At 65.0% G+C, this 112,225-nt stretch carries 108 protein-coding genes (2 of these 108 cut by a window edge); 46 read left to right on the plus strand and 62 right to left on the minus strand.

The window, feature by feature from the left end:
- Positions 1-688, plus strand: partial view of an aminotransferase-like domain-containing protein gene (locus ACFSCU_RS02685; RefSeq protein WP_377559821.1) — the end only. The gene continues 782 nt to the left of window position 1, outside the view; 688 of the gene's 1,470 nt are visible here — the last part of the coding sequence; its start codon lies beyond the left edge, outside the window; its stop codon occupies positions 686-688.
- 13 nt (positions 689-701) lie between these two features.
- Here the strand turns inward: ACFSCU_RS02685 and ACFSCU_RS02690 are convergent, their stop codons facing one another.
- A complete protein-coding gene (locus ACFSCU_RS02690; RefSeq protein WP_377559822.1) occupies positions 702-842 on the minus strand; it encodes a hypothetical protein in 141 nt (46 codons plus the stop codon).
- Positions 843-1,016: 174 nt separating this feature from the next.
- Here ACFSCU_RS02690 and ACFSCU_RS02695 point away from each other — a divergent pair, with 174 nt between their 5' ends.
- Complete coding sequence (locus tag ACFSCU_RS02695; protein ID WP_180550031.1) at positions 1,017-2,042, plus strand: sensor domain-containing diguanylate cyclase; 1,026 nt, start codon at positions 1,017-1,019, stop codon at positions 2,040-2,042.
- Between the two features lie 19 nt (positions 2,043-2,061).
- Here ACFSCU_RS02695 and ACFSCU_RS02700 read toward each other — a convergent pair whose 3' ends face one another.
- The 6 genes from ACFSCU_RS02700 to ACFSCU_RS02725 form a co-directional block, all read right to left on the minus strand.
- On the minus strand, positions 2,062-2,457 hold the full coding sequence (locus ACFSCU_RS02700) for a RidA family protein (RefSeq protein ID WP_180550032.1): 396 nt from the start codon (positions 2,455-2,457) through the stop codon (positions 2,062-2,064).
- Positions 2,454-4,076, minus strand: coding sequence for an AMP-binding protein (locus ACFSCU_RS02705; RefSeq protein ID WP_377559826.1), 1,623 nt, complete (start codon positions 4,074-4,076; stop codon positions 2,454-2,456). The genes ACFSCU_RS02700 and ACFSCU_RS02705 overlap by 4 nt, the downstream gene beginning before the upstream one ends.
- Before the next feature lie 139 nt (positions 4,077-4,215).
- Positions 4,216-5,403 carry an acyl-CoA dehydrogenase family protein gene (locus tag ACFSCU_RS02710; RefSeq protein ID WP_377559828.1) on the minus strand — a complete coding sequence of 396 codons (1,188 nt, stop codon included), beginning with the start codon at positions 5,401-5,403 and terminating at the stop codon, positions 4,216-4,218.
- A 144-nt stretch (positions 5,404-5,547) separates the two neighbouring features.
- A complete protein-coding gene (locus ACFSCU_RS02715; RefSeq protein ID WP_180550034.1) occupies positions 5,548-6,405 on the minus strand; it encodes an enoyl-CoA hydratase family protein in 858 nt (285 codons plus the stop codon).
- On the minus strand, positions 6,402-6,866 hold the full coding sequence (locus ACFSCU_RS02720; protein ID WP_180550035.1) for a MarR family winged helix-turn-helix transcriptional regulator: 465 nt from the start codon (positions 6,864-6,866) through the stop codon (positions 6,402-6,404). Before ACFSCU_RS02720 ends, ACFSCU_RS02715 begins: the two co-directional genes overlap by 4 nt.
- A gap of 2 nt (positions 6,867-6,868) precedes the next feature.
- Positions 6,869-9,328 carry a bifunctional salicylyl-CoA 5-hydroxylase/oxidoreductase gene (locus ACFSCU_RS02725; RefSeq protein WP_377559831.1) on the minus strand — a complete coding sequence of 820 codons (2,460 nt, stop codon included), beginning with the start codon at positions 9,326-9,328 and terminating at the stop codon, positions 6,869-6,871.
- A gap of 156 nt (positions 9,329-9,484) precedes the next feature.
- On the opposite strand from ACFSCU_RS02725, the gene ACFSCU_RS02730 reads away from it, so the two are divergent.
- Positions 9,485-9,823 carry a DUF1840 domain-containing protein gene (locus ACFSCU_RS02730; protein ID WP_180550036.1) on the plus strand — a complete coding sequence of 113 codons (339 nt, stop codon included), beginning with the start codon at positions 9,485-9,487 and terminating at the stop codon, positions 9,821-9,823.
- A 102-nt stretch (positions 9,824-9,925) separates the two neighbouring features.
- Here the strand turns inward: ACFSCU_RS02730 and ACFSCU_RS02735 are convergent, their stop codons facing one another.
- The 9 genes from ACFSCU_RS02735 to ACFSCU_RS02775 all read right to left on the minus strand — a co-directional run bounded on the left by ACFSCU_RS02735 (position 9,926) and on the right by ACFSCU_RS02775 (position 20,439).
- Positions 9,926-10,303, minus strand: coding sequence for a hypothetical protein (locus ACFSCU_RS02735; RefSeq protein WP_180550037.1), 378 nt, complete (start codon positions 10,301-10,303; stop codon positions 9,926-9,928).
- Positions 10,304-10,393: 90 nt separating this feature from the next.
- On the minus strand, positions 10,394-11,377 hold the full coding sequence (locus ACFSCU_RS02740) for a tripartite tricarboxylate transporter substrate-binding protein (protein ID WP_333705168.1): 984 nt from the start codon (positions 11,375-11,377) through the stop codon (positions 10,394-10,396).
- A gap of 135 nt (positions 11,378-11,512) precedes the next feature.
- Positions 11,513-12,763, minus strand: coding sequence for a phenylacetate--CoA ligase family protein (locus ACFSCU_RS02745; RefSeq protein WP_180550038.1), 1,251 nt, complete (start codon positions 12,761-12,763; stop codon positions 11,513-11,515).
- Positions 12,764-13,040: 277 nt separating this feature from the next.
- Complete coding sequence (locus ACFSCU_RS02750; RefSeq protein ID WP_180550039.1) at positions 13,041-13,895, minus strand: ABC transporter ATP-binding protein; 855 nt, start codon at positions 13,893-13,895, stop codon at positions 13,041-13,043.
- 63 nt (positions 13,896-13,958) lie between these two features.
- Complete coding sequence (locus ACFSCU_RS02755; protein WP_377559833.1) at positions 13,959-15,263, minus strand: ABC transporter substrate-binding protein; 1,305 nt, start codon at positions 15,261-15,263, stop codon at positions 13,959-13,961.
- Positions 15,264-15,486: 223 nt separating this feature from the next.
- Entirely contained in the window at positions 15,487-16,551 is a 1,065-nt protein-coding gene (locus tag ACFSCU_RS02760) for a branched-chain amino acid ABC transporter permease (protein ID WP_333705172.1), read from the minus strand.
- A 156-nt stretch (positions 16,552-16,707) separates the two neighbouring features.
- The gene (locus ACFSCU_RS02765) at positions 16,708-17,637 is read right to left on the minus strand and encodes a branched-chain amino acid ABC transporter permease (RefSeq protein ID WP_333705173.1); all 930 of its coding nucleotides are present in this window, start codon (positions 17,635-17,637) and stop codon (positions 16,708-16,710) included.
- A gap of 19 nt (positions 17,638-17,656) precedes the next feature.
- The gene (locus tag ACFSCU_RS02770; protein ID WP_377559836.1) at positions 17,657-18,442 is read right to left on the minus strand and encodes an ABC transporter ATP-binding protein; all 786 of its coding nucleotides are present in this window, start codon (positions 18,440-18,442) and stop codon (positions 17,657-17,659) included.
- A gap of 62 nt (positions 18,443-18,504) precedes the next feature.
- Positions 18,505-20,439, minus strand: a complete 1,935-nt coding sequence (locus ACFSCU_RS02775; RefSeq protein WP_333705174.1) for an AMP-dependent synthetase/ligase — start codon at positions 20,437-20,439, stop codon at positions 18,505-18,507.
- Positions 20,440-20,699: 260 nt separating this feature from the next.
- Between ACFSCU_RS02775 and ACFSCU_RS02780 the strand changes: the two genes are divergently transcribed.
- The 11 genes from ACFSCU_RS02780 to chrA all read left to right on the plus strand — a co-directional run bounded on the left by ACFSCU_RS02780 (position 20,700) and on the right by chrA (position 33,148).
- Positions 20,700-22,394, plus strand: a complete 1,695-nt coding sequence (locus ACFSCU_RS02780; RefSeq protein ID WP_377559838.1) for a hypothetical protein — start codon at positions 20,700-20,702, stop codon at positions 22,392-22,394.
- Complete coding sequence (locus ACFSCU_RS02785) at positions 22,391-22,828, plus strand: response regulator transcription factor (protein ID WP_180550041.1); 438 nt, start codon at positions 22,391-22,393, stop codon at positions 22,826-22,828. Before ACFSCU_RS02780 ends, ACFSCU_RS02785 begins: the two co-directional genes overlap by 4 nt.
- Positions 22,825-24,045, plus strand: a complete 1,221-nt coding sequence (locus ACFSCU_RS02790) for a YaiO family outer membrane beta-barrel protein (RefSeq protein ID WP_377559839.1) — start codon at positions 22,825-22,827, stop codon at positions 24,043-24,045. Before ACFSCU_RS02785 ends, ACFSCU_RS02790 begins: the two co-directional genes overlap by 4 nt.
- Complete coding sequence (locus tag ACFSCU_RS02795) at positions 24,014-25,096, plus strand: HEAT repeat domain-containing protein (protein WP_333705177.1); 1,083 nt, start codon at positions 24,014-24,016, stop codon at positions 25,094-25,096. The genes ACFSCU_RS02790 and ACFSCU_RS02795 overlap by 32 nt, the downstream gene beginning before the upstream one ends.
- Positions 25,096-26,562 carry a glycosyltransferase family 2 protein gene (locus ACFSCU_RS02800; protein WP_333705178.1) on the plus strand — a complete coding sequence of 489 codons (1,467 nt, stop codon included), beginning with the start codon at positions 25,096-25,098 and terminating at the stop codon, positions 26,560-26,562. The genes ACFSCU_RS02795 and ACFSCU_RS02800 overlap by 1 nt, the downstream gene beginning before the upstream one ends.
- Before the next feature lie 27 nt (positions 26,563-26,589).
- Complete coding sequence (locus ACFSCU_RS02805; RefSeq protein WP_180550047.1) at positions 26,590-27,291, plus strand: Crp/Fnr family transcriptional regulator; 702 nt, start codon at positions 26,590-26,592, stop codon at positions 27,289-27,291.
- 146 nt (positions 27,292-27,437) lie between these two features.
- Positions 27,438-28,259 carry a pseudouridine synthase gene (locus ACFSCU_RS02810; protein WP_377559841.1) on the plus strand — a complete coding sequence of 274 codons (822 nt, stop codon included), beginning with the start codon at positions 27,438-27,440 and terminating at the stop codon, positions 28,257-28,259.
- A gap of 278 nt (positions 28,260-28,537) precedes the next feature.
- Positions 28,538-30,631 carry a molecular chaperone HtpG gene (htpG, locus tag ACFSCU_RS02815; protein WP_180550048.1) on the plus strand — a complete coding sequence of 698 codons (2,094 nt, stop codon included), beginning with the start codon at positions 28,538-28,540 and terminating at the stop codon, positions 30,629-30,631.
- A 10-nt stretch (positions 30,632-30,641) separates the two neighbouring features.
- Entirely contained in the window at positions 30,642-31,040 is a 399-nt protein-coding gene (locus ACFSCU_RS02820; protein ID WP_377559843.1) for a hypothetical protein, read from the plus strand.
- A gap of 285 nt (positions 31,041-31,325) precedes the next feature.
- Complete coding sequence (locus ACFSCU_RS02825; protein ID WP_180550050.1) at positions 31,326-31,496, plus strand: hypothetical protein; 171 nt, start codon at positions 31,326-31,328, stop codon at positions 31,494-31,496.
- Between the two features lie 461 nt (positions 31,497-31,957).
- The gene (chrA, locus tag ACFSCU_RS02830; protein ID WP_377559845.1) at positions 31,958-33,148 is read left to right on the plus strand and encodes a chromate efflux transporter; all 1,191 of its coding nucleotides are present in this window, start codon (positions 31,958-31,960) and stop codon (positions 33,146-33,148) included.
- Positions 33,149-33,223: 75 nt separating this feature from the next.
- On the opposite strand, the gene ACFSCU_RS02835 is transcribed toward chrA, so the two are convergent.
- Entirely contained in the window at positions 33,224-33,988 is a 765-nt protein-coding gene (locus ACFSCU_RS02835; protein WP_333708039.1) for an SDR family NAD(P)-dependent oxidoreductase, read from the minus strand.
- A gap of 51 nt (positions 33,989-34,039) precedes the next feature.
- Here ACFSCU_RS02835 and ACFSCU_RS02840 point away from each other — a divergent pair, with 51 nt between their 5' ends.
- The 4 genes from ACFSCU_RS02840 to ACFSCU_RS02855 all read left to right on the plus strand — a co-directional run bounded on the left by ACFSCU_RS02840 (position 34,040) and on the right by ACFSCU_RS02855 (position 35,971).
- The gene (locus ACFSCU_RS02840) at positions 34,040-34,180 is read left to right on the plus strand and encodes a hypothetical protein (RefSeq protein ID WP_180549129.1); all 141 of its coding nucleotides are present in this window, start codon (positions 34,040-34,042) and stop codon (positions 34,178-34,180) included.
- 229 nt (positions 34,181-34,409) lie between these two features.
- Positions 34,410-34,694 (plus strand): head-tail connector protein, encoded by a 285-nt coding sequence (locus ACFSCU_RS02845; RefSeq protein WP_180550051.1) that lies wholly within the window; start codon positions 34,410-34,412, stop codon positions 34,692-34,694.
- The gene (locus ACFSCU_RS02850; RefSeq protein WP_180550052.1) at positions 34,691-35,008 is read left to right on the plus strand and encodes a phage head closure protein; all 318 of its coding nucleotides are present in this window, start codon (positions 34,691-34,693) and stop codon (positions 35,006-35,008) included. Before ACFSCU_RS02845 ends, ACFSCU_RS02850 begins: the two co-directional genes overlap by 4 nt.
- Positions 35,009-35,497: 489 nt before the next feature.
- Complete coding sequence (locus ACFSCU_RS02855; RefSeq protein ID WP_180550053.1) at positions 35,498-35,971, plus strand: helix-turn-helix transcriptional regulator; 474 nt, start codon at positions 35,498-35,500, stop codon at positions 35,969-35,971.
- A gap of 22 nt (positions 35,972-35,993) precedes the next feature.
- On the opposite strand, the gene ACFSCU_RS02860 is transcribed toward ACFSCU_RS02855, so the two are convergent.
- Positions 35,994-37,112, minus strand: a complete 1,119-nt coding sequence (locus ACFSCU_RS02860) for a Fic family protein (RefSeq protein ID WP_180550054.1) — start codon at positions 37,110-37,112, stop codon at positions 35,994-35,996.
- Between the two features lie 349 nt (positions 37,113-37,461).
- Between ACFSCU_RS02860 and ACFSCU_RS02865 the strand changes: the two genes are divergently transcribed.
- From ACFSCU_RS02865 to ACFSCU_RS02895, 7 genes are all read left to right on the plus strand, one after another.
- Complete coding sequence (locus ACFSCU_RS02865; protein ID WP_180550055.1) at positions 37,462-38,073, plus strand: type IV toxin-antitoxin system AbiEi family antitoxin domain-containing protein; 612 nt, start codon at positions 37,462-37,464, stop codon at positions 38,071-38,073.
- Positions 38,074-38,327: 254 nt separating this feature from the next.
- Positions 38,328-38,795, plus strand: a complete 468-nt coding sequence (locus ACFSCU_RS02870) for a hypothetical protein (protein ID WP_377559911.1) — start codon at positions 38,328-38,330, stop codon at positions 38,793-38,795.
- Positions 38,796-38,943: 148 nt separating this feature from the next.
- Positions 38,944-40,509: a recombinase family protein gene (locus tag ACFSCU_RS02875; protein ID WP_180550056.1), complete on the plus strand. Its 1,566-nt coding sequence runs from the start codon at positions 38,944-38,946 to the stop codon at positions 40,507-40,509.
- The gene (locus tag ACFSCU_RS02880) at positions 40,506-41,405 is read left to right on the plus strand and encodes a plasmid partitioning protein RepB C-terminal domain-containing protein (protein WP_377559846.1); all 900 of its coding nucleotides are present in this window, start codon (positions 40,506-40,508) and stop codon (positions 41,403-41,405) included. The genes ACFSCU_RS02875 and ACFSCU_RS02880 overlap by 4 nt, the downstream gene beginning before the upstream one ends.
- Positions 41,402-42,286: a plasmid partitioning protein RepB C-terminal domain-containing protein gene (locus tag ACFSCU_RS02885; protein WP_377559847.1), complete on the plus strand. Its 885-nt coding sequence runs from the start codon at positions 41,402-41,404 to the stop codon at positions 42,284-42,286. Before ACFSCU_RS02880 ends, ACFSCU_RS02885 begins: the two co-directional genes overlap by 4 nt.
- Before the next feature lie 3 nt (positions 42,287-42,289).
- Positions 42,290-42,592, plus strand: coding sequence for a hypothetical protein (locus tag ACFSCU_RS02890; RefSeq protein ID WP_257645665.1), 303 nt, complete (start codon positions 42,290-42,292; stop codon positions 42,590-42,592).
- A 24-nt stretch (positions 42,593-42,616) separates the two neighbouring features.
- On the plus strand, positions 42,617-43,660 hold the full coding sequence (locus ACFSCU_RS02895) for a YfjI family protein (RefSeq protein ID WP_257645666.1): 1,044 nt from the start codon (positions 42,617-42,619) through the stop codon (positions 43,658-43,660).
- Between the two features lie 108 nt (positions 43,661-43,768).
- On the opposite strand, the gene drmC is transcribed toward ACFSCU_RS02895, so the two are convergent.
- The 3 genes from drmC to drmA are packed head-to-tail and all read right to left on the minus strand — an operon-like array spanning position 43,769 to position 50,020.
- On the minus strand, positions 43,769-44,530 hold the full coding sequence (gene drmC, locus ACFSCU_RS02900; protein WP_180551723.1) for a DISARM system phospholipase D-like protein DrmC: 762 nt from the start codon (positions 44,528-44,530) through the stop codon (positions 43,769-43,771).
- Position 44,531: 1 nt separating this feature from the next.
- Complete coding sequence (gene drmB, locus ACFSCU_RS02905) at positions 44,532-46,388, minus strand: DUF1998 domain-containing protein (RefSeq protein WP_180550057.1); 1,857 nt, start codon at positions 46,386-46,388, stop codon at positions 44,532-44,534.
- A 2-nt stretch (positions 46,389-46,390) separates the two neighbouring features.
- Complete coding sequence (drmA, locus tag ACFSCU_RS02910; RefSeq protein WP_377559849.1) at positions 46,391-50,020, minus strand: DISARM system helicase DrmA; 3,630 nt, start codon at positions 50,018-50,020, stop codon at positions 46,391-46,393.
- Here drmA and ACFSCU_RS02915 point away from each other — a divergent pair.
- The 10 genes from ACFSCU_RS02915 (at position 50,015) to ACFSCU_RS02960 (ending at position 57,618) form a co-directional block, all read left to right on the plus strand.
- Entirely contained in the window at positions 50,015-50,152 is a 138-nt protein-coding gene (locus ACFSCU_RS02915) for a hypothetical protein (RefSeq protein ID WP_180550058.1), read from the plus strand. The genes drmA and ACFSCU_RS02915 overlap by 6 nt on opposite strands.
- Positions 50,134-50,517, plus strand: coding sequence for a hypothetical protein (locus tag ACFSCU_RS02920; protein ID WP_180550059.1), 384 nt, complete (start codon positions 50,134-50,136; stop codon positions 50,515-50,517). The genes ACFSCU_RS02915 and ACFSCU_RS02920 overlap by 19 nt, the downstream gene beginning before the upstream one ends.
- 555 nt (positions 50,518-51,072) lie before the next feature.
- Positions 51,073-51,435, plus strand: a complete 363-nt coding sequence (locus ACFSCU_RS02925) for a helix-turn-helix transcriptional regulator (protein WP_045785178.1) — start codon at positions 51,073-51,075, stop codon at positions 51,433-51,435.
- Entirely contained in the window at positions 51,419-51,994 is a 576-nt protein-coding gene (locus tag ACFSCU_RS02930; protein WP_196765226.1) for a hypothetical protein, read from the plus strand. The genes ACFSCU_RS02925 and ACFSCU_RS02930 overlap by 17 nt, the downstream gene beginning before the upstream one ends.
- A gap of 111 nt (positions 51,995-52,105) precedes the next feature.
- Positions 52,106-52,711, plus strand: coding sequence for a type IV toxin-antitoxin system AbiEi family antitoxin domain-containing protein (locus ACFSCU_RS02935; protein ID WP_062794306.1), 606 nt, complete (start codon positions 52,106-52,108; stop codon positions 52,709-52,711).
- Complete coding sequence (locus tag ACFSCU_RS02940; RefSeq protein ID WP_377559851.1) at positions 52,708-53,571, plus strand: nucleotidyl transferase AbiEii/AbiGii toxin family protein; 864 nt, start codon at positions 52,708-52,710, stop codon at positions 53,569-53,571. Before ACFSCU_RS02935 ends, ACFSCU_RS02940 begins: the two co-directional genes overlap by 4 nt.
- 82 nt (positions 53,572-53,653) lie before the next feature.
- The gene (locus ACFSCU_RS02945; protein ID WP_180551725.1) at positions 53,654-54,094 is read left to right on the plus strand and encodes a hypothetical protein; all 441 of its coding nucleotides are present in this window, start codon (positions 53,654-53,656) and stop codon (positions 54,092-54,094) included.
- Between the two features lie 175 nt (positions 54,095-54,269).
- A complete protein-coding gene (locus tag ACFSCU_RS02950) occupies positions 54,270-55,835 on the plus strand; it encodes a recombinase family protein (protein ID WP_377559852.1) in 1,566 nt (521 codons plus the stop codon).
- Positions 55,832-56,743 (plus strand): ParB/RepB/Spo0J family partition protein, encoded by a 912-nt coding sequence (locus ACFSCU_RS02955; protein WP_150427978.1) that lies wholly within the window; start codon positions 55,832-55,834, stop codon positions 56,741-56,743. Before ACFSCU_RS02950 ends, ACFSCU_RS02955 begins: the two co-directional genes overlap by 4 nt.
- Entirely contained in the window at positions 56,740-57,618 is an 879-nt protein-coding gene (locus ACFSCU_RS02960) for a plasmid partitioning protein RepB C-terminal domain-containing protein (RefSeq protein ID WP_377559853.1), read from the plus strand. The genes ACFSCU_RS02955 and ACFSCU_RS02960 overlap by 4 nt, the downstream gene beginning before the upstream one ends.
- Before the next feature lie 346 nt (positions 57,619-57,964).
- On the opposite strand, the gene ACFSCU_RS02965 is transcribed toward ACFSCU_RS02960, so the two are convergent.
- A complete protein-coding gene (locus ACFSCU_RS02965) occupies positions 57,965-59,842 on the minus strand; it encodes an ADP-ribosylglycohydrolase family protein (RefSeq protein WP_377559854.1) in 1,878 nt (625 codons plus the stop codon).
- 159 nt (positions 59,843-60,001) lie between these two features.
- Here ACFSCU_RS02965 and ACFSCU_RS02970 point away from each other — a divergent pair, with 159 nt between their 5' ends.
- From ACFSCU_RS02970 to ACFSCU_RS03005, 8 genes are all read left to right on the plus strand, one after another.
- A complete protein-coding gene (locus tag ACFSCU_RS02970) occupies positions 60,002-60,913 on the plus strand; it encodes a helix-turn-helix transcriptional regulator (protein WP_377559855.1) in 912 nt (303 codons plus the stop codon).
- Positions 60,910-63,837 (plus strand): SNF2-related protein, encoded by a 2,928-nt coding sequence (locus tag ACFSCU_RS02975; protein ID WP_377559856.1) that lies wholly within the window; start codon positions 60,910-60,912, stop codon positions 63,835-63,837. Before ACFSCU_RS02970 ends, ACFSCU_RS02975 begins: the two co-directional genes overlap by 4 nt.
- Before the next feature lie 47 nt (positions 63,838-63,884).
- Positions 63,885-67,106: a site-specific DNA-methyltransferase gene (locus ACFSCU_RS02980; RefSeq protein ID WP_377559857.1), complete on the plus strand. Its 3,222-nt coding sequence runs from the start codon at positions 63,885-63,887 to the stop codon at positions 67,104-67,106.
- Positions 67,106-68,311 carry an AAA family ATPase gene (locus ACFSCU_RS02985; protein WP_180550062.1) on the plus strand — a complete coding sequence of 402 codons (1,206 nt, stop codon included), beginning with the start codon at positions 67,106-67,108 and terminating at the stop codon, positions 68,309-68,311. Before ACFSCU_RS02980 ends, ACFSCU_RS02985 begins: the two co-directional genes overlap by 1 nt.
- Complete coding sequence (locus ACFSCU_RS02990) at positions 68,308-68,952, plus strand: DUF4276 family protein (RefSeq protein ID WP_377559858.1); 645 nt, start codon at positions 68,308-68,310, stop codon at positions 68,950-68,952. Before ACFSCU_RS02985 ends, ACFSCU_RS02990 begins: the two co-directional genes overlap by 4 nt.
- Before the next feature lies 1 nt (position 68,953).
- Positions 68,954-72,301, plus strand: coding sequence for a DEAD/DEAH box helicase family protein (locus ACFSCU_RS02995; protein ID WP_180550064.1), 3,348 nt, complete (start codon positions 68,954-68,956; stop codon positions 72,299-72,301).
- Positions 72,302-72,353: 52 nt separating this feature from the next.
- The gene (locus tag ACFSCU_RS03000; RefSeq protein ID WP_377559860.1) at positions 72,354-74,189 is read left to right on the plus strand and encodes a DUF262 domain-containing protein; all 1,836 of its coding nucleotides are present in this window, start codon (positions 72,354-72,356) and stop codon (positions 74,187-74,189) included.
- 288 nt (positions 74,190-74,477) lie between these two features.
- Entirely contained in the window at positions 74,478-75,491 is a 1,014-nt protein-coding gene (locus tag ACFSCU_RS03005) for a DUF4917 family protein (protein WP_377559913.1), read from the plus strand.
- 14 nt (positions 75,492-75,505) lie between these two features.
- Here the strand turns inward: ACFSCU_RS03005 and ACFSCU_RS03010 are convergent, their stop codons facing one another.
- From ACFSCU_RS03010 to ACFSCU_RS03145, 28 genes are all read right to left on the minus strand, one after another.
- Positions 75,506-76,006, minus strand: a complete 501-nt coding sequence (locus tag ACFSCU_RS03010) for a lysis system spanin subunit (protein ID WP_180550066.1) — start codon at positions 76,004-76,006, stop codon at positions 75,506-75,508.
- Positions 76,003-76,512 carry a lysozyme gene (locus ACFSCU_RS03015; protein WP_377559862.1) on the minus strand — a complete coding sequence of 170 codons (510 nt, stop codon included), beginning with the start codon at positions 76,510-76,512 and terminating at the stop codon, positions 76,003-76,005. Before ACFSCU_RS03015 ends, ACFSCU_RS03010 begins: the two co-directional genes overlap by 4 nt.
- Positions 76,509-76,736 (minus strand): DUF7940 domain-containing protein, encoded by a 228-nt coding sequence (locus ACFSCU_RS03020; protein ID WP_045667467.1) that lies wholly within the window; start codon positions 76,734-76,736, stop codon positions 76,509-76,511. Before ACFSCU_RS03020 ends, ACFSCU_RS03015 begins: the two co-directional genes overlap by 4 nt.
- Positions 76,733-77,038 carry a DUF6127 family protein gene (locus tag ACFSCU_RS03025; protein ID WP_115075718.1) on the minus strand — a complete coding sequence of 102 codons (306 nt, stop codon included), beginning with the start codon at positions 77,036-77,038 and terminating at the stop codon, positions 76,733-76,735. Before ACFSCU_RS03025 ends, ACFSCU_RS03020 begins: the two co-directional genes overlap by 4 nt.
- Positions 77,039-77,117: 79 nt before the next feature.
- A complete protein-coding gene (locus ACFSCU_RS03030; RefSeq protein ID WP_180551727.1) occupies positions 77,118-77,339 on the minus strand; it encodes a hypothetical protein in 222 nt (73 codons plus the stop codon).
- Positions 77,332-79,350 (minus strand): hypothetical protein, encoded by a 2,019-nt coding sequence (locus tag ACFSCU_RS03035; RefSeq protein WP_377559864.1) that lies wholly within the window; start codon positions 79,348-79,350, stop codon positions 77,332-77,334. Before ACFSCU_RS03035 ends, ACFSCU_RS03030 begins: the two co-directional genes overlap by 8 nt.
- Before the next feature lie 12 nt (positions 79,351-79,362).
- Positions 79,363-79,758 (minus strand): hypothetical protein, encoded by a 396-nt coding sequence (locus tag ACFSCU_RS03040; protein WP_377559865.1) that lies wholly within the window; start codon positions 79,756-79,758, stop codon positions 79,363-79,365.
- Positions 79,755-80,840, minus strand: coding sequence for a hypothetical protein (locus tag ACFSCU_RS03045; protein WP_377559866.1), 1,086 nt, complete (start codon positions 80,838-80,840; stop codon positions 79,755-79,757). Before ACFSCU_RS03045 ends, ACFSCU_RS03040 begins: the two co-directional genes overlap by 4 nt.
- A 3-nt stretch (positions 80,841-80,843) precedes the next feature.
- A complete protein-coding gene (locus tag ACFSCU_RS03050) occupies positions 80,844-82,109 on the minus strand; it encodes a hypothetical protein (RefSeq protein ID WP_377559867.1) in 1,266 nt (421 codons plus the stop codon).
- Positions 82,110-82,156: 47 nt separating this feature from the next.
- Complete coding sequence (locus ACFSCU_RS03055; protein WP_377559869.1) at positions 82,157-85,765, minus strand: hypothetical protein; 3,609 nt, start codon at positions 85,763-85,765, stop codon at positions 82,157-82,159.
- Positions 85,765-86,175, minus strand: coding sequence for a hypothetical protein (locus tag ACFSCU_RS03060; RefSeq protein WP_180550067.1), 411 nt, complete (start codon positions 86,173-86,175; stop codon positions 85,765-85,767). The genes ACFSCU_RS03055 and ACFSCU_RS03060 overlap by 1 nt, the downstream gene beginning before the upstream one ends.
- A gap of 36 nt (positions 86,176-86,211) precedes the next feature.
- Positions 86,212-90,249 carry a tape measure protein gene (locus ACFSCU_RS03065; RefSeq protein WP_377559871.1) on the minus strand — a complete coding sequence of 1,346 codons (4,038 nt, stop codon included), beginning with the start codon at positions 90,247-90,249 and terminating at the stop codon, positions 86,212-86,214.
- A gap of 2 nt (positions 90,250-90,251) precedes the next feature.
- Positions 90,252-90,896 (minus strand): DUF6441 family protein, encoded by a 645-nt coding sequence (locus tag ACFSCU_RS03070; RefSeq protein ID WP_180550068.1) that lies wholly within the window; start codon positions 90,894-90,896, stop codon positions 90,252-90,254.
- Entirely contained in the window at positions 90,871-91,026 is a 156-nt protein-coding gene (locus tag ACFSCU_RS03075) for a hypothetical protein (RefSeq protein ID WP_257646271.1), read from the minus strand. Before ACFSCU_RS03075 ends, ACFSCU_RS03070 begins: the two co-directional genes overlap by 26 nt.
- 50 nt (positions 91,027-91,076) lie before the next feature.
- The gene (locus ACFSCU_RS03080) at positions 91,077-91,475 is read right to left on the minus strand and encodes a hypothetical protein (RefSeq protein ID WP_180550069.1); all 399 of its coding nucleotides are present in this window, start codon (positions 91,473-91,475) and stop codon (positions 91,077-91,079) included.
- Positions 91,476-91,486: 11 nt separating this feature from the next.
- A complete protein-coding gene (locus ACFSCU_RS03085; protein WP_180550070.1) occupies positions 91,487-92,239 on the minus strand; it encodes a phage tail tube protein in 753 nt (250 codons plus the stop codon).
- Complete coding sequence (locus ACFSCU_RS03090) at positions 92,236-92,457, minus strand: DUF7210 family protein (protein ID WP_180550071.1); 222 nt, start codon at positions 92,455-92,457, stop codon at positions 92,236-92,238. Before ACFSCU_RS03090 ends, ACFSCU_RS03085 begins: the two co-directional genes overlap by 4 nt.
- Positions 92,458-92,462: 5 nt before the next feature.
- Positions 92,463-92,909 (minus strand): hypothetical protein, encoded by a 447-nt coding sequence (locus tag ACFSCU_RS03095; protein ID WP_054286364.1) that lies wholly within the window; start codon positions 92,907-92,909, stop codon positions 92,463-92,465.
- A 4-nt stretch (positions 92,910-92,913) separates the two neighbouring features.
- Positions 92,914-93,216: a hypothetical protein gene (locus tag ACFSCU_RS03100; RefSeq protein WP_069376976.1), complete on the minus strand. Its 303-nt coding sequence runs from the start codon at positions 93,214-93,216 to the stop codon at positions 92,914-92,916.
- A complete protein-coding gene (locus tag ACFSCU_RS03105; protein ID WP_180550072.1) occupies positions 93,216-94,220 on the minus strand; it encodes a major capsid protein in 1,005 nt (334 codons plus the stop codon). Before ACFSCU_RS03105 ends, ACFSCU_RS03100 begins: the two co-directional genes overlap by 1 nt.
- A gap of 2 nt (positions 94,221-94,222) precedes the next feature.
- The gene (locus ACFSCU_RS03110; RefSeq protein ID WP_004629291.1) at positions 94,223-94,600 is read right to left on the minus strand and encodes a head decoration protein; all 378 of its coding nucleotides are present in this window, start codon (positions 94,598-94,600) and stop codon (positions 94,223-94,225) included.
- A 1-nt stretch (position 94,601) separates the two neighbouring features.
- Positions 94,602-95,843, minus strand: a complete 1,242-nt coding sequence (locus tag ACFSCU_RS03115) for a S49 family peptidase (RefSeq protein WP_180550073.1) — start codon at positions 95,841-95,843, stop codon at positions 94,602-94,604.
- A gap of 33 nt (positions 95,844-95,876) precedes the next feature.
- Entirely contained in the window at positions 95,877-97,391 is a 1,515-nt protein-coding gene (locus ACFSCU_RS03120) for a phage portal protein (protein WP_180550074.1), read from the minus strand.
- Position 97,392: 1 nt separating this feature from the next.
- Positions 97,393-97,614 (minus strand): phage head-tail joining protein, encoded by a 222-nt coding sequence (locus ACFSCU_RS03125; RefSeq protein WP_180550075.1) that lies wholly within the window; start codon positions 97,612-97,614, stop codon positions 97,393-97,395.
- On the minus strand, positions 97,614-98,006 hold the full coding sequence (locus ACFSCU_RS03130) for a hypothetical protein (RefSeq protein WP_180550076.1): 393 nt from the start codon (positions 98,004-98,006) through the stop codon (positions 97,614-97,616). The genes ACFSCU_RS03125 and ACFSCU_RS03130 overlap by 1 nt, the downstream gene beginning before the upstream one ends.
- Positions 98,006-98,497 carry a hypothetical protein gene (locus tag ACFSCU_RS03135; RefSeq protein ID WP_180550077.1) on the minus strand — a complete coding sequence of 164 codons (492 nt, stop codon included), beginning with the start codon at positions 98,495-98,497 and terminating at the stop codon, positions 98,006-98,008. The genes ACFSCU_RS03130 and ACFSCU_RS03135 overlap by 1 nt, the downstream gene beginning before the upstream one ends.
- A gap of 29 nt (positions 98,498-98,526) precedes the next feature.
- The gene (locus ACFSCU_RS03140; RefSeq protein ID WP_377559874.1) at positions 98,527-100,485 is read right to left on the minus strand and encodes a phage terminase large subunit family protein; all 1,959 of its coding nucleotides are present in this window, start codon (positions 100,483-100,485) and stop codon (positions 98,527-98,529) included.
- Positions 100,485-101,030, minus strand: a complete 546-nt coding sequence (locus ACFSCU_RS03145) for an elements of external origin (protein WP_180550079.1) — start codon at positions 101,028-101,030, stop codon at positions 100,485-100,487. Before ACFSCU_RS03145 ends, ACFSCU_RS03140 begins: the two co-directional genes overlap by 1 nt.
- Before the next feature lie 106 nt (positions 101,031-101,136).
- Here ACFSCU_RS03145 and ACFSCU_RS03150 point away from each other — a divergent pair, with 106 nt between their 5' ends.
- The 3 genes from ACFSCU_RS03150 to ACFSCU_RS03160 all read left to right on the plus strand — a co-directional run bounded on the left by ACFSCU_RS03150 (position 101,137) and on the right by ACFSCU_RS03160 (position 102,426).
- Positions 101,137-101,343, plus strand: coding sequence for a DUF6900 domain-containing protein (locus ACFSCU_RS03150; protein ID WP_169433214.1), 207 nt, complete (start codon positions 101,137-101,139; stop codon positions 101,341-101,343).
- 95 nt (positions 101,344-101,438) lie between these two features.
- Positions 101,439-101,960, plus strand: a complete 522-nt coding sequence (locus ACFSCU_RS03155; RefSeq protein ID WP_180550080.1) for a DUF3489 domain-containing protein — start codon at positions 101,439-101,441, stop codon at positions 101,958-101,960.
- Between the two features lie 97 nt (positions 101,961-102,057).
- Positions 102,058-102,426 (plus strand): hypothetical protein, encoded by a 369-nt coding sequence (locus ACFSCU_RS03160; protein ID WP_180550081.1) that lies wholly within the window; start codon positions 102,058-102,060, stop codon positions 102,424-102,426.
- Here ACFSCU_RS03160 and ACFSCU_RS03165 read toward each other — a convergent pair.
- The 12 genes from ACFSCU_RS03165 to ACFSCU_RS03220 form a co-directional block, all read right to left on the minus strand.
- Positions 102,390-103,652 carry a site-specific DNA-methyltransferase gene (locus ACFSCU_RS03165; RefSeq protein WP_377559878.1) on the minus strand — a complete coding sequence of 421 codons (1,263 nt, stop codon included), beginning with the start codon at positions 103,650-103,652 and terminating at the stop codon, positions 102,390-102,392. The two genes, ACFSCU_RS03160 and ACFSCU_RS03165, sit on opposite strands and share 37 nt — an antisense overlap.
- Positions 103,649-105,064, minus strand: a complete 1,416-nt coding sequence (locus ACFSCU_RS03170; protein ID WP_009238691.1) for a site-specific DNA-methyltransferase — start codon at positions 105,062-105,064, stop codon at positions 103,649-103,651. The genes ACFSCU_RS03165 and ACFSCU_RS03170 overlap by 4 nt, the downstream gene beginning before the upstream one ends.
- 358 nt (positions 105,065-105,422) lie before the next feature.
- Positions 105,423-105,821 (minus strand): DUF6362 family protein, encoded by a 399-nt coding sequence (locus tag ACFSCU_RS03175; protein ID WP_042427227.1) that lies wholly within the window; start codon positions 105,819-105,821, stop codon positions 105,423-105,425.
- Positions 105,814-106,023, minus strand: a complete 210-nt coding sequence (locus ACFSCU_RS03180; RefSeq protein ID WP_042427224.1) for a hypothetical protein — start codon at positions 106,021-106,023, stop codon at positions 105,814-105,816. The genes ACFSCU_RS03175 and ACFSCU_RS03180 overlap by 8 nt, the downstream gene beginning before the upstream one ends.
- A gap of 1 nt (position 106,024) precedes the next feature.
- A complete protein-coding gene (locus ACFSCU_RS03185) occupies positions 106,025-106,501 on the minus strand; it encodes a crossover junction endodeoxyribonuclease RuvC (protein WP_042427222.1) in 477 nt (158 codons plus the stop codon).
- Between the two features lie 142 nt (positions 106,502-106,643).
- Positions 106,644-108,926 carry a phage/plasmid primase, P4 family gene (locus ACFSCU_RS03190; protein WP_377559880.1) on the minus strand — a complete coding sequence of 761 codons (2,283 nt, stop codon included), beginning with the start codon at positions 108,924-108,926 and terminating at the stop codon, positions 106,644-106,646.
- Entirely contained in the window at positions 108,919-109,146 is a 228-nt protein-coding gene (locus ACFSCU_RS03195) for a helix-turn-helix domain-containing protein (RefSeq protein WP_145864790.1), read from the minus strand. The genes ACFSCU_RS03190 and ACFSCU_RS03195 overlap by 8 nt, the downstream gene beginning before the upstream one ends.
- Complete coding sequence (locus ACFSCU_RS03200; protein WP_180550084.1) at positions 109,143-109,880, minus strand: PD-(D/E)XK nuclease family protein; 738 nt, start codon at positions 109,878-109,880, stop codon at positions 109,143-109,145. Before ACFSCU_RS03200 ends, ACFSCU_RS03195 begins: the two co-directional genes overlap by 4 nt.
- Positions 109,877-110,365, minus strand: a complete 489-nt coding sequence (locus ACFSCU_RS03205; RefSeq protein WP_042427210.1) for a DUF6511 domain-containing protein — start codon at positions 110,363-110,365, stop codon at positions 109,877-109,879. Before ACFSCU_RS03205 ends, ACFSCU_RS03200 begins: the two co-directional genes overlap by 4 nt.
- Before the next feature lie 9 nt (positions 110,366-110,374).
- Positions 110,375-111,007 carry a hypothetical protein gene (locus ACFSCU_RS03210; RefSeq protein ID WP_180550086.1) on the minus strand — a complete coding sequence of 211 codons (633 nt, stop codon included), beginning with the start codon at positions 111,005-111,007 and terminating at the stop codon, positions 110,375-110,377.
- Between the two features lie 5 nt (positions 111,008-111,012).
- Positions 111,013-111,867, minus strand: coding sequence for an ATP-binding protein (locus ACFSCU_RS03215; RefSeq protein WP_377559881.1), 855 nt, complete (start codon positions 111,865-111,867; stop codon positions 111,013-111,015).
- On the minus strand, positions 111,867-112,225 hold the 3' portion of the coding sequence (locus ACFSCU_RS03220) for a BRO-N domain-containing protein (RefSeq protein ID WP_180550087.1). 415 nt of this gene lie beyond the right edge of the window; 359 of the gene's 774 nt are visible here — the last part of the coding sequence; its start codon lies beyond the right edge, outside the window; the stop codon is at positions 111,867-111,869. Before ACFSCU_RS03220 ends, ACFSCU_RS03215 begins: the two co-directional genes overlap by 1 nt.

The raw sequence follows: 112,225 nt of genomic DNA on the forward strand, positions 1-112,225 counted from the left end.
CGGCACGCCGCAGGCGCCGCGCCTGTTCGTCAGCGTGAGCGTGCTGCACAACCCCACGGGCTACTGCCTGTCGCCCGCCAGCGCGCACCGCGTGCTGCAACTGGCGCAGCAGCACGACTTCCACATCGTCGAGGACGACACCTACCACCATCTGGCCCCCGAGCACGCCACGCGGCTGGCGCAGCTGGACGGCCTGCGCCGCACCATCTACGTCAGCGGTTTCGCCAAGGTGCTGGCGCCGGCCTGGCGCGTGGGCTTTCTGGCCGCGCCGCCCGAGCTGGTGGAGCGCCTGCTCGACACCAAGCTGCTGGCCACGCTGACCACGCCCAGCCTGCTGGAGCGCGCGCTGGCCCACTGCATCGAGCACGGCCAGCTGCGCCGCCACGCCGAGCGCCTGCGCATCAGGCTGGATGCCGCACGCAGCCGCAGCGCGCGGCTGGCGCTGCAGCACGGCTGCACGTTCGCGGCCGAGCCGGCCGGCCTGTTCGGCTGGGTCGACACCGATGTGGACACCGACCAGCTGGCGCTGCGCATGCTCGACCAGGGCTACCTGCTGGCGCCCGGCGCGCTGTTCCACGCCAGCCGGCAGCCCAGCCCGCTGATGCGCATCAACTTCGCCACCACGCAGGACGCCGCGTTCTGGAAGACCTTCGAGCGCGTGCGCAGCGCGTTGATGGCGCGGGCCTGATACCGTTTCGCGTTCAAACAAATGACAAATGACTTCGCCGCTGCGCGGCTTCGATGACGAAATGACGAAATGACATCAGTGATGCGCGGAATGCCTCGCACCTGGCTGGCGTCATGGCGGCGCAGCCGCCGTCATCGAAGCGCAGCGAGGTCATGTCGTCATCATCGCGCGCGCAAGCAGCTGTCTTGGTGAACGCGAAACAGCATGCGTCGGCACGCGCCACGCCCAGGGGCCACCTGCGCGAAGTTTTTCGCATGGGTTTGGCGCTTTCCACGGTTAAGCTCGCCACGGCCATCGGGGCTGTGCTGCCCTGAGGTGCCTGCTGTCGATGTCGCTCCGTTTTTCTTCATCCTTCTTCAGCCCCTTCGTCCTGCACCTGTCGGCCTACGCGCTGGCGGGGCTGATGGGCAGCGTCGCGCTGTACGCACGCCAGGCGCCGGGTTGGCAGTGGGGGCTGATGCTGTCGTTCGCGCTGTGGCCGGTCATCCTGCGCGCCATGGCCCCGCGCCTGCGCGATGCCGCGCGCATCGAGCGCCATGCCGTTCAGGGCGATGCCGCGCTGGCCGGCGCCATGCTGCCGCTGATGGCCTTCCACCTGCTGCCCTGCGCCGCGGTGCTGACCGTCACGCTGATGGACAAGATCACCCCGCGCCGGCGCGCACTGCTGGCGCATGCGCTGCCGTTCCTCGCGGGCGGCGCGCTGCTGGGCTACGCCGTGGTGCAGCCGCGCCTGCAGTTCGACACGCCGCTGCTGGTGGAGCTGGCGACGGTACCCTTCCTGGCGCTGCACTTCCTGGCCGCGATCCGCGCCAACTGGCGCCAGCGCGAAATGGTGAGCGAGCAGTCGCGCCGGCTGGAGCAGGCCGCGCAGGAAGATCCCACCACCGGCCTGCTGGCACGCGACAGCCTGATCGCGCGCGCGGCCACGGCGCTGGCGTTTTCGCATTCGCGCGACATGCCCTCGAGCCTGGCGCTGATCGACCTGGACGGCTTTCGCCGCGTCAACCAGGTCTTCGGCCACCAGGCGGCGGACGAGTACCTGCGCGCGGTCGGGCTGCGCCTGCGCCAGTCGGTGCGGCAGGGCACGCTGGTGGGGCGCTACGGCGCCGACCAGTTCGCCGTGCTGCTGCCGGCCACGCCGCTGGCCGATGCCGAACACGCCGCGCGCCGCCTGCTCGCCGCCATCGGCACGCTGCGCCTGGCCGACTGGCCGGGGCTGCAGGCCACCTGCAGCGTGTCGCTGGTGGCCACCAGCCCGGCCTATCCGGGCATCCGCGAATGGCTGACGGCGGCCGAGCGCGCCCTGCAGCAGGCCAAGGCGGCCGGCGGCAACCGCATCGAAGCCGTGCGCTGAGGCGCCTGCGGCAGCGCCTTCAGGGCACGACCGCGGTCACTTCGATCTCGACCTTGGCGCGCGACTCCATCAGCGCCGCCACGGCCACGCAGGTCATGGCCGGAAAGTGCTTGCCGATCACCTCGCGGTACACCGCGCCCAGCTCCTTCAGGCGGGCGTTGTATTCGTCGCGGTCGATCACGTACCAGGTCATGCGCACCATGTGCTCGGGGCCGGCGCCGGCCTCCTTCAGCACCGCCATCACGTTCTGCAGCGTCTGCCGCGTCTGCGCGATGAAGTCGTCGGTCTCGAACTGCTGCTGGGCATTCCAGCCGATCTGGCCGCCCACGAAGACCTGCGTGCCGCGCGCGGCGATGCCGTTGGCGTAGCCCTTGGCGGGCACCCAGCCGGCGGGGTGAAGAACCTGGTGTGTCATGTGTTCTGCCTCAGTCGAAAGCGCTGCAGCTTGCCCGTCTCGGTGCGCGGCAGCGCGGTCATGAACTCGATCTCGCGCGGGTACTTGTACGGCGCGATGGTCTGCTTGACGTGCTCCTGCAGCGCTTTCACCATGGCGGCGTCGCCCGCGTGGCCGGGCTTGAGCACGACGAAGGCCTTGATGAGCATGCCGCGCGCCTCGTCGGGCTTGCCGATGACGCCGCATTCGGCCACTGCGGGATGGGTGAGCAGGCAGTCCTCGACCTCCGGGCCGCCGACGTTGTAGCCGGCGGTGATGATCATGTCGTCGTCGCGCGCCTGGTAGTGGAAGTAGTCGTCGGCGTCCTGCACGAAGGCATCGCCAGGGCGGTTCCAGCCATCGGGCACGTAGCGCGCCTGGCGTTCGTCGTCCATGTAGCGGCAGCCGGTGGGCCCGATCACGGCCAGCTGGCCCATGGTGCCGCGCGGCACCTCGTGGCCTTCGCCGTCCACCACCTTGGCCTGGTAGCCGGGCACCACCTTGCCGATGGCGCCCGCGCGCACGGCGGCCCCGGCCGAGGAGATGAAGATGTGGAACATCTCGGTGGCGCCGATGCCGTCGAGCATCTCGATGCCGGTGGCCTGCTTCCACAGCTGGCGCGTGGCGTCGGGCAGTGCCTCGCCGGCGCTGACGCAGGTGCGCAGGCTGGGGATGCCGATGGCCTGCGCGTGCGGCGCCATCTGGCGGTAGAAGGTGGGCGCGGTGTAGCAGGTGGTGACGCCGTGCGCGCGCATCTGGCGCACCATGCTCTCGGGGTTGTAGGGTCCGTCGGGGTAGAAGATGCTGGCACCCGCCCACATGGGGAACAGCAGCAGCCCGCCCAGCCCGAAGGTGAAGGCCAGCGGCGGCGAGCCGGTCACCACATCATCGGGCGTGGGCTTGAGCACGTGGCGCGGCCAGCATTCGCAGGCCGCCAGCACGTCGCGGTGCGTGTGCACCACGGCCTTGGGCGCGCCCGTGGTGCCGCTGGTGAAGGCCAGCAGGGCGATGTCGTCGGCGGCGGTGGGGCAGGCGGTGAAGCGGGGCGGCTGGCGCGCGGCCAGCGCGCCCAGGTCCTGCGGGTCGTCGGGCGCGTTGAAGCGCAGCACGTGCTGCAGCACGTCCGGGTGCGCGCGCTGCGCCTGCTCCAGTTCGGGCAGCAGCCTGGCGTCGCAGATGGCGGCCACGGGCTGCGCCTTGTCGATCACCTTGCTCAGCTCGGCGGCGCGGAACAGCGGCATGGTCGCCACCGCGATCAGGCCGGCCTTGACCACCGCCAGCCACGACAGCGCCATGCCGATCGAATTGCCGCCGCGCAGCAGCACGCGGTTGCCGGGCTCCAGTTTCAGACCGTGCATCAGGTGATTGGCGATGCGGTCGACGCGTTCGCGCACTTCGGCATAGGTGAACGTCACTTGGGGCGAGCGCAGCAGCGGGCGATCAGCCCAGCCCTTGGCGGCGGCGCCATCAAGCAGGCGCTCGACCAAATTGACCTGGTCGGGAAACTGCAGCTCGGGCAAGTCGTGGCGCAGCTCGGGCCATTGCGCGCGCGGCGGCAGGCGGTCGTGGACGAAGCGGTCGGTCTGGGCGCTGCGGGTCATGACGTCACTCCTGTCTTGCACCCTCGCCCCGCTGGGGAGAGGGTTGGGGTGAGGGGCGGCAGCGCTGGCTGCTGGAGGGGCGCGGCCCCCACCCCAACCCTCCCCCAGCGGGGGAGGGAGTGACATGCCGGCGCTGCCGTCATGCCAGCACCGCCTTGCCGATGATGAGTTGCTGCACTTCCGTCGCGCCTTCGTAGATGCGCAGGCTGCGGATGTCGCGGTACAGCGATTCGACCTTGGTGCCCACCTTCACGCCCAGGCCGCCATGCATCTGCAGGGCCATGTCGATCACGCGCTGGGCGTTTTCGGTGGCGGTCATCTTGGCCATGGCGGCGGCAACGCTGCGCTCCTTCATCGAGCCTTGCTGTGTGTCGCGCATCCAGGCGGCGCGGTAGGTGAGCAGCGCGCCGGCGTCGATCAGCGCCGCCATCTCGCCCAGCTTGGCCTGTGTCAGCTGGAAGTCGGCCAGCGTCTGGCCGAACATCCGGCGGCGCCGTGCGTGGTCGATGGCCTCGGCCAGTGCGCGCCGCGCCATGCCCAGTGCGGCACCGGCCACGCTGGCGCGAAAGATGTCGAGGGTCTGCATGGCGAGCTTGAAGCCACCATTGCGTTCGCCCAGTTGCTGGTCGGCCTCGACGCGGCAGCGCGTGAACACCAGCTCAGCCAGCGGGTGCGGTGCCATCACGTGGATGTGGGCCGAATCATCCAGCCCCGGCGTGCCGCGGTCGACGATGAAGGCGGTGATGCCGCGGCTGCCGGCCTGCGGGTCGGTCTTGGCGAACACGCAGTAGAAGTCGGCCATGCCGCCGTTGCTGATCCAGGTCTTGCGGCCATCCAGCATGAGGGCGCCGTCGGGCTCATCGGCCACGCAGTCAGCGCGCGCCGGCGTGGCCTGCAGTTGCATGGCGGCCACGTCGGAGCCTGCGTCGGGCTCCGACAGCGCGAAGGCCGCGATCTTGTCGCCGCGCGCCACCGCCGGCAGGTAGGCCGCCCGCTGCGCCGGCGTGCCGCCGAGCGAGATCGCACCGCTGCCCAGGCCCTGCATGGCGAAGGCGAAGTCGGCCAGCGGCGAGTGGAAGGCCAGCGTTTCGCGCAGCACCACCAGCGCGCGCGAATCGAGCGCGGGCAATGCGCCACCGTGCTCGGCGGCGACGCAGTAGCGCAGCCAGCCCGCATCGCCCAGCCGCCGTACCCAGTCGCGGCAGGCGGCGCGGTCGTCACGCTCGTCCACGTCCTGCGCGGCGGCCCACTCGGGCAGGCGCGCGGCGATGTCGCGGTGGGCGGCGTCGAAGAACGGCAGGGCGAGGTGGTCGGTGGAGGGGGTCATGGTTCAGGTGGCGCTTTCATGAATACCGGACGCAGAGGACGCAAAGGTTTCGCAGAGGTCGCAAAAGAGTCAGAAAACATTCTTCTTGGCTTCTTCTGCGTCCTCTGCGTGATCTTTGCGTCCTCTGCGTACTGGCTGTTGGCTTCAGTCGCCCCCAAACACCGGCTTTTGCTTCGCCGCGAAGGCCTCGTAGGCGCGACGGAAGTCCTGCGTCTGCATGCAGATGGCCTGCGCCTGCGCCTCGGCCTCGATGGCCTGCTCGATGGTCATGGCCCATTCCTGGCTCAGCATGGTCTTGGTCATGCCGTGCGCAAACGTCGGGCCGGCGGCCAGCTCGCGCGCCATGGCCTGCGCCTTGTCCAGCAACTCGCCACTGTCGTGCAGCGCGTTGAAGAAGCCCCAGGCGAAGCCCTCTTGCGCCGTCATGGCGCGGCCCGTGAACAGCAACTCGCTGGCGCGCCCCTGCCCGATCACGCGCGGCAGCAGCGCGCACGCGCCCATGTCGGCGCCGGCCAGGCCCACGCGGGTGAACAGGAACGCCGTCTTGGTCTTCTCGGTGCCGTAGCGCAAATCGCAGGCCAAGGCCATCATGGCGCCGGCGCCGGCGCACACGCCGTCGATGGCGCCGATGACGGGCTGCGGGCAGCCGCGCATGGCCTTCACCAGATCGCCCGTCATGCGGGTGAACTCCAGCAGTTCGGGCATGGTCATCTTCGTCAGCGGGCCGATGATGTCGTGCACATCGCCGCCCGAGCAGAAGTTGCCGCCCTCGCCCGTCACCACGACCACCTTCACGTCGGTGGCATAGCGCAGGCCGTTGAACAAATCGCGCAGTTCGGCGTAGCTGTCGAAGGTGAGCGGGTTCTTGCGCTCGGGCCGGTTCAGCGTGACGGTGCCCACGCCGTCGGCATCGCACTGCCAGCTGAAGTGCCGCGCCTGGTAGGCCGCGCGGGCGTCGAACTGCGGGCGCATGGGATTGCCCGCGCCGATGTAGTGCTTCATGCCGTCTCCTGAAAATGTTGCTTGACCTTGCCAAGCAGCGCGTGCAGCGTCTGGATGTCGCGCGGGCTCAAGCCCGCGAAGGCATCGACGATCCAGGCCTCGTGCGCCTGCGCCATGGCGTTGAACTGCTTGCGCCCCTTGGGCGTGAGCCGCACCAGGTAGGCGCGGCGGTCACCCTCAACCTCGGCGCGCTCGACCAGGCCCTCGGCCTCCAGCTGGTCGGTGATGCCGGTGACGTTGCCGCCGGTCACCATCAGCCGGCGCGACAGCTCGTTCATGCGCAGGCCATCGGGCGCGCGCTCCAATTGCGCCATCAAATCGAAGCGCGGCAGCGTGGTATCGAAATGCTCGCGCAAGTCAGTGCGGATCTGCTTTTCGATCAGCTGCGTGCAGGCCAGCAGGCGCAGCCACAGGCGCAGCTCCTCGGGGTGTTCGGCGTGGGCGCGGGCTTCCAGGTCCATGCTCAGGCACGCTGCCCGTTAGCTTCACTATCCATAGCTGCCAGCGCCTGCCCCGCCTGCGCTTGCATCGCTTTTTGCTTTTCCATCTCGCGGTACAGCTGGTCGCGTCCGCTCAGGTATTGGTTCGGCCAGGTTACGGCGCGGCTTTGCAGTCTGGCGGCCTCGTGCAGCGTCCACGCCGGGTCGGCCAGGTGCGGACGGCCGACGGCGCACAGGTCGGCGCGGCCGGCGGCGATGATGCTGTTGGCGTGGTCGGCCTCTTGAATAGCGCCCACGGCCATGGTGGCGATGCCCGATTCGTTGCGGATGCGGTCGGCGAACGGCGTCTGGTACATGCGGCCATACACCGGCCTGGCCTGGCGCGTAGTCTGGCCGCTGGACACGTCGATCACATCGCAACCCGCGGCCTTGAACAGCGCGCCGATGCGCACGGCGTCGTCCGGTGTCAGGCCACCCGGCGCCCAGTCGTGCGCGGAAATGCGCACGCTCATCGGCTTGTCGGCCGGCCACGCTGCGCGCATGGCACTGAACACTTCCAGCGGGTAGCGGCAACGGTTCTCCAACGAGCCGCCGTACTCGTCGCTGCGCCGGTTGGTCAGCGGGCTGATGAAGGACGACAGCAGGTAGCCGTGCGCGCAGTGCAGCTCGAGCCAGTCGAAGCCGATGGCGGTGGCGCGGCGGGTGGATTCAACGAAGGCAGCCTTCAGCGCCGCCATCTCGGCGGGCGTGATCTCGCCCGGCGTCTGGTTCTGCTCGCCATAGGGCACGCCGCTGGCGGCCAGCAGCGGCCAGTTGCCATCCTTCAGCGGCTCGTCGATCTGCTCCCAACCGAGCTGGGTCGAACCCTTGGGGCCGCTGTGGCCCAGCTGCAGGCCGATGGCGGCGTCGCTCTGCTGGTGGAAGAAGTCGACGATGCGCTGGAAGGCCGCCTGCTGCGCGTCGTTGTACAGCCCCGGGCAGCCGGGGGTGATGCGGCCTTCGGGCGTGGGGCTGGTCATCTCGACCATGGTCATCGCCGCACCGCCCACGGCGCGCGCGCCCAGGTGCATCAGGTGCCAGTCGCCCAGCACGCCATCGCGCGCGCTGTACTGCGCCATGGGTGAGACGACGATGCGGTTCTTCAGCGTCAGACCGCGCACCGTGAAGGGCGTGAGCATGGGCGGCACGATTGCTTCACTTTGAATAGCTGCTTGCGCAGACGGAGCGGGCGCCAGAGGCCGATTTGGCTCAAGACCCCGGGGCGCCGGCCGGGTGTGCGCGAACCAGCGCTCGTAGCCCTCTAGCCAGGCCGCATCGCGCAGGCGCAGGTTCTCGTGGCTGATGCGCTGGCTGCGCGTGAGCAGCGAATAGGCGAACTGCTCGATCTCCATGCCCGTGTAGCGGTCGACGTTCTCGAACCACTCGGTGGAGTTGCGCGCGGCGTTCTGGATCTTCAGCACTTCCACGCTGCGCGTGTCCTCGTAGCGCTGCAGCACGGTGTCGATGTCGGCGCCGGTGGCGAATTCCTCGCCGCTCGCGGCGAACTGATTCGCCATGTCGATGGCATCCTCCAGCGCCAGTTTGGTGCCGCTGCCGATGGAAAAGTGCGCCGTGTGCGCCGCGTCGCCCATCAGCACGATGGGCACCGTCTTGCCGCCGATGCGCTCGCGGTGCACCCAGGTCTTGCAGATCACGCGCGGAAAGCGGATCCAGATGGCCGAGCCGCGCAAGTGGGTCGCGTTGCTGATCAGCGGATGGCCATCGAGGTATTGGCCGAACAGCTTCTCGCAGAAGGCGATGCCCTCCTGCTGGCTCATCTGATCCAGTCCGTGCGCTTTCCACACCGCCTCGGGCGTCTCGACGATGAAGGTCGAGGTGCTGTCGTCGAACTTGTAGGCGTGGGCCTGAAACCAGCCGTGCTCGGTCTGCTCGAAGGCGAAGGTGAAGGCGTCGAAGGTCTTCCGGGTGCCGAGCCAGACAAAGCGGCACAGGCGCGTGTCGATGTCTGGCTGGAACACGCTTCGGTAGCGCGTGCGGATGCGGCTGTTGAGGCCATCGCTGGCGATCACCAGGTCGGCACCGTATTGCGCGGCGATGGCCTGGTCGTCGGTCACGTCGGTCTCGAACACGAGTTCGACACCCAGCGCCTGGCAACGGTCCTGCAGGATGTTGAGCAGGTGCTTGCGCCCGATGCCGCAGAAGCCGTGTCCGGTGGAGCGCACGCTGCGGCCCTTGAAGAAGACCTCGATGTCGTCCCAGTGGTTGAAGGCGTCGCCGATCAGGCGCGCGCTTTCGGCGTCGGCCACCAGCATGTTCTGCAGCGTCTGGTCGGACAGCACCACGCCCCAGCCGAAGGTGTCGTAGGGGCGGTTGCGCTCGACCACCACCACGCGGCAGTCGGGGCGCTGCTGCTTCATCAGCAGGCCGAAGTACAGCCCCGCCGGGCCGCCGCCGATGCACACGATGCAGGACATTTGATTCATGTCTACATTGTTTAGACATGAACAATCGACTGTCAAGAGGGCTTCTCAGGATTCGGTGATGCAGCTGTCATGCAGGGGTCGCGGCTCGCGGCACAATGGATGGGCATCTGCGGGCGATGGGTCGCGCGCACGAATCAACCACCGAGGAGAGAAGCCATGCTCTACAAGTTCAAATCCCAGGAAGCCGCCGACGTCATCATGCTCAAGCTGAACGCCGAGGAGGTGCTTCAGATCATCGGCAAGCCGGCCAGCCCCACGGGCATCATCACCGTGGAGCAGGTGCCCGCCGCCGTGGCCGCGCTGAAGGCCGAGGTGCAGCGGCGCGAGGCGATGGGCCAGCCGCAGGCCGCCAGCGACGAGCGTTCGCCGCAGGACGAGGTCGACGAGGCCAAGGCGAGGACCGACCTGGTGACTCTGCGCCAGCGCGTGACGCCCTTCATCGAACTGCTGGAGCGCAGCGCCGCCGCCGGCAAGGACGTGGTGTGGGGCGTGTGACGGCGCGCGCTTCATATACTCCCCACCCGCCAAGCTGCTAGCGCCCGAGGGACGGGCGCTGGATGCATATACTCCCCTAGATCAGCGAATCCGCCGCGGCCTTCAGCAGCGTGCCTGCAGCGCCTCGACCAACGCCTGGCAGCGCTGCCCCGGCGCCACGCCCAGCGCCCGCGCGGCGGCGTTGCAGTGGCTGACGAGGCCATCGGCCAGCGTGCTGTGCGCCTCGCCGATGCGCGCGCTGGTGTGCGCCACGGTGCAGGCGGCGATGGCGTGGCCCTGCAGGAAGGGCAGCGCCGCCAGGCCCGCTTCGTCCTTGCCCACGCCGGCATCGTTGAACACGGCGATCAGCGGCCGCGCCGCCAGCGCGTACTGCGCCGAGCTGATGCCGCCGTGCGAGCCGCTCACGGCCAGGCAGCCGGCGTCCAGGCCGGGCTTCAGCTCGGTGATCGAATCGACGATGCGCAGCGGTGGCGGGTTCATGGGATGCCCCGGAAAAAGAAGAAGCCGCGTGAGGGACGAACCCCTCGCGCGGCTTCAGGTTATCACCCGGTCGGTCGGGTGATCAGGCCATCAGTCGGCGTACTGGCCGGCGGCCTTGATGACGGCGCCCCACTTGGCGACTTCGGCGGCGACGAACTTCTTGTGCTCGGCCGGGTTGGCACGCGCGTCGTTCACCACCACGGCGCCCAGGCCTTCCTGCTTCTTGATGAACTCGGGGTCCTTCAGCGCGGCCTTCAGGGCATCGTTCAGCGTCTTCAGCACGGCGGCGGGCGTGCCCTTGGGCGCGTACAGGCCGTGCCAGATCGACACGTCGAAGCCCTTCAGGCCGGCCTCGTCCAGCGTCGGCAGGTCCTTGTAGACGGCGGGCGTGGTCAGGCGCTTGGCGGTGCTGACGGCGTAGGCCTTGATCTTGCCGGCCTCGACCTGGCTGGTGGTGTTGGTGGTCTGGTCGCACATGATGTCGACCTGGCCGCCCAGCAGGTCGGTCATGGCGGGCGCGGTGCCCTTGTAGGGGACGGTGGTCAGCTCGGTCTTGAGCGCGTTCTGCAGCATCAGCCCGCACAGGTGCGAGGCGGCGCCCAGGCCGGCGTTGGCCAGGTTGACCTTGTTCTTGTTGGTGGTGATCCAGCTGCTCAGCTCGGCCCAGTTCTTGGCGGCCAGGCCGGGCTTGCCGACGACGACCATGGGCACTTCGTTGATCAGGCCGAGGTATTCGAACTCGTCGTACTTGAAGCCGGGGTTGCGGTACAGCGTGGCCGTGGTGGCCATGCCGATGTGCGCCACCAGCAGCGTGTAGCCGTCGGCCGGCGCGCGGAAGGCCTTGGCGGTGCCGATGGTGCTGCCCGCGCCGGCCGCGTTGTCGACCACCACGGTGGCGCCGCCCAGGGGCTTGCGCAGGGCTTCGGCCAGGTCGCGCGCCACCTTGTCGGTGGGGCCGCCAGCGGCAAAGGGCACGATCAGCGTGATCGGCTTGGCGGGAAAGCCCTGCGCTTGCACGCCCAGGGCCATGACGGCTGCGCCGGCGGCGAGCGAGAGTTTGAACAGAGGGGACATCGACAGGACTCCTTGCGAATGGTCAAAAAAACGGCGAATGGTAACGATTGATAACGCCGCTGGCTATCCGGGCGTTTACCGATGTTTGACGATCCGCAAACAAGATGCCGGCTTCGGCGTCATCTTGCCGCCAACTCACTTGTAACTGCGCGCATCTTCGATGACCTTGCCGTCGTTGGGCAGGCTGCCAGGCGCCACCACCTCGACCTCGCCGCGCAGCTTGGTGACGTCGCGCACGGCCTCGGCCACGCGCTCGCCCAGGCCCTGCGCGCCGGCGGATTCGATGAGCAGCTTCATGCGGTCGTCGGCCATTTCGCCGCTGACGACCAGGCGCGCGCGCGTCACTTCAGGAAAGCGCCGGACGATCTCGGCCACCTGGCCGGGGTGCACGAACATGCCCTTGATCTTGGTGGTCTGGTCGGCGCGGCCCAGCCAGCCCTTGATGCGCGCATTGGTGCGGCCGGTGGGGCAGGTGCCCGGCAGCACGGCCGACAGGTCGCCGGTGCCGAAGCGCACCAGCGGGTAGTCGGGGTTGAACACGGTGACGACGACCTCGCCCACCTCGCCTTCGGCCACCGGGTCGCCGGTGCCGGGGCGCACGATCTCGACGATGCAGTGCTCGTCCAGCACCAGGCCCTGGCGCGACGCGGTTTCGTAGGCGATCAGGCCAACGTCGGCGGTGGCGTAGCTCTGGTAGACGGCCAGGCCGCGCTCGCTGAACCAGTCGCGCAGGCTGGGCGGAAAGGCTTCGCCGCCGACCAGGCCCTTCTTCAGGCTGGCGATGTCGCTGCCGCTCTCGGCCGCCTTCTCGACCAGGATGCGCAGAAAGCTGGGCGTGCCCAGGTAGGCCTGCGGCTTCAGGTCGGCGATGGCCTGCAGCTGCTGCTCGGTCTGCCCGGTGCCGGCAGGGAAAACGGTGCAGCCCACGGCGTGCGCGCCGCTTTCCATGATGAAGGCGCCGGGCGTCATGTGGTAGCTGAAGGCGTTGTGCACCAGGTCGCCGGCGCGAAAGCCGGCCGCGACCATGGCGCGGGCGGCGCGCCAGTAATCGCGCGCCGTGCCCTCTGGCTCGTAGATGGGGCCGGGGCTGGCGTACAGGCGCGGCATGGCGGGGCCGTAGCGCACGGCGGCAAAGCCGCCGAAGGCGTCGCGCCCCGCCGCACGGCTGGCCTGCTGGCGCGCCAGCAGCTCGCTCTTGCGCGTGACCGGCAGGCGCGCCAGCGCGGCGCGCGAGGTGACGGCCGCCGCATCGACACCAGCCAGGATCTCGCCCAGCGCCGCGCTGTGCGCCTGCGCGTGCGCGATCTGCCGCGGCAGCGCGGCCATCAGCGCGGCCTCGCGTTCGGCAGGGTCGCGGGTTTCCAGGGCGTCGAAGAATTCGCTCATGGCGTCATCCTTGGTTGGCGATTGCTTTTGTTTTGATAGCTTCCGGCGCTGAAGGGAAAAGCGCTGGCAGCTGTTTTCATCCACATATCTCGATGGAGCCGGAATGGCCCTCACCCCCGCCCTCTCCCAGCGGGAGAGGGGGTTTCATGGGGCGCAAGCGCCGCGCCTGCACACAAGCCATTCGCACTGCAAAGAACCCATTTCTTGGCTGCTTCTTCTGCGTCTTCTGCGAAACCTTGGCGTCCTCTGCGTCCGGCTGTTCGGCTGTCCGGCTGCTTCAAGCCAGCCACCGCTTGCGCCGCTTGTAGCTCTTGACGTCCTTGAAGCTCTTGCGCTCGCCACCGCCCACGCCCAGGTAGAACTCCTTGACGTCCTCGTTGCTGGCCAGGTCGCTGGCCTTGCCGTCCATCACCACGCGGCCGCTTTCCATGATGTAGCCGTAGTCGGCGTACTTCAGCGCCATGTTGGTGTTCTGCTCGGCCAGCAGGAAGGTGGTCTTTTCCTTGCTGTTCAGGTCCTTGACGATGTTGAACACCTCTTCCACGATCTGCGGCGCCAGGCCCATGCTGGGTTCGTCCAGCAGCACCATGTCGGGATTGCACATCAGCGCGCGGCCGATGGCGCACATCTGCTGCTCGCCGCCCGAGGTGTAGGCCGCCTGGCTGGTGCGGCGCGTCTTCAGGCGCGGGAAGTAGGCGTAGACCTTTTCCAGGTTGCGTGCGATCTCGGCCTTGTCGGTGCGGGTGTAGGCGCCGGTGAGCAGGTTTTCCTCGATCGTCAGGTGGGCGAAGCAGTGGCGCCCCTCCATCACCTGCACCACGCCGCGCTTGACCAGATCGGCCGGCGTGAGCGCCTCGATGCGCTCGCCCTTGTACTCGATGCTGCCCTTGGTGACCTCGCCGCGCTCGCCCTTGAGCAGGTTGGAGATGGCGCGCAGTGTGGTCGTCTTGCCCGCGCCGTTGCCGCCCAGGATGGCGACGATGCCGCTCTTGGGCACCGTGAGCGAGACGCCCTTGAGCACCAGGATCACGTGGTTGTAGATGACCTCGATGCCGTTGACAACGAGCAACGGCGCCCCCGCGCCGGCAGGCGCGGCCGCCGTGGCGGGGGCTTCGGTGACAAGCTGGCTCATGCAGGCTCCAGAACAGATTCAGTACCGGCGGCGCCCGCCGAAACGGGCGCCGCCCTCGGCCCCTTACTTGCAGTCACGCATCTTGATGTTCTTTTCCTTGGCATACCGCTCGCCGTACTCCTTGACCAGCGGCTCGACCAGCGACTTGTCGGCCTGGTACCAGTCGGACACCACCTTCCAACCGCTGCCGTCCCACTGCGCGATGCGCGCCCAGTCGGTGCCCAGGTGGTTGGTGCAGCTGGTCTGGATGGGACGCAGGATCTTGCCAAAGCCCAGCTCGTTCAGGCGCTCCTGCGTCAGGTTCAGGTTCTCGTAGCCCCAGCGCACCTGCTCGGACGTCATCACCTTGCCCTTGCCGAACTTCTCTTGCGCGGCACGGATGGCCTCCACCTGCAGCATCGAGATGACCATGCCACGCGTGTGGGCCATGGCGCCCAGTTCCTTCGGGTCCTTGGCAGTGCCCTGGCCCTTGTCATAGAGCATGGCCTTGACGTCGTCATGCACCTTGTCGCGCTCGGCCGTGTTGTGGATGGTGGCGGCGTTGTAGCCCTTGGCACCGGCGCCGATGTCCTTCACGTCGTGGTCGGAGCCGGCCCACCAGATGGCGTAGATCTTCTCGCGCGGGAAGTTGGTCGCCTGTGCCTCGCGGATGGCGGCGGGCGTCATCACGCCGGCCGACCACAGCAGCACGTAGTCGGGGCGCTGCTGACGAATCTGCAGCCAGGTGGACTTCTGCTCGACGCCGGGCGCGGTGACGGGCAGCATCAGCAGCTGAAAACCCTCCTTTTCGGCGCGCTTTTGCAGCAGCGGGATCGGCTCCTTGCCGTAGGGCGAGTCGTGGTAGACCAGTGCGATCTTCTTGCCCTTCAGGCTGCCCTTCTCCTTCTTCAGGATGTCCTGGATCATGGCGTCGGCCGCCGTCCAGTAGCTGCCCATGAAGGGAAAGTTCCACTCGAACACGCGGCCGTCGGCCGACTGCGACAGGCCGTAGCCCATGGTGATGATGGGCATCTTGTCGCCCGCCGCCTTGTCGGTGAGGGCGAAGGTGATGCCGGTGGATTGCGTGTCAAAGCCGGCCGCGCCCCCGCCGCGGTTCTTCAGGCGCTCGTAGCACTCCACGCCCTTGGCGGTGTCGTAGGCGGTCTCGCACTCTTCATAGGCGATCTTCACGCCGTTGATGCCGCCGCGCGCGTTGACCAGCTTCAGATAGTCCTGCTTGCCGTCGGCCCATGGAATGCCCAGCGGGGCGAACTGGCCGGTGCGGTACACCAGCAGCGGGATGAATTGCTCCTGTGCGAACGCAGCGCCGGAGCTGAGCGTCGAGGCCGCGACCACGGCGGCGGCGATCAAGGTCTTGGAAAGCTTCATGGATGTCTCCTTCGGTGTTGATTGAAGCAACGGAAAAAACGACTCAGCGAAACGACCGGATGTCAGGGTGAACCAGAGCAGGGATCAAGCACCCCCACCACCGATGGCCGCGGAGCAGGCCAGGCCAGCGAACGCCGTGGCCGGACCTGTGCCGGCCACTGGCGTTGCCCCTCCTCCGACAGGAGAGGAGGGAAGGCGCGAAGCGACTCAGGGAGGTGCATATTTAGTGAGGGAACGGCCACACGCGCAGCTTCTGGCGCGCCGTGGACCAAAGGCGTGCCAGGCCGTGCGGCTCGACGATCAGGAAGAACACGATCAGTGCGCCGAAGATCATGTGCTCCAGGTAGGTGGCCGTGGCGGTGGACAGGGGCAGGCCCAGCCAGTGCGGCACGTAGTTCAGAAACAGCGGCAGCAGCACGAAGAACGCGGCGCCGAACAGGCTGCCGACGATGGAGCCCAGCCCGCCGATGATGATCATGAACAGCAACTGGAACGAGCGGTCGATGCTGAACGCCGCCGGCTCCCACGCGCCCAGATGCACGAAGGCCCACAGCGCCCCCGCCACGCCGACGATGAAACTGCTGACGCCGAAGGCGCTGAGCTTGGCGTACATCGGGCGGATGCCGATCACGGCGGCGGCCACGTCCATGTCGCGGATGGCCATCCACTCGCGCCCGATGGCGCTGCGCACCAGGTTCTTGGCGGCCAGGGCAATCAGGCACAGGATGGCCAGGCACAGCAGGTACTTTTCCATCGGCGTGTCGATCTGCCAGCCGGCGATCGACAGTTGACCGGCGCTCACCGAGCCGGACGAGGAGTGGTTGGTGACCCACGCCGCGCGGCTGGTGAGCCAGTCCATGAAGAACTGCGCCGCCAGCGTGGCCACCGCCAGGTACAACCCGCGGATGCGCAGGCTGGGCAGGCCGAACACCATGCCGAACACCATGGCGATGAGCCCGCCCCCCAGCAGCGCCAGCAGCAGCGGCATGCCGTCGAAGCGCGCCTGCAGGTTGAAGGCGGCATACGCCCCCACAGCCATGAAGGCGCCGGTACCCAGCGAGATCTGGCCGCAGTAGCCGACCAGGATATTCAGCCCAAGCGCGCCCAGCGCCATGATGACGAAGGGGATCAGCATCGCCTGGAACACGTAGTCGGTGGCCAGCATCGGGACCACGACGAAGGCCAGCACCAGCACCGCGAAGATGGCCACGCGGTCCTGCGCGATGGGAAATATCTGCTGGTCCGCGCGGTAGCTCGTCTTGAACTGGCCGTTTTCTCGGTAGAACATGGCTTGTCTCTCTTCTCGCCGCCGCTCAGACGCGATCGATGATTTTTTGGCTCCGACCCGCTTCGCTTAACCCTGCTGACGCAAAGTGAGTCTTCGCCGAAAAATTCTTTCTTCGCGGCAAGCCGCGAAGCCCCTTCGGTGCTGTCATCGCGAATTTCATACGCGATCAATAATTTTTTCGCCGAACAGGCCTTGCGGGCGCACCAGCAGCACACACAGCGCCAGGCCGTAGGCGAACCAGGTCTCGATACCCCCGCCGATCATCGGGCCGAGGTACACCTCCGACAGCTTCTCGCCCACGCCGATGATCAGCCCACCGATGATGGCGCCGGGCAGCGAGGTGAGGCCGCCCAGGATCACCACCGGCAGTGCCTTCAGTGCCACCAGAGAGAGCGAGAACTGCACCCCCAGCTTGCTGCCCCAGATGATGCCCACCACCAGCGCCACCACACCGGCCACCGACCACACGATGACCCACATGCGCCCGAGCGGAATGCCGATGGACTGCGCGGCCTGGTGGTCGTCGGCCACCGCACGCAGAGCGCGGCCGGTCTTGGTCTTCTGGAAGAACAGCGTCAGCGCCGCCACCAGCACCGCCGCGATGATGGCCGAGTACAGGTCCTCCTTGCTGACCAGCACACCACCGTCGAACAGGCCCTCGAGGATGAACACCGGCTCCTTGGGCATGCCCACGTTGATGCTGTAGACGGCGCTGCCGAAGATCATCGGCCCCAGGCCGTCGAGCAGGTAGGCGATGCCCAGCGTGGCCATCAGCAGCGTGATCGGCTCCTGGTTGACCAGGTGCCGCAGCGCCAGTCGCTCTACTGCGTAGGCCACGCCGATCATGATGACGATGCTGACCACGATGGACAGCAGCACGCTGATCACCCCCTGCTCCATGCCGAGCCAGCGCGGAATCCACTCCGAGAAGCGCGCCATCGCCAGCGCCGCGAACAGCACCATCGCACCCTGCGCGAAGTTGAACACGCCACTGGCCTTGAAGATCAGCACGAAGCCCAGCGCGACCAGCGCGTACAGCATGCCGGTCATCAGGCCGCCGAGCAGGGTTTCGAGAAAGAATCCCATTTGTCTTGTCTCCGCGCGATCAGTGGCTGGTACCCAGGTAGGCCCGGATCACGTCTTCGTTGTTGCGCACTTCATCCGGCGTGCCGTCGCCGATCTTCCTGCCGTAGTCGAGCACCACCACGCGGTCGCTGATGTCCATCACAACGCCCATGTCGTGCTCGATCAGCACGACGGTGGTGCCGAACTGCTCGTTGACGTCGAGAATGAAGCGGCTCATGTCCTGCTTCTCCTCCACGTTCATGCCGGCCATCGGCTCGTCCAGCAGCAGCACCTGCGGCTCCATGGCCAGCGCTCTTCCTAAGTCGACGCGTTTTTGCAGGCCGTAGGGCAACTGGCCCACCGCCGTCTTGCGGTGCGCCTGGATCTCGAGGAAGTCGATGATCTGCTCGACGAATTCGCGATGCCGGATCTCCTCCCGCTCGGCCGGGCCGATGCGCAGCGCCTGCAGCAGGATGTTGCTCTTGATCTTGAGGTTGCGACCCGACATGATGTTGTCGAGGACGCTCATGCCCTTGAACAAGGCCAGGTTCTGAAATGTGCGCGCCACACCCATCTCGGCCACCTGGCGCGAGTTCATGTGGCTGAAGGTCTTGCCGCGGAAGGTGATCGAACCTTCCTGCGGCGTGTAGACACCGTTGATGCAGTTGAGCATCGACGACTTGCCGGCGCCGTTGGGGCCGATGATGGCGCGGATCTCGTGCTCCTTGACGTTGAACGAGATGTCGGTGAGCGCCTTCACGCCGCCGAAGCGCAGGCTGATGTTCTGGATGTCCAGAATCACGTCGCCGATATTTTTTGAGCCCAATTGGCCTTCAGCGCTTGCGGGACGGGCGCTGGTAGCTACCATTTCAGGAGCATTCACATCACTCATGCCGCGCTCCTCACAGGGGCGAAAGTCTTGGCATCGAGGATCTGCAGATTGGCCGACACCTTGCCGGTGCGCCCGTCCTCGAACTTCACCGCGGTCTCGATGAACTGCTCGGCCTTGCCCGAATACAGCGCGTCGATCAGCACGCCGTACTTCTCGGCGATGAAGCCGCGGCGCACCTTGCGCGTGCGGGTCAGCTCGTCGTCGTCCGGGTCCAGTTCCTTGTGCAGCACCAGGAAGCGCTGGACCTGCGTGTCGGCCATGCCTGGCTCGCTGGCCAGGTCGGCGTTCACCTTCTCGACGCAGTCCTTCATCATCGTCAGCACCTCGGGCTTGCCGGCCAGGTCGACGTAGCCCGCATAGGGCAGGCCCTGGCGCTCGGCCCAGTTGCCCACGGCCTCGAAGTCGATGTTGATGAAGGCGCAGACCTTGTCGCGCTCATGGCCGAAACACACGGCTTCCTTGATCTGCGGGAAGAACTTGAGTTTGTTCTCGATGTAGTTGGGCGCGAACATGGCGCCGCCGGCCATCTTGCCCACGTCCTTGGCGCGGTCGATGATGATGAGATGGCCATCCGGGTCGAGCACGCCCGCGTCGCCGGTCTTGAAGTAGCCGTTCTCGTCGATCACCTCGGCCGTGGCGTCGGGGCGCTTGTAGTACTCCTTGAGCACCGAGACACCCTTGACCAGCACCTCGCCGTTGTCGGCAATCTTGAGTTCGATGCCCGGCGCGGCCTGGCCCACGCTGTTCAGCTTCACCTGGCCGTTCTTCTGGATGCAGACGTAGGCGCAGGTCTCGGTCTGGCCATACAGCTGTTTGAGGTTCACGCCGATGGAGCGGAAGAACTTGAACAGCTCGGGCCCGATGGCCGCACCGGCCGTGTAGGCCACGCGGATGCGCGACAGGCCCATGGCGTTCTTCAGCGGGCCGTACACCAGGAAGTTGCCCAGCGCGTACATCAGGCGGTCGGCGCCGCCCACCGGCTTGCCGTCCAGGATGTCGGAACCCACGCGACCGGCCACGGCCATGAACCTGCGGTGCATCCACTGTTTGAACTTGGCCGCGTCCTCCATGCGGATCGACACCGAGGTCAGCATGCCCTCGAACACGCGTGGCGGCGCGAAGTAATACGTCGGGCCGATCTCGCGCATGTCGATGCTCACCGTCTCGCTCGACTCGGGGCAGTTGATGGTGAAGCCCGCCACCAGCCACTGCGCCAGCGAGAACAGGAAGTCGCCCACCCAGGCCGGCGGCAGGTACGACAGCACGTTGTCCTTGCCCGTCAGCCCGTCGGTCAGCACGCCGCCCTCGGCCGAGCCGATGAAGCTGGCGTGCGTCTGGCACACGCCCTTGGGGCGCCCGGTGGTGCCCGAGGTGTAGAGGATCACCGCCACATCATCGGACTGCACCTGCGCCACCGAGTCGTCGAACAGCTGCGGATGCGCCTGGTCGTGCTGGCTGCCCAGTGCCATCAGCTCGTCCACGCTGATCAGACCCGGTTGGCTGTAGTTGCGCATGCCGCGCGGGTCGTCGTAGATGATGTGCGTGAGGCCGGACACCGACTCGCGCAGTTCCAGCATCTTGTCGACCTGCTCCTGGTTCTCGGCGAAGGCGAAGTGCACCTCGGCGTCTTCCAGCACGAAGGCCATCTCGGCCGCCACCGCGTCCTGGTACATCGGCACCGGCACGCCGCGCAGTGCCTGCACGGCAATGAACATCAGGTACAGGTGCGGGCGGTTGTCGCCCACGATGGCCAGGTTCTGCCCCGGCGTGAAGCCGAGCGCCGCCAGGCCCGAGGCCAGGGCGCGCACGTCGCCCAGCGCGCGCTGCCAGCTCCAGGTCTGCCAGATGCCGTATTCCTTCTCACGCAGCGCCGGATCCTGCGGGCGCTCGCTGGCGTGCTTTTGCAGCAGGCGGGGGAATGTGGTCGCCATGAGGGCGTTGTCTCCTTACGCTGTGCGACCCGGTACTTCGCCGGGCCGCTGAATGAGTTCGATGGTACGGCGGCACTTTGACGCCATGTTGTCGTTTGGACGACAATTGATAGCCGTTTTGATCCGGTCTTACCCTAACCGCCGCCGCGTGCCCCAGGGCTGCGCGACGATGCCCAACCCCTAGAATCCCGAGCTCCCGGCGCGTCGGGTCATTGGCTTCGATGTCGCCTCCACCCTGAACCATGAACACGGTCGCGTCTTTGCTTCTTCTGTTGGGCGGATCGTTGCTGGCGCTGGCTTCCATCGCTCAGGCGGGCATCCTCACCGTGTGCGAATCGATCGACGCGCACCCACCGTCTGCCGCAGCGCCTGTGCAGCAACGCTTTCTTGAAGCGGACGGACGGCAAATCACGCTGCGGCTGTCAGATGTTCCCCTGCCGGAAAACGCGCGCGCCTGCAGCGCGACTGCCTTGCCCATCGGCGGCGCCGACGTGGCCTGGAGCACCCTGGTTTCCCGCCAGGACGCTCTCCGGCTGAAAGCAGGCATTGGCCTTCAAGGTGTGGTCCAAGGCCAGAAGCTGGAGGTCAGCGATCTCATCGCCATCGCTGCACCAGACAGCGATCCCACGGCTTCGCCAGAAACGGTCTTGGCGCCACCACGCCCCGTCTGGCGCGCCTTCGGCAGCGAGGAACGGGCGCGCGTCGACGGCGAACTGCTGATCTGCGCGGCGGGGCTGGCGCCCGCCGGGTTCGTCTGGATGCCCGAAGACGGCTGGCCCGGTGATCGCCCGCACCATCTGCTGTTGCAGGCCAACGGACACGGCCAGGTGACCTGGGCCATCGCCGATGCACCGCGCCAGCAGCGCGAGGTGCCCCTTGTGCTCGGCACCTCGGCCCTGGGGAATGCGTTGCGCACTTCAAGCTTCGAGGTTCCCGCCAGCAGCCAGCCCTGGCGCGCGCTCTCGGTGATCTGCCCGCCGGAGGGCGCGCGCATCAACATCGCCGCGCTTGCGCTGCGGCCGACCTTGCCGCAACGCGCGGGCTGGGTATGGTCACCGGCCATGTGGAGCGACACGCCGGAGCGCATCTGGACCTTGCAGGAGCGGCATCGCCTGACCACGGTGTTCATCACCGTGCCGACCGAAGGCGCCCAGGTGCGCAACGAACCATTGCTGCGCGACTTTCTGGCACGCGCGTCCGAGCGCGGCCTGCGCGTGTGGGCGGTGATTGGCGACCCGGCCGACGTGCTGCCAGCGCAGCAAGCAGCGCTCGTGCAGCGCCTGCAGGCGTACCGCGCCTACAACCGCGATGCACCACCGGACGCGGCGCTGGCAGGCGTGCAACTGGACATCGAGCCCTACCTGCTGCCCGGCTACCGGCTCGATCCCGCTGCCTGGCGCGACCGCTATCTGCAACTCGCCGCCCTGGCGCGCCAGACGCTGGGTGACGGCTGGCCACTGGATCTGGTGGTGCCCGTCTGGTGGGGCAGCGACCCGCACTGGGGCCCCAGCGCGCTCGACCGGCTCGCCCCACTGGGCGTGAGCCTGACGATCATGAACTATCGCACCGACCTGCAGGCGGTGCGCAGGGGGGCGCAACCTTTCCTGGCCTGGGGGGCCCGCCAGGGCCGCAAGGTCACCATGGCGCTCGAATACGGCCCCATACCGGATGAAGTACGACGCCACTACCAGCCCAGCGCGGACGGCGGCGAATTGTGGCTGCTGCCCGTGGGGCCGCACTTCGCGCTCGTGCTGCTGAATGACGCGCGTGCCGGCTTGCCTGGCCAGTCCTTCCGCTTCACGCACCAGCGCGCCTTTGCCGGCGACAACATCAGCTTTGCCGGTCGCCCCGAGGCCCTGGCCGCCGCCGTGGAAGCGCTGTCGCCCGACTGGTGGCCCTGGCCCAGTTTCGCCGGCGTGGCCCTGCATGGGCTCGACGGCACCCCTGACCAATGACGCCCGAGCAAGCATCCGCCCCGCACGGCAGCCCGCCGGCCGCATCCGCCGACCGAGGACTTCAGGTGCTGATGGTGGAAGACGATGGCCTGGCCGCCGACATGCTGCGCTTCATCCTCGAGCGCGAAGGCTATGTCGTGACGCATGCAGCGGATGGGCGTCTGGCACGGCAGGCCATCGAGCAGTCGGCACCGCCAGCACTGGCGGTGCTGGACATCGACCTTCCCTACCACGACGGCTTTGAGCTGATCGAAACCATTCGGGCCGACGCGCGCTGGCGCGACGTGCCGATCCTGATGCTCTCGTCCAAGGGGACCGAGCTGGACATCGCCCGCGCGCTCGATGCCGGCGCCGACGACTTCATCGTCAAGCCCTTCCAGCTGGAAGAGCTCAAGGCCCGGGTGCGGCGACGCATCCGCGTGGCGCGGCCATGACGATGACACGCGCGCTCCTGGCGGGCCTGCTGGGCTGGGCGCTGCTGGCCTGCAGCGGCACGGCCATGGCCGCCCCGTCGGGCGAGCAGCTCGAGAGCGACGCGCGCCAGCGCCTGTCGGTCCATCCGGACGACGAAGCCGCCCGCTTCGATCTCGCGCGCGCACTGAGTTGGCAGCAGCGCTGGGATGAAGCCCAGCCGATCTACGACGAGCTGCTGGCACGCGCGCCCGACAACACGGACTACCTGCTCGGCATGGCCCAGGTCTGGCGCGGCCGCGGCCAGCCGCGCGCAGCCTTGCCCCTGCTGGGCCGCGCCCGCGCCCTGGCACCGGCGTACCAGGATGTCTGGCGCGCCGAAATCAGCGCCCTGCTCGAAACCGGCGACCCGGCGTTGCGCGACCAGGCGCGCACGCTGCGCGAACGCGCGCGCCACGCCTTTGCTCAAAGCGGGTGGCTGTTCCCGGCGCTGGACAAGCCCGCGGCCGAAGTGGCGCTGGGCCGCCTTGCACGCGCGGGCTTAACCGGCGCCCGGCGCACCGTGGTCGAGCTGAGCGGCTCGCACGACGCGCTGAACGGCGGCCGCGGGGACTGGCAGGTGGTGCAGCTCGCGCTGGAGCAGCACCTGGGCGAGCGGCGCCTCGTCTATGGCAGCGTCGAGCACGGGCGCCGCTTCGGGCTGCGCGACGATTTCGCGCAACTCGGTGGCCTCGTTCCGCTGGCACCGCTGACCACGCTGCAGATCGAAGGCGCGTTCAGCCCGACCCACCGGGTGCGGCCGTCCAACCGCCTGCTCGTGCAGCTGCAGCACGCGCTACCGCGCGGCTGGGAGATCGGCGCTGGCGCACGCATCGCGCGCTATGATTCTGGGAGCTCCTACCAGGCCAACATGGGGGTCGAACACTATCGGGGCCAGCAACGGCTTGGCTACACGCTGTTCATGGGAGCGCCCGAGGGCGCGCGTGCGGCCCTCGCGCACCGCTTGCAATGGGCCTACCACCGCACCGACCGCGACTGGGTGGGCCTGACCGTGGGCTGGGGACGCGAGACCGAACACGACGGCAACCGTCTGCAAACGCGGCCCTTCCGGGCGTTGGGGCTTTCGGGTCGGCATGAACTCTCAACTCAATGGGCGTTGATCTGGGATGTGGGATGGAATCGCTACCGTCAAGGCTACGCTCGAACGGGTGTCCGCCTGGGAGTACGGCGGACTTTCTGAGCCTTCGGTCGACGCGCTGCTGACCGCATCCGCGCTGACCTTCGGGCTGTCGGCCCTGCTGCTGCTGGCGACGGCCGGCGTGCACGTGCTGGCGCGCCGGCAGCAGCGTGCGCTGCAGCAGGTGCGCGCCCGCTGGAAGCCGCTGTTCTTTCACGCCATGTCGGGCGCACCGCAGCCGCTGCCACCATGGTCGCAGGGCGATGCAGGGGTGGTGCTGCACCTGTGGCTGGAGATCACGGAGCTGGTGCAAGGCGCCGCACGCGAACGCCTGGCAGCCCTGGCGCAGGAGCTGCGGTTCGAGAAATCGGCGCTGACCTGGCTCGGGCACCGGGCGCTGCACCGGCGCATGCTGGCCGTCAGCGTGCTCGGGCGCATGCGCGCGCGCGAGGCGCTGCAGCCGCTGGAGCGCATCACGCATGAGCCCGACCCGGTGCTGTCGCTGATGGCCGTGCGCAGCCTGCTGCAGATCGATGCGGCGGGCTTCCTGCCCCACTTCCTGCCGCAGATCGCGCTGCGGCCCGACTGGCCGCTGGTGCGCATCGCGGCCATGCTGGCAGAAGTCCCGACCGAGGTGCTGCACCCCCTGTTCCGCCAGGCGCTGCAGGACCACCATAGCGGCAGCGCGGCGCGCCTGCTGCGCCTGCTGCGCACGGCCCGCATCGACGGCGACGCGCCCACGCTGGTGCGCTTTCTGCACCTGGTGCAACCGGCGGACGTGCTCGAGGCGGCGCTGATGCTCACCCGTTCGCCGCAGCTGGCGGGCGCCGTGCGCGCGCTGCGCGGCCACCCCGACGCACGCGTGCGCGTGCAGGCCGCGGCCGCCCTGGGCCGCGTCGGCACACAGGATGACGCCCTCGGGTTGTCGATCATGGTGAACGATGTCGAGGGCGAGGTGCGCTATCAGGCAGCGCGCGCGCTGGCGCAGCTGCCCGGCCTGCCGGCTACGCACCTCGCCGCGCTGCATGCCGCCGTGCCCGCCGGCCCGGGCCATGCCGTGCTGACGCAAGCGCGCGCCGAACACGCGCTGCGCGCAGCGGGCAAGGAGGCCTGATGGAATGGCTGAGCGCCCTGACCGGCGCCATCGACGCACTCGTCGGCCCGGTGTTCCTGGCGCTGCAGTGGGTGCTGCTGGCCTACGTGCTGGTCCTGCAATTCGCCACCGTGGGCCTGTGCTGGTTTGCCTTCAGGGCGCTGCGGCGCTATCGCGACCGGCGCCGCTTCAACCTGCTGCCGCTGTCGCATGGCGAGTTCAACCTGCCTATCAGCCTGCTGGTGCCGGCCTACAACGAGGCGGCGGGCATCGTGGCATCGGTGCGCTCGATGCTGCAGATCGACTACCCGCGCTACGAGATCGTCGTCATCAACGATGGCTCGAAGGACGGCACGCTGCAGGAGCTGATCCGGCACTTCGGACTGCAGGTGTTTCCCGAAGCCATCGACCAGCCGCTGCCCTGCGCCGAGATACGCGCCATCTACCGCTCGCGCCGCTACCCCAACCTGCGCGTGGTGGACAAGGCCAACGGCGGCAAGTCGGATGCGCTCAACGCCGGCATCAACTGCGCCCGCCACGGGCTGGTGTGCGTGGTGGATGCGGATTCCATTCTGCGGCGCGATGCGCTGTCGCGCGTGGTCAAGCCCTTTGTCGACGATTCGCGCGTGATCGCCTCGGGCGCCACCATCGCCATCGCCAACGGCTGCCGCATCAGCGGCGGCCAGCTCGAACGCATCGACCTCGGGCGCGGCTTTCTGGCGCGCATGCAGGTGCTCGAATACATCCGCGCCTTCCTCATCGGCCGGCTGGGCTGGACGCTGCCGAACACGGTGCTCATCATCTCCGGCGCCTTCGGCCTGTTCGGCCGGCGGGTGATCATCGAATCGGGCGGCTACCGCACCAACACCATCGGTGAGGACATGGAACTGATCGTGCGCCTGCACGAGCGCTACCGCCTGCGTGGCGCGCCCTACCGCATCGCCAGCGTGCCCGAGCCGCTGTGCTGGACCGAGGCGCCCGAATCCCTTTCGGTGCTGCGCAGCCAGCGCACCCGCTGGCAACGCGGCCTGGCCGAAAGCCTGATGCTGCACCGCCGGCTGCTGCTGCACCCGCGCAGCGGGCAACTGGGGTGGATCGCCATGCCATTCTTCGTCGCCTTCGAGCTGCTCGGCCCGGTGATCGAGCTGTTCGGCTATGTGGCGCTGCTGGTGGGTGCGGTGCTGGGCTGGGTGCAGTGGACGGGCTTTCTGGCCATGCTGCTGCTGGCGCTGTCGCTGGGTTTCATGATCTCCGCGCTGGCCCTGCTGCTGGAGGCGCTGGCCTCCGGCCTGTACCCGCGGCCGCGCCAGATCGCGGTGCTGGCCGCCATGGCGCTGGCCGAGAATCTGGGCTACCGCCAGATGGTCAGCCTGTGGCGCCTGCAGGGCCTGTGGCGCTGGATGCGCGGCAAGCAGCAGGTCTGGGGCACCATGACCCGCACAGCCGCGCTGGGCGAGGCTGCCGGCCCGCCCGCGCCCGCCCCCTGATGCCATCCGCCTCGACGCACCGCCCGAATGCCCTCCACCCTGCACGAACGCCGCCGCCTGCTCAGTGACGAAGAACTGGCCGGCGTGCCCTGGCTGTCGCACCTGAAGCCGGCCGAGCACGAGCGCGTGGTGGCCGAGCTGCGCATCAGCGAGGCCGCGGCGGGCGACGTGATCTGCCGCATGGGCCGGCGCGCCACCTACTGGTTCGGCGTGGTCGACGGGTTGCTGAAGATGAGCACCGAGACGGCCGATGGCCACAGCATCACCTTTTCGGGCCTCACGCCCGGCGGCTGGTTCGGCGAGGGCACGGTGATGAAGCGCGAGGCCTACCGCTACAACATCCAGGCGCTGCGCAAGAGCCACGTGGCGGGCCTGCCGGTGGACACCTTCCACTGGCTGCTCGACCACTCCATCGGCTTCAACCGCTTCGTGATGAACCAGCTGAACGAGCGGCTGGCGCACTTCATCCTTGCCATCGAGGCCGACCGCACGCCCAGCCCCGAACAGCGCGTGGCGCGCAACCTGGCGGCGCTGGTCAACCCGGTGCTGTTTCCCGGCGTGGGCGGCGTGCTGCGCATCACGCAGCAGGAGCTGGCCTACCTGGTCGGCCTGTCGCGCCAGCGCGTGAACGAGGCGCTGAAGGCGCTGGCGGCGCAGGGCCTGCTGCAGATCGAATACGGCGGGCTGCGCATCCTCGACTTGCCGGCGCTGCGGCACCAGACGTTCTAGGGCATCATCAAAAACACCTGACCATCAAGCAAAAACAATAGCTGCTCGCGCCTGATATACATACATTTCAGCATCATTTGGCTTGAAATCCATACTGGACAAGCGCGAGCCACTATTAAGATTGAACTGACTCTTTCATCGCCACCATGACCCAGCCCCCCACCTTCCGCCGCGCGCCGCGCCCTGAAGCCGCGCCGTCGGCACCCGCCGGCGACGGCACGGTGCGCCTGAACAAGCGCCTGGCCGACATGGGCCTGTGCTCGCGCCGCGAGGCGGATGAGTGGATCGAGCGCGGCTGGGTGCGCGTGAACGGCGCCGTGGCCGCCATGGGCACCAAGGTGGCGCCGCAAGACCGCGTGACGGTGCAGCGCGAGGCCGAGGCCGCGCAGGCGCAGCGCGTCACCATCCTGCTGCACAAGCCGGTGGGCTACGTCAGCGGCCAGGCCGAGGATGGGCACCAGCCGGCGGTCACGCTGGTCAACGCGCGCAGCCACTGGCGCGGCGATGCGTCACGCACGCGCTTTTCGCCCGCGCAGCTCAGGGGGCTGGCGCCGGCGGGCCGGCTCGACATCGACTCGGTCGGCCTGCTGGTGCTGACGCAGGACGGCCGCGTGGCGCGCGCGCTGATCGGCGAGGACTCGGACATCGACAAGGAATACCTGGTGCGCGTGGCCTACGGCGACATCACCACCGATGTGCAGGCCGCCTTTCCGCGCGAGCAGCTGGCGCGCCTGCGCCACGGCCTGAGCCTGGACGGCCAGCCGCTGAAACCGGCGCAGGTGGATTGGCAGAACCCCGAGCAGCTGCGCTTCGTGCTGCGCGAGGGCAAGAAGCGCCAGATTCGCCGCATGTGCGAGCAGGTGGGGCTGAAGGTGACGGGCCTGAAGCGCATCCGCATCGGCCGCGTGCTGCTGGGCCAATTGCCGCAGGGGCAGTGGCGCTATCTGGGCGAGCACGAGCGGTTCTGACGCCATGACGCGCCTGGCGGCGCATGACATCGGCCTGCGGCCATCGATGACGAAATGACGAAACGCCGCGGCGCCCGTCATGGCGGGCAGTGCCATCATCGAACGCGCGGCCGAGGTCATTTCTTCATCAAAACAGTCCCCAGCGCCCGACTTTCAAACGCCGACAGCTATCCTTAAGGTAGCGTCATCAGCCCTTGATAATCGCCCTGAGCGCCCGCACCTGAGGCACCGGCCCCCTGCGGGCGACCGCTTTGTTTTTCCCTTTTCTTCCCAAGCAAATGAGCAAGCAAACCCATTCCTTCCAGGCCGAGGTGGCGCAACTGCTGCACTTGGTCACACACTCGCTGTATTCCAACAAGGAGATCTTCCTGCGCGAGTTGATCTCCAACGCCTCCGACGCCTGCGACAAGCTGCGCTTCGAGGCGCTGGCCGATCCGTCGCTGTACGGCGACCAGCCCGAGCTGGAAGTGCGCATCAGCTTCGACAAGACCGCCAAGACGCTGACGGTGACCGACACCGGCATCGGCATGAGCGAGGCCGAGGCCATTGAGCATCTGGGCACCATTGCCAAGAGCGGCACCAAGGATTTCATGAACCGCCTGACCGGCGACCAGAAGGCCGACGCGCAGCTGATCGGCCAGTTCGGCGTGGGCTTCTACTCCGGCTTCATCGTTGCCGACCGCATCACCGTCGAATCGCGCCGCGCTGGCCTGCCTGCCGAGCAGGGCGTGCGCTGGGTCAGCCAGGGCGCGGGCGACTTCGAGGTGGAGACCATCACCCGCCCCGAGCGCGGCACCAGCGTGATCCTGCACCTGCGTGACGACGCGCTGGAGTTTGCCGACGGCTGGAAGCTGAAGGAGCTGATCGGCAAGTACAGCGACCACATCGCGCTGCCCATCAAGATGGAAGGCGAGACCTGGGAAGACGGCAAGGAGGAAGGCCAGCCCGGCCAGATGGTGAAGACCGGCGCGTGGGACACCGTCAACCAGGCCACCGCGCTGTGGACGCGGCCCAAGAAGGACATCACCGACGAGCAGTACCAGGGCTTCTACGAGCAGATCGCGCACGACTGGCAGCCGCCGCTGGCCTGGAGCCACAACCGCGTGGAAGGCTCGACCGAGTACACGCAACTGCTGTACGTGCCCAGCCACGCGCCGTTCGACCTGTGGGACCGCGACCGCAAGGCGGGCATCAAGCTGTACGTGCGGCGCGTGTTCATCATGGACGACGCCGAGCAGCTGCTGCCGCGCTACCTGCGCTTCATCAAGGGCGTGGTCGATTCGGCCGACCTGCCGCTGAACGTGAGCCGCGAGCTGCTGCAGGAAAGCCGCGACGTGCGCGCCATCCGCGAAGGCAACACGCGTCGCGTGCTGGGCCTGCTGGAAGACATGGTCAAGGCCGAAACCGCCCCCGGCGCCAATGCCGCCGCAGCCGACGCCGCGCCGGCCGATGGCAAGGTGGACATCGGCAGCGGCGACAGCACGCCCGCACCCGAGCCGACCGAGCTGCCCGACGGCGGCGTGACCGATGTGGTCGACAAGAACGAGGCGCCCACCGCCGCCGACACCGCGGCGAAGTTTGCCGAGGAGCAGGCCAGGGACGCCGGCAAGTACGCCACCTTCTGGCGCGAGTTCGGCGCCGTGCTGAAGGAAGGCCTGGGCGAAGACCACGCCAACCGCGAGCGCATCGCCAAGCTGCTGCGCTATGCCTCCACCACCAGCGATGCCGCGACCGTGTCGCTGGCCGACTACAAGGCGCGCATGAAGGAAGGCCAGAAGGCCATCTACTACATCACCGCCGACACGCTGGCGGCAGCGAAGAACAGCCCGCAGCTCGAAGTCTTCAAGAAGAAAGGCATCGAGGTGCTGCTGATGACCGACCGCGTGGACGAGTGGTCGCTTTCGTACCTGCGCGAGTTCGATGGCACGCCACTGCAATCGGTGGCCAAGGGCGCCGTGGACCTGGGCGACCTGCAGGACGAAGCCGAGAAGAAGGCTGCCGAAGAAGCTGCCGAAAGCGTGAAGCCCCTGCTCGACAAGCTGAAAGAGGCGCTGAAGGAGCAGGTGGAAGACGTGCGCGTCACCACGCGCCTGGTCGATTCGCCCGCCTGCCTGGTGGTGAAGGACGCCGGCATGAGCATGCAGCTGGCCCGCATGCTGAAGCAGGCCGGCCAGCGCGTGCCCGACAGCAAGCCGGTGCTGGAGATCAACGCCGAGCACCCGCTGGTCAAAAAGCTCGACGGCCATGCGCACTTCGACGACCTGGCGCACATCCTGTTCGACCAGGCCCTGCTGGCCGAAGGCGGCCTGCCGGACGACCCGGCCGCCTACGTGCGGCGCGTGAACGCGCTGCTGGTGAGCCGGGCGGCGTAGGATGGCGGGCATGAAGCGTTCTGCTGCACCACAACCGTCGTCGCCCGGCCAGCGCGCCGTGCTGCTGCCGTTGCTGGCGGCGGCGGCCGTGCTGGGCGGCTGTGCTTCGGCCGGCATCGGCATCGGCGTGCCGATCCTGCCCGGCGTGTCGCTGGGCGTCGGGGTCGGCTCGGGCGGCAACGTCCAGGTCGGGGTCGGCGCGGGTGCCGGGCCGGTGGGCGTCGGCGTGGGCGTGAACCAGCACGGCCAGGTCAGCGCCGGCGCCGGCGTGGGCGCCAGTGCACCGGTGGGCGGCGGTGCGCGGGTCGGCGTGGGCGTGGGCACGGGCACGGTGATCCACGACCCGCGCCGCAGCGCGCCGGCTGCCGCGCCGGCGGCCCCTCGCCCGGCCGCGGGCGAGCAGTCCTGACGCGGTGCGGCGGCCACGCCACCATCGCCCGCGCTGAAAAGGCGCTGAAGAGCGTCAAATCAAGCGATAACGATTTGGCGCTGTATTGCAGTTCAATAACAGAAGCTGCTCGCGCCCGGCAAATGGGCGCTGGAATGTCATTTGACCACCTAAAAAATTTGGGAAGTCCCCCCTTGCTTTCAACCTGCGCCCCCGTGCCGTTGGGCACACCAGACCGTGGTGGCCGATGGCGGATACTGCTTCGCGCTCCCAAAGACAGTTGCTCGCGCGCGATGCGATGACGAAATGACCTCGCTGCGCTTCGATGACGGCGGCTGCGCCGCCATGACGCCAGCCAAGTGCCAGGCACTCCGCGCATCACTGGTGTCATTTCGTCATCACGCCGCGCAGCGGCGCAGTCATGGCGTCATCCATCAAACACCAACGCTCATTGACGTTTTCCAACAGCATGCTTGACTATCAAGAAGTCTCAGACCGTGTTGTGGGAGCGGGCTTGCCCGCGATGAGGCGCCTCGTCGCCACGAACGCTTGATCGCGGGCAAGCCCGCTCCCACAGCGGATGAGGTCCTTGAGTCATCTGAGACTTCTTGATAGTCAGAAAAGCATGACAGCGCATGCTGCGCCAAAGAAAGCGCCCTCTCCCTCTGGGAGAGGGCTGGGGTGAGGGCCGGCAGCGTGTCATGTATGACGGAGTTGTCAATAGAAACGGTACGCCGCAAGGACTTGGCCTCCGCGCGGCATGACGACACGACCTCGGTGATGCGGGCCAGCGCCATTCCAGCGCACCCGCTGCCATCGCGGCGCCTGGAATGCATTCCGCCGCCGTCATCCCTGTTGTTCAACGCCCGGCAGCGTGTCCTGTCACCCGCGTCGGCTAGCATGGGCCGCCATCGTCTTCCGCCCCGCCCGCCGCGCCCATGCCCCCCGAACCCGACCGCAGCCCCTGGGCTGTGTTTCTGATCTTTCTGCGCCTTGGCCTGACCTCGTTCGGCGGCCCCGTCGCCCACCTGGGCTACTTCCGCCACGAGTTCGTCGCCCGCCGCCGCTGGCTGAGCGAGCGCAGCTACGCCGACCTCGTCGCGCTGTGCCAGTTTCTGCCCGGCCCGGCCAGCAGCCAGGTGGGTATGGCGCTGGGCCTGTCGCGCGCCGGCTATGGTGGCGCGCTGGCCGCCTGGGCCGGCTTCACGCTGCCGTCGGCCGCGCTGCTGATCCTGTTCGCGCTGGGCCTGAGCAGCCAGGGCCAGCTGCTGCCCGCCGGCGCGCTGCACGGCCTCAAGGTGGTTGCCGTGGCCGTGGTGGCGCAGGCGCTGTGGGGCATGGGCCGCAGCCTGTGCCCCGACGTGCCGCGCATCACCTTCATGGCCGCCGCCGCCTGCGCCGCGCTGCTGCTGCCCGGCGCCTGGGTGCAGGTCGGCATCATCGGCGTGGCCGCGCTGGCCGGCATGGCGCTGCTGCGGCCCGCGCCCGCCGCGCCCGAGCAAGCCATGCCCACCGCCATCACGCGCCGCGCCGGCAGCGCCTGGCTGGCGCTGTTCTTCGCCCTGCTGATCGGCCTGCCGCTGCTGGCCGCCGCCGTGCCCAGCCAGCCGCTGGCCTTGCTGGACGCCTTCTACCGCGCCGGCGCCCTGGTGTTCGGCGGCGGCCACGTCGTGCTGCCCCTGCTGCAGGCCGAGGTGGTGCCGCCCGGCTGGGTCGGCCACGACAGCTTTCTGGCCGGCTACGGCGCCGCGCAGGCCGTGCCCGGCCCGCTGTTCACCTTCGCCGCCTTCCTGGGTGCCGCCATGACCACCGCGCCCAACGGCTGGGCCGGCGGCCTGCTGTGCCTGGCGGCCATCTTCCTGCCCTCGTTCCTGCTGGTGGCGGGCGCGCTACCGTTCTGGGAGCGCCTGCGGCAACACGCGCCTGCCCAGGCCGCCCTGGCCGGCGTCAACGCCGCGGTCGTCGGCCTGCTGCTCGCCGCGCTGTACGACCCGGTGTGGACCGCCGCCATCCACACCCCGAAAGACTTTGCCCTTGCCCTCACCGCCCTGGTCGCCCTGATGGCCTGGAAGCTGCCGCCCTGGGGGGTGGTGCTGGCCACTGGCGTGGCGGGCTGGCTGCTGGGTTGAACCTGGAAACGGCTGGCGCCGACCCGCGAGCACGCGAAACCGTGCGCTGCGCCCTTGTCGGCGGGGGCGCCCCTTTCAGCTCAGCATGCCGCCATCGACGCGGAACTGCGAGCCCGTCACGAAGCTGGACTTCTCGCTGGCCAGGAACAGCACCATGTTGGCGATGTCCTCGCTCTCGGCATACCGGCCCAGGGGGATGGCGCTGGCGATGGCCTCCTGTGACGCCCCGGCGCCCTGCTCCAGCGAACGCATCATCTGCGTATTGACCGGCGACGGGTGCACCGAGTTGACCCGCACCTGATACGCCGCCGCTTCGTTGGCCACCACGCGGGTCATGCCGTGAATGGCGAACTTCGACGTGACGTAGGGCGACACCGGCATCGGCCCCGCCACCAAGCCGCCGATCGACGACGTATTGATCACGCTGCCGGACTTCTTCGCATACATCAGCGGCAGCACATGCTTCAGGCCCAGCCAGCAGCCCCGCACGTTGATGGCCATCACGCGGTCGAAGTCCTCGGTCTTCTGATCGACGATGGGCGCCACCTTGCCTTCGATGCCCGCATTGTTGAAGAACACATCGACGGTGCCGAAGGCCGCGACCGTTTCAGCCACGTAACGCTGGACATCTTCCTCCTTGGACACATCGGCGGTGACCGTGATCAAGCGGTCCGCCCCGGCGCCCAGCTCGGCCGCCGTCTGCGCCAGCGTCTCGCCCGAGATATCCACGATCGCCACCTTGCAGCCCTCGGCCAGAAACGCCTTCGCCGCCGCCGCACCCAGGCCGCGCGCCCCCCCGGTAATCAGAACCACCTTCTGTGCCAGATCGGGATAAGTCATGAAGCATCTCCTTGAGTTGAAACCTGTGGGGAACAAGTCTAGACGACGGTCATGACGGGCAACCGCAAGCTGGACAAGTCGCGTGCGACCGGACGAATCGACGGCATGCAAGCCCTTGCGATGGCGATAGGTGTTGCCGTCGCCGCTGGGGAAGAACAAGGCCATGCAGCGAGTGAATTTTGTTTTGTGTGAGCCGCCGCGTCTGGCACCGCTCGCACCGGGAAGGGCCGGCGCGTCTGCCATCAGCCCTTCCCACCTATTCCCTTGCCGGGAGGGGCCGCAAGGCAATGCCCCGGATGCGGATCAGACGGCCAGTACCGCACAGCCAGCAACCCCGTCAGCCGGTGGCGTGGCCTTTGTGTCTGCGGACACATCGTCCTTTCTCCCACGCGCGACCGGCACCTATTCATGAGGATGAACCATGCCGACACTTGAACAAGCCAAAGCCCATCTTCGCGTCGAGCACACCGATGAAGATGCGCTGATCCAATCCATGATTCAAGCTGCTACGTATTCCGTAGCGGATTACCTGGACATGGCGCACGAGGATATGGAACTGCTGGCGCCACCGGCACCAGTGGAAGCGGCCATTCTGTTGCGCGTGGCCGATCTGTACGAGAACCGCGAAGCCGTCACGGATCGCAGTCTGTACGACAACCCGACTTTCGCCCGCCTGCTGGCGCCGTACCGGAGCCTGTCGGTATGAGAGCCGGCACGCTCGATCAACGGGTGACGCTGGAACAGCGTGTGGAGGGCCAGGACGAGGCTGGCCAGCCCTTCGAGGATTGGATGCCGGTGTTTGATGCCTGGGCGGCTGTAGAGCCGCTACGGGGCCGGGAAGTGATTCGCGCTGACGCTGTGGCGAACATCACGGACGTGCTGGTGAAGCTGCGGTATCGACCGGGCGTGCTGGCATCCATGCGGATTAAGCACGGCAGCGACACCTACAGCATTGCCACCGTCATCAACACCAAGAGCGCCAACCGGGAAGTTGAGCTGCTGTGCAAGCGGGTGGCGTGATCCCCGCGCGCGCGTGGGAGGCCCGCCCAGACGCGAGAGGGCCATACCCAACAGCTGGGACAAGTTGTCCCACCTGTTGGTGCAGTAGGTGCGGGTAAAAATTACCCCACCGACCGGGTAATCCACCTTTTCCCGTGTTTCTTACCCCTTCAAGGGGCCGGCTGTCGCTGGCCGTGTGGGGACGGGTATGGACGAAAAAAAGCCCTAAGTGCTTGATTCACCTAGGGCTTAGTGTTTAAGATAGACGCTACTGGACTACCCAAAACAGTGTGATGGTGGTGTATTTTAACAGCAAATGGAACCGGGTATCTCCACGCATGCCGATACGTCCCCATAGAAGTGGGCATCAGCAGGCTGGATCGGGGACATATGCGTGAACCGCTGATGTTCGCATTGCGCTGAAACTGCATGTAAGGCCCGCCGAGGCCTTGGCTTCATGGCCGACGTCACGCCTGAATGCGTTGCCTTCAACCACTGACGGAGTCAACCATGCAGAAGATGATGATGAACGAAACCGAGCTGGCCGCGCGCTGGAACCTCAGTCCCAAGACCCTTCAACGCTGGCGCAGCGAAGGACGTGGCCCCAGATACATGAAGATGTCCAAGCGTGTCGTGTATCCCATCGACGAAGTCTTCGATTTCGAGTCCCGAGCTCTCCACTCGGCAACTTGGGCAAGAGCGACCGACGTCGTCTTTCCGGATGGATCGAAGCTGATGGATGCACGCGAGATTTCTTATGTGACGGCGTTGCCTCTGTACGTCTTCACGCAAAAACAGGTGCGTGAGGCGTTGGGCATCCCGCATCGTCGGGTTGAGAAACTCATCCGCTTCGACTACGAAGAAGTCATAGCATGGGCCAAACGCTGGTCGCAAGACGCGGAGGATCAGGGTATCCACGCAAAAATTGATCCGGGCGAGCAGCGCAGATCGTTGCAGCAGGCCTTGGCATCGCTGCCCGTCTGACCGCCGCATCCGCGCCACCGGCCTACTGGCCTGCCAGCTCGTAGCCGGTGCTGCGCCCGCCGCCGGGTGACTTCTTCAGCACGCCAAGTTCCAGCAGTTGCGTGATGTCGCGCAGCGCGGTGTCCGGCGAACACTTGGCGATGGTCGCCCACTTGCTGCTGGTGAGCTTGCCCTCGAAGCCGTCGAGCAGGCGGTTCAGCAGTTTCACCTGCCGTTCGTTCAGCGGCGTGCCTGCCCAGCGTTGCCAGAAGCGCGCCTTGACCAGCACGCCGTCCAGCGTGCCTTGCGCGCTCGTGACGGCGCGCCCGAGGGTGCCGAGGAACCACGACAACCAGCCCGTCACATCGAGTGTGCCTTTCTGCGTGCGCTCCAGCACGTCGTAATAGTCCTTGCGCTCGCGCTGGATTTGCGCCGACAGGCTGTAGAAGCGTTGCGGACTGCCATCGGCGCGGGCGAGAAACAGATCACCCACGGCGCGGGCGATGCGCCCGTTGCCGTCGTCGAACGGGTGCAGCGTCACGAACCACAAATGTGCGAGGCCTGCTTTCACGAGCGCAGGCTCGCCGGATTCTTCGTTCGCCCATGCGAGGAACTTCGCCGTCTCGGCGGGCAGCGCCTCGGCGGGCGGGGCCTGGAAGTGAACCTTGCGTCGCCCCACCGGGCCGGACACCACCTGCATCGGCCCGTCGGCATCATCACGCCACTGGCCGATGGCGATTCTGTTCATGCCGGAGTAGCCGGTCGGGAACAAAGCCGCGTGCCAACCAAACAGCCGTTCGGCGGTCAACGGGACAGCGGCATGGGAAGTGGCATCGAGCACCATCTCGACCACGCCTTCGACGTGCCGATCCACCGGCGCGACCGCGCCGATGTCCACACCCAGACGGCGGGCGATGGACGAGCGCACGGATTCGACGCTGAGCACTTCGCCTTCGATCTCACTGGTCTTGACTACGTCCTCGGTCAGTGCGGCGAGACTGGCCTGATCGCGCAGCGCCAACCCCACGTCGGCCAGACGGCCCAGCAGCAGGCCTTGGGCGCGACTGACCTCGGTCAACGACAGCGTCAGCGCGGACAGGTCGTAGCGCCAGCTCGGCCAGTCGTCGGCCTGCCAGATGTAGCGCCTTTCTCCGTAGTTCATGCGGAGATTAAACACCCAATTCTCCGCATCCGCAAGTCATTCACCGCGTCTAATGCGGTGAATGACGCCGCCAATCTCCGCATCGGGTGACCCAAAGAACGGCGGCGGCCTCGGCCTGAAACGCAAATGGCATAGAAGCCGGTCGACCTGTGCAACCACCCGGTGGCACGTGTCGAAGGCAGGCAATTCTCCAACCACCGGCTGGAGATTCGCCACTCGCCGAGTGACCGGTGAAAATTGTGTCGGCGCTGGCGACACAATTTCGAAGCAATCGGGTCAGCGACGACTTGATGTTCCATTTTATCTCCCAAATGTTATATTGAAAGAATGAACGGAACATCTGCCGATCATGCCCGCCGACACCCACACCCAGCGCGTCCTCGATCTGGCACGCCAGCAAGGGTTGCTGCGCGCCGTCGATCTGGACGCCATCGGTGCTCCACGGGTTGTCCTGACGCGCCTCACCGCCGCCGGTCTGCTGGATCGGGTTGGACGCGGCCTCTACCGCCCACCCAACCATCCAGTCTCGGAGCACGAAGGCCTCGCGGTGGTGGCAGCCAAGGTGCCGCAAGCCGTGTTCTGCCTGCTGACGGCACTGCAATTCCACGGGCTGACCACGCAACTGCCGCACCAGACCTGGATCGCCATGCCGCGCGGCAGCCACGCGCCCCGCATGGACTGGCCGCCGATCCGGATGGTGCAGATGACGGGCGACGCGCACACGGCGGGCATCGAGGAACACTCGTGCGACGGCGCGACGCTGCGGGTCTACAGCGCGGCCAAGACGGTCGTTGACTGCTTCAAGCACCGCAACAAGATCGGTCTGGATGTGGCGATGGAGGCGCTGAAGGATGTTTGGCGCGCGCGCAAGGCCTCGGCGGACGACCTGTGGCGCTACGCCCAGGTTTGCCGGGTCGCCAACGTGATGCGCCCCTATATGGAAGTGGTCGCCCACGAGTGATCGCGCAAATAGAAACGCCTCCACACGGGAGGCGTCGGGCCGAGGCTGCTCACCTCGGCGGGGCAAAGGAAAACGCCTCCGTGAAAAGAGGCGTTGGGCCGGAGATGCGATCTCCGGTGGGGCCATTGCGCGAATCCTACCCACACCCTGCATCTACGGCAAGGCGACGATCCACTTGATCGAGTGTGAGTAATCGCCCGGCTGCGATGATTCGGTCGCGGCTTCCATGCGGATTTTGCATGGAGATCCCGACGATGTCCCGACGCTGCGCCTGCTGTGGCAAGCCTTTGTCACCCCGCCCGCAAGTTCCCGACCAAGCCTACTGCTCCGCGCCCGACTGCCAGCGCGCCCGCAAGCGCCAGTGGCAGCGGGCCAAGCTCCAGTCCGATCCCGACTACCGGGATAACCAGCGCGCCGCGCAGCAGACGTGGTCGCAGCGCAACCCAGACTACTGGCGCAGCTACCGCGACGCCCAGCCCGACTACGCACAGCGCAACCGTGAGCAGCAGCGGTCGCGCGATCAGGCCCGAAACGACGATCTTGCAACGATGGACGTGTGCGACCTGCCGCCGGGCCTCTACCGCATCACACGCCACCCGGCGTTTCCGAGGGAAAGCGGCGCTTCGTGGGTCGTCGAGATCACGCCGGTGGCCGTGACGTGTCCGCGCAAGATGGACGTGTCAAGAGAGGACGTGATCGACGCCTCGGCGATCTCCCCGTAACTTCGCCTCCAAACGGGTTCTCGAACATCCTGCATGGCAACGATTCCAACCGTCTGCGCGACCGTTCTCGTGATCTTCACGGAGCGGCAACGCAGCCAATGAGGGGAGCGGCAGACCCGCAACGTCAACCATCGAAGTGACTGGGTCTATGCAAGCGAACGAACCTTCTCCAAGCCCGACAGGCTCTGGCCCCACGTACCGCGCTGCGCAGTACGTGCGCATGTCCACCGAGCACCAGCAATACTCGACGGAGAACCAGGGCGACAAAATCCGCGAGTACGCCGCCCGGCGCAACATCGAGATCGTTCGCACCTACGCCGACGAGGGCAAGAGCGGACTGCGCATCGACGGCAGGCAGGCGCTCCAGCAACTGATCGCCGACGTGCAGGCGGGCAAAGCTGACTTCCAGATCATCCTCGTCTATGACGTCAGCCGCTGGGGCCGGTTTCAGGACGCGGATGAAAGTGCGTACTACGAATACATCTGTCGCCGCGCCGGGATTCAGGTCGCCTACTGCGCCGAGCAGTTCGAGAACGACGGCTCGCCCGTGTCCACCATCGTCAAGGGCGTCAAGCGCGCGATGGCGGGCGAATACAGCCGCGAGCTGTCGGCGAAGGTGTTTGCGGGCCAGTGCCGCCTGATCGAGTTGGGATTCCGCCAAGGCGGGCCAGCGGGCTACGGCCTGCGTCGCGTGCTGATCGACCAGTCCGGTTCGGTGAAAGGCGAGCTTTCGCGCGGCGAGCACAAGAGCCTGCAAACCGACCGCGTGATCTTGCAGCCAGGCCCGGATGCCGAGGTCGCCGTCGTGAACCAGATCTATCGCTGGTTCGTCGAGGACGCGCTGTTCGAGTCGGAGATCGCCGAACGGCTCAACGCCAAGGGCATCCAGACCGACCTCGGGCGCGACTGGACGCGGGCCACGGTGCGGGAAGTCCTCTCCAACGAAAAGTACATCGGCAACAACGTCTACAACCGGCGCTCCTTCAAGCTCAAGAAGGTGCGGGTCGTGAACCAGCCGGAGATGTGGATCAAGAAAGAAGGCGCGTTCGAGGGCATCGTGCCGCCCGACCTGTTTTACACCGCGCAGGGCATCCTGCGCGCACGGGCATATCGCTTCAGCAACGAGGAATTGATCGAGAAGCTGCGGCGGCTGTTCCAGCAGCACGGTTACCTCTCCGGCCTGATCATCGACGAAGCGGAAGGCATGCCGTCTTCGGCGGCCTACGCGCATCGCTTCGGAAGTCTCATTCGTGCTTACCAGACGGTCGGGTTCACGCCGGATCGGGACTACCAGTATCTGGAGGTCAACCAGTTTCTGCGCCGCCTGCACCCGGAGATCGTCGGCGAGACCGAGCGGATGATCGCCGAGGTCGGCGGCGCGGTCGTGCCCGATCCGGCGAGCGACCTGCTCACTGTCAACCGCGAATTCACCGTTTCGCTCGTGCTCTCGCGCTGCCAGTTGCAAGACAACGGACGCAGGCGGTGGAAAGTGCGCTTCGACACCAGCCTGACGCCGGACATCACCGTCGCCGTCCGGCTCGACGAAACGAACCAGGCACCGCTGGACTACTACCTGCTGCCGCATCTGGACTTCGGCCAGTCGGGCATCCATCTGGCCGATCACAACGGACTTGAATTCGAGAGCTACCGCTTCGACAGCCTGGACTATCTCTACAGCATGGCCGAGCGCAGCCGCTTGAGGAGAGTCGCATGACGAAGAAGCACCACGCCACTGACCTGCAAATGATCCCGGTCGATCAGATCGCCGTGCTCAACCCACGCGACCGCAATGGCCGTGTGTTTGAGGAGATCGTCGGCAACATCAAAAGCCTTGGCCTGAAAAAGCCCGTCACGGTCACGCAGCGTGACGATCTGGAGGACGGGAAACGCTTCCTGCTGATCTGCGGCGAAGGCAGGCTCAAGGCGTTCAAGTCGCTTGGCGAGAAGGAAATCCCGGCGCTGGTCCTTGCGGTCAACGATGAGGACGCCTTCATGATGAGCCTGACCGAAAACATCGCCCGCAGGAAATACAGCGCGCTGGAACTGCTGATGAGCATCCAGCAGTTGAGCGAACAGGGCTACGACAAGCGCGTCATCGCCCAGAAGACCGGCCTGAGCCTCGACTACATCAAGGGCATCCTGCTTCTTTTTGAGGAAGGTGAGGAACGGCTGCTGGCTGCCGTGGAGTCCGGAAGGGTTCCGCTCAACGTCGCCATCACCATCGCGGGCGCAAGCGACGAAGAATCCGTCCAGACCGCCTTGCAGGATGCCTACGAAAGCGGCCAGTTGCGCGGTGGGCAGTTGATGCAGGTGCGGCGCGTGCTTCAGCGGCGCAGCACTCTCGGAAAGACGCTGAAACACCGGCCCGCACGCAAGGGAGCGGCCGTCACTACCTCCAGTCTGGTGCGCAACTACCAGAACGAGGTCGAGCGACAGAAACTGACCATCAAAAAGGCTGAGTTTACGCAGCAGCGCATGTTGTTCGTGATCGAAGCGCTGCGCCAGTTGCTGGCCGACGAGCATTTTTCCAACCTGCTGCGTGCCGAAGGGCTGGACACCTTGCCCAAGCAGCTGGCGGAACGCGTCTGGGGCGGAGGCCACGCGGCATGAGCAAACCACCGCTGGGGTTCATTCCGGAGCCGATCACACTGGCGCTGGATCGGATTCTGCCGTCCCGAAAACCGCCGGAAGGTCTCCAGGCATCGCGGAAGTTCAAGCAGATCGTGGCCTCGATGGAAGCTGTCGGGCTGATCGAACCCCTGAGCGTGGGCAAGGCCGACAAGAAAACCGGTCAGCACGTCCTGCTTGATGGCCACATGCGTTTGCTGGCGTTGCAGCAGCTCGGCTACACCGACGCGCCGTGCCTGATTGCCACTGACGATGAAAGCTACACCTATAACAACCGGATCAACCGCATCTCGTCCATTCAGGAGCACCACATGCTCCGGCGCGCGGTCGAGCGTGGCGTGACGCAAGATCGGCTGGCGAAGGCGCTGAACGTGGACATCAGCCAGATCCACAAGAAGGTCGGCCTGCTTGAAGGCATCTGCCCGGAGGCGGTCGAGATGCTCAAGGATCAGCATTTTTCGGCCAACCTCGGCTCGGTGCTTCGCAAGATGAAGCCCACACGGCAGGTCGAGTGCGTGGAACTGATGCTGACCGCAAACAACATGACCGTCGCCTATGCCGAAGCCTTGCTGGCGGCAACGCCGCCACATCTGCTGGTTAGCGAAAAGCGACCCCGGAAGCTCTCCGGCGTCACGGCGGAACAGATGGTAAAGATGGAGCGCGAAATGGGAAACATCCAAAACCAATTGAAGCTGGTCGAGAAGTCCTACGGTCAGGACGTGCTGCTCCTGACGCTGGCGCGTGGCTACCTTGGCAAGCTGATCGGCAACAAAGCCGTGTTCCGCTTCCTGTCACAACGCCAACCGGACGTGTTGGCCGAGTTCGAGAATATCGTCCAGACCGTGGCGCTGGACGGCAAATGACGAATGCGCCGGATCGTCGATGTCACCCCGGCATCTCATGCCACGTCACCGCTTGACGCCACCGATGACGACGACGGCGCAGCCGTGGCCGCTCACCGCAATGCCCCGGACGCTGATTCGACCTGCCTCTACGGCCTGATCGGCGATGTCGCCCGCGCGGGCAGCGACGGAACCGAGACCAATGCCGTCGCCATCGCCACCAACTTCATGGCCTACCTGTCCTGCGCGGTCGGGCGCGGTGTGTACCTGCCCATCGGCAATACCCGACACCACACGCGGCTGTTCTGCCTGCACATCGGGCGTTAGGGCCGTGGCCGCAAGGGCGACGCGGTGTCGCTGGTGCTGCGCATCGATCAGGCGCTGCGGGCGATGGATGACGCCTTCGCGCCGCAGATTCACCGTGGCGGCCTGTCCACACGCGAAGGGCTGGCGGCGCTGATCCACGACGGCTACCGGCAAGGTCGGCAGGACGTGCCCGCCATCGAGGACAAGCGCCTGTGGGTGGTCGAATCGGAGTTCGCCAACGTGCTGCATCAGGGGCGGCGCGATGGCAACACGCTGTCGGCGGCGCTGCGAGACTGTTGGGATGGCGTCGATCTCAAGCCCGCCACCAAGTCGAACCGGCTCTACGCCAGCGATCCGCACGTCTGCCTGAGCGGGGCGATCTCGCCGGGCGAGCTGACCAGCCTGATGAGCGCCCGCGAACTGACCAATGGCTTCGCCAACCGCTTCCTGATGATCTGGGCCGAACGCACGAGGATGCTGCCGTTCCCGAAGGAAACGCCGCAGGCCGTGGTCGAGCAGTTGGCGCGCAAGACGCTGGAGGTGCTAGCCTTCGTCGGCGCCGACCAGCACGACGAGCGCGACCACCTGCGGATGGAACTGTCGCCGCAGGCGCAGTGGCGCTACGCCCAGCTCTATCGGGGTGAGCTGAACGACGACCTCGGTGATGGCGTCATCGGCGCGCTGCTGGAACGCCGCGCCCCAATGCTGCTGCGGTTGGCCATGCTGATGGCGTTGACCGACCTGCAAACCCGCATCGACGCCCAGCACATCGACGCGGCGATGGCGTGGGTTCGGCACGCCACGGCGTCTGTGCGCTTCGTGTTCGTCAGCGCCGCCGAGGAAGCCAAGCTCGCGCAGGTGCTGGAACTGTCGAACCGCGTGCTGGCCTTCCTGCGCGAACGCGGGCAGGCGACGCGCAGCCAGATCAGCGCCGAGTGTTCCCGGGGCAAGGTACCCAAGGCGCGGCTCGACGCCAGTCTGCGGCACCTGCTGGCGGCCACGCCGCCGAAGATCACGGTGCAGTGGGGTGAGCGTGCCGATGGTGCGCCGGGCGCACCGCTGCGGGTGTACCGGCTGGCGACGGGGTAGTGCGGGGATTTTTTCGCTGATTTCGCCGGGGCGGATCGGTCGCAAGTGCTTGTCACGGCACTAATTTCTCTGATTTCTCTAATTTCGCCGGAACCGTATGCAATTCATTCAGACCGGTGACACCGTCTTCGTATCGATCAGCGCCTGCAAGTGGTCGTGCAGCAACTTCGGGATTTGCCCACCCGTGAGAAGCACGCCCGCCTCCATGTTCTGCTCCATCGCATGGCCGGTCAGATTGGCGCTGGTGATGAAGCACACGCTGCCATCGGCGACTGCGACTTTGGCGTGAACCCGCCCGTCGGCGAACTGCGCCGCCCGTTCGCGCCAAGCGTAGAGCTTCGCCGTGGGAACCAGCGTCCGCATCCTGCCGATCACATCGAACGACATGCTGCCACCATGATCCTGCGAGGATTCGAGCAGCATCGAGATGCTCACGCCGCGCGTGCTCGCGTCGTTCAGCGCCTTCACGATGGTCGAGACGTCGTAGGCCACGAAGCTGGTGACGAACAAGGTCTGCTTGGCTGCGCCGATGACTTGCAGCAGCGCCTGCTCGGTACGGCGCGCGGAAACGAAGGGCGTCGTCGGCCCCGTCCACACGAGTTCGGTGGACTGGTGCTTCGACACGTTCTCGAACGCATGGCTGGCGGCGAGCAGCATCGACGCCAACTCGCCGGAACCGACCGAAGTAGCATGCCACGCATCGACGAGCCGTTCGACGACGGCTTTGGCCGTGGCCGTGCCGACGACATCAGACAGAGCGACGTTCGCCTTCGCGTCCTCGATCTTCCGAACCGCTCCTGCGAGCGCCCGAACCTTCTCCGGCGAAACGAGACAGACCACGGCTGTGACGGCTTCCAGCAGTCTTTCCATGTCATAGCCCCGCGAAGAACGCGGCATCCCCTCGATCGAGGGTCTGCACCAGCAACGAGCGATCGAGATAACGGTTACCCCGTTCACACGAAGTCTCGGCGACCAGGCTGCACGCATGGCAGGCCGCCGCGTGCAACGAGCGGTCTTTGCCCGGATCGTGCTCCGAGCACAGTGGGTCGGACGAACAGATCTTCGACCGGTTCAGCGCCTGCCGCAGCAGCCGACCGAGATTTTCCGGTTTGCCGAGATCGACGAGGCCACCCAGCGTCCCATCGGAGTCGGCAGCCGCCGTGTAGATGAGGATGCCCGCTTGCGGGTTCGCGCTCGACACGTCGGCGTAGATGCGTTCGCGGATGCTCGCCGCGTTGTAGCCGCATTCCAGCGCCAGCTCGCGGATGAGCAGGTGCGAGAGCGTGTGGAGCATAGCGTAGCGAATGCCAGGGTAGCCATCGTTCGGATCGAGGTGACGCGAATTGCGCCATCCTCCATGACCAGCCCTGAGCATCCCGTCCACGCGCTGGACGCCAGCCTGCGCCTCCCACGCCTGCAGTGCCGCTTCATCGAACTGGATGAAGATGCCCTCACCGTGAACCTGATTTGCGGGCACCCAATCCGGTTTGCGTCGCGAGAGGCCCGCCATCTGCGGGCGCTCGTTCGGATCGCTCGATTCTTCGGGCGCTTCCACGCGAGTGAAGCCCAACAAGGCGTTGACCTCGCGCAGCCTCTCCAGCAACAGCACCCTGGCGATCCGGCTCTCGAAGCCGGGCGGCGTGGCGACCTTCTTGCTCATGAAATGCGGATAGTCGGTGGGCGGATTTGCCGCGGTCAGCACTTCCCACTCCGGCCCCTTGATGTCAGCTTCGCCAACCGTCTCCTGGACGCCGCTGTTGCGATGCGCTTCGATGGCTGCCCAGATGTCCGATGCCGGGTACTTGTCGATGCCTGGCAAGGCTCCGGTCTTTTTAAGCGCCTTCACCGTCACCGCGACGGCGACCTCGGAATCCAGATCGTCGAAGAACTCCCATCCGTCCTGAATCAGTTGGCCGAGCGGGTCTTTGGCCTGCGGGATGGCGAGCGCCGAAAGGGTGATCGGGAACCAGCTGTTCGTCGAACCCAGCAGGACTGCCCGCGCCTCCTCATCACACTCCTCGTCGAAATGATCGAGGTGGGGATGTCTGCCTCGGCAGCTCGGCAGGTTTTCCTTTCCGGCTTTGCCGAAGGCGTGCGCCATGCTGCGCGATGCGCCGCAGGCATCGCACTTTACCCACAGGTTCTCGGTCTGCAACGAAGCCCCGCTCTCGAAGAAGCGCAGCGTGCCCTTGCACGAGCTGTTGCCACCGTGGACGAAGTAATGCCAAGGGAAATCATCGAGGTGGCCGTCGCGGCAAGCCAAGAGGAAACGCGCCGGAACGGCATCGGCATCCTTCGCAGGCTGATCGCCCTTGGAGCCACGACATCCCTTGTGGACGAAGCGGGTTCTCTCCGGACGGAAGCGGTTCTCCTTAATCTCGAACAGCCCCGCGTCAAAGGGAGACAGCAGGCCGCACTTCACGCAGCGCATCCAACGCGGAAACGGACGCACGGGCACCCCGATGTTCGCTTCCGCCGACCACGGATCGACGAGTTCGCTCTTCTGGAACGGCGGCACGCGCAGGTTCTCCACCTGCGCGCCGAGCACCTTGCGCACAGCGGCGAGCAGGCGCGGCTCGGCGATGGGCTGGCAGCGATCCTTCTCCCACTGGTCGATGCCCAGCGTCACCACCGACAGGCTCGGCAGGTCGATCAGCGCACCCGGCCCGTATGTCCAGAGCAATTGACTGGGGCGGACTTCCCCGACGGGTGTTTTATTGGTGGTCATGGTCAGTCCTCGTCCTTCGGCACTGGACGCGGCTTCCACCCGTGGTCGTCCGAGATGTGTCCCGTGTTCATGATCAGGCGCACGCCCGGCTCCACCTCACGCATCGACATCGGCACCGTCCAGTTGTCCCACGCATGGATGCCCGGCGACTTGACCAGCCCGACCATCGTCGCCGCCTGCGCGCCGCGCTTCTCGTAGGCCAGCGTGCGACCGGGCACGCTCACTTGCTTCGCCCACTCGTCCGCGCGCTCTTTCAGTTCACGCTCAGCCAGGCTCTTGATGGCGGTCGTCTCGCTGACGTTCCAAGCCCGCCGCACCAGCACGTCGATGGCATCGGTGATCTCGGGCTTGTCGGACTTGTCCAGCTCGCCCGCGCCCACGTTTGGGCTGAAGGTGTCGTTCTCCAAGCGCATCAGGGAGAGCAACGCACCGGTCAGGCCGCGATCCATCGCACGCGGCGAGAAAGGCGTCACCGACTGCGCCTCCACATGCTTGTAGAAGGTCGCGTGGTAGTGCTCGAAGGTCTCGTAGTGCGAGAGGTCGCGCGGACGCGCCCACGTGAGCACCGTGCAGACCAAGCCGGGGAAGGAACGCCCCACGCGACTGGTGGCCTGGATGTATTCCGCCGTGCCCTTGGGTTGGCCGTTCACCGCCATCAAGCCCAAGCGATTCACGTCAACGCCCACCGACAACATGTTGGTGGCCAGCACCACGTCGATCGCCCGAGTGTCGCCCTCGTTCCATTTCGTCACGAACTTCCCTGCAGCTGGATCGAACGCGGCCTTGAACTTGACCTCCAAATCGTCGAGGTACTTCGGGATGTCCTGACTGGAGACGCGCGAGGTCAGCTCGCGGATGTTGTTGACGCTGCGCTGCGCGAGCGCGGGCCGTTCGACCATGCTCATCTGCACGCGGTAGGAACGTGTCTGCACGTCGTCCTCGGCCAAGCGCCGCATCCCGCCCAGTTCGCGCAGCGAGTTGAAGTAGCCGACCGTCGTCATGTACGGGTCGGCGGGTTCGCCGAAGCGGTCGAACAGGGCTTGGGCGGCGGTGAGGAAGGCTGTGTAGACGCGAATCAGCATCGCAGGCCGCGAGCTGCCAGGCGAGCACACGCCGAGATAGCGCCGCCCGGGCCGCTCCTCGATCGGACGCTGCACGGAGAAGTAGTTATCCTCCACGTCCAAGCCGTGCGGCGGGAACACCGACACGCGCCGCATGAACACGTTGTTCACCTGTTCCTTGGCTTTGCGCACCGTTGCCGTGGACGCGACGATCTTCGGCTTGACCGTCTTGCCGTCGAGCGTCCAACCGGAAAGTTCATCGACGGCAGATTCGTACAAGCCGACCATCGTGCCGAGCGGGCCGCTGATGAGGTGAAACTCATCTTGGATGATCAAATCGGGCGGGCGGATCGGTGCGACATTCTTGACTTTGACCGCAGGCAGACCTTTCCCAGCGGTGTGATTCCCTGTGCAATCGCAGTCGGGCCACAACAGACCGTGGCGTTCGCACTCCTGATGCACACGACCGAACAGCGTGCGCACCTGACCGCACCACGCCATCATGGCGAACTTGTCCACGGTGGCGATCATCATCGTCGGCGGGCGGTGGTAGATCTCCTCGTCCACCGTCAGCACCGGGATGCCGGGATACGGTGAGCTACTCGATCTGCCGCGAGAAAACGTACAACTGCTCTTCTTGTCACCGCAGTAAACGATTGTTCTACCGCGCTCCTTATCGACCACGACGTCTTTCCCGGGGTCGATGCCGGAGCCGCACCAAGGGCAACTGGTGAGCTGGAGCGGAGAAGTACGTCCTGCCTTGTTTTTCCCCGAATCACGCAAGGCTTGAATGGCGTAATGGCTTTCCTCGGTCGTGCCTGGCGTCACCTTGTTGCCGACCCACAGACCGATGGTGAAAGGCTCCTTTCCGAGCGACTCGTCGCCTTGGACGATCGCATCGCGCCGAAGCTTCTCCATCGCGCAGATCAGCGCGGTGGCGCGCTGGAACTGCTGCAAGGTCAGCAAGCGCAGCGTGTAGCGCATGATCACGGCCAGGCCGCGCGAGCCATCGTAGCCGCCGAGCTTGCCTTGCAAACGGCGGATTGCCATCGTGAAAGCAGCCACGCCCAGATAGGCTTCGGTCTTGCCGCCGCCGGTGGGGAACCACAGCAGGTCTGCGTGGGCTTCCATCGGCTGCACGCGGTCGGGATGCGTCGGGTCGGCCAGTGATGGGATCGACAGCAGCAGGAACGCCAACTGGAACGGACGCCAACTCCGGTTCTTTTGTTGGTCGAACTGATCGACCGTCACGTCTCGTCCGCGCCGCACTTCCAGCGCGTACTGGCTGCGCACGCGCTGGATCGCCATCGCTTTGTTGGCGAAGCGGAAAGCGGCCAACGCCTTTTCGTCGTTCTTCAGCGTGTCGATGCCTTGCTGCAAGCGCGTCTGGATTTTCTGACACCGATCCAGCGCCTGCGTGGCCTGCGCGTCGTAGCCGACCACGTCCTCGCCGATGCGCTCGCGCTGCTCCTCGATCCACGCCGCGTAGTCCTTCGTCAGTACGTTCAGGGCATCGACCAACTCGGTGACACCAAGCGTAGCGAGCCGCTGCATGTCGAGCAGGCCACTCGCCAGCATCTCCTTCATAGCCGGACGGTCGGCGGGATAGAGGCCCGGCGTCTCCGTGACCTGCACTTCGTACTGCGGCAAGACGGTGGTGCGCACCTCGGTGGCCAACGTCACGTCGTCCGCCGTCTCGGCGTGGACGGCAACGCCATGTCCGACCGCGAACTCCACGCGGTTGCGGTAGATCATCTCCAGCGATTCACGCTCCGGGTCGTTCCCATCGGCGTCCAACACGGGGCGGCGACGGAAGATGGCGCGCTTGGATGCCTCGGCCTCCGCGCGCACGATCAGCTCCGGCTGGAACAGCCATGCCGTGTCGCGGTTGGTGTCGGGTTCTTCCTGTGCGTTGATCAGGAACAGCGTCACCAAGCGGTCGCCGTTGGCGTTCTTGGCGCGGATGGAGCCTTGAATCCGCACTGCCGGACGGCTCGCATCCGGTGCCTGATGGGGAATCACGCCTTCGGAGAGCGGCAGCACCAGCTTCCCGCCGCAGGGGATGCGCTGCCAGACCTTGGCTTTCTGGCCATTGGGTCGGGTCAGTTCGTGTTCGTCGTTTGGTACGCGCTCGTAGCTGCCCCAACGCGCTTCGACCTCGATGTGCTCGGCGTCGCCATCGACGCAGAAAGTCATGCCGAAGCTGCTAGGCACCAGCGATTGATTGCTGGCAGCGTCGATCTCGTCCGATCCATCCGATTCGGGTTCCACCCGCCCGGTCGCCGTCCCAAACTCGGCACCAGGTTCGTGCTGACCGGGCACGATGGGGTCGGTGGGTTCCTCGACATCCTCCTCGGCCAGCGGGCCTTCAAGCCCTTCGATACCGTCTCGAGCATTCTCGCGCGGTGCCAACTTGCCAACCAGATAGCGGTCGCGCACGCTCATGTCCACGATGTGCTCGTTCGGGCCACCCGCCGGGCCGAGCAGGTCGTCCACCACGGCCAGTTGCAGCAGTTCGCGGATGTAGGCCCGGTCCTCGATCGGCGGCACGCCGCCCACGGTCTGATGCAAAGCCGTGGATATCTGGCCAACAACGTGGTGTTCATCCAGATCTCCACCGACGTGAGCAGCGCGCTGAAGATTTTCGAGACCATCAACGAGCGCGGCGTGGGCCTGAAACCTTTGTGCCCTGGACGCTGGTGAAGCGGGGGCTGAAGAAGCAGGTCATCACGCCCTTGGACGCGCCGCAGGAATTTCTGTCCGAGGCCACCCGGGAGCGGGAAGCCCGGTCGGCCGCGCAGGACACCGCGTTGATGCGGGCGCTCGGACTGGCACACCACTGGCAACGCCTCTTGGACGAGCAGCGGGCGGCATCGGTGACCGAGATCGCCGAGGCCGAAGGCATGGACGTGACGCAGGGGCGCCGGGTCATGCGGCTGACGCTCCTGGCCCCAGAGGTTGTGGAACGGTTGGCGGGTTCGCCCGACGCTGTACTGGAGAAGGTGATGCGCCGTCCCTGGCCCAACGCCTGGGTCGACCAGATACGCGTGCTCGCGCCACCCGGGTGAGCGCGTCGCACCCAGCGCCAGCAACCGCCTACGGGCGGTTTTTTTGCGTCCGCGTCGTGCTCGGTCTCTACCACTACAGGAGTTGCCAACTACAACCGACCGCCTCTAAACCCGCGCCAACAAAGGAAGCGGCCTCGAGAACGCTCGCGAGACCACCAGAGAAAACGGAGAACAGAGAGGCGTATGCAGAGGCGAAAACGCCGACTTCGCGGGGGTGGCGCTCGCCAGGCCATGCCCGGAACCGGCGCCAACACTGGGGAAACGGGCGAAAAAAAACCAACCGAGAACGGTTGGTTTTTTGAATTTTGGTGGTGGAGTGTAACAGAAAACCAAACCCACATATCAGCAGTCTCTCAGCCCCGGTCGGAAGCCTTGAGACCCTCGCGCGATTCCGGGGAAGGATTTCGCGCAACCGCACATGCCCATGATTGTAAGTTCGGAGAGGCCGATTGGCACTCGCAGTTGCCGCAACTGCCAGGGAATCTGGGGGCTGCAACTTGGCTTTCCTCTCGTTTGTCGCCGTAATGCCCGGCACGAACGACGAAAGGAAATGCCATGCAAACCGAACCCGCCTTCACCGAAACGGAGCTCGCACGTCGGTGGAACGTCAGCATCAAGACCCTGCAACGCTGGCGCAGCGAAGAACGCGGCCCGCCGTACATCAAGCTCTCAAAGGCCGTCCGCTATCCAGTCGATGAGATCGTCACCTATGAGCAGGCAATCCGCCAGGGCATGTCCAACGAAGCGCCGTTGCCATCCTTGTGCGACTCGCAGCCCGTTGTCGAATCTCCCGCGCCCGCCGCCCCCGAACCAAAGCGGTATTACTTGAGCGAGGCCTTCGCACTCATCGCGCAGTATGGCAGTCTTGAAGCGGCCGAGGCCGCGCTGACGGAGGCGCGCGATGAAGCCCAAGGTTGATGCCGATAGACAGGGTGTTGTGGCCAGCCCGGAAGAGCCAGTCATCACGTATCCGGTCCTCGATGAAAACCAGTTGTCCTTGAGGTGGAATCTCTCACCCAAGACGCTGCAAAAGTGGCGCTCGGAAGGAATCGGCCCGCCCGCCTGGCACCTCAACAGATCTGTCCGTTACCTTCTGATGGAGGTTGAAGCCTTCGAGCGCAAGGCTCGGGTCACTTGGAAATCCCCTACCGGACGCCCGTTGTCCGAATCCTCGCCCACGGCACGTGAAGACGCCATTGAGCAGATGATGCGGAAACGACCTGAACGCCGTGATCGGGTTTTCTACTCCGCCAAAGAGGTGGTCGACATCACTGGCTTGCCCGGTTACTGGATTCACCAGAATCAGGAACGCCTGCGGCTCGGCATTCCGTTCTACCGGATCGCAAACGGTGACGTCATTCGCTTCAGCATCGAGGAACTCTTCCTCTGGGAGATGCATCACCTGCGTCCATGCCGGTACCCGGTCGCCAGGGACACTGATGTCAAAGAACAAAGGGCGTACTCACCGACCATCTAAATGGAAGGCAGCGGGTTGGCCGCCACGCTGGCAGATCGAGGATTCAAGCTGCATGTTCCTATATTTCGTCCAATTATTGCATTGAACGAAAATATGGAACATACTCCACCCATGCTCTCCAGTACCCACAATCAACGCGTCCTCGATCTGGCCAGCCAGAAGGGGCTACTGCGCGCCAGCGACCTGGACGCCATCAGTGCGCCTCGGGTCGTTCTGACGCGCCTGACCGCTGCGGGTCTACTAGAGAAGGTGGGGCGTGGCCTGTACCGTCTGCCGGATGCACAGGTTTCGGAATTCGAGAGCCTTGGCACCATCGCCACCAAGGTACCTCAAGCGGTGTTCTGCCTGCTTACGGCGCTGCAGTTTCATGAGCTGACCACGCAGCTGCCGCGTCAGATCTGGATCGCCATGCCTCGGGGCAGCCACCCGCCCCGTGTCGACTACCCGCCCGTCAAGATGGTGCAGTTCACGGGTGATGCCTACTCGGCAGGGATTGAGGAAGTCGAACGCGACGGTGTCAGGCTCCGAGTGTACGGCGTGGCCAAGACCGTGGCGGACTGCTTCAAGCACCGCAACAAGATCGGGCTGGATGTGGCGCTGGAGGCGCTGAAGGACGCTCGGGCGCGCAGCAAGGCCTCCGTCGACGACATCTGGCGTTTCGCCAAGATATGCCGCGTGGCCAATGTGATGCGACCCTACCTGGAGAGTGTCGGATGAGTGCGGCCACCCCAAATGTCGCGGCATCCGTCCGTGCGCGTCTGCTCAATGTCGCCAAGGCGCAAGGCGTCGATTTCAACCAGGTGCTGGTGCGCTTCGCCTTGGAGCGCATCCTCTATCGGCTGACCCAGTCGCCGCACGCGGACCGTTTTCTGCTCAAGGGTGCGCTGCTATTCACGCTCTGGTACGACATGCCACACCGGGCCACACGCGACGCCGATCTGTTGGGTTTCGGTGCCAGTGATCTGGAGTCAGTGGCCCAAGTATTCCGGGACATCGCAGCTGTACCGGTCGACGACGGTATCGTGTTCGACCCAGCCTCGGTCACAGTCGAGGAGATCCGCAAGGAAGCTGGCTACGGCGGCGTTCGCGTGATGATTGCAGGCGATCTGGCCAGAGCACGTTGCAAGACCCAAATCGATGTCGGCTTCGGCGACGCCGTCACCCCGGCGCCTGTTGATTCGGTCTACCCAGTACTGCTGGAGGAAATGCCCGCGCCACGGCTGCGGGCCTACCCAACGTACACCGTCATCGCGGAAAAGCTCCACGCCATCGCATTGCTGGGTATGACCAACAGCCGCCTGAAGGACTACTTCGATCTGTCGGTGCTGTTGGAACGAGAAACTCTGGACACTGATCTGCTGGCCCAAGCGATCAAGGCCACATTCGAAAGACGCGGCATGGCGGTTCCTCACGCGCTGCCAGTCGGCCTGACGGACGAGTTTGCGCACGACGCTTCGCGCCAGGCGCTGTGGCTGGCATTTCTCAAGAAGAACGAACTTCCGCCAGAACCCTTGCCCGCCATCGTTGGCCGCTTGAGCGTGGCATTGGCACCCGCGTTGAACACCGTCGCTCGTTGAATATCCCTTCATAGGGCAGCAGCTTCGCGCACCTCGCCACGGTCAGTGGCGGTCTCCATACGGACTTTGCATGGAGACCACGATGACTACTCGACTTTGCGCGCACTGCGGCCACCCCTTCGAACCCCGCCCACAGGTTCCCGACCAAGCGTTCTGCTCCGACCCTGAATGCCAGCGGGCTCGCAAGCGCGACTGGCAGCGGGCAAAACTCCAATCCGATCCTGACTACCGCATCAACCAGCAGGCGGCCCAGCGCGCGTGGTCACAGCGCAATCACGACTATTGGCGCAATCACCGAGAAGCACAACAGGCCAGCGGCGATCAAGGGGATCAACCTACCGCCGCCCATCGGCAGCCAGTCATCGATCCGGTAAAGATGGACGTGTCAGCGCTGCCTTCCGGCATCTACCGGATCACAAGACGTCCGGAGTTTCCCAATGGAACACCGGGCTCTTGGGTGGTTGAAATCACGCTGCTGTGCGAAACCTGCGAATGCAAGATGGATGCGTCAAGAGATGACTAGATCGACACCCAGGGAATCCAGCCTTAACTTCAAGCCCAAATGGGCTCTCGATCATCCTGGATGGCAACAATTTCAACCATGTGCATTCCGGCCGCGCAGTGCAGGTCACGGTTATGCCAATGAGGTGAAAGGCAGGCCCGAGAGCAAGTTCACACAACATAAAGTGATCGGGTCTATGCAGGCAGAAGAGTTCTCCATTCCGGGGGCGGATCAGCCACCGACATTTCGGGCCGCCGAGTACGTGCGGATGTCGACCGAGCACCAGCAGTATTCGACGGAAAACCAAGCCGACAAGATCCGCGAGTACGCGGCTCGGCGCAACATCGAAATCGTTCGCACCTATGCCGACGAGGGTAAGAGCGGCTTGCGCATCGATGGGCGGCGGGCGCTGCAGCAGCTGATCAAGGACGTCGAGGCAGGCATCGCGGATTTCCAGATCATTCTGGTCTATGACGTCAGCCGCTGGGGCCGGTTTCAGGATGCCGATGAGAGCGCCTATTACGAATACATCTGCCGCCGCGCCGGAATCCAGGTCGCGTACTGCGCCGAGCAGTTCGAAAACGACGGCTCGCCTGTGTCGACCATCGTCAAGGGCGTCAAGCGTGCGATGGCAGGCGAATACAGCCGCGAGTTGTCGGCCAAGGTATTCGCCGGGCAGTGCCGCCTGATTGAGTTGGGTTTCCGCCAGGGTGGCCCGGCTGGCTACGGGCTGCGACGCGTTCTGATCGATCAGTCCGGCACGCTCAAAGGTGAATTGGCTCGCGGCGAGCACAAGAGCCTGCAAACCGACCGCGTCATTCTTCAGCCGGGACCGGATGATGAGGTCGCCGTGGTCAACCAGATCTACCGCTGGTTTGTCACCGACAACCTGACGGAGCTGGACATCGCCGAACGGCTGAACGCACAAGGAACGCGTACTGACCTTGGGCGGGATTGGACACGAGCGACCGTCCGCGAGGTGCTGTCCAACGAAAAATACATCGGCAACAACATCTACAACCGTCGGTCTTTCAAACTCAAGAAGCTCCGGGTGGTTAACAGCCCCGACATGTGGATCAAAAAAGAAGGTGCGTTCGAGGGCATCGTGCCACCGGAGCTTTTCTACACGGCGCAGGGCATCTTGCGGGCAAGGGCACATCGCTACAGCGACGAGGAGTTGATCGAGAAGCTGCGCAATCTGTACCAGCGCCACGGTTACCTCTCCGGCCTGATCATCGATGAGGCAGATGGCATGCCGTCTGCGGCGGCCTATGCACATCGATTCGGCAGTTTGGTTCGCGCCTACCAAGCGGTGGGCTTCACCCCGGATCGCGACTATCAGTATCTGGAGGTGAATCAGTTTCTGCGCAGACTGCATCCAGAGATCGTCAGCCAGACCGAACGCATGATTGCCGAGGTCGGCGGCAGCGTCGAACGTGATCCGGCCACCGACCTTCTCACCGTGAATCGCGAATTCACTGTTTCGCTGGTGCTGGCGCGGTGCCAATTGCTCGACAACGGGCGACGGCGCTGGAAGGTGCGCTTCGACACCAGCCTCGCGCCCGACATCACGGTGGCAGTGCGGCTGGACGACAGCAACCAGGCTGCCTTGGATTACTACCTGCTTCCGCGACTGGACTTCGGTCAGGCACGCATCCATTTGGCCGACCACAACGGCATCGAGTTTGAGTGCTATCGCTTCGACAGTCTGGACTACCTCTACGGCATGGCGCGGCGCATCCGCATACGGAGGGCCGCATGAGTCAAGACAAAGAGCATCGGCATTCGGAGTTGCGGATGATTCCGCTCAACCGGATTGAGGTTCTCAACCCCCGAGAGCGCAACAGCCGGGTCTTCGAGCAGATCGTCGGCAACATCCAGAACATTGGCCTGAAAAAGCCAATCATCGTGACGCCGCGTCCAGGGAGCAATGGCGAGCACTATCTCCTCATCTGCGGCGAGGGGCGGTTCAAAGCCTTCAAGACGCTCGGGCATCAAGAGATCCCGGCAATGGTGATTAACGTCGATGACGAATCGGCCTTCATCATGAGCCTCACCGAGAACATCGCCCGACGAAAATTCAGCCCGTTGGAATTGCTGTCCGGCATCGAGCAGCTGCGGGATCAGGGCTACGACAAGAAGTCCATTGCCCAAAAGACAGGCCTGAGTCCGGAGTACGTGCAGGGCATCCTGCAGTTGCTGCAGAACGGTGAACAGCGACTGCTGATGGCCGTCGGCAGCGGGCGCATCCCTCTCAACGCGGCGATCACCATCGCTGGCGCGGGCAGCGACGAGAAAGCCATTCAAGCCGCGTTGCAAGATGCCTACGAAACCGGAAAGCTGCGTGGCAGCCAGTTGATCCAAGCCCGTCGTGTGATCGAACGTCGCCGCACCCAAGGCAAATCCATCGGCGGCAGGATGACCTCGCGCAAGACCAATGAGGATGTCACCACGTCCAGCCTGGTGAGGAACTACCAGCGGGAAGTCGAGCGACAGAAGCTGCTGGTCAGGAAAGCAGAGACCGCTCAACGCAACTTACTGTTCATTGTCGGGGCCCTGCGCCAACTGCTGGCCGACGAGAATTTCACCACCCTGCTGCGCGCGGAGGGGCTGGACACACTGCCCCAGTATCTGGCGGAGCGGGTCTGGGCTCGAGGGAGTGGCGCATGAGCAAACCGCCCTTGGGCTTCGTGCCGGAGCCATTGGTTCTGCCCCTCTCGTCCATCCTGCCTTCGCGCAAGACGCCAGAAGGCTTGCTTGCCTCACGGAAATTCAAGCAGATCACCGCATCTATCGAGGCGGTCGGGCTGATCGAACCCCTGTCGGTGGGAAAGCCCAACCGCGAGGGGCAGCACATCTTGCTGGACGGGCACACACGACTGGTCGCGCTGAAACAACTGGGCTTCGACAAGGCTCCCTGCCTGGTGGCCACGGATGACGAAAGCTACACCTACAACAACCGGATCAATCGCCTCTCCAGCATTCAGGAGCACCTCATGATCCGTCGCGCTGTCGAACGGGGTGTCACCCCAGAAAAGCTGGCGAAGGCCTTGGACGTGGACATCAGCCACATCATCAAGAAGCTAAACCTGCTGGAAGGAATCTGCCCGGAGGCCGCCGAGTTACTGCGCGACCAGACGTTTTCGGCAAATCTTGGTGCGGTCCTGCGCAAGCTCAAGCCGACGCGTCAGGTTGAGTGCGTCGAACTGATGGTCAGTGCCAACAACATCACGGTCGCCTATGCCCAGGCCTTGGTTGCTGCCACACCCAGCAACCTGCTCGTCGGTGAGACCAAGCCCAAGAAGATGACCGGCGTCAGCGCCGACCAGATGGCCAAGATGGAGAGGGAGATGGGCAACCTCCACGAGCAGTTCAAGCTCGCCGAGCAAACCTACGGGCAGGACATCCTCAACTTGGTGCTGGCCAAGGGCTATCTTGCCAAGTTGATGGCGAACGAAGCCATTTTGCGTCACCTGACCAGGAACCACCCCGACGTGCTGAACGAGTTCGACAGCATCGTTCGTATGGTGGCGCTGGACAAATAAGCGGCACGCAATCGGCGTAGTGAGCGAAATCCTTCCCACCGGAAGGTCGTGATGGCGTCCACGCAGGCGGCACACGGTTCTTTAACAATCTGGAAGCATCTGGGTCATCGCCCCCAAAACGGAGTTTCTGCTTCACTCCGTGATCAAGGGCGGTGACCGACAGGCTTGCCGCTGGCCTGCCCACGCGCATCGGGGCCTGCGCCTGGGCGAACAGCGGCACCTTTTTCAGTTTTTGGCGACCCAGTCTTCGTGGCGGAGCAATAGACCTAAACAGTGCTCGCTTGCTGAAGCAAATGAACCGTCTTGTCCCAGAAACAAGGCTTCGACGATTTTTGCTTACTATCGATCAAAACCCTGGGTACTTCCGCCAGATCCGCTGGTTCAGCTCTGCGTTGTCGCTGTACTCGCCGATTGCCCAATCCTTGAAGGCGTAGAGGTCTTCCGCCAATTCGGTGATGACGTCGCGCAGCTCCAGCGGCTCCAGCCACTCGGCAGGGATCGCCTTCACGCCGTGCATCGCGCCCAGCAGGTTGCCGACGATTGCTCCGGTCGAGTCGGAATCGCCATCGTGGTTCACCGCCAGGATCACGCCATGTTTGAAATTGCGGGCGACCAGCGCGCAATAGATGGAGATCGCCAGGGCCTCCTCGGCGATCCAGCCCTGGCCCAGCCGGGCTATTGCTTCTTCATGTGGCAAACCGGAATCGGCCAACTCCTCAGCCATTTCGATTGCCCGCAGCGTCTCCTCAAAGCCGGGCTCGGCTCGAAGCAGGAGTTTGGCGGCGGCCAATGCCTCGCGCAGCGACGCGCCATCGGTCAGTGCCAGGATCAGCACCGCCAGCACACCACCGGTCAGGGCTCCGGTCGGGTGGCCATGGGTCAGCGCAGCCAACTCGGTACCTAGCCGGAAGGCGTCTTGAGGGGATTCGTACTGACGCATACGCCAGGCGAACAGACCGACCGGCGCAACCCGCATGACGCCCCCGCAGCCCTTGCTGTCGTTGCGGGCCGGCTCCCCGAGGGAGTTCATCGCCCGCAGGGCCGATAGGCAGGTGTTGCCCGGTGCGCGACGGCTGTGCAGCTGACGCTGCTGAAACAGCCAGCCAGGCTCATCGGTGCCGAAGTCGATGTCGCATGTCGGGCGTTCGCCTTGGGTTTGCAGCCAGCGCAAATAGGCGTGCGCCGTTACCCCGGAATAGGTCGTGATGCCTTTGAAACAGCCGCGCACCCAGCCTCGGATTAACCCCTCGGCGGTGAACAAGGTCATCTGCGTGTCGTCGGTGATCGTCCCAATGCCACCATAAGCCGGTGCGTACTGGGTGATTCCCTTCGGGCCGAAGCGACGCAGAATCTCGGTCCGCTTCATGAACTCAACCGGTGCGCCCAGCGCATCGCCGACTGCACCACCTAGTAGGCAGCCCAGAAACCGCCCCTGGACCGTGCGCTTTTGCTGGCGCTTGCTGCGCCAGGCCGGAGGTGCCGGTGTCTCGAATTCTTCCGCCGCGCCCGCATCGGCAACAGGCTCCTCGTCCTCATTGCCGGACAGGGTGTAGTAGACGCCCAACTCTGCGACTACGCGGGTGGCGGGCCGGGCGACGAGGTCCAGCTGCTTACGCCACTCGGGCACATTGGAGCCATCCCAACTGATGCCCAGGCCTTTCTCCCAGTAGGACAGATAGGCCTCGCCCCGGTCGGCGGCGTAGTAGTTGCCGTTGCCGGCGGAGCAGTCGAGCGCGTACTCCCAGTTGTTCTCGCGCATGCAGACTCCGTGCTCAGGGTGAGGCACTTGCCCCAGCCCGATCAGGTATTCCGCGCTCTTGGCGTCCAACGGGTGAAACACGGCCACCCGCAAGCGTCCGTCGTCCCGGGCGGTGATGGCAGCGATCAGAGCATCGCCACGTTGGATGGTGACCAGTTGGCCGCCGAGGTCCACGGGCCCGACCTCGAGCCACCAGTGGTCCCCGGCCGCTGAAATGACATCGCGGGCATCGTCGGGCGCCAACAGCTCGGCAAGCCGATCCATTGCGGGTTCGAGCTGCTGCCATTCGGCCTCCCCATCCCGGCTACGCTGTTGCAGGCCGAGCAGCATCGCGGCCAGCGGAAGATCCCCGTTGTCGAGCAAGGCCGACTTCAGATCGGCCGCTGGGATGGGGTACGGGATGTCCGGCAATCCGTACCGCGCCAGCGTCTCTGGCTTGAGGTGAAGCTCTGCGAAATTCTGCATGGCGCCCGTACCGATCCTTTTATCGCTGCGCCGCTTGTGGTTATCACAATACGACGCACACACAAATCAAAATAGAGTCATGGACAGATTCTAGGGCAGACAATATACTTTCCGCAATAACCCGCACAAGCATTCGCTAACCCGAACGAGCCAGCCAGGATGTCGAACGAACAGCTTGCAGATCTAACCCAGCCACAACGCGACCGGCTCGCGTTCGTGGAGTTGCGCGTGCGCTTCATCGGGGAGATACGTCGTCAGGACTTGGTCACGCGGTTTGGCATCCAGTCCGCCGCCGCATCCAGGGATCTGGCGCTGTACAAGGAGTTGGCCCCGGGCAACATCGACTACGACCCCAAGGGCAAGTCCTACGTCTTGGGGCCGGACTTCCGGCCCGTATTCGACTTTCCCCCAGAGCGGGTGCTGTCGTGGCTGACCCAGGGCTTTGGCGATGGTGAGCCGATGCGGCTCAAGGCGTGGGTAGCCAGCGAGAGCCCGTCACGGCTCACGCATCCGGATCTGGATGTGCTGGCGAGCGTGACCCGGGCGATCCACCAAGAGTGTCCGCTCGGCATCGAGTACCACTCCATCTCCAGTGGCCGCACCGAGCGGGAGATCGTCCCGTTCGCGCTGATCGACAACGGCCTCCGTTGGCACGTTCGCGCCTTCGACCGCAAATCCCAAGAGTTCCGGGATTTCGTCATCACCCGGATCAAGCGCCCGGTGGTGCTCAAGGGGCAGCCAGTTGCAGCCCATGAGATGAGCGATCAAGACATCCAGTGGACGCGGATCGTCGAACTGGAGTTGGTGCCGCACCCGGATCAGCCCCGGCCGGAGATCACCGAAATGGATTACGGCATGCGCGACGGCGTGCTGCGGATGAAGCTGCGCGCTGCCACGGCTGGATACATCCTGCGCAAATGGAGTGTGGACTGCTCCCCGGATCACAGCTTGCGCGGATACGAATTTCGGCTCTGGTTGAGGGACCACCTAGCGCTTTACGGCGTCAAGAACGCAGTGTTAGCGCCGGGCTATGCAGCACCGGGGCGAGAGTTGGATGGAGGTCAGGGTTGATCTCCGCCTACCACGCCAAGTACTACGCCCACGAGCTGACGCGACGACACACCGCCGATGGGGTAGATCGTCTCTCCCAATCGCTGTTCGATGCCAGCGTAGATCTGAACCCGCATCAGATCGAGGCGGCGCTGTTCGCCCTTCGGAACCCATTGCAGGAAGGCGTACTGCTGGCTGACGAGGTGGGGCTGGGCAAGACCATCGAAGCCGCGCTGGTGGTTTGCCAATACTGGGCTGAGCGCCGCCGTCGGCTCTTGGTCATCTGCCCGGCTAGCCTGCGCAAGCAATGGGCGCAGGAGCTGCACGACAAGTTCGCCGTGCCCACCACCGTGGTGGATGCCGTTTCTCTGCGCAAGCAGTCCGCTGGCGACATGCTCGCCACCCTGCAACGGCAAGTCGGCAAGGCGGTCGTGATCATGTCCTACCAGTTCGCCGCCAAACTGGAGGCCGAGCTGCGCGCCGTGCCTTGGGATGTGGTGGTCATCGACGAAGCGCACAAGCTGCGCAACGCACACCGTGCCAGCAACCGTACCGGGCAGGCGCTCAAGCGCGCACTGCAAGGCCGCAAGAAGCTGCTGCTCACCGCCACGCCGCTGCAGAACTCGCTGATGGAGCTGTACGGCCTGTCGACGCTGATCGACGAGCACCTGTTCGGCGACGAAACTGTCTTCCGCAAGCAGTTCATGAACAGCGGGACGGGTCTTGACGAACTGCGTGAGCGTCTTGCCAGCTTCGCCAAACGCACACTGCGCCGTGACGTGCTGGAGTACATCAAGTACACCGAGCGCAAGGCGCTCACCCAGCCGTTCAACCCCACCGACGACGAGCAGGCGCTGTACGAGCGCATCTCGGCCTTTCTGCAAAAGGAAGACTCCTACGCCCTGCCCAAGCAGCAACGCCATCTCACAGCACTGATCTTGCGCAAGCTGCTGGCCTCCAGTTCGCACGCCGTCGCTGCCACGTTGGTCACCATCCGCGAGCGCCTGCGGGGCTTGCTCACAGCAGACAAAGCGGAAGACGATGGCAGCCAGCTGGTCGAACAGCTCATTGCCGAGGACGACCTGGAGCAGGACTACCTGGAAGAGGAAGCCAGCGAGGCAGAAGAGAACGACGAAGTCCCGACGCCTGAGCCAGCCGAAGAAGGTAAGCCGGGCGCCGCAAAAGATGCCCATGCCGTCCGCGCCGCCATCACCGCAGAGATCGCGGAGCTGACTGCGTTCGTCGATGCCGCCCAAGCCCTGAAAACCGACACCAAGGCACAGGCGTTACTCAAGGCGCTCAGCCTGGGCTTCGGCAAGATGGCCGAGCTACGTGCGCCACGCAAGGCCATCATCTTCACAGAGTCCAAGCGCACGCAGGAGTACCTGCACCGCTTCCTCTCAGCCAACGGCCACGCGGGCAAGTTGGTGTTGTTCAGTGGCACCAACACCCACGAGGAATCGACCGCCATCTACCAGCGCTGGCTGGAAGAGTACAAAGGCACGGATCGCGTCACCGGCTCGCCGCAGGTAGATCGCCGCACCGCCCTGATCGACCACTTCCGCAAGGAAGACGGCACCGGTGCGGAAATCATGATCGCCACCGAAGCGGCTGCCGAAGGCGTCAACCTGCAGTTCTGCGCGCTGATCATCAACTACGACCTGCCGTGGAACCCGCAGCGCGTCGAGCAGCGCATTGGCCGCTGCCACCGCTACGGTCAGCGTTTCGATGTGGTGGTCATCAACTTCCTCAACACCCGCAACCAGGCCGACCAGCGCGTTCTGGAACTGCTCACAGAGAAATTCAACCTGTTCTCTGGCGTGTTCGGGGCAAGCGATGAAGTGCTGGGTCGCATCGAGGGCGGCCTCGATTTCGAGAAACGCGTCCTCCAGATCTACGACACTTGTCGCCAGCCCGAGCAGATCGAAGCCGCCTTCAATGCCCTGCAGGCGGAGCTAGAAGAATCCATAGCCGACCGCATCAAAGACACCCAGTCCCAGCTGCTGGAGCATTTTGACGAAGACGTTCACGACCGGCTCAAGCTGCGATTGGACGAGGCCGAAGCACGCCTGGACAAGCTGGGGCGCTGGTTCTGGGGTGTCACCTGCTTTGCATTGGACGGCCGCGCGCGCTTCGACGAGCAGTCCTACGCGTTTTCTCTGAGCACGCCGCCAACTGGAATCGCCACAGGTCGCTATCAGCTCATTCGCGGTGCGGCGCAGCCGGACATGCTGGCGCACGCCTACCGCCTCAGCCACCCGCTGGGGGAATGGAGCATTGAAACGAGTCTTAATGCGGCCACGCCCGTCGCCACATTGAAGCTCGACTACGACAAACACGGCGCGCGCGTCTCCGTGATCGAAAAACTGCGCGGCAAGTCCGGCTGGCTGACGCTGGTCCGGCTGGAAATCACTGCCTTCGAGACCACCGAGGCGCTGCTGTTCTCCGGCCTCACTGACGATGGTCAGGTACTGGATCAGGAAACCTGCGAAAAGCTGATGGCCATTCCAGCAGCGGGCAAACCCACTCCTTTGAACACCGCCGTCCCCGAGGCCCTGCTGGCCAACAGCCAGCGTGCGGTCGCCGCCACGATTGCCCAGGTACTGGAAGCCAACCAGCGCCTCTTCAATGAAGAACGCGACAAGCTGGAACGCTGGGCTGATGACAAGCTGCTGGCCGCAGAGGAAGCCCTGAAGAACACCAAGGCGCGCATCGCCCAATTGAAGCGCGACGCCCGCAAGGCCGCCACCTTGCAGGAGCAAGACGGCATTCAGCGCGAACTGTCTGAGCTGGAGCGCAAGCAGCGCCGCCTACGGCAGGAAATCTTTGCTGTGGAGGACGAAATCATCGCCAAGCGCGACGAATTGATTGCCTCGCTCCAGCAGCGCCTGCAAGAAAAAACCAGCCACGAGACCCTGTTCAGCATCCGCTGGCAGGTCACCTGAAACGCAAATCCTTCAATGAATCAGAAATCCCGAGATCAGGGCAAACCATGACCAACAAACAGAATCCCAAATTCCAGGAGCTCGTCGCCAAGCTGCGCGAGATCTTCCAGATCGACCGCCCGGAACTGGACTTCGGCATCTACCGCATCCTCAACGCCCGCGCGGGCGAGATCAACGACTACCTGCAAAACCGGCTGGCCGAGAAGGTGCAAGCCGCACTTAGCCAAGGTGGCGCTGCACAGCAAGAGCAGGTGGCGCGCGAGCTAAAGGACAAGGAAGCGCAATACCAGGCAGACGGCATCGATCCGGCCACCGTCCCGAAAGTGCAAGAGCTGCGCCAAAAGCTGGCGCAGTACAGCACCGGTGCCAGCGAACACGAAAATGCCGTGTTCTCGCACCTGCTGACCTTTTTCTCGCGCTATTACCAAAATGGCGACTTCATCAGCCAGCGCCGCTACAAGGGCGACACCTACGCCATCCCCTACGCGGGCGAAGAGGTGATGCTGCACTGGGCCAACAAGGATCAGTACTACACCAAGAGCGGCGAGAACTTCAGCAATTACAGCTTCAAGCTCGAAGATGGCCGCACGGTGCATTTCCGCCTTGCCGCCGCCGACACCGCCAAAGACAACCGCAAGGACAACGACAAGGAGCGCCGCTTTGCCCTGGTGGCGGCCAAGACCGTGACCCGCGTGGATGAAAACGGCGACGAGTACGAGGAAGAGCTCGTGCCCGTGGAGGAAGTTGCGGGCAGTGACGGCAAACAGGAACTGATCATCCGCTTCGAGTATGCCGTCCAGCCCAAAGGCACCAAGCAGGAGGCGCTGGTCACCAAGGCTGTAGAGGCAGTGCTGGCGGACGCCGCCGTGAAGGCCCGCTGGCTGGCCCTGGGAAACCGCGCGCCAACGGAAAAGAACCCGCAGCGCACTCTGCTGGAAAAGCACCTCTCCGACTACACCACCAAAAACACGGCGGACTACTTCATCCACAAGGATCTGGGTGGTTTCCTCCGGCGCGAGCTGGACTTCTACATCAAGAACGAAGTCATGCACCTGGACGATGTGCAGAACGCGGGCGCGTTCGCGGACATCGAAAAGAACCTGCGAATGATCCAGTGCCTGCGCAGCATAGCGTTGGAGCTGATCTCTTTCTTGGCCCAGTTGGAAGATTTTCAGAAGAAGCTGTGGCTGAAAAAGAAGTTCGTTGTCTCCAGTCACTACTGCATCACGCTGGATCGGGTACCGGAAGCGCTGTGGCCGGAAGTGGTAGCGAACCCGCAGCAATGGGCGCGGTGGAAACAGCTGGGCGTTTGGGATGGCGACGCGCCGGGGACGCTGGAGGATTTGAAGGCTGCGCTGTATCGGATGGTAGATACGAGCCTGTATTGCGAGGATTTTAAGTTCAAGCTACTGCAATCAGTAGATGTGGATTCGGCAACTAACGGCGTCCTTGTACACAGCGATAATTTTCAGGGGCTAAGGTCCATCAGGAATCGCTACAAGGAGCAGATTAAGTGCATCTACATTGATCCACCATACAACACATCTGAGGCCACATTTTTCTACAAAAATCAGTACAAGCATTCATCATGGCTTGCCATGATGAATTCTCGGATCGAAAGCTCCCTAAGCTTGATGGCCGAGGATGCAATCCTTCAGATTACCATCGATGACGAGGAACTCTACAGGCTGAAGGGGCAAGTCGACTCTCTGCTTGGAGAGGAACGATACATTGGGACGGTAGTCATTCAGAGCAATCCAAGGGGGCGAGGTATTAATAGCTTCTTTGCCACCAGCCACGAATATGCACTCGCGTATGCAAATAACCCTGCTAAAGCAGAGATATGTGATGAGCTACTCAGCGAAGAGCATGAGGAGGGATACAAGTTCTCGGACGAGAAATCGGAGTACCGCCTTTTGCCTTTCCGGAGAAGTGGCGGACTCTCCACCCCTGTTGATCGCCCCAATTCAGAATTTAGCCTCCTGTTAAACCCCAACACTCTAGCGATTATCGGGGTTGGTGGCGCGCGCACTAAGGACTACCCGTCTACTTATTGCACGAATTTGGCCCTATGGCTAAACGATGCAGGAGATGTCGTCGAGGAGGATTACTCAAACTATTTGAAGCGAACTGGCTGCGTTGAATTCCTGCCGTTGGATTCTGATGGTGAGCGAAGAGTATGGAGGTGGTCAGACAGAAAGAAGATTCTCGAACACGCGAGAGATGGTGAATTTGTCGTTAAAAGGAAAGGCAATGGCGAAATCACTGTCCAACTTAAAGATCGCATCAAGGAGGGTCGAAAGCCGAAGACGGTTTGGGTCGATTCAAAGTACGATGCGTCAAGTCACGGGACGAATCTTCTGGCCGACTTTTTTGGCGGGCAGAAGCTTTTTGGATACCCCAAATCAATTCATGCGACCGTAGCGTCTGTTTCTTCGGTTGTCAGGAAGTCACCAGACTCTATTGTTCTGGACTATTTCGCTGGTTCGGGAACAACCGGCCATGCAGTGGTCACGCTTAACCGGGCAGATGGCGGCTCTCGCAAATACGTATTGATCGAGCAAGGCGAGTATTTTGACCTGGTAACTAAGCCGAGGATGCAGAAGGTCGTGTACTCCGCTGAGTGGAAAGGCGGAAAGCCAACCGCTCCAGCAACAGGAATCTCACACTGCTTCAAGGTTATCAAACTCGAAAGCTACGAAGACACCCTGAACAACCTGCAACTGCGCCGCACCCCGGCGCAGGGTGATCTGCTGAACTCCCTGCCGCAACAGGCCCGCGACGACTACCTGCTCCACTACATGCTGGACGTGGAAAGCCGCGGTTCGCTGCTGTCGGTGGAAGACTTCAAGAAGCCGTTCGACTATCAGCTCAACATCGCCGTGGATTCGGCAGGTGCGTTCGAGCCGCGCAAGATCGATCTGGTCGAAACCTTCAACTACCTGATCGGCCTGCGCGTCAAGCACATTGATGCGCAGCCGCAACGCGGCTTCGTCACCGTCACCGGCACGCTGCCCAGCGGTGAAAGCTGCCTCGTGCTGTGGCGCGATTGCGATGTGCTGGACTACGAAGGCATCAGCAAGCTCTGCGACAAGCTGGCCATCAACCCGGCGGACAACGAGTTTGACGTGGTCTACATCAACGGCGACCACAACATTCCCACCGTGCTGACGCAGACGGCCGAGGAAGGCGGTGCCACCCGCGTGCTCAAGCTGCGCCAGATCGAGCCGGAATTTCTGGCGCGCATGTTTGATGTGGAGGATGTGTGATGGCTAATTTTGGAACCCCTAGCATTCAGCAACGAGAGCCAGAACCGGCACGCATCAAGTCCGTCACCATTGAGGGTTTCCGCAGCCTGCGCAGTATCCAGAATCTGGAGCTGCCGCAGCTCACGGTGCTGATTGGGGCCAACGGCGCAGGCAAGTCCACCCTGATCCGATTCTTCGAGATGCTGAGCTGGATGCTCAAGGCGAAGAACCTGCAGGAGTTCGTGCTGCGCCACGGCGGCGGCGATGACCAGTTTTTCATGGGTGCCCGGAAGACCTCGCGCATCCATGCCGAGTTGTGCCTTGAAACCGCATCGGGCTACAACGACTATCGGTTTGATCTGGCCCACATCTCGGCCGGCGATTCCGTGATGGTGATGAACGAAGCCTATCGGTATTCGGCGCATGACATCCCGACCAAGGCGAAGTGGACCGAGATTGAAGGGGTGGGAAAAGAGTCCAGCCTGTTGGAGAAGAAGAGCAAGACGGCCCAGACCATCGTCAACCTTTTGCGTCAGTGCTCCACCTATCAGTTTCACGACACATCCATCAACGCCGCCATTCACAACCGCTGGGATGTCACCGAGTCGTTCCGCCTACGCTCGGACGGCGGCAACCTCGCGGCTGTGCTGCTCGACTTGCGCAATGGCGACCGCAAACGCTACGAGCTGATCGTCAAGCAGATTGGCCGGGTGTTGCCGGCGTTCAAGGATTTTGTACTGGAAGAAGAAGCCGGCAAGGTGTTGCTGCGCTGGGTGGGGCGGCAAAGCGACAAGGTGTTCGGCTCTCATCTCACCTCGGACGGGTCGCTGCGCCTGTTCTGTCTGCTGACTTTGCTGAACCTGCCGCCCGAGCGCTTGCCGGACGTGCTGTTCTTCGATGAGCCCGAACTGGGGCTGCATCCGCACGCCATTACCCTGGTGGCCGAGATGTTCAAACGCTTGTCGAAGAAGCGGCAGATCTTCATCGCCACGCAGTCGCCCTACCTGGTGGATTGCTTCGAGCTGGAAAACATCATCGTGGCCAGCGCCAGCAATGGCGAGACCGTGTTGCGCAATCTGCCGCGCGAGCACTATCAGCGCTGGCTGGACGAGGAATACCAGCTGTCCGACATCTGGTTGCAGCAGGCCGCAGGTGGCGTGGCCTGGCTGGGTGAGCACCAGCCCGTCAAGCGGGAAGGTTCTCAGGATGCGGGGCAGGCCGAATGATCCGGCTCTGCATCATCTGCGAAGGCCCCACCGAGGTGGAGTTCGTCAACCGCTGCCTGGAGCCCTACCTGAGGCCCAGTGGCGTCAGCGCCTACGGCACCGTGTTGAGCGCCAGATCAGGGCGGCATCGGGGTGGGCGTGTCACCGTGGATCGGCTGGCCAAAAAGATTTCACTGCACTACAGCGAGGCCGATCGCGTCTCCACGCTGGTTGATTTCTACGGTTTTCAGGACCGCGCAGCCCGCACCCGCGCCCAACTGGAGGCCGACATTGCCGCAGCTGCGCGGGACATCACCACGGGCTATGACCCGCGCTACGTGCTGCCCTATGTGCAGATGCACGAATTCGAGGGCCTGTTGTTCACCAACCCCACGCACTTTGAATGGGCAGAAGACGGCTGGAGCGAAGACGTGAAAGCGAAGTTGATGGCGGTGGCACAGGCGTTCCCGAATCCGGAAGACATCAACGACAGTCCCGAGACCGCACCATCCAAGCGGATTCTGAGCATCTTTCCCGAGGGCACGTATTCAAAGCCCGAGCATGGCCCGTTGATCGCTGAGGCCATCGGGATTGACGCGATGCGCCAGAAGTGTGCGCAGTTCGATGCCTGGGTTGCTCATCTACAGGCATGGGGTAATTGAAATGGCACGGCAAACCAAAAATCAGAAGAAACGCAGCTTCCATCAGGAGCTGGTGCTCAATCGCTGGGTGCTGGGCTTCTTTCTGGGCGGCACGCTGGCGGCGCTGAAGATGCGCTTGGGCGATGACCGCTTCGAGGGCATCGACGAGGATGGCCAGACCAAGTTCTTCCACGAACTGATCCGAGGCTTGTTCGATCCCAACAAGGTGCCCGAGGCCGATCTGCGGCGCTACGACTTGAACGTCGTCGCCCACTGGCAGGCCATCACCGCCCAGCGCAACAAACTGGAGGGCCATGAACTGCAGATGAAGTACTTCCAGTACCTCTCGCTGCTGTTCACCGAGCTGTATCTGGACTGGTACTTCAACCACCGTCAGGACTTGCTCGATGGCCTGAACGAGGAAATGACGCGCTACCGCGCCGAGACGGGCGCGGAACCGTTCCGCGATTTCGAAGCGGACGACCTGAACAAGATCGCCTTCTGGAATGCCACCGGCAGCGGCAAGACCCTGCTGCTGCACGTCAACATCCGCCAGTACCTGCACTACTTCCAGGCGGGGCGCAGCGATCACTTTCCCGACAAGATCATCCTGCTCACGCCTAACGAGGGGCTGTCACGCCAGCACTTGGAGGAGTTGCACCTGTCGGGCTTCGGTTTCTCGCAGTTCTTTAATAAGGCTCAGTCACCCGCGCGCGGCACCATCGAGATCATCGACATCAACAAGCTGGGCGATGAGATGGGCGACAAGACCGTCGCTGTGGATGCCTTCGAGGGCAACAACCTCGTGCTGGTGGACGAAGGCCACCGTGGTACGGGCACGGCGGCGGGCGCGTGGATGGCGCGGCGCGATGCGCTGGTGCGCGGTGGTTTTGCCTTCGAGTACTCGGCCACCTTCGGGCAGGCAGTGGCTAAGGGCATGACCGTGGCGGCGGCGGAAGAAGACATCCAGAAGAAGCGCGCCAAGATGCTGTTCAACACCACCAGTCTGCGCAGCCTGGACGACGGGCAGAAGGCACAACTTGCGCTGACCGCCGAGGACAAGCGCCGCGCGCGCATCACTGCGACGCGCGAGATTTACGCCAAGTGCATCCTGTTCGATTACTCGTACAAGTTCTTCTATGAGGACGGCTACGGTAAAGAGTCGCTGATCCTCAACATGAGCGGCGAGGCCTACGAGCAGGCGGATAACGCGCGCAAGTATTTCACCGCCTGCCTGCTGGCCTACTACCAGCAGCTCTGGCTGTGGAGCACTCACCGCTCGGCGCTTGCCGACTTCAACATCGAAAAGCCGCTGTGGGTGTTCGTGGGCAACACGGTGTCAGGCGAGGAGTCGGACATCCTGGAAGTGGTGAACTTCCTCGCCGACTTCCTGAACAGCGAAGCGCAGATCAAGAGCTGGCTGACCGACCTGATTGCGGACAAGGCGCAGATTTTGGATGCCAAGGGCAACAACATCTTCAGCGGGCGCTTCACGCCCCTGATGGGCTTCGGCGGTCGCGTGGATGATCTGTACGCCGACATCCTGCTGCGCGTGTTCAATGCCTCGGCCCGCCAGAGATTGAAACTGGTCAACATCAAGAGCAGCAAGGGTGAGCTGGCGTTGCGCGTGGGCGATGCAGAGCCCTTCGGCCTCATCAACATCGGCGACGATGCGGGCTTCTTCGGGATGGCGGAGGACGTGGAGGCCTTCGATAGCGAACGCGACGACTTCGGCGGCGCGCTGTTCGGCACGCTGAACAACAAGGACAGCCGCCTCAACGTGCTGATCGGCTCGCGCAAATTCACGGAAGGCTGGAGCAGTTGGCGCGTGTCCACGATGGGCCTGCTGAACATGGGCCAGGGTGAAGGCTCGCAGATCATCCAGTTGTTCGGGCGCGGCGTGCGCCTCAAGGGCAAGGGTTTCTCGCTCAAGCGCACCTTGCCGCAAGACAGGCCCAAGGGCGTGCATCTGGACAAGCTGGAGGCGCTGAACATCTTCGGGGTGCGCGCCAGCTACATGGCGGCGTTCAAGGACTACCTGCGTGAAGAAGGCATCACGCCCAGCGATGAAGTGCTGGAGCTGGACTTCCCGACCCGTGCCAACCTGCCCAAGGGCAAGCTCAAGACCCTGACGCTGAAGGATGGCTACAAGGACAACCAGAAACTCGGGTTCAAGCGCACGCACTTCCCGTGGCTGTACGAAATTCCAGCTCAGTTCCAGGGCAAGATCAAGCCACCCCATGTGGTGCTCGACCTGTACCCGCGCGTCGAGGCGCTGTCCAGCAAGGACAAGGGCACAGCCTCCACGACGGAAGCCCGCAACAAGGGCAAGCTGAACCAGACACTGTTCCCGGCTTTCAACTGGGATCGGGTCTATCTGGCCTTGCAGGATTACAAGCTGCAGCGCAGCTGGAGCAACCTGCGGTTGGAACAGCAGAAGCTGATCGACTTCTGCGCGGGCGCGCAGGACTGGTACACGCTGTTCATTCCGGCGGCGGAACTGAATGTGACGACCTTCGCCGACATCCGCAAGCAGGAAGACATCCTGCTGCGACTGCTGACGGACTACACCGACCGCTTCTACAAGGCCCTGAAGTCCGGCTACGAAGGCCAGTTCTACGACATCACCCACATCGATGAAGACCACGGGTCGATGCTCAAGCTGTACCAGTTCGAGATCGAGAACAGCGACGACGGTCTGGAGTATCAGGCGAAGCTGGAAGTGCTGAAGAAGCTGGTGGCGGACGGCAAAATCGGCGAGGCTAGCAAATGGAATGCGCCACACATGGTGGCCATCAGCTTCGACCGGCACCTGTACTACCCGCTACTGGCGTTGGAGGACAAGGGTGCAGTGCCGCTGAAACTGCGTCCGCTGGCCTTTGACGCGCCCAGCGAATGGGAGTTTGTCCGCGATCTGGAGGCGTTCTACAACTCCAGCGAAGGCAAGGAAGCGATTGGCCCGCGCAGTCTGTACCTGTTGCGCAATGCGGATCGGGAAGAGAAAGGTCTGGGCTTCGCGTTGGCGGGCAACTTCTATCCTGACTTCCTGCTGTGGCTGGTGGACGATGCCAGCGGCAAGCAGTGGCTGACCTTTGTCGATCCAAAGGGGCTGCGCAATCTCGACCTGTCGCACCCCAAGCTGGGGCTGTACAAGGAAGTGAAGACTCTGGAAACGACGCTGGCGGGGCAGGCCAAGGCGAGCGAAGCGCCGCTGGTCTTGAATGCCTTTGTCCTCTCGCCAACGAAGTTCGCCGACCTGCTCAACGTGGGCGACTCGACAAAGAAAGCCGATCTGGAAAGCCGCAACGTGCTGTTCATGGAGGATGGTGCCAGCGCCTACTTGAAGAAGTTGTTCCGGGTGCTGGTCTGAGAGATCGCTAGTTCCCAGCTTTGTGCATTGAAAGATTTAGAGAAGACGAAAAATGGCCCGCATCGAAAATCACAAATACAGCATCGAGGAAGCCTTCAGGGAATGCTTCTACATCGTCCCGGACTACCAGCGCGAGTACGTCTGGACGGACAAGGAAGTGCATCAGCTGTTGGAGGACATCGGCGAACAGATCGATGTGGGCACCACGCGCGAATACTTCATTGGTACCGTGCTGGTGTCGCCGACCGACCAGAAGAACCATTACGAGGTGATCGACGGCCAGCAGCGCCTGACCACCTTCTTCCTGCTGCTGTGCGCGCTGAAGCATCTGTTTCAGGGCGAGCCGCAGCGGCAGATGATTTCCGGGCTGATCTCAACCAGCTATGTGGACAGTGACGGCGAGGTGCGCACCAACCTGAAGCTGGAGCCGCGCTACGAAAGCGCGGGCGAAGTGATGGCCAAGCTGGTAGAGCTGGACGCCGACCCGCAGGCCGTGCGCGCAGGCATTCAGGCAGCTGGGATCGCCAGCTTCGGCTCCCTGGAAAATCTGGTCAACGCCTACAGCACGCTATATCGCTACCTGAAGGACAACTACGACGATGCGCCCAAACTGAAGAAGTATTGGGGCTATCTGGCCAATAACGTGGTGTTCATCCAGATATCCACCGACGTCAGCAGCGCGCTGAAGATTTTCGAGACCATCAACGAGCGCGGCGTGGGCCTGAACCCGATGGACTTGCTCAAGAACCTGCTGTTCACGCAGGTCAAGCAAGCGCAGTTCACCCAGCTCAAGGACGAGTGGAAGAAGATCACCAAGCCGCTGGAGAAGGAGAAGGAAAAGCCGCTGCGCTTCCTGCGCTACTTCCTGATGGCCAACTACGTCATCAAGAACGAGCGCGGCGACTCAGTCGTGCGCGAGGACGAAATCTACGACTGGTTCGTCGCCAAGGACAACGCGGCGCTGTGCGATTACGCAGGCAAGCCCTTCGAGTTCGTGCGCAAAGTGATCCGCAACGTCGAGCACTACCTGGCCTTTGCCAACGGGCTTGGCAACGATGGCAAGCCGAGTCTGGCAATGGACAGCCTCAAGCGGCTGGCAGGCGGCGCGTTCAGTTTGCACTTCGTCCTGCTGCTGGCAGCGGCGAATTTCCCCAAGCCGCTGTTCGACCATTTCGTGGCGCAGCTGGAGAGCTTCCTTTTCTATTACATCTTCACCAAGACACCGACCAAGGATCTGGAACGCAGCTTCTCTCAGTGGGCCGACGAGCTGCGCGTGATTGCCGAGACCAGCGATCCGGTGAAACAAAAGGTGCAGCTCAACGCGTTCATTGCCGAGCGCTTTGAGAAGAACATGGCGGGCAAATCACAGGAGCTGGCCGACGCCCTCAAGCGCTTCACGCTGTACTCGATGCAGCAGTACCGCACGCGCTACCTGCTGGCGCGACTGACGCAGCACGTCGACATGGCCTTCAGCGGGCTGAAGGTGCCGGGCAGCCTAGAGCCGTTCACCAATCTGGAAATCGAGCACATCCTGCCCGACAACCCGAAGGCGGAGCTGCGTGCCACGTGGGCAGCAGAGAACCCGAATGCGGTCTACGACGACTACAAGAACCGGCTGGGCAACCTGACCTTGCTGGAGAAGCCCATCAACATCGTCGCGGGCAATGACTTCTACACGGCCAAGCAAGTCGAGTACGGCAAGAGCGGCAACTACTTGACGCGCAGTCTGGTGGCGCTGACCGAGGTCGGACAGAACACATCGATTTCCCGGATCAACGCCAAGCTGGAGGCTTTTCCTGCGTGGAATGCCGCGTCCATCGAGAAGCGCCACGCGCTGCTCATCGCGCTGGCGCAGGAAGTCTGGAAGACGACGCCAATTGACGTCTGATGATGGGGTCTATCGATATGAGTAATGCATCAGCACCTGCGCCGATGTGCGATGACTGCAAGGCCTTGATTGGCGCGTCGAGAAGCACGAAGCCTCATGCAAATCTCGAGTACAAGGACGGCAGAAAGGTCTCGTCGATGATGGGCGCTGCCGATGAGGCGTACTACCGCTGCAAAGTGTGCGGCCACGAATGGCTGCACGAGACCGGATCTTGCGGCATGGGTTGGGTTGCATAGCTGTGGCGGCTCGCATGGCGAGATCAACCCACAATGACGTCCCGTGAAGATTATGGACAGAATCGATATTGGCACCTGGGCAAACATCAGCGCTGAAGATTGGAGTTCCCTCCTTCTGGGCAACGGCGCCAGTATCGCCATCCACAAGGAGTTCGCATACCCAACACTCCATGGCATCGCTGATGCAAAAGGACTGCTCGCCACCACTGCCCCAATATTCGCCAAGCTCGGGACAACCGATTTCGAGCATGTTCTGCTCGCGTGCTGGTATGCCGAGCACGTCAACGGGGCATTGGGGACGCCGTCGGCCGCCATCTCCGCAGCCTATGAGGAGGTCCGTACAGCACTGATCGAAGCTGTGCACAGTGTGCATCCGGTGCATGCCGATGTTGCCGCCGACCTGCAACTGGTCGGTGCGTTTGCGAGCGCGTTTCCCACTGTCGTCAGCCTGAACTACGACCTCACCTTGTACTGGGCCATGCTGCTGTTCAACGCGGCGAACGGGAGTTGGTTCAAGGACGCATTCCACGACGGGGAGTTCCAGACGGATTGGGAATATCTGCGGCGACCCTATGGGCACGCTGCAGGAGCAACATTGGTTTTCTACCCTCACGGCAGTCTTGCGGTTGCTCGTGACTACCTTGGTGATGAGACAAAGCTTTCTGTAGGCGCGGGAGGCGCAGGTGACTTGCTTGGCACCATAACCCGGATGTGGGCATCCGGGCACTATGTGCCCGTGTTTGTTAGCGAGGGAACCAGTCATCAGAAGGTCGCTGCGATTCGCCGAAGTCACTACCTGACGAACGTATATGAAGAGGTGCTGCCCGCCCTTGGAGAGAGCCTGGTCGTATATGGCTGGAGCTTTGACGAGCGAGACCAACACGTGCTCGACGCCATCGCATCGAGTCCGCCAAAGCGAATGGCCGTCTCGGTTTTCACTGGTCAGCCAGATGGAGATCAGCAGGCGTTCTGCCACCAAGTGCTTAAGGCTGCTGGCCGGTCCTTGCCTGACACAGAAGTGATGTTCTTCGATTCGCGAAGCCCTGGATGCTGGAACAATCCATGATGCGGTGCTGAACCCTACTGCTCGCTGGCAACCTTCATCTCCCTGACCCACGTTTGCAACGCCCTTAGCTGCTCGGCGTTCTCGTGGCAGGTCTGGTAGTTGGCGGCACCGGTTCCGGCGACGGCAGAGAGCGCAAGGCCTGCGGCGGCCGCATCAGCATCTCGGGCGGGCTCGGGCAGTTCACCGGCGGCGGCAGCGTCGTGCAGGCGCACAAAGCCACGGTTGATAGTGCAAGCAGCATCGGCTTGAACGGGCACATAGACGGGAACCTCCTTGATGATGGTGTCGCCCTTCTCGCGGACGACGCGGACGCGGTCGACGTACTGGGTGACGACCTTGACGGTGGCTTGCGCCTGCCGCTCGCGGATGGCTGCGGTCTGTAGGGCTTGTTGCTGGACGGCGGCATCCCATTGCGCTTGAACGTGGCTTGCGCCCTTGATCCAGCCGAAGCCGACCAGGGCGACGCCGAGCACCGCGAGGGCCAGCAGCCGGTACGGCCATGGAATCACACTCACGATGCCTCCCCGATGCACTGCCGGTACTCGGCCTCGCGCCGTGTGGCCAACCCGCCGCACAGGCGCGCATTGGCGGGCAGCGCGCAGTCCTTACCCTGGAAGAAGCGCCAGCGCAGCAGCTCGGCACAGGCCCCGGCGTAGTCCCCGGTGTTGAGTTTTCTGACCAGTGTGGATTGGCAGAACGCGCGGCTGCCGACGTTGTAGGAAAAGCTCACCAGCGCGTCGTACTCGTGCTGGGCCAGGGGCACAGTCACGCATTGCTTGAGCGCCCCCTCGAATTGCTGTACGTCGGTAAGTGCCCGAGCCAGCGCCTTTGGCGGCGTGGTGGTGTCGCCCAGCTTCACCCCGGTGGTGGTGCCGAAACCAATGGTCGGCACATCGCCCTTGACCGGGATCACTGCGCGATCGGTGTAGCCCTCGTGCAGCACGATGCCGACCAGGGCGGCGGCGGACAGCGTCAGTCCGGCCACCGTCCTGCGCATCACGGGTGATGGTGTCCGGGTCATCGGTGCATCTCCGGCTGCGCCACGATGCGAGCAACGGTTGCGCCGATGCTGGCGGCAAAGGCCAGCAGCACAAACGCACCGCGCGGCAGTACATCCCCGAACAGCGGCACCACCACCTCCGCCGCTGTGAAGGCAGCGGCCAGCAGCGAGAAGCGGATACTCCAGGCACGTCGCAACACGCGCCGCCAGTCGTCCAAAAGGCAGATCTTCGGCTTGGCGGTCATTGCACGCCTCCCATCAGCTTCAACTTTATGGCGGCCCCCACCAGCAGCGCGGCCAGGATGCCGGTGGTCACGACCTTGATGGTGGTCTGCCACGCCGTGCGGCGGGCATCGCGCCACGCTTCCAGCAGATCGCGCAGTTCGCGGATGTCCTTCGCCGCACTGCCGTTCTCCAGCCCGAGATGGGCAAGGCAACGCTCGGCTCCGCGTTCGGCGGCACGGTCGAGCAGTTCGTCGAAGTCCTCGCGGCGCAACAGGAGCATGTTTTCCACGAGGGCGGCGGGTTGGTGTTCGGGTTCGGTCATTGCAGGTCTCCAGAAATGCGAAACCCGCCTGATGCACGTGGCACCAAGGCGGGTTCAGGGGTGATCAGGAAGATAGGTTTCAGATTTCGATGATTTCCAGCGTCAAGCTGGGTGCGCCGCCTTCGATGACGTCATCACGCACGAACACCTTCTGGCCGATGGCAGCGCTGCCGCGTGCGTGGATCAAGCCGCCGCCGGGCAAGGCGACGGTCACGACGCCGGAGCCGACGCCCACCACCGTGCCCGCCTGCAATGGCGGATCAGGGATAAGTTGGCGGAACTGCTCGTAGAGGTTATGCATGGCTCTGCACCCCCAAGGTCTGCCAGACCTCCGGCATTCCTGCCTCGACTTGCGTCGAGCGCACGATGCCCAGCCTCGTCACGCTGCCGTCCTGGTACTCGACGAACGCACCCGGCTCGATGATTCCCGTCTCGGCCAGCACCGGCAGGCGCAGGGTCACCTCGATCTGTTGCCCGGTATCAGCTAGAACCGAGATGCCCCGCTGGCGCGCCGCAGCGGCTTCGGTGATCAGCGCATCGACCACCATCGGGGCCAGCACATCCCCGGCAGTCCCAGCCCGACTCACCTGCCCAAGCACACCGACATCCTGGCCGGACACGAACACGCGGTTGTAGGCGGGCCTCTCCGCCCAGCGCAGCGATTCGCGGGCCACCGCATCGACGGGCAGCACGAAATCTGGCGTGACGGTGTTCCACTCCCACGGCGCGACCGGATACCGGTGTCGCACACGGATGCTCTGGTTGGACGCGTGCGGGATCAGGTAACCTCCGGCCGCGCTGGCAATGGCAACCAGGGCTTCCATCCACGTGCCCTGCTGGGTGAACACCCCGGCAGGGACGTTCCAGTCGGTCAGGCCCCAATCGATGCTCCAGCCCAACGGGATGCCGTTGAGCGTGAGTACGTCGTCCATCAACTGCCGCGCCGTGCGCGCCTGCGGTTGCTGGAAGTTCATCACCGGCGCATAGGGCACGGCCAGTACGGCGTTGCGTCCTCTTCCGGAGATGCGGATGCTCGCGTCGCCGAACACACGCTCGCGGCTGATGCTCTCGGCCAACACGCGAAACGGCTTGCCGTTGACGCTGGCTACCAGTTCGACCGGGCCGCCGTTGCTTCCGGGGGCGACAAGAGCTTCTGCGGCGGCGGGCAGCAGCGCATCGAAGCCCCACGTCCAGGAGGCGGCATCGAGCGCCAGTGAAAGGCTGAACACCGGCACCGGCAGACCATCTGGCAGCCGATGCAAGGTCACGTTGTTGATCACGAAATACACCCTCCGAACGGGAACGACCACCGGCTCCCCATCGGGAGGTGGCGGGTCGATGTGGTTTTCACAAACGAACAGCAAGTGGCTGTCCGCAGGGGCCAATGCCGCGAACACCAGGTGGGCGCTCGGCGTGTAGCAAGGTTGTGGCGCGGGCGGCTCTGGGATCACCCAGATGCTGATCCCCGGCGGTGGCGGAGCGGCTTGCCTGTACCGGCCACGCCAACCCCTCGCTGATGGACTCGCGCTCTGAAAATCACTCCCTTGGCGCTGGGCGAGCTGCCGCGCGGTTTGCCAAGGGCTCACCCGTCCCGCGCGCTTGGTGCGGTCGCCGTCTTGATGACGAAACCCCGTCACATCGCGCAGGCGGGACGCGTTCTGAAACAAGCTCAGTCGAGCCAATTCGAGATACGTGCCATCCTGATGCGCGAACCACGTCAAGTCGTGGAAGCGCCGAGCCTGTTGCTGGCCGGTGCGATGCTGCGCAGGCAGCGAGGCCAAGACCGGGGGTAACTGATGGTCGACGCCTTGAGGCACGGCAATCATGCGCCGCCAGAACGTCTTCCAGCCTGCGGGCGTTGCAGCCGCATCCTGCTGGCCCTGCTTCGCGCCGTCCTCCGTCTGCTTAGCCACCTGCCAGAGGTGCGAAGTCCGACCCACCGTGGGACGCTGCGTGTGCGACGCGTACCTGACCTCTCCGGTGAACACCACGCCGGGCAGGCTTGCGCCAGCGCCAGCCCCCACGTTCAAGGGCACGCTCGGGCGCAAGACCAGTGACTGCACCGTCAGGCCCGGCAGTTGGGCCAACAACTCTGCCCGGGCCGGTGGGATGAACTTGATCGTGACGACCGGCAGCGGCAGCGTGGCCCGCACCGTCACATCGTCGCGCGGGGCGATGTAGTTGGCTCCGAACACCAAATTGGCGTCGGTGGCAGCGGGTTGATCGAAGAGCAGATCTACCAAGGGCGGACCGACCACCACGGTGACGGCGGGCGCGGGCAACGTGGCGACCAAGGTCACCTCGTTGGTCACGGCAGGCACGGCTTACCCCAGGATGGCCGACACCATCCGGGCGTCACCGCCCAGATAGAGTTGGGTAGCGGCCAGTTTCACATCGCCATCGCCGTCGGTACCGCTGCAATCCAGATCCAAAGCCGTGACTTCGTTGCCGTTGACCAGCCGCGCCCACGTGGCGACGCCGGTGCTGGTGATCAAGCCGTCCTCCTGTTGCGTCAGGGTGAGGAGTCCCCCCGCAATCGTGCCTGCGGGCTTGGTGAGCCTGATCTCGACCAGCATCGCGCTCGCGGGCGTCGTCGCCGGGGTGGCGGGACGCGTACCGCCGTAAATGCGCAGGCGCGCCGGGTTGTTGCCTGCGTCGAGGAAGGCCAAGGTGCCTGCCAGCCGCGCCTCGTTGTGTTCGACAGTGATGGCAACGGTCACGGCATCATCTCCGGGCGTAGGTTGTCCGCGATCACGGCGCGGTACATCTGCTTGTGGTCGTAGCTCACCACGGTGTATCGCTGCGCCGGGTCCAGCAGTTCGAATCGGTAGTTACCTCCGATGCCTGACCAGGTCTCGGCGACCAGGACGCGGGTGTTCTCGCTGATGAGCTGCACCCTCCGCACCAGCGGTTGGTCGGGTTGTCCCTTCTCCTTGACCGTTCCGACGATGAATCCGTGGCCGCTGAAGTGGATGTTCTTGCGACCGTTCGGAATTGGATGGAACTGCCAGTCGTAGCCACCACCTCGGTTCCACAGATTGCTCGACGGGCTGTTGAGACGCGACAAGTCGACCTGGGCATTGACGCCGATGTTGGCGGCGGGATTGGGCGGCACCGAGGTCGAGCCCCCGGCCAGGGGCAGGAGATCGTCGTCGGCGTTCACGCCCACCGTCGTCGGAAAAGCGGGCAAGCCAGACGGGGTGTCGCCTGCGATAGCGTGGACCCGTGCCGTGGCTCCGTACAAGAAGACGCCAGGAATCAGCTTGCCCCGGTAGGCGGCATCGCCAACCTGGAACATCAGCACGCCATCCGCTTTGAACTGGATCAACCGCGCCCAGGGCACGCCGTTGGCATCCAAGGCACCGACGATGACCTCGCAGCGCAGGGTCAACCGCTGGCCGACGTTGAAGGTCGGAGCCACGTCGGCCAACCCAGCGATAGGCCTCGCCCCATCATTGACCCCGCCCGTCACCGCAGCCCCGTCACCGAAACCACTGTTCCAGCGGGAAACACTCCACCCCCCGTCGAGGTGTGCGAACCGGTAGCCCTCGGAACCATTGCCGGTCGTCATCCACAGCCCGATGTGCTTGCGGGCGCTTGGGTCGGTCAGCAACTCGACGTCGGCCTCGAACCAGAAATCGCCGTGGGCGGTTTCATTGAAGCGCAGGATGGACTGGCTGTTGGGAGCCGAAATGTCGATGGATTGCTGCGCACTGTTGTGCGTCGCGGACATTCCGCCCAGGACTGCGGTGTAGCCGGTGGCAGGCGCAGTGGCGAAGGACTCGCTCAGCGGGTAGCTCATCGCTTACCTCCAAGGCCCGGTGATGTCGAATGCGATCTGCGCGCCTTCGGTTTCCGAGCTGTATTGCGTCCTGACCAACAGGAACCTTCTGCCTTCCTGACCGACGACGTTGTCGACGATGGTCTGGTCGCTGTACGGACGATCCTGGGGCATCCACAGCATTCCAGGCAGGATGCCGCGCATGTGGCCATCCTCCTGCCGCACGTAGGTGGGCAGCAGCCACAAGCTGTAGTCGGCTCCATTCGGGAACGGTGTCGGGCCCCGGCCGCAGATCTGCTGGCCGTTGTTCGTGTTCAGGGACGTGAGCCCAAACCGCACCGGGTTGCCGAGTTGGGTGTGGTTGCGCAGCAGCACCTTGCCCGTGAAGTCCAGGGACGAGACCAACCCGTAGCCGCTGAACTGGCCGGGATAGCTCCAGTAGTTGCTCATCCCCGAGTAGTTGTCATCGGCAGCCAGCACCGTGGCGTAGTTGTCACCCGGCTTGAAGCTGATGAGGTCCCCGAAGCAGTAGCTGTTGCGGCCATACCAGCCGTAGCCCGCCGCGTTGGTGCAGAAGAGGAAGAACAGGCGGTCGTCACCGATCAGCACCCAGTTGCGCCCACCGCCGCCGCTGTCGCCATTGCTCTCGTACTGGGGGCCGCGCGCGTGGAACCACTTGTACCAACCCCACTGGCTGGCGGTGACCTGCTTCCAGTTCTGCGTCGGGTTGTTCGGGTCATAGGGGGCCTGCGCGCCGACGATGGTGTCGATGTCCGACAGGTCTTCGACGATGCCGACGTTGGCCCACTTGGCCCAACTCGTCGTGTAGTTGGGCGTCTTGAGGCTGTTGTCGATCAGCAGCAGGTTCTGCGGTGACTGCGGGTTCTTGCTGCGGTAGGCAGCCTTGTGAGTAGCCGAGAACGGCTTGTCCCACCCCAGCGGGGCGACCTTGGCCGAGAGACTCGTCACCGTCGTGGCAGGCGAGACGGGCGTGCCGGTCACCGCGTAGGTGAACGTGGTCATCGTCGCCGTCAGCACGCGGAACTGTCCGTTGTACTCGGGCTGCTCAGCGCCAGCGATCTCGACCACCTGAAATGGCCGATAGGCGTGGCCCGAGGAAATGGTCGCCGTGGCGATGCCGTCGGCAAAGGTCAACGTATCGATGGCCTTCAAGGCGAAGCCATTGATCAGGCACGCATCGAGCATCGTCACCAGATCGCCCCAGTTGTTGGCGATCTGGGGCGCGCCGGTCATGCCGCTGCTGAAGTATTTGACGGTCAGGTCGGTCATAGGAATTCCTGCGAGAAGGGTTCAAAGATCAGGGGGCACCCACACCATCAGGGCGTGTCGACGTCCCCGCGAATCAGCAACGTGAAGTGGTCGTCGGGCACGGACTCCGGTCCCTGCTGGACGGTGCGCACCACCCAGACCGGGAACTGGCTGCCGATGGTGTTGAAGCGCAGCACGTTGCCGGTGGCCCAGCCGTTGCCCCAGCCGAGCGCGGGCAGACGGAAGTACGGCACGCCGGTCGCCGGGTTGTTGGGGGCGCAGTCGGCACTGGTATTGCCGGTGGCGATCACACCTACGTTCTCGCCGATGACCTCGAACGAGGTGCTGTTGGTCATCCGAACCACCCAGCGCTCGGTGAGCGCCCCGCGATTGGTGACCGTGATTGGGTACTGGGTGTGGTTGAAGGTGGCGGTGGCAGCGCTGCCGATCAGTTCATCCGACCAGCTGCCGTTCCAGGTGCTCTGGTCGAACACGAGGTTCACGCGGGCGAACAGGTCACCGGCCACCAGCGCACTGGAGACGAAACTGCCAGAGACCGGATCGCCGGCACTGGCCAGCGGATAGGCGTGCGTCAGCGGGCGCGTGAAGCTGATCTCGCCGTTGATCTGCACGTCGCGCACCACGGCCATGTCCTCGATGCGGTGCTCGATGGTCACTGGCTGGCTGTAGCCGGTCACGTCGGTGAACGTGACGGTGCCTGCTTCGAGATCGGTAACGTAGCCTGTGTGGATCACCACGCCGTTGTGGCCGACCACGCGCACGCGCGAAAGACGCACCCGCGCGCAGTCGATGGTCTGGCCGTTGCTGACCGAGGCAGTGATGCGACCGGTGTGGCCGACGACGGCGAAGCCTCCTGGACGGAAGATCGGCACCCGCCCATCGCTGGGCAGGCGCACCGGGTCGATGCCCAGCAGCGCCGCATCGAGGGGTAGATAGCTGTAGGCCACGGCGCTGTAGCGCAGGCTGGAAGCCGCGACCGGCTCTGGCCGGAAGATCTTGCCGTCTGGCCGCACGTTCTCGGCGTCGAACCACGGCTCGCTCTCGTTGCCCGCCGCCGTGACCACGGTGCCAAACCGCACTCGCACAAGGCCAGTGTCGTAATCGACGCTGCCGATGACGCCAGACGCGGTGATCGTGCCGTCGATGCCTGCCGTCACGGTCTGGGTTCCACCCACGGCGCGGGCGAACTGAATGGAGAGCGATCCTGGGCGAAGTGGCGCAGCACCGGTGCGGAACACGTACTCACTGGAGATGTTCTCGCCCACAGTGGTCACGCAACTGGCGCGCGTGATGCTGTTGGTCGCGCCCGCCGACCACGAGGTGAGCGTCACCGCACCAGAGAGGTAGTTGATGCTGCCGCGCGTGACCCAGCCGCTGGGTGTGAATTCGCGCAGCGTGCCCTGACCGTTGTCACCCCAGGGCTGGCTGCCCGCGATGGACAGCAACACCGTGCCCGTCACCACCTGCGCGTTGACGCCGGGCACCAGCCGAAACGATGGGCTGAACGCGAACGTCTCGCTGTGGTTGCTGGTCGAGCCCGCGCTGTTGTAGCGCAGCTTGACGTAGCCGGACTCGTCGTTCGGGTACAGCGACGGCGCATCCACGTAGTTGATGCCGCCGTAGTTGAGGCGGAACATCTGGCCCACGCCCGACGCCCAGCCAAGGCGCTGCGCCCCGTAGACGGGACTTGGAATCTTGACCGTGACGTCGGGCTGGAACTGCACCGCCCCGGTGGCATAGTTGACGCTACCGATGACTTGGCCTGCGCGCAGCACATTGCCCGCACCATCGTCGCGGGCGTATTGCGTCGGATCGACCCCGTTCCACAGGCCTAGCCCCATCGCCTGAATCTGCTGCAGCGTGTAGACCCCGAGTACGGCGGTGTCCGTCAGGGTGTTCCACTCGATCTCCAATGAACCCGGCTCGATGGAGCCCAGGGTTGCAGTCACCGGCACCTTGCCCTGGCCATCGCGCGAGGGGTGCGCGAAGCTGTCCTCCTGCTTGGGGCCCGCAACGTAGTCCACGGTCAGCAGTGCGCCGACTGGCGGCAGGACATTCGGCGCGAAGCTCAAGAGGTTCTGCGCGACGTTCAGACTACCGGTGGCAGCACCACTGAGCTCGCCAGACGTGGTGGCGGACGCCGTGCGCGTGCCCGTGCCGCTCTCGTGTGGCCAGGTGATGGTGAGCGTGCCTGGCTGAACGCTTTTGCCTTCGGGCGGGGCAAGCTGCAAGGCCTGCGATGCCTTCAGAGCGGCGGTTGGCTGCTGCGTTTCCTGGGTCGGCACGTTCCACGTCAGGATCAGCGAGGAGCCCACGTCGGGCAGTGCCCCCAAGGTCACGACGAAGGCCCCAGTGTTCTTGTTGAAAGTACCCGCGCCGTAGCTGGCATCCAGCCCTTTGAGAGAGCCATTGCCGCCATCCGAAAGCACGTACCAACGGCCCTGCGCCATGTAGCTGATGGCAAGCGTGCCGGGTTGTGGCACCGGGTTCACGGTGCCGACGTAGGACTGGCTGCGCGATTCCGGCGTGACCGCGATCTCCGCGCTTTGCGGCGCGCGCTGCAGTTGTGCAGCAGGTGTGTAGGTGATGGCCTTGCTGTTGGACATCGAGCCGGAGTTCAGGCTCAGGATGCCGTTGGCGTAGTCGATGGTGCCCAGCGTGCCGCTGGCGGTCTTGAGTAGGCCCGCATCGTCGAAGATCGTGATGCCATCGGTGACGATGGACAGCGACCCCGGCAGGCAGCCACCCGGCAGGTTGAATTTGATGCTGGTGTTCCAGGCGTGGCTGGCCGTGTAGCTCACGGGTGCCGCGCCCGGCACCGGCAAGCCTGCTGCAGCGTAGGGTGGCACGAAGGAGATCGGCGTCTCGGTCTGGGCGCTGGGCACGAGCTGCGTGTAGATGGACGCGCCCTTGATGGTGAAGTCGCCCACATTGGCAGCCTGCGTCAGCGGCACGACGCCGACGTAGGTGCCCGCGTCGGCCACCACCGTGTCGCGCGTTTTCGTGCTGTTGGTCGCCCGCGTGAAGGTTCGGCTGGCGGGCGAGCCCGTGAAGTCGAAGCGCAGCGCGTCGCTGATGGCGACGGTGACGACCGCCGCCTTGTAGTCCTGGTCGGTGTTGTAGGTGAAGCTGCGCTCGACCACCGACACGGCGGTGGCGCGGATGTACTGCTCCTTCTGCGTGGGCAGTCCCTCGTTCTCGATCAGGACGAGGGTCTGGCCGACGTTGGGCACGGCATCGCTGAGGCGCTGGAAGAGCTGGATCACCCGCTGGCCCGCGATGTGGTTCTCGAACAGGTAGCCCGCCCACTCCGGCCCTTTGTTGAGGTAGGCCTCGATGCGGGTCTGCGCCTGCTCACGGGTGTCGAAGGTCTTGCGGGTGGAAAACAGCGTGACGCTGACGCGCACGTCCTGCGGCGGCTCAGCCACGATGACGTTGGCCCCGAAGTAGGTGTCGGTATCGTCCGTGGCCACCTGCACGAAGCTCTTGCGCAGGTTGACACGGCCTCCGGCGCGATCCAGCTCGGAGATGTCGGGGAAGATGGCGTTCGATACGCCATCGGCAATCACGAGGCCCGTGGGCGCGCCGCCGCCTTCGGGCACGTCCGCCATCACGGCGGACTTGAGCAGCTTCACGTCGCCAGATTGAATTGGCATCAGGCAATCTCCAGAAATCGAAGGGTCAGGCGGTAGAAGTCGTTGCCGGATCGCGCCGGGATGCCCAGCACGGGTTCGGCCTCGATGGCGACCTCCTGGTGACGGAAAGCGACCGTGAAGACCCGGCCATCGGCGAAAGTAAGTTCGAAGCGGCCTGTGCTGCCGCCCACCGGAATCGCCGCCCATGCGCGTAACTGCTCGACGGCGGCACGCGTCACCCAGGCCATATCGGGTGCTCCCACCAGGGTGATCGGCCGACCTGCCTGCCGGGCGGCCGACTGGATCAGCAAGGCCCCGGTGATCAGGTAGGACGCATTGGCGACCGCTGGCGACCACGCGTGCTCGTCGCTCCAGAGCAAGTCGTCCGGCAATGGCAGAGCCACCCCGCTGTCGAGGTTCTTCAGTTGCATCGGGAAACCCTCAGGCAGAGAAACAGGAGCGCACGGTCAAGCCGTGCGGGCGCGGGCGGCGTCCAGCAGTTGCAGCAGTCGCGCTTCGTCGCGCGCATCGACGGTGGCGTTGACCTTCTGTTGTCCCGAGGACAGTTCCACGCGCACGGTGCGGGTGGGCGTACCTTCGGGCAACGAGGGACGTGGCAGGCTGCGGCTTGCGGGCTGCACCAGACCACCCGAGGCAAAGCCCTGAATGCCCGCCAGCGCACGCCCGGCCAGTGCCTGCGCCGGAGCGCTCAGGTTGTTGATGGCTTCGAAGAAGCCAGCGCCGTAGCGGGCGACGGCCTGCCGGTTCACGACGAACTCGCCCGGGGTGAGCATCGCCGGGACGGTGTCGGATTTCGCCAAGCCACCGCGCCGGTAAAACTCGCCCTGGTTTTGCTCCATGTAGTCGATCAGCTCGCGCTCCAGGTCTTTACCCCAGAGCAGCGGCTGGGCCATCGCCTGCCGCCACGTCTGCTTGATGCGTTCGAGGTTCTGGCGCTCGTTGCCGGTCAGCGTCTTGCGGCCGATGAAGTCTTCCAGCGTGCGGCGATCCTGCTGCGCCTGCTTGCCGTAGTTGTCCATCGTCTTGCTGCGCATATCCAGACTGACCGATGCGCCGTAGTTCCACTGCAGCCAGCTCGTGTACTCGTTCATTCCCTGCAGGCCGAGGTCGATCATCTTGAGCGCCTCGAACGCTTCGCGGTTCTTCTTGGGCCTGCTCGGCTTGTCGTGGGGATCGGAGCCTGTGGAGCCGGTACCGCCCAACGAGGCAACGCGCCCACCGACCGCGAAGTGGGCGACGCCATTGGCCAATCGCGAGAGCGCGCCACTGCCGTACTTCTGCACCGCCCCCTTGCGGATCACGAAGGCCCCGGCATCCAGGGTGCGCGGCACGGTGTCGTGGTGGCCGGAGCCGGGCACCGAGCCACCGCTCATCCGGGGAAAGGCCGGAGCCACCGCGCCGCCGTCGGCAAACCGTCGCACACCGCCAACCAGACCGCCTGTGGCATTGGTTTCCACTTTGGTCACGTAGATGGTGTGGGTGCTGGATGTGTTACGCCCATTGAGGCTGTCGATCTCCCCGCGAACCGCGCCGACGTTGCTGGCCACCTGATGCTGAGATTCGGTCTGGATGCGATCCAGCGCCTTGATCATCCCCTCAACGTTGGTGATCGCCGCCTGCGCCTTCTCGGTCGCCACCTTCAGCTCGAACTGCGCGTTCTGATCGGCGTAGGTCTTGAGCTTGTCCAGTGCTTCCTTGGCCTTGGAAACATCGGCATCGACCGGCAGCGTCTTGCCCTCCTTGAGCAACTGCTCGTATTCCTTGAGCTTTTTCTCCGCTTCCTGCAGGTCGGCCTGGATCTTGAGAAGGTACTCCTTCTCGGCGAGCGCCTTGTCCAGATCGGCGATGGCCTGGTCGAATCGCGTGGTGTCGGCGTCGAGCGTGACCTTCAGGCCGTCCTTGAGCTTGGCGGTGACCTGGTCGATCTGGGTTTGCGTCTGCTCCAGCGTCTGGCGAATCTGGTCACGCGCGCTGAGCGCTTCGCGTGCAGCGGTCTGGTGCGCCTTGGCCTCGGCATCCAGCGCCTGGTTGAGGATTTCCTCAGACTGGCGGATGCGGTCGATGGCGTCACGCACCCCTTGTTTTCCTTGCGCGGCCTGCACGTCGGCATCCTTGGCCTTCTGCGCCAGTTCCGCGCGCAACTGATCGGCTTGCCGCATCAAATCGGTGGCCTGCTGGTACTCCTGCCTGCGGTAGGCCTCGCGCGACTGCGCTTCGAGCTGCGTGACCTGCGACACCGCCTGCTCGGACTGCTTGCGCGCTTCCTCGCCGCGCTTGGCCTCGTTGGTCTGGCTGGTGGCCACCTGCGCGGCCATGTCCATCGCCTTCTGCGCGAGCTGGCGAGCAAGCTCCAACTCGCCGTTGGCCAGCGCGCGACGCGCCTGTTCCTGCATCTCGGCGATCTGGCGCTTGCGATCCTCGGTGGCCTCGTACTCCGTCATGCCCTGGCGGCGGATGTCGCGGATGCGCTCCTCCGTGGACATCGACAACTGGCGCTTGGCTTCCTCGATGCGCTGCACTTCCGCCAGATGCCGGTTGGCTTCGGCGTTGAGGGCGTCGATGTGTTGGCGGTACTCGGAGAGCGCCTGCGACAGGGTCTGACGCTTGGTGGCGAGGATGTCGTTCTCGACACGCTGCACGTTGGCCCGGCGCTCCTCCTCGGTCTGACCTTGCCGGGCGGCAGCGTCCTTGCGCGCCTGTGTTTCCTGATCGATCAGGCCGAGCGTCTCGGTCGTGGCCTGACGGCGCAGCGTGGTCTGCTGCGTCAGCGCCTCGGTGAGGAGCTGCGTGGACTTGGTGATCTTGGCGGTTTCGGACTGCTGGGTACGCTCCAGTTCCGCCTTCTCCTGGTCGTAGCGGTTCTTCACCGCTTGTACCTGCTGCGCGAGGCTCGCCTCGACGATGGCGGTCAGCCCCTTGTAGGCTTCGGCCATCTTGGCGGTGGCGTCGCCCACCACACCTTGGGCCTTGCCGACCGCCTGTTCGACCTCGCCCAGCCGGGACTTGAGCTTCTCCAGGGCGGCGTGCACGGCCTCGATGCCACGCCCGACCGCTTCCTGCGTGCCCTGGCGCACGGCTTCGAGTCGCTTGGCGATTTCCTCGGCAGCGGTCGCAGCGGTGTTCATCGCGCCTTTGGCTGCGTTCGCACCTTCGGTGGCGTCGGCGTACATCTCGGCGAAGATACGATTCATCTCCGCGAGCCGCTGTTCGTGGCGCTTGGTGGCTTCAGCGATGGTGTCGGACGTGAAGATGGCGGCGAACACCTCCCACTGGAAGCGCAGGTGCTCGATGCCCTTCATCAGCACCTCGACCATGAAAATGCCCGCCTTGCGGACGATCTCGAACTTTTCCGACAGCCACGTCCCGATCTCCCAGCCGATGATGGCCGCGCCCAGCACCCCGAACGCCACGCGAAGCTTGCCCACCGTAGCGATGGCATTGGACAACGATAGGTTGGCCGTTGCCCACGCGGCCGCCGTGGTGCTGGCCGCTGTCACCGCCGCCGCACCTGCCGTCTGCCACGCGATGATCAGCGCCGGAATTAGGCGGTAGACCAGCACCGCGAGGCCGACCTCGGCAATGCGGCCCAGCCACTTCATCACCGTGTCCAGGTTCTCCGACAACCACGTCAGGGCCTCGGCGAGCTTCTTGGTGAAGCCGGTCGATTCATCGAGCTTGCTGACCCACTGCCCGAAGGCGTTCGACAGACGCGTGAAGGCCTGGCCAACGGTCATCGGCAGTTGCGCATACTCGGCGGCCAGCTTGTCCTTCTGGCTCATCAGCGCGTTGACCACCACGTCGGCGGTGAGCCGCCCTTCTTCGGCGAGCTTCCTCAGCCGTCCGATGGGCACGTTCAGACCATCGGCGAGCGCCTTGGCCAGACGAGGGCTGTTCTCGACGACGGAGTTGAATTCCTCGCCGCGCAGCACGCCCGAGGCCAGCGCCTGCCCGAACTGCAGCAGGGAGGACTGCGCCTCGGTGGCCGATGCGCCCGAGATGCGCAGCGCCTGCGAGATGCTTTCGGTGAGCGAGAGTGCATCCTGCTGCTCGCCACCCAGCATCCGCACGGCCTGCTGGAGCTTGCCGTAGAGCGTGGCGGTTTCCTGGATCGGCACGCCGATGCGCTGCGCGATGGCGAACAACTCCTTCTGCGCGACCGTGTATTCGCGCTGGCCTGCGGTGGCGAGCTTCAGGCGCGCGGACATCATGTTCCAGGCGTCGGCGATCTGGACGATCTCCTGCACCTTGCCCGCCGCCCAGTTGAGGGTGAGGAAGGCCAGCAACTGCGTCTTGGCCTTGGCGACCTGATCGCCGAAGGCGTTCATCCCGGCCTTGACCTCGGCCATCCCAGCGGCGGCCTTGTCGCCAGCGGTCTTGGCGTTCGAGCCAAACTCGCCGAGGCTGCGCTCGGCAGAGGTGATGGCGCGTTTGAGCCCCTCATCGGCCCCTTCGAGCGCAACGAGGATGGAAATTCGGTTCGCCATCTTCAGTCCACCAGCCACAATTGCTTCTCGATGCGGGCGGAGAGGCGCGGAATGCGCCCTGCGACGATGCGTTCGACGTTCAGACGCTTCTTGAGCTGCACGCGCGGCACCAGCACGGCAATGGGCACGTCCGCGCCGCGCTTGAGGCGCTTGACGCCCTCGGCCTTGCGGTAGCGGCGCTTGAAGCCCGACAGTGGCCGGTCGTGTTCCTTGATGTTCTCGGCCATCAGCACGATGTTCCCCTTGGCGTTCTTGATGAAATAGGCATTGCCACCGCGCATCAGCTCAGCGATCTGCGCCTTGAAGCGTTTGCGGCCCACGCGCCCGTGCAGCGGGATCAGCATCCGGCCACCAATGACGCCGCCACGCTCGTGGATGCCCGACCACGGGATGCGCGAGCCGACGTAGAGCGCGGGCAGCCGACTCCGATCCTTGTCGAGCACCTTGGCGGTGAAACCCTTGACGAAGGATTTCTTGACCACCGCCATCTGGCCTGCAACGTGGCTGCGCACGTCCTCTTTGAGTTCGGCGGCCTCACTGGCGATGCCGCGCGCGACCGCCTTCTGCACCTTCTCGCGGAACTCGCCGCCCCAGCGGCGCAACTGCGCCTGCGCGGCCTTGCTATCGATGCGAACCGAGATGCGCATGGTCTTGGAGCCTGTCGAGGGTCTGGTCGATGTGGCGGGCGTCACCGCGTGCGCCGATGGCGATCAGCGAGAGCAGCCGCGCATCGCGCGCCGCATCCTCCCGCGCGGTGGCGGCGGCGAAGCCGCGCACCTGCGCCAGGGTGTAGTCGAGGATGTCCGGCAGCCGGTGGCCGTGGGCGATCAGGAGTTGGACGGCGTCGAACCAGCCGTGGTCACTGCCACCGCCGCGCTCGTCTGCGCGATCAGCCCGTCGAGCCGAGGCATGACCGTCCGGGTAAAAAAATCGGCGTTGACCTCGATCACCTTGGCCGCCAGCAAGATGGCCTGGTCGGCATCGAGCGCGTCGACCCACGCGCGCGGTTTGCTGACGGCGATGGACACAGCCGTCAGCAGGTCGTCGCCGCGCTCGCCGAACAGTGCCAGCCAGTCGATGCCATCCCCGCCGATCTGCTGCATCACCGGCGTGATCGCGCGCAGGAAGGCGGGCATCTGGCCGACCTTGAGTGGCTTGATAGCCAACGGCTCCCCGTCGATGACCAGCTCCACCGCTTGCGGGATGAGGGTTTCCAGATCGCTCATGGCAGTCCCCATCACAGTTGCACGATGCGGCCGAACTGGCCAAGCACCGTGTCATAAGGCTTGGTGGTGTCGGCCAGGAGCGAGCCTTCCAGCTCGAACTTGTTGTACTCGTCCGAGATGAAGGAGATTTCCTTCAAGGGATCGAAGGCCACGCGGTACAGCTCGACCAGCACCTTGGCGTTGCCCTGCGCGGTGTTGATGCCTTCCAGGCGCAGGTAGCGCTCGGGCAGCGCCTGCGTGAAGATGCCGATCTCGGTGGCGACGCCGTAGCTGTAGGCGGCCTTGAACGGTGCGGTGAAGCCGGTGATATCCAGAAACTGGAGGGCACCGAAGTCGGTGTCGGCGGTGTAGTGCGTGCCTGCGGCCAGCGTCGCGGGCGTGCCCGCCGAGTCGGTCACCACCAGCGCCGACACCTTGGGATGGGCGAAGAAGTAGCGGTCGCCGACCACCGGAGCAGCGCCGCCGATGGTTTCGGCGGTCACAGTGCCTGTGCTGCCGGTGACGTGGTTGCCGTACAGCGCCAGCGCGAGGTTTTCCTTGGTGAACTCCTCGATGGTGAGATTCACGGTGGCCGACTTTTGCTTGACCATCCGGTGGTCGAGCGAGCGCTGGCCGGTCTGGCTCTCGTAATGCTCCAGCACGTCGGTCTTGAGCGAGAGCTTGAGCTCGGCGACGTTGCCGGGCGAGCGCACTTCGATGGGCAGGCCGGACTCGTCGCGCTTGCCGAGGAAGACGCGGCCCTGAAAACTGGCGTAGGTGCTCATGATTTGGATTCCTTACGTTGGGTGGTGATGGGTCTGATGGGCTCAATGGGTGTGCCGTCGCCTTGCGGCTGGGGCTCGGGTACGCGCTGGCGGTCGTGGCGGGCGATGCCGTTGGCGATGAGCCAGTCGGCAGTGCTGCCATCCACATCGAGCCGTTCGCCCGCCTTGTGGGCTTGGCCCGCGTGGGTGTGCGGTTGGGTCAGAACGATGGAAGTCATGGGGGTCATCCTTTGGCTGAAAGATCGGTGTCGAGCGTCCGGTAAGTGATCGCGTAGCGCGCCGGAATCGTGGCGGCCACCGCATCGGCGTCCTCAACGTCCCACTCGCATTCCTGCTCGCGGATGCCCAAGGCAAGGCCACCCAGATTCCGGTCGGCCAGCAGCGCGGCGTGGGCGGCGGTGAGCAGCCGGTCGGCTTCGGTTTCCGGAATGGCGGGAGGTACCGCGCGGGCCAGCGCGACGAGGCGCACCGTGAGCTCGCGTGTGACGCGGTCGTTGGCGCGCTCGGTGATCGATTCGGACTCGGGAAACACCACCAGCGCCGGGCATTGCTCCCGGCTGATGGCCACCGTGGGCGAGCGGTGTAGCGTGGCACCGAGCGATTCCACCGGCGTGCGGACAGCCGCCATCACCGCGAGCAGAATCTGTTCGCGGATCGAGTTGCCGGACACGGCACTACACCCGGGTGAGCTGTGCGCGCATCTCCGAGCCGTCGCCCACGGCCCGGGTGCTACGTACCTGATAGATCACGCCATCGATCTCGACCGCCTCGCGCGGAACCAGCCCCAGGAACACCGAGGCCGGATACGACATCTGATAGTCGGTGGTCGAGGCCAGGCCGTCGAACACGGTGTCGTCCGGAGCGGCGAAGCCAACCGGGTGGCGCTGCGCTGTCGTGCCGTCCGAAGGACGCCAGAGGCAGTCCTTCAAGAGCCCGGCATTGGCGGCCGATTCGTAGATCTGCTCGACGAGACTCATCACGCCACCGTCAACTTCACCAGCACACCCGGACGATGGCACATCGGCAGCGGGTTGGACTGCGTGTGCAGATCGGTGCCCCGGTCGAACTTGCGCGGCTCCTGCTTGGCGTACAGCGGCTGGCCGACCGTGTTGACGGTTTCGTTGAAATCCGCCGGTGCGAAGTAGGTGCCGAAGGTGTCGATGGTGCCCAGCGGGAAGGCATGAGCCTCGCCAGCGGCGATGAAACGGCGTACGGTTCCGCTGGCATCGGTGGCCTGACCCCGGTACTCCTCGAAGGTGATACCGCCGTAGGTAAAGCCGCGACGCACGTCGTTGATGAGGATTGCCCCGTTCTGCCAGTTCTCGAAGGCCTTCTCGACCTTGGCGTGGCCGGTGAGCGCGGCGAAGAACTCCGGCGAGCACAGGCAATGGACACCATTCATGAACTCGCCTTTGAGGTTCTCCTCGATGGTTGCCAGCACCGTGGTGCACTTGGCTTTCACATTGGTGCCCGCCGTGCCCAGCTCGAAGGCCACCGCCTGCTGGGTGATATCGAAGGCATCGAACAGGTCGTAGAGAACCGAGCCGTCCGCGTCGAGGATCACGCCCTTGAGCGCACCCATGCGCAGGTGCTCCAGCGTGATCGCATGCTTGTTGCGCATCGTCTCCAGATGGCGCGCGATCACGCCTGCCACCGTCTCGGTTTCGGTTTCCGAGCCGAAGGCACGGATGCCTTGGACTTCCTCCGGCAGCACCACGTCGTCGTGCGGGATGTGCGGCACCACGAAAGAGCGCAGCTTGCGTTTTCCACGCACGCCAACCGTGCCGGGTGAACCCGGTGGCAGCGTAGGCAGCAAGTTGAGCACGCCGTTCATTTCCTCGACGACGATCTGGCGCTGCCGTACCGGCTTGGACGGCATCAGGTTCAGTTCTTCCAGACGCCCGTAGCGGTTGGGCAGGATGTTGATGGCGGCGGTCAGCGCCGTCATCGAGAAGGCGGGATTGCTGAAGGGGTTGTTCATGGTCAGGCTCCTTGGCGAACGAGCACGCCCAGCGCCTTAAGCTGCGCAATGGCGGTGAGTTTTTCGGCGGTGGTGATGGCGTCGGGCCACGCGAGCGCATGGTGGGCGACGATGGCGTGACGCGCGACGACGAGACCGTCGTCACGGTCGATCAAGGTGGCGTCGCAGGCCTGCAGCAGCACGCCAGCGGCGACCTGCGTGCCGTCTTCTGCGGACGGATCGAGCTGTTTGAACTTGGCCGTTGCGGTGACGATGCCGACCACCGTGCCCAGCGGCAGGTTCTGGCCCGAAGCGACCGTGACGCGGTCGCGCGAGTAAAGGTTGGGGGCTTCGTACTTGAGCAGGTCGCCCAGGTTCAGAGGTTCGGCGAGAGCGGGCATCTCAGATCTCCTTCTTGGTGGATTGCGCTGCGATCTGCTTGGCGGCGTCGATCAGCGGATTGCTGGCCACAGGGCGCGCGGCATCGGGGGCGATGCGGCTGGTGATTTCGGGACTGGCTTCGGCCTGCGCCGCAAGCAGTTGGCTGCGCACCTTGGCGGGCGAGGACTGGGCTTCGAGGAAGCCCGCAATCAGGTCGGTTCGCCCGGCCAACGTGCAGGTCTGGGCGATTTCGACGGCGTCGGCCACGCTCAGCGCGGTGGCGGTGGAGGCGGCGGACGGTTGAGGAGGACTGCCAGCAGGATCAGCAAGAGGCCGATCAGGAGCAGCGGGGTCGGTTCGATCATTCATGGAAGACTCCATCTGGTGGTTGCGAAGAAAGCCCGCTTGGCTGGCCGGAGCCACCTGAGTCGGGAGTGGGGAAAGCGATTGCGTGAGTTGCGTGAGCGCGTCGTCGAGGCTGCCGACGGCATCGGCAAGACCGGTGGCAACGGCGTCCGGTCCGAAGAACAGGCCCGCTTCGGTGGCGCGCACGGCGTCCGCATCGAGGCCGCGATGTCGAGCGACCGTCTCGACGAACAGCTCGTAGATGCGATCCACCTCGGCCTTGAGAACCGCGTGCGCGGCGTCGGAGAGCGGCTCGTGCGGGTTGAGGTCGTTCTTGCGCTCGCCCGCGAACACGGCGGTGTAACGAACACCGTCCTTGGCGTCCTTGACGGATTGATCGATGTGCATGGCGATGACGCCAATCGAGCCGATACCGCCGGTGCGCGCGACGAACACGCGGGTGGCGGCGGACGCCAGCGCATAGGCCGCCGAGAACGCCATGTCGTTGGCCACGGCCCAGACGGGCTTCACTTGCGACGCCACGCGGATACGGTCGGCCAGATCGAACACGCCACCCGACTCGCCACCCGGCGAGTCGATGTCGAGCAGGATCGCAGCGACCTCGGGGCTGGTGAGCGCGGCGTCCAGTTGCGCGGCGATACCGGTGTAGCTGGCGAGACCCGATTCGGCCTCGAGGCCCGAGGTTCGGCGCACCAGCGTGCCGTGGATCGGGATGACGGCAACCTTGCCGATCGGAGGCCCAGGCGCGCGGGCCGCAGGCGTGTAACCCACGGGCGCGGCGAGGTCGGCGAGGCCGATGCGCGCACCGAGCACGGAGAGGATGATGTCGAGTTTCGGCCGATGAATCGCCAGCGGCACGCCGAACAGGCGCGCAGCCAGATGAGGTAGCAAAGTCATGGGAATCCTTCGGGAAAGCGGTCAGGCAGCGAATCAGGGAAGCGATTGGCTACCGGTGATGTCCGGCGCGTTGGCGCTGCGGTTGGGTTCCGAGCCGCCGCCTTCCTTCGACGTGTAGCGAGGATCTGAGTCGAAGATCAGGCCGAGGTCGTCGGCGCGCTGGTTGTCGGCGGCGATCTCACGGTCGACGTCTTCGGCGTCGTAGCCGTTGGCCGAGATGGCTTCCGAGCGGCTCATCAGGCCGGCGCGGATAGCCAGCAACATCGCTTTGAATTCCTTCTCCGGGTCAACCCACTGCCAGCCCTGGGGAATCCACTTCACCGCGAGGTACTGGCGGCGACGGGCTGGCCCACCACGCGCAAAGCCCGGGGCATCCAGGGCCCCGGCGAGCACCGCCTGCTTCATCCAGGCCGCCCAGACCGGGCGGCACATCTGATGCACCAGCACGCCGTGCTGCACCATCTCGCAGCGACGCCGGAACTCCAGCATCCCGGCGCGGATGGACGAGTAGTTCACGCCGGTCAGATCGCCGGTCAACTGCTCGTAGGTGATGCCAATGGCGGCGGCAACCGCGCGGAACTGGGTGCGCAGGAATTCGGAGTACGAACCGCCAACGTCGGCCGGATCGGAGAACTTGATGTCCTCTCCGGGCTCCAGAATCTGCAGCGTTCCCGGCTCCAGCCCGGCGAGCGCAATCCCGTCGGCGTCCGATGCGCCTTCGCCCATCAGGTTGTCCTCGGGGCTGGCGCGCGTGACGAAACCCGCGAACATCGCGGCGGTTTTCTTGCGCACCAGCTCGGCGTCGTCGTACTGGTCGAGCTCGTTGAGCTTGACCAGGGCCCGCGACAGCCACGGCTCACCCCTGATCTGGCCCGGGCGCAGCACGCGGAACAGATGGATGATCTCCTTGGCATCGATGCGCACCGTGTCCATCCCGCCCTGGCCCGACATCGGGGCCAGTCGGCCATCCTCCGGGTGTGATCGGTACAGGTGGTAGGCCACGCGCCGCCCCAGGCTGTCGAACTCGATGCCAGAGCGCACGACGTTGCCGGACGGCAGATCGGTGTTCAGGTTGATGGGCAGGTGTTCGGGCTCCAGCAACTGGAGCTGCAGAGGCACCGACAGGCCATCCTCCGGACGGCGTGGCCGCAGTCGGATCAGGCATTCGCCACCTTCGAGCATCGCCCGACACGCCAGGGCCTGCAGGCCATAGAAGTCGGTCTGTCCGGCCGCGTCGGCTTCCTCGACCCAATCGCGCCACAGTGCCTGCACCTCGGCCTTGAACCGTTCGTCGCCAGACAGGCTTTGCGGCTTGATGCCAGTGCCGACCGCATTGGCTACGAAGGCTTCGATACCGGCCTGCGCCCAGGCATTGCGCCGAACGAGGTCCCGGCTCTTACCGCGCAGTTCGGCGTTAGTCGCCAGCATCGCGGCGACCGCACCCGGATTGCCGGGCATCCAAGCCAGCGAGCGACGACCACGACCTGCGGCTTCGTGTACCGGCGAGGCACCGAACAACCGGCGCACCGTTTGGGAGAACCACGCCATCTCAGAACCCCTTGCGCGTGGTAATGCGGATCTGGCGGGGCGCACCGGGCAACAGCCCGGTCTCAGCCGCCTGCTGAAGCAGTCCCCGCCTGACTTCGCGGATGGCGGCCATCAATTCGTCGACAGAGCGGTACTCGACCGTCTTGTCGGCAAAGGTCACGCGCCGTTCGCCCTTGGCGAGCGCGGATTCCAAGGCCTGGAGCTGGGTTTCTGTATAGGCCATCAGCGGTACACCACGAGATTGATTTCGGAGGAGTCATCGAACGACGTTGCTGTCGTCGCGCAGGAGATGTCGACGTACTGAGCGGTCTTCAGGTCAGAGCTGGCGCGTAAAACGGCTACACGCTGCTGGCCGCTGTTGCTGCTGCTGCGCGCGAGCGCCGTCCAGCAGTAGTTGGCGTCCGGCATCGCCACGGCGAAATGCACGCGGTATCGGCCCGCCGCCGTGCGCACGACGCTGGCCACATTGCGCGCGCTGGCGATCACGACCTGGCCATTGACGTAGCCGAAGCTGACCCACACCCGGGCAAGGCCGGGATGTGTGGCGTCGATCTTGGACTTGACCTCGAAGCCGATGCGCGCCGCCAAGGCGGCGATGCTGGAGGCGAGGCTCATCAGGCCAGCACCCCGTCGAAGATCGCGACGAAGTCGGTGTCGGTGTTGCCGACATCGCTGGCCGCGACCGCACCGATGTTGGTGCAGGCCTGCAGTTGCTCGGCGACCGTCAGGGTCTGCGCCGCGTCGAAGCGCACACGCAGATTGACGGCGGCCAGGAGCGCGTCCAGACCCGTGCTGCCGTTCTGCAGGAGCTGCTGGATCTCGACCAAAGTGTCGTAAGCGGCGTCCGCGCCACCGAGGATGTCGGCCTTGAGCGCGTCGAGTAGCGACACGATCTTGTTCGACGAGTAGGTGGTGGAGGTGGCGATCTGGTTGTCGTCGATGGCGGTGGCGGCAAGCACCGCCGCCTTCAGCTCGTTGATCGCCGCGACCAGACTTGACTTGTCGGTGGTGGACAGGCTGGCGAGATTGCCTGCGGTCGCCCGGACGTCGTTGAACTCTTGGGCGACGCGGATGACCAGGCTCTCGATGCGGGTGGCAAGACTCATGTGTTCTCCTTGGTTTGAAGCCGCCGCCGTCAGCGAAGCCAACGGCTTCGGATGACTCGTCGACCGGAATTGCGGGTGCCAGAAGCAGCGAGGCCACCGCGTTGGGTGGCCTCGTTCAATTCGATGTCGTGGATGGGCGGTGGCTCATCCGGTGGGGGTGCTACCCCCAATTGCCGCTCCAGTTCGCGCCAGTGGCGTTCCTCGAAGCGATCAAGTCCCGCGCTGGATGCGGCCGCGCGGGCGTAGACATAGCAGTCCAGGGCCTCGTTGCGCTCGCGCATCTTTTGCCACTCGCGCACCGGGAAGCCGTTGCGGTCGCGGCGGGTGATCAATTGCTCCGCGCAGAGCTGCTGGATGAACTCGGCGTCGATCTTCGGCAGATGGACGAACCCGGCAGGAAACACCGGGGTCAAGCCGTCCTCGCCGACGTCCGCGCTCTTGCGCAGGTTGTTGTAGAACTCCAGCTTGGCGATGCCGCCCGCCACCGTGAACACCTTGATGCCCCGGCGCAGCTTCTTGCCGCCCTGCGAGACATCGATGGCCGTGGGCGTGCCGATCAGGGCCGCGCCGCGCGGCACACCCTTGACCGCCATCACGCGCGCATCGTGGCAGGCACGCACGAAGGCGTAGGCTTCCTGCGTGGCAAAGCCGGTGTCCAGCGCGAAGCGCGCCAGTGGCATCGTCACGCCCGAGGCGTGTGTCCAGTTTTCGGCCAACATCCCGGCGAGGGCTTTCCACACCGCATCTCGGGCGGTATCGCCCATCAAGACCCGGTGCTCGATGAGCCAGGACTCCTTGCCGCGCCCGAAGGCCCAGATCGAGGCCTCGATGCGGTCCTTCTGGACGTCGGCCGCGCCCACCAGCAGCAGGCCGCCCAGCGGCACGCTGCCAATGCGGTAATCCTCGCGGCGCTCGACCAGCCGTTGCCAATCGGGCGCTTCGCCTTCCTCAACCCAGGTCTCGCCCAGCTCGGTGTTCTTGAAAGTCTTGATCGCGGCGGCCGATCCCGACTCCTTGTTGACGGCGGCTTCCCACGCGGCAGCGATGTCACGCCAGGAGCGCCAGCCCACCGGGCTGTACAGCGACGACAGGTGAAAGCCTGCCGTCTTGCCCTGTGCCATCGAACGCCATTCGCCACGCTCCAGCATCCACGTCTTGTGATGCTCGGAAATCGCGGTGTCGCACGATTCGCAGACGTAGGCGACGGTTTCCGGTTGCCCCTTGTCCCAGCGCAGTTGCTCGAAGCGCAACCATTGCGGGTGGTTGCAGTGCGGGCATGGCACGAAGTAGCGGCGCTGGTCGCTGGCCTCGTACTCGCGCTCGATTGCCGAGGCGCCAGAAATCGTCGGCGTCGACACGATGAAGATCTTGCGCCGGGCAAAGGTGCGTGTGCGCGCCTCGGCCAGCGAGATCGCATCGCCTTCACCCTCGACGTCCAGCGGATACCCGTCAACCTCGTCGAGGAACAGGTAGCGCACCGGCATAGAGCGCAAGCCTACCGCGCTGTTCGCCCCGGTCATCACCAGCACGCCGCCCCGGAACTCCTTGGCCAGAATGGTGTTGCCCGAGTCGCGCGAGCGCGCCGGGGCGATCAGTTCGGCCAAGGCGGACGATTCCTCGATCAGCGGGTCGATCCGCTGCTTGGAGTTGCGCTTGGCCATCTCCACCGTTGGCCAGACGGCCATCATCGGCCCCGGCGCATGGTGAATGACGTAGCCGATCCAGTTCGACCCCATTTCGGTCGCACCGAGCTGCGCTGCCTTCATGAACACCACACGCTCGACCGGCGAGGTCGGCGACAGGCAATCCATGATGGCCTTGAGGTACGGCGTGCGGCTGGTACGCCAGCGCCCCGGCTCCGCAGACGCCTTGCTGGAGAGCATCCGGTGGCGATCTGACCATTCCGATACCGTGAGCAGCGGGTCGGGAGTAAGCCCGTCGCGCCACGCCCGTTCGATCTCCTGCGCGCCTTCGTAGTCCATCGTCATCAATCCACGCGCGGGCGCAGCTCGCCCAGCTCAATCAGGTGCTCGCGCACGGCAGCCTCCAGGGCCACGTGCATCTGGTGCGCATCGACACCGAGCGTGGACGCCATCTGCCCCGAGATACGCGCGGGCCAGTTCAACCACGCGTCGCGCTCGATGCGCGCAAGTTTGAACACGTGGGCCACGGCCTGCGCCCGATCCACCAGCTCCTTCTTGCGGTGCGCCAGCTCCACCTTATTGAGCTGGGCTTTGAGCACTTCGTTGACGGTGCGTGCCTGTAGCAGCGATGTCCCGCCCGTCGACAACGGTGGGGTGCCGGGTTCGGGCACCTCACGCTCAGGCAGTACGCGCGCCTTCGCGGGGCTGACCTTCTCCGGCGCTGCCGCCTTGCGGGGTTGCAATGTGTTTTGTGCCCACTGCGCGTCGGCGGTATCCGGATCAATCGTGCCGTCTGGCCGCGGTGTGATCCGCCCGGTGTCGATGGCCTTCTTCACGGCCACGTGCGACACGCCACGGTGGCGCGCGTAGGCGCGAATGGAAAGTCCCATCGTCACCTTCAATCATTTGTTCGTCATGTCCGCAGATTGAGCTTGGCTTCCATCGGGAACAGCGCGTTCATCACGTCACGCCAACCAACCCCGAAAGGAAAACGCCATGAGCCAGATCGACACCATCCTCACCCTCATCGCCCAGAAGCATCTCGGCATCGAAACCCTGCAGACCCGCAACGCCGACAGCCTCGACTTCCACGACACGGCGGTGTGGTGCCTCAAGGACGCGTTGGAAGCGGCCTTCAAGGCGGGCGTCGAATTTGCCGCATCGAGCCCGAAGGCCGCGGAAGCGGAAATCGCCAAGGACTGACGGGAAAGCCGCCAAGCCAAGCAGAAAGCGCTTGGCTTCAGTCCCGGACAGCGCGTTCATCACATCGTCATCCACCACCCCCGAAGGAGCAGCCCATGACCACCACCAACCTGACCACGGCCCAGCACGCCATCCTGGCCAAGGCCATCAACACCAGCAGCGGCAAGATCGACTGGTTCCCCGACAACATCAAAGGCGGCGCGCGCAAGAAGGTGCTCGACGGGATGTTCAACCGTGCCCTGATCACCAACGACGGCACCGACTGGTTCGTCGCCGCCGAGGGCTACGACGCACTGGGCATGAAACGCCCGGACGTCACCCCGCCGATACCGGAAGTCGATGCCGAACTGGAGCACGCTGTGGCCACCGCCGAAGCGACGTGGACGCAAGCACCGGCGCAGGCCAAGCCGCGCACCCGCGACAACAGCAAGCAAGCCGAAGTGATCCGGATGCTGCAACGCCCCGAAGGCGCAACCATCGGCCAGATCTGCACCGCCACCGGCTGGCAGGCGCACACGGTGCGCGGCACCTTCGCCGGGGCTTTCAAGAAGAAGCTGGGCCTGACCATCGTGTCGGACAAACCGCAGGGCGGCGAGCGGGTGTACCGCATCGCCTGATCAGAAAGATCGAGAAAGAGGCCAAGCGGCGCTTGGCTTCTCAATCGAACAGCGCGTTACTACGGGTGTCGCAACGATCAACCCGAAGGAGCCAGAGATGAACACCACCACGCAGATCCCCGCCACCCAGAACGAAGCCTGGGGCTTTTGGGGCACGATGAACGAACACGCCAGCGCCGCATGGCCCTTGGCGATGACCGCCATCTCGGACGCCACCAGCCAGCCGCTCGAATCGGTTCGGGCCTTCCTCGACAGCCGCCACGGACGCCACTTTGCCGACGACGTCCAGAACGGGCGTTACGAGGGCAAGGCCCTGGCGGACGCGATCAACGCAGCCACCCAACGCTGGATGGGCTGGACGATTGGCCGCCAGACCAGCAAGCAATACGGCATCCCGCGCGGCCTGCCTTACCTGACGGGCTTCGTGATTCACTGCGAGATCGTCGACGAGTCGCTCGCCGCCTGATCAAGCAACGCGCCATCCGCCTCGCGAGTGGCCTGCTTCCCGGTGAACTCTTCCCACCGACGCACGATCACATCCACGTACTTCGGATCGAGTTCGATCAGCCGCGCGACACGGCCTGACTTTTCCGCTGCGATCAGCGTCGTGCCAGAGCCACCGAAGGGATCGAGCACCACGTTGCCAGGGCGGCTCGAATTGCGGATCGCGCGCTCGACCAACTCCACCGGCTTCATCGTCGGGTGCAAGTCGTTCTTCTGCGGCTTCTTGATGTTCCAGACATCCCCCTGGTCGCGGTCACCACACCAGTGGCGTGTCGCCCCCTCGGGCCATCCGTAGAGGATCGGCTCGTATTGGCGCTGGTAGTCGGCGCGCCCCAGGGTGAAGGTGTTCTTGGCCCAGATGATGAAGGTCGACCACTTGCCACCGGCGGCGCGAAAGGCGGCCTGCAGCACATCCAGTTCGCTGGAGGACATCGCCACGTAGATACCGCCCCGGCAATGGGCCACGGCGGGCGTCAGTGCCGCCAACAGGAAATCGTAGAAGCCGTCACCCAGGTTGTCGTTCAGGATCGCGCGATCCTTGCCGCGCATCTTGTCCTTGGCGCTGTTGGCGTAGTTCACGTTGTACGGCGGGTCGGTGAAGACCATGTCCGCCACCGCGCCTTGCATCAGGTGGTCGTAGCTCTCGGCCACGGTCGAGTCGCCGCACAGCAGCCGGTGCTGGCCCATGATCCAGACATCGCCCGGACGCGAGATGGGTGTCTCGCTGACCTCGGGCACCGCATCCTCGTCCGTCTGACCCTCGTTGTCCGGCTCGTCGCCCGCGATCAGTTCAGCCAGCGCGTCGGCGTCGAAGCCGGTGATGTCTAGATCGAAGCCTTCGAGTTGTAATGCTTCCAGTTCGATCCTTAGCATCGCATCGTCCCAGCCTGCGTTCTCTGCGATGCGGTTGTCGGCAATGACCAGGGCCCGGCGCTGGGTCGGCGTCAGGTGATCGAGCACGACCACCGGTACCCGTTCCAGACCCAGCTTCTGGGCGGCAGCGAGACGACCGTGGCCAGCGACGATGATGCCGTCGCTGCCCGCCAGGATCGGATTGGTGAATCCGAACTCCGCGATGCTGGCGGCGATCTGCGCCACCTGCTCCTCGGAATGGGTGCGCGCGTTGCGGGCGTAGGGCAGCAACTTGGCGGTCGGCCACTGTTCGATCTTGTCGGCCAGCCAGTTCATGCCACCACCTCGGCATCCGGGGTGGTGGCGCGCTCAACGGCGACCTGCTCGAAGGACTGACCGGTGGCGATCAAGGTGACCGGTATGCCGGGGTGGTTCTGCTGGAACCGCTTGATGGCCACGTCCACGTACTGCGGGGCGATCTCCACGCTGCAGCAGATCCGACCGGTGCGCTCGGCGGCCAGCATCGTCGTGCCGCTGCCGCCGAAGGGCTCAAACACGATGTCGCCCGCGTCCGTGTAAGCCTCGATCACGAATTCCGGCAGCGCCACCGGGAACACGGCCGGGTGGTCAATGTCCTGGCCGATCTTGCCCTTGTGGCGCATCACGCGGATCACCGAGTCGGGGATACGGGTGTCTTGCGTCGGCAGCCCCTTGTGCGTCCAGCCGCCCACCTCGCCATCCTTGCCGCGCATCGCGGTGGACGACCCGTCGGCGCGCAGGTGGGATTCCTGGCCTGCGTGCTTGCAGGGGACGATCTTGTTCGGCTTACGGCTCTCCCGGTTGAAGTGAAAGACGAACTCGAAGCTCGGCGCGAAGCGGCCTGCCCAGTCGCCGGGCATCCCCGGCCCCTGATCCCAGACGTACCACGCAAAGCGCCGCCAGCCCTGCTGGCGCATCCAACCCAGCCAAGCGTCCCAGTACGGGATCACTTCGTTATCGCGGTGGATGAGGCCCAGGTTGACCAGCACCTGACCGTCGCCTGCCATCGGCAGGTGCGCGAACACGCCGCGCATCAGGCCGTCCCAGTCGGCGATGCCGCCAGAGGTGTAGTCGCGCTGGTTGCCGTAGGGCGGCGATGTGAAGCACAGCCGCGCGGCATCGCCTTGCATCAGCGCAGCGACCACGTCCCGGTCGGTGGCGTCACCACAGATCAGGCGGTGCGGGCCAATCGCCCAGACATCGCCGGGGCGGGATACCGCCATGACGGGTACTTCCGGCACGTCGTCGGCCGCGTCAGACTCGTCGGCTTCAGACTCTGATTCATCATCCGCGACGGCCACCGCGCCGGTGAGCAGTGCCTCGATCTCGGCTTCCTCGAAGCCGGTCAGAGCGAGGTCGTATCCCGCGTCGGACAACTCGGCCAGCTCCAAGGCCAGCATCTCTTCGTCCCAGCCTGCATCCAGTGCCAGTCGGTTGTCGGCAATCACCAGTGCCCGCTTTTGCGCGACGGTCAGGTGGGCCAGTTCGATCACCGGCACCTGATCCAGGCCGAGCTTGCGCGCAGCGGCCAAACGCCCGTGCCCGGCGATGATGCCGTTGTCGCCGTCGACCAGGATCGGATTCGTCCAGCCGTACTCGACGATGCTGGCCGCGATCTTGGCGATCTGGCTTTCGGCGTGCGTGCGCGGATTGCGGGCGTAAGGAATCAGCGCCTCGACCTTGCGGTACTCGACGTTGAGCGTGTTCAAAGTGGGAATCCCAAAAGCAAAACCCGCTGAGCGTTGCCGCCGGGCGGGTTGGTTGAATGAAGATTCTGGTGGGGTGGTAACTGCGCCTGGGGGTGGTAACCGGAGCCGGTAACCTGGCCGACTGGTAACCTTGCCCGCGCCCTGACGCTAAAAAAGCGTCGCGCTCGCGCCCCCCGCATTGCGATTTCGGCAGGAAGGACCCCTTTTGCCTCGGGCCGCTCGCCGCGCCGTCGCCGCTGTCCAGAAGATAGCTGAAATACTACCCCCGACCGGGCTGATTTGTTGCGGGGTCAAAAACCGCTCAATGCCGCCGATGCCCGCGCATTGCCGACCACCTGCGCCAAATCACGCCAAATCCCTACGCAGTGACGACGCCATTGAGCTGGTCGGTGACCGTCTGCAAGGCGCGCTGCCAGCGCCGCCATGCCGTCGTGCGGTCGCAGGCGAAGCGGATCGTGATGTCGCGCCAGCCGTAGCGCTTGGCCCGCATCCACACGAGGTGGCGCTGCTCGACCTCCAGCCACTGCACCCACTTCATCGTCTCCAGCATCCGCTCGATGGCGTCCGGGCTGGGCGGGTACGGTCGATAGACCGTCTCGTCGGCCGCGAAGGCTTCCCACTCCTTGCGCACGATGATCGGCCAGGTGTTGAAGTAGCCCTGCACGCGCACGGGCGGCAGGCGTCGTCCGGTGCTGGCCGCTTCCTCGAAGCGCGCGGCGACGTCTTCGATTGTCCAAGCAGCGCGACGATCAGCCATGACGTGCGCCTCCCTGTCCGTAGAGGCGTTCGCCGATGCGCCGCACGAACTCGCGCTCGATGAAGTCGAGGCGTTCGTCGGCGGCGTTGACGACAAGGATGTGCTGGTCGCGCCAGCCGCGTTGCTTCATCGCCTCGAGGTCGGTGATCTCGGGTTGCACGCGGCCCAACGGGCAGCGATAGGTGGGCGTGGGAATCTTCATCTCAATCCTCCCGTTCCAGATCGTGCTGTGCGATGGCCCAGTGCAGCAGCGCCAGTGCGTCGGCTTCGTTGTCATCGCCGGGCGCGTGGCCGCGCGCGGTGACGGAGGCAGTCACCTCGTCTTTGCCCGCGTTGCCTTTGCCGGTGGCGTGCTTCTTGATCGTGCCGACCGGCACGCCCTGATACGGAATCTGGTGGTGCTCGCACCACGCGGTGAGCGTGGCGAGGAAGCCGCCGTAGGCGTGCGCCGCGTCGGTCGAAACGTGGCGGCGCACCTCCTCGAAGTGCAGCGTGTCGATGCCGTCGGCCACGGCCTTCAGTTCCGTGAGCCAACGCTTGAAGCGCAGGAAGCGCATGCCGCCGCCTTCGAAGCGTTGCGGACGGAAGCTCTCGCTGCCGCTGGTGATGCTGCCGTCGCTGCCGCGCAGCGCCCAGCCCGTGATGGTGCCCAAGTCGAGGGCGAGGATGGTCGTGGTCATGTTTGCAGTCCTTGTTCGGTGCGGACTGACGGATCGGACGGATCACATCGAAACTCCCCGTGAGGTGCGTGTGCGCGCACGCGCGCGTAGGAGTTACGACGTAGTCCGTCAAATCCGTCAGTCGGGTGTGTCGGCATGGCGGTCAGTTGTCGGCGTAAGGGGTGTAAGCGGCCGTGGGCGGATGTTTGAGGCCCACGCCACGGAAGCCGCGCAGGCCCGCTGTGTTGCGCCACTTCTCGACGCCACGGGTGATGAGCAGATCGGAGAACCGCTTCTGCGAGCCGATGAACTCGCCAGCGGAATCGGCCCACTGCTTCCAGTCGTTGAACAGCTCGGCGGTCAGCGACTTCGCGTTGGCTTCGCGCACGCAGCGTTCGTCGAGCCAGCGGCCCAGCGCGTCCTCGGCCTCGAAATACTCCTCGGTCGCTTCGAGCACCTGCTGTGGCGGATCGAGCCGACCCAGACGCTGCCAGTCGAGACAGCCCTGAACCGCCCACGCCAAGATGCCGTCGCGCTCGGCCAAGAGCTTCTGCTGGAGATGCTTGTCGCGGCGCTCAGGCGGGACGGTGATCGTGAACGGGATCAGATGCAGCCGCCGCTTCATCGCTTCGTCGATGTTGCGGATGGCGGGCTTGTGGTTGCCCGCCACGACCAGCTTGAACTGCGGGAAGAACTCGAAGAAGTCCTGCCGCATGAAGCGCGCGGAGATCTTGTCGCCGCCGGTGAGGTTCTTGACCTTCGATTCCGCCCAGCGCCGCCCTTGTTCCGTCTCGATGGCGGACACGAAGCGCGCGCCGCGCAGGCCCGCCATGTCGGTCGGATGCCGGTCGGTGCGTGTCTCCATGAAGGTGTCCATCGGCGCGTTGGTCGCGTAGTCGCCGAGGATCGTGGCCAGCGTGTTGACGAACACCGACTTGCCGTTCGCGCCCGTGCCGTACAGGAAGAACAGCGCGTGCTCCTGCGTCGAGCCGGTGAGCGTGTAGCCCGCCATCCGTTGCATGTAGGCTTGCAGCTCGGCGTCGCCGCCGGTGATCTCCACCAGGAACTGCCGCCAGATTGGGCAGTCGCCACCCGGCGTGGCCGTAGTGATCTTGGTCATCCGGTCGGCGCGGTCGTGCGGACGCTGCCTGCCGGTCTTGAGATCAACCACGCCGCCGGGCGTGTTGAGCATCCACGGATCGGCATCCCATTCGGCGGTAGTTGCCGCGTGTCTGCGATCCGCGCGCGCCAGCCGTTCGACGCCGCCGACCGTGCCCGAGCTCGCCAGCTTGGCGGCGATCTTGGGGTTGTCGGCGTGGACGGCGGCATGACGGCAGACGCTGCGGATCAGGTCGGTGGCCGCCAGCGTGTCCTCGGTGCGCCAGCGGTGCCCGTCCCACACCAGCCAGCGGCCCCACGCGGCGACGTAGCGCCAGTCGCGGTGGTAGCGCCGCGTGAAGGCCAACGCCAGCGCATCCTCCGTGCCCCACACCGATTCGTCGCTGCTGACCACCGGCTCGGCGTCGTCGGCGACGTCGTGCATCTGGAGACGCGGGCCGTGGGTGAGGAAGGCCGCGACGTCGAAGCCCTCCATCACGGCGTCTGCCGCGTCCCAGCCGTCCGCCGCTTCCTCGGGCGGGTACAAGATGTGGCAGGTCTTCGCGCCCGCCGACAGGATGGCCTGAGCCGCTTGCGTCGCGTACTCCCAGCCCGGTTTGTCGCGGTCGGGCCAGACCAGCACGGCCTTGCCCGCCAGTGGCGACCAGTCGGTTTTCTCGACCGGGGCGTTCGCCCCGTGCATCGCCGTCGTCGCAACGACACCCGCCTCGATCAGCGCCTGCGCGCATTTCTCGCCTTCGACCAAGACCACCTGCGTGGCGCTGGTCATGCCCGGCTGGTTGTAGAGCGGGCGCGGATCGGGCGGAGCCATCTTGCGGCGGCGCGCGTCCCACGGGCGGAACTCCTTCTTGCGGCCGGGCGGGTCGTAGCGGTAGACGACCGCGATCAGCTTGCCGGAGGCATCGAGGTAGTCCCACTTCGCGGTGGCCGGGCCGAGGTCGTCGACGGGCGCGTCCTTCTTGCTCTTGCGTGCCGGTGCTGCCGGAGCGCGCCCGAGCAGTTCGGTCGCGGCATCGAGCACGCGCGGGAAATTGGCGTGGGCGTCGATGCCGAGGTGCGTGGCGATCAGCGTGAAGATGTCGCCGCCGTCGCCCGTGGCGCGATCCGTCCACAAGCCCGCCTTGTCGCCGGTGAGCACGATCTCCAGGCTGTCGCCCGGACTACCGAGGACGTCGCCGACGAGGAACTTGCCACCGCGCTTCTTGCCTGCCGGGAACAGCGCGGCCAGCACCGACTCCAGACGCGCGCGCAGTTCGGCGCGGATGGCTTCGCGTTCGGCATCGAGATCACGAGGAACGGGCGTCTGCGTGTCGTTGAAATCAAGCATCCGCAGCCTCCTCGCCGGGCAGCTGCTGCGCGACGATCCACGCTTCCAGTTCATTGGGCTTGAAGCGAACGAGCTTGCCGACGCGGTAGTGCGGGATGCGGCGTGCCTTGCGTTCCTTGGCTTGGGAGAGCCAGTACGACGGCAGGTTGAACATCAGCGCGGCCTGGCGCACGTCGATCAGTTGCTCGCCGAGCACCTGATTCAAGGGTGTGTTGTTCATGTCGGCGTCCTCCAGCAGCGGTCTTGCCACGCGCACATGCGGCATTCGAAATGGGTGGGATCGTTGAAACCGCGGGGCAGCAGTTCGCCGGCCTCGGTCGCGGTGATGACCTTGACCGCGCGGTCGGTCATGCGCTGTGCGAGCGCGGCGTCGAAGGGCACCAACTCGACGTAGATCTCCATCGAGTCGGCGTTGATCGCGGTGAACAGCGCCGGGTGTTCATGCAGTTGCAGGTGCGCCTGATACAGCGCGACCTGCGCCGCGTACACCGGCTTGGCGACCGCGAGGCCTTTCGCCTCCAGCTCGCGCCACGACTTCGCGCTTAAGGCTTTGTTCTCCCACAGCGCGGGGTAGCGGAAGCCCTCCGGCCCGCCGACGATCACGCCATCGACGTGTCCGCGCAGCCGACCGTGCGCGTCGGAGAAGCCGAACTGCCCACCGTCGGGCTTGCGCGTGCGCAGGTCGAAGCCCGCGTCGCGCAGCCACGCCACCATGCAGTCCTCCATGACGTGGCCACGCTCGAAGATGCGCAGCATCCGGCCTTCGGTGTCGCGCCCATGATCGACCGGAGCCTTGGCGTACTCGAACTGCAAGGCGCGCTCGCACGCCGCGCCCAGACGCGACGCGCCGAGGTAGTCGCGCGCGGGCTGCTGCGCGCGGACGCGTTGCATGCCGAGATCGACCAGTGCCGTGATCTGGCCGGACAGGCTGGACGAGGAATTGAAATCCATCATGGCTTCCTCCCTTTCGGCTCTTCCCAGGGAAGGTCGTCCTCCAGATCGGCCAAGGGATTGGCCATCGGGTCGCGCGTCGGAACCATGCCGCGCACGGGCGGGAACTTGGTTGCCTCGTGGTGCTCGACCATCGCTTCCGTGTAGCAGGTGACGATGGCGTCGATGACGCGCATCGCCTCGGCTTCCGCGTAGTCGCCCAGGGGCTTGCCGAAGCCGATCTCGTCCGCCGCCTCGCCGAAGGCCTTGAGGCATTTGCGCATCGCGGCCAGTTCGACATCAGAGGGATCGATCATGGAGACCTCCCCGATGCCGACGCGGCCTTCCTTCGCGCGCGTCCAGTTGCCGTAGAGCATGTGAAAGGCGTCCTGGCAGCGGCGCGAGCAGAACACCCAGTCGATCACGTAGCGGCGCGGATCGGCGGTCTTGAACCGGCCATCGGTGTGGCCGTAGCCGCGCGCCTGTCGTTTGCAGACCCAGCATTTCATCCACCCCCCTCACTGCGCCCAAGCGGGCTTGCCGGTCACCGGCGCGCGCTGAGGCGCGGGCGTGGTAGCTGCATGGGGAGGCGTGGCTTGCGCCGGAGCGCCCGAGGTGCCGCCGCCGGTCTTGGCCTTGGGCGGCACGCCCATGAGCTTGGCGTACTCGGGGTGGTCGGGTTCGACCGCGAGCTTGACGACGTTGCGATCCAGACCCTTGGTGTCCTTCTCGACGTCCACGCGGGCGAGGAACTCGATGCCGTCCAGTTCGTGGAAGCCCTGGATGCGGCGCGCGGCGGCGGCTTGCGGGCTGTTGTCCTGCGGATGGACGTTGCGCGCGCTGTTGAGGACGGCGCGGATGAAGCTGCGCCCCATCTGGCCCCAGGTCGGGCCCTTCTTCGAGTGCAGGCCGATGTTCGACCACATCTTGCGTTTGGCATGCTCACCGCCAGTGACGACGAACTCGGCGGCGAGATAGATCGCGCCGGTCTCGAAGGATTCGGTGGCGTAGCCGCCGCCCCAGCCTTGTGCCGGATCGTCGTGACCACCGGGCTTGATGGTCATGCGCACCGGCACCAGCGTGCCCTTGGGGATGAGGTCGAAGCCCTGTTGCTGTTCGGCGTCGTTGAAGTCGTTCCAGTTGCTGGTCATGGCGATTACTCCTGAGATTCGTGGGGTGCGGGAATGGCGGAATGGGCTGCGGAACTGGCGGACATGGCTGCGCCCGCGCACTTGGCGATCAGCGCGCTCAGGTCCGGCGGTTCGAGCAGTTCGAGACGACCGCTGCGGTCTTTTGCCGGGTAGCCGTAGGGATTGACGGTGTGGGTGACGAAGGCGCGGTAGGCGCTGCCGTCCTCGGCCTTGATCTCGGCCAGCGTCACGACCTCGTCGACGATGCCGGGCAGTTCGAGGCTGGTCTTGCTGCCCTCGATCTGCGGCACGAACACCTTGCGGTTGTAGTCGTCGAGCCGTTCGTCGAGGATGGCGACGAACACCACGTTCTTGCCGCGCGCGTGTTGCAGGTGGGTCAAGGCGCTGACCATCTCCTGACCGAGCAGGCCGTAAGCGCCGCGCATGTCGGGCTTGCCGGTTCGGTCGCTGACCGCCCCCGGTTGCGTCTTGCACCACGCGAAGCACTGGCGCGAGAGCTGCGTGATCGAGTCGAGGAAGAAGGTCTGGTAGCGGTCGAGCTGCGCCGGATCGCCGAACTTCTCGACGACGTGGTCGTAGTGCGCCTGCGAGAACGCGGCCTCCGGCGGCAGGGCCTTGTCCGGCCCGGCGAGGAACACGAAGAAGTCGCGCGACTCGGGCCACGAGGCCGGACGGATGGTGTCACCGGGCCAGTCGGCCACGGCCAGGTCGCCCGCCTCGATGTCGAGGAACAGCGTGGTCGCCGGGTCGAGGTCTTTGAGCCGGGTGGTCTTGCCGATGCCGGACTTGCCGAGCATCAGGAGCTTGACGCCCTTGCGCTCGGCCATGCGCTGCTGCGCGGAGATGATCGGGAGGCTCATCACGCCACCTCCTTCAACTGCTCGGCGACGGCGGGATTCCAGAGAATCTGGTAGCCGCTGTGGCCGTTGCGCGAGTACGGCATGGCCTCGGCCCATGCTTCACCGACCTCGGTCAGTTCCCATTCGTCGCGGTCGTTGCGGAACTGGAAGCCGTGTGATGCCAGCAACTGGTTCGTGGCCTTGGCCGAGCGGTTGAGCAGCTTGCCGAGCTGGGTGGCGTTGAGCGAGCAGATCGGCTCGTTGGCGGCAGCGCTCTTGGCTGGAAGGGCGCGGCGCAGCACCTCTGTGGTGAGGCCAGTGTTCTCCTGAATGCAGGTCAACGTCGCCGCCATCGCAATGCCGGTCTTCACGCCCGGCA

This window comes from Ottowia beijingensis (genome assembly GCF_042680925.1).
GTDB classification, from domain to species: domain Bacteria; phylum Pseudomonadota; class Gammaproteobacteria; order Burkholderiales; family Burkholderiaceae_C; genus Ottowia; species Ottowia beijingensis.

Coding starts and splice junctions, on each gene's coding strand:
- ACFSCU_RS02690 (WP_377559822.1), bottom strand. CDS start 842: ATGACCTCGCTGCGCTTCGATGACGGCGGCTGCGCCGCCATGACGCCA.
- ACFSCU_RS02695 (WP_180550031.1), top strand. CDS start 1,017: ATGTCGCTCCGTTTTTCTTCATCCTTCTTCAGCCCCTTCGTCCTGCAC.
- ACFSCU_RS02700 (WP_180550032.1), bottom strand. CDS start 2,457: ATGACACACCAGGTTCTTCACCCCGCCGGCTGGGTGCCCGCCAAGGGC.
- ACFSCU_RS02705 (WP_377559826.1), bottom strand. CDS start 4,076: ATGACCCGCAGCGCCCAGACCGACCGCTTCGTCCACGACCGCCTGCCG.
- ACFSCU_RS02710 (WP_377559828.1), bottom strand. CDS start 5,403: ATGACCCCCTCCACCGACCACCTCGCCCTGCCGTTCTTCGACGCCGCC.
- ACFSCU_RS02715 (WP_180550034.1), bottom strand. CDS start 6,405: ATGAAGCACTACATCGGCGCGGGCAATCCCATGCGCCCGCAGTTCGAC.
- ACFSCU_RS02720 (WP_180550035.1), bottom strand. CDS start 6,866: ATGGACCTGGAAGCCCGCGCCCACGCCGAACACCCCGAGGAGCTGCGC.
- ACFSCU_RS02725 (WP_377559831.1), bottom strand. CDS start 9,328: ATGAATCAAATGTCCTGCATCGTGTGCATCGGCGGCGGCCCGGCGGGG.
- ACFSCU_RS02730 (WP_180550036.1), top strand. CDS start 9,485: ATGCTCTACAAGTTCAAATCCCAGGAAGCCGCCGACGTCATCATGCTC.
- ACFSCU_RS02735 (WP_180550037.1), bottom strand. CDS start 10,303: ATGAACCCGCCACCGCTGCGCATCGTCGATTCGATCACCGAGCTGAAG.
- ACFSCU_RS02740 (WP_333705168.1), bottom strand. CDS start 11,377: ATGTCCCCTCTGTTCAAACTCTCGCTCGCCGCCGGCGCAGCCGTCATG.
- ACFSCU_RS02745 (WP_180550038.1), bottom strand. CDS start 12,763: ATGAGCGAATTCTTCGACGCCCTGGAAACCCGCGACCCTGCCGAACGC.
- ACFSCU_RS02750 (WP_180550039.1), bottom strand. CDS start 13,895: ATGAGCCAGCTTGTCACCGAAGCCCCCGCCACGGCGGCCGCGCCTGCC.
- ACFSCU_RS02755 (WP_377559833.1), bottom strand. CDS start 15,263: ATGAAGCTTTCCAAGACCTTGATCGCCGCCGCCGTGGTCGCGGCCTCG.
- ACFSCU_RS02760 (WP_333705172.1), bottom strand. CDS start 16,551: ATGTTCTACCGAGAAAACGGCCAGTTCAAGACGAGCTACCGCGCGGAC.
- ACFSCU_RS02765 (WP_333705173.1), bottom strand. CDS start 17,637: ATGGGATTCTTTCTCGAAACCCTGCTCGGCGGCCTGATGACCGGCATG.
- ACFSCU_RS02775 (WP_333705174.1), bottom strand. CDS start 20,439: ATGGCGACCACATTCCCCCGCCTGCTGCAAAAGCACGCCAGCGAGCGC.
- ACFSCU_RS02785 (WP_180550041.1), top strand. CDS start 22,391: ATGACGCCCGAGCAAGCATCCGCCCCGCACGGCAGCCCGCCGGCCGCA.
- ACFSCU_RS02790 (WP_377559839.1), top strand. CDS start 22,825: ATGACGATGACACGCGCGCTCCTGGCGGGCCTGCTGGGCTGGGCGCTG.
- ACFSCU_RS02800 (WP_333705178.1), top strand. CDS start 25,096: ATGGAATGGCTGAGCGCCCTGACCGGCGCCATCGACGCACTCGTCGGC.
- ACFSCU_RS02805 (WP_180550047.1), top strand. CDS start 26,590: ATGCCCTCCACCCTGCACGAACGCCGCCGCCTGCTCAGTGACGAAGAA.
- ACFSCU_RS02810 (WP_377559841.1), top strand. CDS start 27,438: ATGACCCAGCCCCCCACCTTCCGCCGCGCGCCGCGCCCTGAAGCCGCG.
- htpG (WP_180550048.1), top strand. CDS start 28,538: ATGAGCAAGCAAACCCATTCCTTCCAGGCCGAGGTGGCGCAACTGCTG.
- ACFSCU_RS02820 (WP_377559843.1), top strand. CDS start 30,642: ATGAAGCGTTCTGCTGCACCACAACCGTCGTCGCCCGGCCAGCGCGCC.
- ACFSCU_RS02825 (WP_180550050.1), top strand. CDS start 31,326: ATGACCTCGCTGCGCTTCGATGACGGCGGCTGCGCCGCCATGACGCCA.
- chrA (WP_377559845.1), top strand. CDS start 31,958: ATGCCCCCCGAACCCGACCGCAGCCCCTGGGCTGTGTTTCTGATCTTT.
- ACFSCU_RS02835 (WP_333708039.1), bottom strand. CDS start 33,988: ATGACTTATCCCGATCTGGCACAGAAGGTGGTTCTGATTACCGGGGGG.
- ACFSCU_RS02840 (WP_180549129.1), top strand. CDS start 34,040: ATGACGGGCAACCGCAAGCTGGACAAGTCGCGTGCGACCGGACGAATC.
- ACFSCU_RS02845 (WP_180550051.1), top strand. CDS start 34,410: ATGCCGACACTTGAACAAGCCAAAGCCCATCTTCGCGTCGAGCACACC.
- ACFSCU_RS02850 (WP_180550052.1), top strand. CDS start 34,691: ATGAGAGCCGGCACGCTCGATCAACGGGTGACGCTGGAACAGCGTGTG.
- ACFSCU_RS02855 (WP_180550053.1), top strand. CDS start 35,498: ATGCAGAAGATGATGATGAACGAAACCGAGCTGGCCGCGCGCTGGAAC.
- ACFSCU_RS02860 (WP_180550054.1), bottom strand. CDS start 37,112: ATGAACTACGGAGAAAGGCGCTACATCTGGCAGGCCGACGACTGGCCG.
- ACFSCU_RS02865 (WP_180550055.1), top strand. CDS start 37,462: ATGCCCGCCGACACCCACACCCAGCGCGTCCTCGATCTGGCACGCCAG.
- ACFSCU_RS02870 (WP_377559911.1), top strand. CDS start 38,328: ATGTCCCGACGCTGCGCCTGCTGTGGCAAGCCTTTGTCACCCCGCCCG.
- ACFSCU_RS02875 (WP_180550056.1), top strand. CDS start 38,944: ATGCAAGCGAACGAACCTTCTCCAAGCCCGACAGGCTCTGGCCCCACG.
- ACFSCU_RS02880 (WP_377559846.1), top strand. CDS start 40,506: ATGACGAAGAAGCACCACGCCACTGACCTGCAAATGATCCCGGTCGAT.
- ACFSCU_RS02885 (WP_377559847.1), top strand. CDS start 41,402: ATGAGCAAACCACCGCTGGGGTTCATTCCGGAGCCGATCACACTGGCG.
- ACFSCU_RS02890 (WP_257645665.1), top strand. CDS start 42,290: ATGCGCCGGATCGTCGATGTCACCCCGGCATCTCATGCCACGTCACCG.
- drmC (WP_180551723.1), bottom strand. CDS start 44,530: ATGGAAAGACTGCTGGAAGCCGTCACAGCCGTGGTCTGTCTCGTTTCG.
- drmB (WP_180550057.1), bottom strand. CDS start 46,388: ATGACCACCAATAAAACACCCGTCGGGGAAGTCCGCCCCAGTCAATTG.
- ACFSCU_RS02915 (WP_180550058.1), top strand. CDS start 50,015: ATGCAAAGCCGTGGATATCTGGCCAACAACGTGGTGTTCATCCAGATC.
- ACFSCU_RS02925 (WP_045785178.1), top strand. CDS start 51,073: ATGCAAACCGAACCCGCCTTCACCGAAACGGAGCTCGCACGTCGGTGG.
- ACFSCU_RS02930 (WP_196765226.1), top strand. CDS start 51,419: ATGAAGCCCAAGGTTGATGCCGATAGACAGGGTGTTGTGGCCAGCCCG.
- ACFSCU_RS02935 (WP_062794306.1), top strand. CDS start 52,106: ATGCTCTCCAGTACCCACAATCAACGCGTCCTCGATCTGGCCAGCCAG.
- ACFSCU_RS02940 (WP_377559851.1), top strand. CDS start 52,708: ATGAGTGCGGCCACCCCAAATGTCGCGGCATCCGTCCGTGCGCGTCTG.
- ACFSCU_RS02945 (WP_180551725.1), top strand. CDS start 53,654: ATGACTACTCGACTTTGCGCGCACTGCGGCCACCCCTTCGAACCCCGC.
- ACFSCU_RS02950 (WP_377559852.1), top strand. CDS start 54,270: ATGCAGGCAGAAGAGTTCTCCATTCCGGGGGCGGATCAGCCACCGACA.
- ACFSCU_RS02955 (WP_150427978.1), top strand. CDS start 55,832: ATGAGTCAAGACAAAGAGCATCGGCATTCGGAGTTGCGGATGATTCCG.
- ACFSCU_RS02960 (WP_377559853.1), top strand. CDS start 56,740: ATGAGCAAACCGCCCTTGGGCTTCGTGCCGGAGCCATTGGTTCTGCCC.
- ACFSCU_RS02965 (WP_377559854.1), bottom strand. CDS start 59,842: ATGCAGAATTTCGCAGAGCTTCACCTCAAGCCAGAGACGCTGGCGCGG.
- ACFSCU_RS02970 (WP_377559855.1), top strand. CDS start 60,002: ATGTCGAACGAACAGCTTGCAGATCTAACCCAGCCACAACGCGACCGG.
- ACFSCU_RS02980 (WP_377559857.1), top strand. CDS start 63,885: ATGACCAACAAACAGAATCCCAAATTCCAGGAGCTCGTCGCCAAGCTG.
- ACFSCU_RS02985 (WP_180550062.1), top strand. CDS start 67,106: ATGGCTAATTTTGGAACCCCTAGCATTCAGCAACGAGAGCCAGAACCG.
- ACFSCU_RS02990 (WP_377559858.1), top strand. CDS start 68,308: ATGATCCGGCTCTGCATCATCTGCGAAGGCCCCACCGAGGTGGAGTTC.
- ACFSCU_RS02995 (WP_180550064.1), top strand. CDS start 68,954: ATGGCACGGCAAACCAAAAATCAGAAGAAACGCAGCTTCCATCAGGAG.
- ACFSCU_RS03000 (WP_377559860.1), top strand. CDS start 72,354: ATGGCCCGCATCGAAAATCACAAATACAGCATCGAGGAAGCCTTCAGG.
- ACFSCU_RS03005 (WP_377559913.1), top strand. CDS start 74,478: ATGGACAGAATCGATATTGGCACCTGGGCAAACATCAGCGCTGAAGAT.
- ACFSCU_RS03015 (WP_377559862.1), bottom strand. CDS start 76,512: ATGACCCGGACACCATCACCCGTGATGCGCAGGACGGTGGCCGGACTG.
- ACFSCU_RS03020 (WP_045667467.1), bottom strand. CDS start 76,736: ATGACCGCCAAGCCGAAGATCTGCCTTTTGGACGACTGGCGGCGCGTG.
- ACFSCU_RS03025 (WP_115075718.1), bottom strand. CDS start 77,038: ATGACCGAACCCGAACACCAACCCGCCGCCCTCGTGGAAAACATGCTC.
- ACFSCU_RS03030 (WP_180551727.1), bottom strand. CDS start 77,339: ATGCATAACCTCTACGAGCAGTTCCGCCAACTTATCCCTGATCCGCCA.
- ACFSCU_RS03045 (WP_377559866.1), bottom strand. CDS start 80,840: ATGAGCTACCCGCTGAGCGAGTCCTTCGCCACTGCGCCTGCCACCGGC.
- ACFSCU_RS03050 (WP_377559867.1), bottom strand. CDS start 82,109: ATGACCGACCTGACCGTCAAATACTTCAGCAGCGGCATGACCGGCGCG.
- ACFSCU_RS03055 (WP_377559869.1), bottom strand. CDS start 85,765: ATGCCAATTCAATCTGGCGACGTGAAGCTGCTCAAGTCCGCCGTGATG.
- ACFSCU_RS03060 (WP_180550067.1), bottom strand. CDS start 86,175: ATGCAACTGAAGAACCTCGACAGCGGGGTGGCTCTGCCATTGCCGGAC.
- ACFSCU_RS03065 (WP_377559871.1), bottom strand. CDS start 90,249: ATGGCGAACCGAATTTCCATCCTCGTTGCGCTCGAAGGGGCCGATGAG.
- ACFSCU_RS03070 (WP_180550068.1), bottom strand. CDS start 90,896: ATGCGCATCTCGGTTCGCATCGATAGCAAGGCCGCGCAGGCGCAGTTG.
- ACFSCU_RS03080 (WP_180550069.1), bottom strand. CDS start 91,475: ATGAGCGATCTGGAAACCCTCATCCCGCAAGCGGTGGAGCTGGTCATC.
- ACFSCU_RS03085 (WP_180550070.1), bottom strand. CDS start 92,239: ATGAGCACCTACGCCAGTTTTCAGGGCCGCGTCTTCCTCGGCAAGCGC.
- ACFSCU_RS03090 (WP_180550071.1), bottom strand. CDS start 92,457: ATGACTTCCATCGTTCTGACCCAACCGCACACCCACGCGGGCCAAGCC.
- ACFSCU_RS03100 (WP_069376976.1), bottom strand. CDS start 93,216: ATGAGTCTCGTCGAGCAGATCTACGAATCGGCCGCCAATGCCGGGCTC.
- ACFSCU_RS03105 (WP_180550072.1), bottom strand. CDS start 94,220: ATGAACAACCCCTTCAGCAATCCCGCCTTCTCGATGACGGCGCTGACC.
- ACFSCU_RS03110 (WP_004629291.1), bottom strand. CDS start 94,600: ATGCCCGCTCTCGCCGAACCTCTGAACCTGGGCGACCTGCTCAAGTAC.
- ACFSCU_RS03115 (WP_180550073.1), bottom strand. CDS start 95,843: ATGACTTTGCTACCTCATCTGGCTGCGCGCCTGTTCGGCGTGCCGCTG.
- ACFSCU_RS03120 (WP_180550074.1), bottom strand. CDS start 97,391: ATGGCGTGGTTCTCCCAAACGGTGCGCCGGTTGTTCGGTGCCTCGCCG.
- ACFSCU_RS03125 (WP_180550075.1), bottom strand. CDS start 97,614: ATGGCCTATACAGAAACCCAGCTCCAGGCCTTGGAATCCGCGCTCGCC.
- ACFSCU_RS03130 (WP_180550076.1), bottom strand. CDS start 98,006: ATGAGCCTCGCCTCCAGCATCGCCGCCTTGGCGGCGCGCATCGGCTTC.
- ACFSCU_RS03135 (WP_180550077.1), bottom strand. CDS start 98,497: ATGAGTCTTGCCACCCGCATCGAGAGCCTGGTCATCCGCGTCGCCCAA.
- ACFSCU_RS03140 (WP_377559874.1), bottom strand. CDS start 100,485: ATGACGATGGACTACGAAGGCGCGCAGGAGATCGAACGGGCGTGGCGC.
- ACFSCU_RS03145 (WP_180550079.1), bottom strand. CDS start 101,030: ATGGGACTTTCCATTCGCGCCTACGCGCGCCACCGTGGCGTGTCGCAC.
- ACFSCU_RS03150 (WP_169433214.1), top strand. CDS start 101,137: ATGAGCCAGATCGACACCATCCTCACCCTCATCGCCCAGAAGCATCTC.
- ACFSCU_RS03155 (WP_180550080.1), top strand. CDS start 101,439: ATGACCACCACCAACCTGACCACGGCCCAGCACGCCATCCTGGCCAAG.
- ACFSCU_RS03160 (WP_180550081.1), top strand. CDS start 102,058: ATGAACACCACCACGCAGATCCCCGCCACCCAGAACGAAGCCTGGGGC.
- ACFSCU_RS03165 (WP_377559878.1), bottom strand. CDS start 103,652: ATGAACTGGCTGGCCGACAAGATCGAACAGTGGCCGACCGCCAAGTTG.
- ACFSCU_RS03175 (WP_042427227.1), bottom strand. CDS start 105,821: ATGGCTGATCGTCGCGCTGCTTGGACAATCGAAGACGTCGCCGCGCGC.
- ACFSCU_RS03180 (WP_042427224.1), bottom strand. CDS start 106,023: ATGAAGATTCCCACGCCCACCTATCGCTGCCCGTTGGGCCGCGTGCAA.
- ACFSCU_RS03185 (WP_042427222.1), bottom strand. CDS start 106,501: ATGACCACGACCATCCTCGCCCTCGACTTGGGCACCATCACGGGCTGG.
- ACFSCU_RS03190 (WP_377559880.1), bottom strand. CDS start 108,926: ATGCTTGATTTCAACGACACGCAGACGCCCGTTCCTCGTGATCTCGAT.
- ACFSCU_RS03195 (WP_145864790.1), bottom strand. CDS start 109,146: ATGAACAACACACCCTTGAATCAGGTGCTCGGCGAGCAACTGATCGAC.
- ACFSCU_RS03200 (WP_180550084.1), bottom strand. CDS start 109,880: ATGATGGATTTCAATTCCTCGTCCAGCCTGTCCGGCCAGATCACGGCA.
- ACFSCU_RS03205 (WP_042427210.1), bottom strand. CDS start 110,365: ATGAAATGCTGGGTCTGCAAACGACAGGCGCGCGGCTACGGCCACACC.
- ACFSCU_RS03210 (WP_180550086.1), bottom strand. CDS start 111,007: ATGACCAGCAACTGGAACGACTTCAACGACGCCGAACAGCAACAGGGC.
- ACFSCU_RS03215 (WP_377559881.1), bottom strand. CDS start 111,867: ATGAGCCTCCCGATCATCTCCGCGCAGCAGCGCATGGCCGAGCGCAAG.